Origin of the sequence: Arthrobacter sp. G119Y2 (assembly GCF_038069765.1) — a bacterium.
Classification (GTDB): Bacteria; Actinomycetota; Actinomycetes; order Actinomycetales; family Micrococcaceae; genus Arthrobacter_B.
In genome coordinates, this window is the sequence record NZ_JBBPFS010000009.1 from 56419 (window position 1) to 159539 (window position 103121).

A 103121-nucleotide genomic window follows, 5' to 3' on the forward strand; every position below is an offset into this window, starting at 1 on the left:
CTCGGTTACCGCCATTTCGATACCGCGGAGAACTACCGCAATGAAAAAGGAGTCGGTGAAGGGCTGCGGCGCAGCGGCTTGGACCGCAGCGAAGCCTTCATCACCACCAAGTTCAACAAGGAATGGCACAGTTTTGACGGCGTCCGCCGTGCTGCGGATGCAGCCTTGCAGCGGCTTGGCACCGACTACGTCGACCTGCTGTTGATCCACTGGCCCAACCCCGGACTGAACCGCTATGTAGAGGCTTTCCGCGGCATGCGCGCCCTTCAGGACGACGGCTTGGTTCGGGCCGTCGGGGTATCCAATTTCAAGCCGGCGCACCTGCAGCAGCTGGCCGACGCCGGCCTGGTTCCCGAAGTTAACCAGGTTCAGCTTGATCCCTACCACCCGCGCCGCGAGGTCCGGGAAAGCCATTCCCGCCTGGGCATCGTGACAGAGGCATGGAGCCCGCTGGGCAAGGGCAGCGGGCTCCTGAGCGATTCCCGCATCACGGCCATGGCCGGGAAGTACGGCAAGACTCCGGCCCAGATTGTGCTCCGCTGGGACCTCCAATCCGGCCTTGTCACCATCCCCAAGTCCGCCAACCCCGAACGGATGGCTGAGAACCTGGACGTGGTCGACTTCGAACTCGACGCGGAGGATATGCAGTCTCTTGACGGCATGAAGACCGAGGAAGACATCGCGGATTCGGACGTATTCGGCCATTAACGGCCTCCGCCCCGGCCACGCCTGTCGGACTTGTCCACAGGTACGACACCTGGGTATCTCCGCTTCCCCGACTCGGTTAGATTGATCGGACCGGCCGGGGTCCGGACCGCGGGCCCTCCCCGGCTCGCCTGACCAATTGGCGGGAGCGCAGTCTGAACCCGTCATCCGTTGTGGCGTGCGTCCGTGTGGCAAGGGAAGGGATAAACCATGGTTGCCTACGACATCGACACCTCTGCGGCAATGGACGCGGTCCGGAAAACGGAAGCGGACCTTATGGTTCTGGCCTCCGTTCCCACCGAGCTCCAACGCAGCGTGGATACCGTTGTGGCTGCACTGGGTGCCACCCGGGTGGCCCGCGCGTTTACCGCCTTGGGCGCGGGCGACCTTCTTCCGGATCTGCGGTCGATTCTGAGCCGAGCCGAGGAGGCAGTGCAGGGTGCCACGCAGGCAGTCGGCGAGTATCTGCGCGCAGACGACGAGATGCGGGCACGGGCGGAAGCCGCGGCAGCCGCCGTCCCGGATGCCTCGGGACGCAGCGCGGAATCTGCGCTCCCGCCCGCTGCTCTTCCCCTCCTTCCGCCGGCACGGCCGGCTCCCCTTCCGAAACCCGGAGGCCCGGGTGCAGGCCCGGCACGCGCCCTGCCGGCTCCGCTGCCGCGCCCGCTGCCGCGCCCGCTGCCACTGCCGCAGAAGCCGGAGCCGGACCCCGAACCCGGAACGCTCGTACCGCTGCCGGGCCCGCCGCCCTGGCGCCCGGAATGGCTCTTCCGACCCGCACTCCCGGGACGCCCGTCCTTCATCGTTGCGCGTGATTTGATGCTGCGGCTGTACTACCCCTGTCCGGGCGGCTGGTTTCCGCATCCCGACTGCTTCCGGCCCCGCTGGCCGGGCCCTGCCTATCCGCCCGGCGCCTGGATTCCCCGGTGGCCGGTATTTCCGCCTCGTTGGCCGGTTGATCCCCCAGGGTGGGCGGGCCCCGCCTATCCGCCCGGCTGGCCGGGCCCCGCCTACCCGCCCGGCCCCGCCTACCCGCCCGGCGGCTGGAATCCCCGCTGGCCGGAGCCCGGCCTTCCACCACAAGGCAGATCTCCCTGGTGGCCCGCCCGGCCCCTCCCGGCCGTGCTCCCGAATCCGCTGCTTATTAAGCCCTCGCTGCCGGACCTTGTCTGGCCGCTGGACACCAAGCAGCTGCCCGTACCCGTGGCCGTCGACGAAGCCCCGGGCGCCTCCGGGGACAACTCCAGCGGAAAGTGGGGCCTGACATGAGCTCGAGTATCGATCTCAGCGGCACTGCCCACCTGCCTGCCGTCCCGGAACTCCGGGAAGGCGCCGCTTTGCTCCTGGCATGCAGCTCCCGTGCCGGTGAGTCCATTCGCCAGGCCCACGCTCACTGGTCGGCCCTGGCCGGAGCCTATGCCGCCCCCGAACAGCACCAGGTCCATCGTGCAATGGATGGTCCGCGAGCTGCTGGACAAGGCGTCCTGGAGGTTGCTTCCCGTGCGGCAGCTGCGCTTGAAACCTTCGCGGCCGTCGTCGAGGACATCCGCAGCAGGCGCCTGGCGCTGCAGAGCGCAGCCGGGGATTTACAGGAAAAGGAACGGAATGACGCCGGTCCGGGTATCAGCCCGACAGGCGTCAAAACGCCCGTGACGCTTCAGGGGCAGCTCCTGCAGGCCGAAGCAGACCAGCTGGCCCAGGAACTGGCCGCAGCCGAAGACCGGTGCATCCGCGCCCTTGACGCTCTGGCGGGGCGCGGCTCCGGCTCCGGCTCCGGCTCCGGGTCACGTGAACAGCAGCCGATCGGACAGTGCCTCCGCTGACCCGGACAGCGCCGCCGGCCGCCGGTCCGGGTCATGTGCCCGGAGTGTGTGCACTTGACCACGCCAGGCACCCCGGCTGCCTTAGGCCGCGGGAAACTGCGTACCGTGCAACCCGCCAAAGCCTCGGGGAGATTTGACTTGCAGAGGGAAGCGGGAAACTCTAATAGAGACTACGCATCACCACGTATCAGGTACGGAAGAAACGCATCAGAGGGGCAGCGTCGCTTTCATAACCCGGTAGAGCCATGCCCGCAGACGAACGCACCTGCGAATCCGGGCCCGGCCTCCTCCTCTCAAGCAGCCCGATGATCCTCCAGGGGAACCGGGTATATCTTCCGTTAACACAAGGAAGGCCTATGGCTAACATGACTGAACCCACCCCCCCTTCGGGGCCGGGTCCGGCAGGACGCGCCGGAGCAACCCTCCATGGCGCGGACGCCGGAACAGCAGCATCACACACCCACGAGCCCCCGGCAGAGACTATTGAGCCGGACGCCGATCCTGACCAGGAACTCCTGGCGCAGCTCCGGGAGACGGAGCGCGCGCATGAGACCGCCCGCAGCACCGAAACCCCCGCCAAGCTGGACAAAGTACTGTTCGGAGTCACCGGCGTTTTGGCTATTGCCTTCATCGTCTGGGGTTTTTACGGCAGGGATTCGCTCGCGACCACGTCGCAGTCGGCGCTGGACTGGGTCATGGAAAATACCGGCTGGCTGTTCGTCGTGCTGGCTTCCTTCTTCGTGGTCTATGTCCTCTGGCTCGCGCTGGGACGATTCGCTCATATTCCCCTCGGCAAGGATGACGAGGAACCGGAGTTCTCAACGGCGTCCTGGATCTCCATGATGTTTGCCTCCGGCATGGGCATCGGCCTGATGTTCTACGGCGTTGCCGAACCGATGTTCCACTATGTCTCTCCTCCGCCGGGCACCGTTGACGGCCAGACCCCGGAGGCGCTCCGGACGGCTATGGCCACCTCGGTCTTCCACTGGGGACTGCATCCTTGGGCCATGTATGCCATCGTCGGCATCGCCATGGCCTACGGCAGCTACCGCCTGGGCCGCAAGCAGCTCATTTCCTCCGCCTTTACCTCCCTCTTCGGCAGGGCACGCGTGGACGGCCCGCTGGGCAAGGTCCTGAACATTTTCGCCATTTTCGCGACACTGTTCGGCACGGCTGCTTCCCTGGGCCTGGGCGCCCTGCAGATCGGCAGCGGCCTGGAATCAACGGGCGCGATCGGCACTGTCGGCACCAGCATCCTGGTGGGCATCGTTGCCGTCCTCACCGCCTGCTTTGTCGCCTCGGCCATGTCCGGGATTTCCCGCGGTATCCAGTGGCTCTCCAACATCAACATGGGCCTGGCCATGCTGCTGGCGATCATCGTCTTTATCGCCGGCCCCACCCTGTTTATCCTCAACGTCATCCCCTCCGCTATCGCGGACTATGCGGGCAACATGGCTGAGATGGCGTCACGAACGGAGGCCGTCGGCGACGAGGGCATGCGCGAATGGCTCTCCGGCTGGACCATCTTCTACTGGGCCTGGTGGCTCTCCTGGACGCCGTTTGTCGGCATGTTTATCGCCCGGATCAGCCGCGGCCGCACCATCCGCCAGTTCGTCACCGGAGTCCTGCTGGTCCCCTTCACGGTCACCATTCTCTGGTTCTCGATCTTCGGCGGCGCCGCCATCGGAACAACGAAAAGCGCCGCCCCGGGTGAAGCTGATTCACTGGTGGCTGCCGCAGGATCCGATGCAGCACTCTTTGAGCTCTTCGCCCTGCTGCCCATGCCCAACCTGATAGCAGCTGCGGTCGGTGTCCTGGCGATGGTCCTGATCGGCATCTTCTTTGTCACGGGCGCCGATTCGGCCTCCATCGTGATGGCTTCGCTGAGCTCCAACGGCTCCGAGAAGCCGGCACGCACCGTCGTCATCTTCTGGGGTGTCCTGACGGGCGCCGTGGCAGCAGTGATGCTCCTGGCCGGCGGCGACGATCCCTCGGCCGCCCTGGGCGCGCTGCAGCGGATCACCATCGTGGCGGCCCTGCCGTTTGCCATCGTGATGCTCCTGATGACGGTAGCCCTGGCCAAGGACCTGGCCCGCGATCCGATGGCCCTGCGCCGGCAGCTGACCAAGTCAGTGGTGGAGCGTGCCATCGCCACGGGCGTGGACGAGCACGGCGGGTCGACCTTCGACCTCGCCACGCAGGAACACGACACCACCGCACACGACGTCATCACTCCCGCTCCGGTTCCGGCACGTCCGTCACCGTCTGCAGGAGCTGCGGATGACGGCCAGCTGCGTCCGCGCGGCTAACCTCCGCCGCTGTAAACCCAGCTCTAACACCAGGGACCTGCCACCGATATCCGGTGGCAGGTCCCTGGTGTTATGTGGAAGGGGCCATTGGCAGCAACCAGGCCCTCCGCTCGCTCCAACCTCAGCGGCTAGTTGGACCCCGCGGCCTTCAGCTCGGCTTCCAGCTGTTCAAGGGACTTGCCCTGTGTTTCCGGCATGAAACGACGCACAAACAGGATTGCGCACAGGCCCAGCGCCACGAAGATGAAGAAGGTGCTGGAGATTCCCAGCCCCGCCATCAGCATCGGGAACGAGAAGCCGACGGCGAAGTTGGCCATCCACTGCACAAACACGGACAGTCCCATCCCCAGTCCTCGGACCCGCAGCGGGAAGATCTCTGCGATCATCAGCCAGGTGACCGGTGAAATGGAGCCCTGCTGGAAGGCCAGGAACAGGACGGTCAGGGACAACACCACAAAGCCGCGGGCAGTGCCTTCAGCCATGGTCAGCGAGGCAACACCGATCAGCAGCAGCGTCGAGGACGTTCCGATCAGGCCGGTGATGAGCATCGGCCGGCGGCCCACTTTTCCCAGCAGCCAGATACCCAGAATCGCAGCGGCAACCGACACGACTCCGTTGGCGATGTTGGCGGTCAGCGCGGCCTCGGTGCCGAAACCGGCGTCGGCCAGGATTTGCGTGCCGTAGTAGACAATCGCGTTCACGCCGGTGATCTGCTGGACCACGGACATCCCCATGCCAATCAGCAGCACCCGGAACAGCCAAGGCTCCGCAAAGTCCTTCAGCGAGCCGCGGCGGGTGGTTTCGTGGCTCGCCAGCGCCCGCACGTCGTCGTACTCGGTTTGGGCGTCCTCGGAGCTGCGGATCTTCTGCAGCACCGCCATCATCTGCGGATAGCGGCCCTGCGCGGCGAGCCAGCGCGGGCTCTCGGGCACAAATTTCATGCCGATCCACAGGGCAATGGCCGGCAGTGAAGCCACTGCCAGCATCCAGCGCCAGACGTGGTTCTCCTCGCCCCACACGTTGCCGATGACGGCATTGGTGGTGAAGGCCGCCAGCTGGCCGGTGACGATCATCAGCTGGTCCCGGGTCACCATCTGCCCGCGCCGGGCGGCCGGGGCGATTTCGGAGAGAAACATGGGCACGACGGCGGATGCCCCTCCCACGGCGAGTCCCAGGACCACGCGGGCAGCGACCATCAGCCCCACGGAGGGGGCCACTGCGGTGCCAAGCGCTCCGGCGAGGAAGACCATGGCCAGCATCATCAGGAGCCGGCGGCGCCCGAAGCGGTCGGCGAGCTGGCCGGCGATGACGGCGCCGAAGGCTGCACCGAACAGCAGGCTTGATGTGATGAGGCCTTCGGTGAACGGGGTGAGTCCCAGGTCCGTCTGCATGAAGGGCAGCGCCCCGTTGATGACTCCGGTGTCATAACCAAACAGGAACCCGCCCAGGGTTGCGATCCAGGAGGCGCGGCCCAGCGCGCCGCGGTGGCGGCTGCTTCCCTGCTGTGCAGCCGCTCCGGGGGAAAGAAGTGTGGACATCAGGTGTCTTTCTGCTTATATCCAAGCGCACAAAACCCCCGTCGGACGGAGAAACTCCGGCCGACGGGGGTCTGCGTGCGTGTACTAGAGCGCTGCGAAAACTTCGCGCAGCAGCGTGGCGGTCTCGGACGGCGTCTTGCCGACCTTCACGCCGGCGGCCTCAAGGGCTTCCTTCTTGGCCTGGGCGGTTCCTGCGGAACCGGAGACGATGGCGCCTGCGTGGCCCATGGTCTTGCCTTCGGGAGCCGTGAAGCCCGCCACGTAGCCGACAACCGGCTTGGTGACGTTGGCCTTGATGAACTCGGCGGCACGCTCTTCGGCGTCTCCGCCGATTTCGCCGATCATGACGATGGCCTTGGTCTCGGGGTCAGCTTCGAAGGCCGCGAGGGCATCGATGTGCGTGGTGCCGATGACGGGGTCGCCGCCAATGCCGATGGCGGTGGAGAAGCCAAGGTCGCGCAGTTCGTACATCATCTGGTAGGTCAGGGTGCCGGACTTGGAAACCAAGCCGATCGGGCCCTTGGAGGTGATGTTGTTCGGGGTGATCCCGACCAGTGCCTCGCCCGGCGTGATGATGCCCGGGCAGTTCGGGCCGATGATGCGGGTGACCTGGTTGCCGTTCTCGTCCACCTTGGACTGGGCATGTGCCCAGAACTCGGCGGAATCCTGCACGGGAACGCCTTCGGTGATGACGACGACGAGGCCGATGCCGGCGTCGATCGCTTCCATGACGGCGTCCTTGGTGAAGGCCGGCGGCACGAAGACGATGGAAACATCGGCGTTGGTCTTGTCCATGGCTTCGGTGACGGTGCCGAAGACGGGCAGTTCGACGTCGCCGTGGGTGACCGTGGTACCGGCCTTGCGGGCGTTAACGCCGCCGACAACCTGGGTTCCGGCCTTGAGCATCAGGGCGGTGTGTTTGGTTCCTTCGCCGCCGGTGATGCCCTGAACGATGACCTTGGAGTCCTTGTTCAAAAAGATAGACATAAGGGGATTCTCTTTCTAAAGGTTCGACAGGCTCTGGGTCAGCGAGCGGCGTAAGCGAGCTCGGCAGCCTTGTCGGCGCCTTCGTCCATGGTGGTGGCCAGCGTGACCAGCGGGTGGTTGGCGTCAGCAAGAATGCGGCGGCCTTCTTCGACGTTGTTGCCGTCCAGACGGACGACCAGCGGCTTGTTGGCTTCGTCGCCGAGGATTTCCAGGGCCTTGACGATGCCGTTGGCTACTGCGTCACAGGCAGTGATGCCGCCGAAAACGTTCACGAACACGGACTTGACCTGCTCATCGTTGAGGATGACGTCCAGTCCGGCGGCCATGACGGAAGCGGAAGCCCCGCCGCCGATGTCGAGGAAGTTTGCCGGCTTTACATTGCCGTGCTTCTCGCCGGCGTAGGCGACGACGTCGAGCGTGGACATGACCAGACCCGCACCGTTGCCGATGATGCCTACCTGGCCGTCAAGCTTGACGTAGTTGAGGTCGTTGGCCTTGGCCTTGGCCTCCAGCGGGTCGGCAGCGTCCTTGTCTTCCAGTTCGGCGTGGCCGGGCTGGCGGAAGTCTGCGTTTTCGTCCAGGGAAACCTTGCCGTCGAGGGCCAGGATTTCACCGTTGCCGGTCTTGACCAGCGGGTTGACCTCAACGAGGGTGGCGTCTTCCTTGACGAAGACGTCCCACAGCTTGAGGATCGCGTTGATGACGCCTTCGCGCAGCTCGGGAGCAAACCCTGCGGCGTCAACGATTTCTTCGGCCTTGGCCTGATCGATGCCGACGGCGGGATCAACGGCAACGCGTGCCAGGGCATCGGGACGCTCAACAGCGAGGACCTCGATTTCCATGCCGCCTTCCACCGAGCACATGGCCAGGTAGTTGCGGTTGGCACGGTCCAGAAGAACGGAGAAGTAGAACTCCTCGGCAATGTCGGCGCCCTGGGCAATCATCACGGTGTTGACGGTATGGCCCTTGATGTCCATGCCGAGGATGTCGGAAGCGTAGGAGAACGCCTCGTCAGCGGTCTTCGCGACCTTGACGCCGCCGGCCTTGCCTCGGCCACCGACCTTGACCTGTGCTTTGACGACAACTACGCCGCCAATCTTCTCGGCTGCAGCTTTGGCTTCTTCAGGAGTGTGCGCCACGATTCCGGCAAGCACGGGTACACCGTGCGCCTCAAACATATCGCGCGCCTGATATTCAAACAGGTCCACGGGCTAGTGTCCTTCTACGTCGAAGTAGGTTTACATTCGATCAGATGATCGCCGAAGCAGATGCGTCGTGCCGGTCTGCCCCACTGGAACTTTAGTCGCTCGGCGTCCAACGCCGTCCCCAGACTACCTCTTTAGTGATTAAGCGCACAGTTCTATGGTTTGTAGAAATTGCGGAGCGTGGGTTATGAGCGGCGGGTCCTGACCGGCAGTCAGGACTCCTTGGTCAGGGGTGCGTAACGCAGCAGGAGGCGCTTTTCACCGACGTCGAACTTCACTTTCGCCACCGTTTTGTCACCCGTTCCCTCGACGGCCAGCACGGTCCCGTGGCCGAAGGTCGTGTGATTGACTTTGTCCCCCACGCCCACTGAAATGACTTCTTTCTGGGGCTGCACCCGGCCGATGGCCTTGGAAACGGGTGCGGCGGAAATGCTCCCGCCGGTGCCCGGGCCCGACGCCGAACCGGCACCCCAGGAGGAGCCGCCGTAGCGGCTGGAGCCGGACCCTGTGCTGCCGCCCCAGGTGGGGCGGTCCATGCCCTCGCGCTTCCAGTCGATCAGTTCCCCCGGGATTTCCCCCACAAACTGGCTGGCCGGGTTGTACTGGCTCTGCCCCCACATGCTGCGCACTTCCGAACGCGTGATGTAGAGCCGCTTCCGTGCACGAGTCAGGCCCACGTAGGCGAGACGGCGTTCCTCGGCCAGTTCCGCCGGATCCGTGGCGGACCGCTGGTGCGGGAACAGCCCCTGCTCCATGCCGGTCAGGAACACCACCGGGAACTCCAGGCCCTTGGCTGTGTGCAGGGTCATCAGGGTGACCACGCCCTGGCGGCGGGACTCCTCAACGGCGGCGGCCACCTCCTCGGCGGATCCTTCCGGGGCATCCGGAATGGAATCGGCGTCGGCCACGAGGGAGACCTGTTCCAGGAACTCCCCCAGGGATCCCTCGGGGTTCTCTTTTTCGTATTCGCGGACCACCGCGACGAGTTCGGCGAGGTTCTCCACCCGCGACTCGTCCTGCGGATCCGCGGAGGACCGCAGCTGGGCCAGGTATCCGGTCTGTTCCAGCACCGCTTCCAGGGCAGCGGAGGCGCCGGAGCCGTTGGCGACTTCAGCGAGATCGTCAATGAGCTTGACGAACCCGTTCACTGCATTCAGTGAACGCGTGGCCAGTCCCGGCGCCTCTGCTGCCCGGCGGAGGGCAGCCATGAAGGAGATCCGTTCCCGTTCGGCCAGGGCGGCGACGGAGTATTCCGCCCGGTCCCCGATGCCGCGCTTGGGTTCGTTCAGGATCCGGCGCAGGTTCACGACGTCGTCGGAGTTCACCAACACCCGCAGGTAGGCGAGCGCGTCCTTGATTTCCTTGCGCTCGTAGAACCGGGTGCCGCCCACGACCTTGTAGGGCAGCCCCACCCGGACCAGGACGTCTTCGAGGGAGCGGGACTGGGCGTTGGTGCGGTAGAACACTGCCACGTCCCCGGGGCGCAGGTTTTCCTCATCCTGCAGCCGGTCGATCTCCTCGGCAATGAACCGTGCTTCCTCATGCTCGTTTTCGCCAACGTAGCCAACGATCTTCTCGCCGCTGCCCTCGGCCGTCCACAGGCGTTTCTCGGGCCGGTTGGGGTTGCGCGAAATGACCGCGTTGGCCGCGTTCAGGATGTTCTGGGTGGAACGGTAGTTCTGCTCCAGCAGGATGGTCCTGGCGGAGGGATAGTCCTTTTCGAAATCCACGATGTTGCGGACGTCGGCGCCGCGGAAGGCGTAGATGGACTGATCGGAGTCGCCCACCACCGTCAGCTCCGCCGGCGGAATGTCCAGTGTGTTGCCTTCCCCGGGGACGCCCACCAGTTCACGCACCAGGGCGTACTGGGCGTGGTTGGTGTCCTGGTACTCATCCACCAAAATGTGGCGGAAGCGGCGACGGTAGTACTCGGCCACTCCCGGGAAGGCGCGGAACATGTACACCGTCTGCGCAATCAAATCGTCAAAGTCCATTGCGTTGGCAGAGCGCATGCGCTCCGTGTAGCCCTTGTACACCTCGGCCACGGCCTGCTCGAACGGGTCGGCGTAATTGGCGGAAGCGGCAAATGACTCGTCGTCGATCAGTTCGTTCTTCAACGCCGAGATCTTATGCATGATCATTTTGGGCGTGAACCGTTTGGGATCAAGATCCAGGCCCTTGGCCACCAGCGTGATCAGGCGCAGCGAATCAGCGGAGTCGTAGATCGAGAAGTTGGAATTCATCCCCACCGATTTGGCCTCGCGCCGCAGGATACGCACGCAGGAGGAGTGGAAGGTGGAAATCCACATGGTCTTCGCGACCCCGCCCACCAGGGCCTCGATCCGTTCCCGCATTTCGGCGGCGGCCTTGTTCGTGAAAGTAATCGCCAGGATCTGGCCCGGATTGGAGCGCCCGGTCGCCATCAGGTACGCGATCCGGTGACTGAGAACCCGGGTTTTTCCGGATCCGGCACCGGCTACGATCAGCAGCGGCGAACCGCCGTGCTTGACGGCTTCTTCCTGCTGCGGATTCAAGCCCTGGAGCAGATCCGCCGCCCGTTGTTCGTCCACGCGGGACGCCCTCGGGCGCTCCCCGGAAGTCTGGGCGGGCTCCGCATCAACAGGCTCAGCCTGGGCAGCAGCGCCCCGGGCAGTGTCAGTTTTGGCGGCTGAAAAGTACGGATCAAAAAGATAGTCCATGGTGCTCTTAAGTCTAGGTGCTGCCGCTGACCTTTTCCGGCCGGTCCACACCCCGGACCGGACCCGGGCCGGACAGGGCTGGACGGAGGCCCTGCCGCCGGACTGCGGCCCGGACTAGACGGAGGCCAGGGCGCCGCTGATTTCGCGGACAGCGGAGGCAGTCCCGGCAATGTGCCAGCGGAAGCCCTGCACCGTGGTGACCGCAGTACTGCCGCCGGCTGCACGCACGATCGCCTTGCCCGGAAGCCAGTCCCATTCCGGGCAGCTGTGCTGGAACCAGGCCCCCAGCCGCCCGGAAGCGACACCGCCAAGATCGCAGGAGCCCGAGCCCAGCATGCGGATGGTGGCGGTACGCGCGGCGGCGGCGGTCCAGGGGCCCGCCACTTCCGGCCGCAGCAGCCAGGTGGGGTGCAGGTAGGTTCCGGCGCTGAGCCGGTCCAGGGGTGCGTCATCCAGCCGCGGGAGCGGCGAGCCGTTAAGGGTTGCCGGGTGCCCTTCACCGCCCACCCACAGCCGGTCTTCCTGCGGTTGGTAGATGGCTCCCAGCAGCACCTCGGGGTCCCCGTCCAGGGATTCGGGTTCGTCGGCTTTCAGGGCTATGGCCGAACACCAGTAGGTGGAGCCTGCGAAGAAGTTGTAGGTGCCGTCCACCGGGTCGATGACCCAGGACCGCCCGGAGGTGCCCGTCACGCTGGCACCCTCCTCGCCCACGATCCCGTCGTCGGGACGCAGCCTGCGGAGCCTGTCCACCACCAGCTTCTCGGCGGCATGGTCAGCGGCGGTCACGACGTCGGACACGGTTGTCTTGGCCGTGGCGGTCAAACCCTGCGAGCGCATGCGCAGGGCCAGCGCACCGGCGTCGCGCACCAGCTCTGCGGCAAGGGTGAAATCGTCAGTTGCTGCATGAACACTCATGCAGCAACCCTATCGGGCGAACGTTGCCACAGGGGAAGCACCCCGCTCCAAACTTGCCGATGCGTACGGCGATACTCTTAGGTATGGGAAAAACTCCGGCACAGCGGGCGGCAAAGCACGGCGAGAAGGCTGCTCTGCCCCCTCATCTAGCGAACCAGTCCATGCCGCGCTCACCGCAGCAGGCCAAAAGCAACGCGAACCTGATCCTGATAGCGGCGGTCGCCACGACGCTGTTCATGTTCTTCTACCTGCACCTGATGGTGCTGAATCAAATGACCCAGCTTGCGGACGGCATGTCCATGCCGGATTCGCTGGTGGGCGGTTACAGCATGGAGTACCTGAACGATCTGCGCTCGGTCATGGACGAGGATGCGCTGGGCCAGCTCAGTTACGTGCACAAGACCGCCGGAACCATATTTCCGCTCATGTTCGGGTTCACGTGGCTGCTGATCATCGGGTTGAATGCCCGCGGCCGGTTGAAGCGCTGGGTGTTGTGGGCCGCGCCGATCCTCTTCGTGATCGTTGATCTGTGGGAGAACGTCGTTATTGATGCAGCCCTGGGTTCGGAGACGTTGGCCAGCGGCGATGCTGCCCTCGCCAGCGCCCTGACCATAGCCCGCTGGGTGCTTTTCGCCCTAAGCCTGCTGGCCTCGGCCGTTGCAGTGTTCGGCAAACGCGGACCGCAGGCTCCTTAACACGTTTCCCTGCATAGAGCAGGGCCAAAGACGGGCACAACGGAAAGGCCCCGCCGGATCCGGCGGGGCCTTTCGTTTGTTCGGTGTGAAACTCGGTTAGCGAGCCGTCCTTGTACGGCTAGCGCACGTTGGCGCGGTGCGCGCCCACCGGTGCGCTCTCAAGGTTCGGACCCGAGTCATTCCCCGGCTGTGCCTCGTGCCGGCCTCCGGTTCCGGACTGGCCGGCCGGCTTTGACGGCCACCAGAACTTCTCGCCGAGGGTGAAGGCCAGCGCGGGAACAATGACCGTTCGAACCACCAGGGTGTCCAGCAGGACACCGATGGCCACGGTGATGCCCACCTGGGTCAGGGTCACCAGCGGCAGCACGCCGAGGACGGCGAACACTGCTGCCAGCAGGATGCCGGCGCTGGTGATCACGCCGCCGGTGGAGCGCAGGGCGCTGAGCATGCCCTGCTTGGTGCCCATGGTCATGGCGTTCTCCCGGGCCCGGGTGGTGAGGAAGATGTTGTAGTCCACGCCAAGGGCCACCAGGAAGATGAACGAGTACAGCAGCGTGAGCGTATCCAGTGCCGGGAAGCCGAGCACGTTCACAAACAGGAACCAGCTGATGCCGGTGCTCGCAACGAAGGTCAGGAGCACTGAGGCCACCAGCAGCACCGGCGCCACGATGCTGCGCAGCAGCACCAGCAGGACCAGGAACACCAGGATGATCACGGAGGTCACCACCAGGGTGAGGTCGTGCTGGTTGGCGGCGAGCTGGTCCACCCGTTCCGCTGCTTCGCCGCCGACCAGTGCGCCGTACTCCGGGTTCGCGGCCAGATCCGTGCGCAGTTCTTCGATGAAGTCGTTGGACTCGGCGGTGCCCGGTTCATAGGTGTCAATGACGTCAATGCGTGTCAGGCCGTCGTGTTCGGAGGCCGCTTCGGCTCCGGACACGCTCTCCAGGGCCGAAACTTCCTCGATTACGGCATCGGCGCTGTCGGAGTTCACCAGCACGATCACCGGCGAGGAGGATCCTGCGGGGAAACCTTCAGCGAGTGTTTCGGCGGCCGTAACGGCCTGCGGCTTTTCGGTGAACTGCTCGTTTTCGCTCAGGCCGATCTGCACGTTGAACAGCAGTCCGCCGGCGGCCAACAGGACGACGACGGCGGCACCGGCAATGCGCTTGGGCGCACGGGCCGTAGCCTCGCCGAGCTTGCCCCAGAACTTGCCTTCTCGGGCGGCATCGCCGACCTTCGGCACGAACGGCCAGAAGAGTTTCCGTCCCAGCAGAACCAGGGCCGCGGGCAGGATGAAGAGGGCACTGAGAATGGCCAGGACAATGCCGGTGGCTGCTGAGAAGCCCAGGCCCCGGTAGCTCATGGTGTCGGTGAAGAGCAGCACGAGGAGGGCCAGGATGACGGTACCGCCGGAGGCGATAATGGCTTCCCTGGTCCGGGTCAGCGCCTTGCCCATGGCCGCGTACTTGGACTCGTGGATCCGGAGCTCTTCGCGGTAGCGGGCGATCAGCAGCAGCGCATAGTTGGTGGCGGCACCGAAGACCAGCACACTGGTGATCCCCACCGCCGACGGGTCCACGTCAATGCCGACCACCGGTGCCAGCAGGTCAACGACCTTCAGGGCGGACTGTTCGATGGTTGCCACCACCGCCAGCGGCACAAGCCACAGCCAGGGTGACCGGTATGTAATGAGCAGCAGCAGTGCCACGACGCCGGCGGTGACGGTGAGCAGGATGAAGTTGGCGCCGGAGAATACCCCGGCGAGGTCCGCGGTGAACGCCGCTCCGCCGGTCAGCTGCGCGGTCAGCCCTGCGGGCGCCGCCTCGGAGATTCCCTCGCGGAGGCTTTCCACCTCTGCCGAGACGGCATCGCCGTCGTCGGCTGCCGCCTGCAGCGTGACTGGAACCAACGCGACGAGCTTGTTCTCGGACACAATCGGACGCACCTGCGGCGGGGGCCCCACGGCCCCGAGCTCGGTGGCTGCCGCGTTGATGTCCGCGATCGCGGCCTGATCGGCGTCGGTCATGGCCTCGCCGTCTTCCCGGGATACGACGATCAGTGCCGTCGATTCCTGGGCGTCGGGGAATTCTTCCAGGAGTTCATTGACCTGGGTCGTTTGATATTCCTCGTCGAGCCCGCCCACCGTGGACGCCTCGTTCTCCTGCGCCGGCAAAGCAAAGAGGCCGATGACGACCGCAAGGCTCAGCAGCAGCGTGATCCAGGCCGTTTTGGCCGATTTCACAATCCCTGCATACATGTCTGCTCCTGGTGCAAAATAAAAGTATCTCCTCGGAAAAGTATCTCACTTATAGAGATACTTCAACATAGAGTTACGATAAGAGGGTGGAACAGAAGGATCTGCGGCGGGACATCGTCAACGCGATCCGCGGCATGGCCCTTGACGGGCAGCGTGTCGCGGATACTTTTGCGCACCGGGAGGGCCTCAACGCCACGGACATGCGCGCACTCACGATGATCATGGAAGCCGAAACGCGACGGGAAGCCCTGACCGCCGGGCAGCTCAGCACCATGCTGGGGACCTCAACGGGAGCGACGACGGCGGTTATTGACCGGCTGGAGCGGATCGGGCACATTCACCGCAACCGCGGCCATGCCGATCGTCGGAAGGTGACCCTGCACTTCGAGCCGCTGGCCATGCAGCTGGCCGCGGCCTACTTCGGGCCTCTCGGAGCGCTGACGGATGAGGTCATGAGCCGATACTCCAGTGAAGAACTCGAAACCGTACGCCGGTTCATGGAGGACATGCGCCAGGCCTACGCCGCGCATCAGGCGGCGCTGACTGCCCCCCGCCCCGCTCCCGGCACAGGTACGGATCAACACGCACCGTAACGGGTGCAGCACGCGGACCGCAGAAACAGGTAAGCTGATAACCGCCTGCCGGCCAGCCCGGCGGCACGCCCTCGTAGCTCAGTAGGATAGAGCGGCCCTCTCCTAAAGGGCAGGTCGTCGGTTCGATTCCGGCCGGGGGCACCACACACGTTTCGGCGGCCCACGTCAGGGCCGCGCACCGCTAACCGTGTACCGCTAACCGCGGACCGCATCCTCGTCCGGGACCGTTTCCACGGCAAACTGCGTGCCGTGCAGCTCCGCATACCGGCCGCCCAGTTCCAGAAGCTCAGCATGGGTTCCCTGCTCGGCGATCCGCCCGCCTTCGATGACCAGGATCTTGTCCGCATTGCGGATCGTCGAAAGCCGGTGGGCAATGACGACGGCCGTCCGGCCTTCCAATGCCTCGCCCAGCGCTGCCTGAACCGCGGCTTCAGAGGTGGAGTCCAGGGCGGCTGTCGCCTCATCCAGGATTACGATGCGCGGCTGGGCCAGCAGCAGGCGGGCAATGGTCATCCGCTGCCGTTCTCCGCCGGACAGCCGGTAGCCCCGCTCCCCCACCATGGTCTCCAGGCCGTCGGGCAGGGACCGGATCAGGTCCTCCAGCCTGGCGCGGCGCAGCGCATCCCAGACCTGTTCCTCGGTGGCTTCGGGATTTGCCAGCAGCAGGTTGGAGCGGATGCTCTCGTGGAACAGGTGCCCGTCCTGGGTCACCATGCCCAGCGCCTGCCGCATTGCGGCGAAGCTGACATCGCGCACGTCGGTGCCGGAAAAGCGCACCGCTCCGGAGTCGACGTCGTACAGCCGGGAGAGCAGCTGGGCAATGGTGGACTTGCCCGCACCGGAGGTGCCCACCAGGGCAACGGTCTGGCCCGGTTCAACCCGGAACGAAATGCCGTGCAGCACTTCCTCGCCGCCGCGCGAGTCCAGCACCGCCACATCCTCCAGCGAGGCCAGCGAAACCTTGTCGGCTGTGGGGTACGCGAACCGGACGTCGTCGAACTCCACCCCCAGCGGACCGTCCGGAACGGGCACCGGATGCTCCTTTTCGCGAATCAGCGGCTTCAGGTCCAGGATCTCGAAGACCCGCTCAAAGCTCACGACTGCGCTCATGATTTCCACGCGGGCGTTCGCCAGCGAGGTCAGCGGCGCGTAAAGCCGGGTCAGCAGAAGCGCCAGGGTGACGACGTCGCCGGTGTTCAGGCTCCCGCTGAGGGCCAGATATCCGCCCAGCCCGTAGACCAGCGCCAGGGCCAGTGCCGAAACCAGCGTCAGTGCCGTGACAAACACGGCCTGCATCATGGCCATCTTGACGCCGATGTCGCGGACCCTGGCGGCACGGACGGCAAACTCCTCCGACTCCTGCTCGGGCCGGCCGAACAGTTTGACCAGGGTCGCCCCCGGCGCAGAGAACCGCTCGGTCATCTGCGTTCCCATCGAGGCATTGTGATTTGCGGCTTCGCGCCGCAGCCCCGCCAGCTTCCCGCCCATGCGGCGGGCCGGAATGAGGAAAACCGGCAGCAGCAGCATGGCCAGCACGGTCACCTGCCAGGACGTATTGAGCATGACGATCAGGGTCAGCACCAGCGCGACGACGTTGCTCACCACACCGGAGAGGGTTCCGCTGAAGGCCTGCTGCGCACCGATGACGTCGTTGTTGAGGCGGCTGACCAGGGCGCCGGTGCGGGTGCGGGTGAAGAACGCGATCGGCATTTTCTGCACGTGGTCAAACACCGCCGTACGCAGGTCCAGGATTACCTGTTCGCCGATCCGGGAGGAGAACCACCGCGTCGCCAGCGACACTCCCGCGTCCGCAACGGCCACTGCGGCAATCAGCAGTGCAAGCCGGATGACCAGGCCGGCAGTCGAGCCTGCAACTATGGCGTTGACGACCTCACCGGCCAGGACCGGGGTGGCCACCGCCAGGAAAGCACCCAGCGTGGACAGCAGCACAAAGCCGATCAGCTGCTTCTTATAAGGAGAGGCGAAAGTGATGATCCGCCGGAGCGTCTCCCGGGAAATCTTGTTGTCGCTGCCCCTGGCTGTGGAGATCTTATGAAGGGAACTCCACGCCGCGCCTTCCATGCTCATGTTGCCGCCTTCGTTGTATGCACTCTTCAGTTTAAGCCTCGGCACCGACACTCCATTCCCGCCGCTCCTGCCGCGGTTTGCGGCGGGGTCTGCGGCCGGGCCTGTGGCAGGTTTGCGGCATCGGCTGCGGGGCCTGCGGCGGACACCGGCCGGACGCGGCGCCGCCCTGCGCCCTTCAACAGCGGACGGCGGATGTGCCGGCCACCACATCCACCGGCGGGTCCGCTGGTACACTTCCATTCGCTGCACCCTCTCCCGGGTTGCCGGCAGACGAGGAAGGCTTCCATGCCCACGGTGCTTCAACCACTGCATGCTGCGTCCAGTGACGCCGACGTGCAGTATGCCGTGGTGGGGGTGCGCACCGGGGAATTGAGGGCCGCCGCCGACACCGTGCTGCGCGCGGCAGGCCTGCAAACGCTGCACGTCGACGGCGATTCGGCGGCCATACGGGCGATGCGGGACCACGACGTCGTTCTGGGCGTGGTGGATTCGGCGATGCTGCGCACCGCACTGCCGGACCAGCTCCGCCGCCTTCGGCAGGAGCCTTCCGTCGCCGGCCTCCCGGTCATTCTGTTGTCCGGTGCCCAGGACCTGGACATTGAGGCGATGGTCCGTTTCGGCATTACCGACTTCGTTGCCGGCCAGGTGCAGGAAACTGATCTGGCCGCGCGGGTGGCGCTGGTCCTCGCCCGCAGCCGCGCCACCAGGCGGCGCAAGGTGGCGGCCGCCCGACTGCGGGACGACACCCGTGCCATCTCTGCTGCACTGCGCGGCACCAATGACCCGGAACGCATGGCTGCCCTCGTTGTGCGCGGCCTCGGCCGCACCTTCCACGCCTGCCACGTCCGGCTGGAAACGTTCGCCGGGGAGCGGGTTCCCCAGCTGTCTGCCGCCTGGAACCGGGCCCGTCCGGCGGAGGACCTTCTGCCGGTTCCTCCGGAGGAAGCCCTCCACCTGTGCGCATCGCTCTGGGAGCGGGAGACCGTCCTGGTGGTGGAGGACCACCACAGGCCCGACGATCCGGACAGCAGGGTCCTGACGGTTGCTGCCCCGGCACCGCTAACCACCTCCGTATTCGCACCGCTGGCCCACGGCGACCAGGTGCTCGGCTATATCTGGATCGCGGGAACAACAGGCGCGCGGCACTGGAGCAGGACTGAGCTGTCCCTGATCCAGCATGTCTGCGGAAACCTTGCCCACGGGTTGGTGCAGGGACACCTCATTACGGCGCAGCGGGAGGTGCTGTCCCGGTTACGGGAGCTGGACCAGGCGAAAACCGATTTTGTGGCCACGGTGTACCATGAGCTGCGGACGCCGCTGACCTCTATCACCGGCTACCTTGAGCTGATCCTTGACGGTTCCGCCGGGGAGGTTCCCCCGCACATGGTCGAGATGCTGGACATCGTGGGACGCAACGCAGCGCGGCTGAACCAGCTCATATCGGACTTGCTGACGATCTCCCGAAGCGACGCGCGTGCCAGTCGTGCCGTCGAAGAAATCGATGTGGCCGCTTTGCTGGGAGCGGTGGCAGCGGCTCTGGCGCCGGCCGCGGCAGCGAACGAGATCACGCTCGCACTGGGGCCGGTGACGGTGCCGCTCCTCGTCGAGGGGGACAAGGCTCAGCTGGAACAGGTCTTCACGAACCTGATTTCCAACGCAGTAAAGTTCACTCCCCCGGGCGGAACCGTGGATGTGCTCGCTGACGCGGTCAGCACGGATTCCGGACCGCAAATCCGGGTCAAGATAGCGGACACCGGCATCGGAATTCCGGAGGCGGACATTCCGAAGCTGTTCCGGCGGTTCTTCCGGGCCTCCAATGCCACGGCTGCCGCGATTCCCGGCACCGGCCTCGGACTGGCGATCGTACAGGACATCGTTCTTCAGCACGGCGGAGAACTGGACATCAATTCCGTTATGGGCCGGGGCACCACGGTCACGGTGCAGGTTCCGGCACAGCGCTAGCAGGGCTTGGGCTGCAGGCGGCTCAGACGGAAATCCGTTCCGGAAACGCATAACAGTTCAGCGAGGATCCGCGGCTGAAGCCCACCAGTGTCATTCCGGCGTCCGCCGCCAGCTCCACTGACAACGACGACGGCGCGCTGACCGCGGCCAGCACGGGAATGCCGGCAAGCTGGGCCTTTTGCACCAGCTCGAAGGACGCACGCCCGGAGACCTGCAGGACCGTTCCGCGCAGCGGCAGCATCCCGGCGCGCAGGGCCCAGCCCACCACTTTGTCCACGGCATTGTGGCGTCCGACGTCTTCCCGCAGGCACAGCAGCTCCCCGTCGGCACTGAACAGCCCCGCCGCATGGACACCGCCTGTGCGGTCAAACACCGTCTGCTTCCGGCGCAGTTTCTCCGGGAGTCCCGCCAGCACCGAAAGGGGGACCCGCACGTCGTCCTCCCCCAGGGAGAAGTGTGATGACTTGCGCACCGCTTCAATGGACGCCGTGCCGCAGATGCCGCAGGAGCTGGACGTGTAGACGTGCCGTTCCATGGATGTGTCCGGAGGCGCCGTTCCCGGCCGCAGCTGCACGTCCACCACGTTGAAGGTCTGCTGTCCGGACTCGTCGACGCCTGCACAGTAGCGCAGGCTGATCAGCTGTCCCGGGTCCCAGATGATGCCTTCCGAGACGAGGAACCCGGCGACGAGGTCAAAATCGTCACCGGGTGTCCTCATGGTGACAGTAAAGGAGCGGCCGCCGACACGGATCTCCAAAGGCTCCTCGCCTGCCAGCACGTCTTCGCGCTTGGTGACTGTTCCGTCCGTGCGGAACTTCGTGATGTGCGCGCGCCGGGTAACCCGTCCCATTCCGTCTCCTTAGCCGCCGTCCCTCTTGTGCCCCTGGCCCCATTTAAACCCCCTGGCCCCATTTAAACTCAGTGCTCGGGCCTGCACCATCCCCGGTGATTGCTTAGTGTGCCGGAGGTTCGTTGACGGTCCAGGGCAGCGGCAACGCAGTGACTGCCTCGTCCTTGGTGCACCCGGCGTCGGGTACCACCATGATCGCATCGGCATCAGCAATGCCGCGCAGCATTCCTGACCGGAAATAGGGTGAGGGCAGCGCCCGCCCGTTTTCAATCCGGCAGGGCACCAGACGGGTCCGTCCCGGCAGCGGCTCAATGTCTACGCCCGCCAGGACGTGCCGTTCCGGCGACAGGGGCGCACCCCGCAGCCCGTCCAGAAGCGGTGACAGCACAGTGAACACCGCCATCATTGCGGCGAGCGGATTTCCGGGCAGGGCTACGAGCAGCCGTCCGTCCGGAAGCCGCGCCAGCATGGTGGGATGGCCCGGGCGCATGGCGATGCCGTTGATCAGCATTTCCGCGTCCATGTCCTCCAGTGCCTGCCGGAGGTGGTCCGCCTCGGACCTGCCGGTGCCGCCTGTGGTGATGAGGACGTCGCCGGAGGACATGGCGATGGACGTTTCATCCGTGGCATCGGTGCTCAGGGCGGCCACCACGTCCTCGTAGCGGTCGGACAGGCGCCTGACGACGTCCATCCGGCCGCCCAGCATCGTGACCAGCTGCGGCAGCTGCGGCCCGAAAGTATCCCTGACCTGGCCGGATTCCGGGATACCGTACTCAATGACCTCATCACCGGTGAGCAAAAGCGACACGCGCGGCGCACGGAGCACCGGCAGGGTGTCGTGCCCGCACACTGCGGCCAGGGCGATGTGCGCAGGATTCAGCAGTGTGCCGCGCCTGATCGTCACTTCCCCGGCTGCTGCCTCTTCCCCGGCGGGACGGATGTGTTCGCCGGTCCGGGGCTCATCGCTGCGGGCAGATTCGCTGAGGGACAGCACCGGGCTGTCTCCTCCGGAGAGGATCCCGCTTTCCGAGCGCAGCACGCTGTGCGCTCCGGCGGGAATCACGCCGCCGGTCAGGATGGCGACGGCCTGACCCGGCTGCAGCGGCCGGCGTCCGGACTCCTTGTGGATCTGCCACCGTTCCGTCTTGGGTTCCTGATGCGTCACCAGCCGCCACGGCGGGGCACCGGCCACGGCCCAGCCGTCCATCGCGGACGAGGCATAGTGCGGGACCGGCTGCAGGGCGGTGATGTCCTCGGCCAGCACCTGTCCCAGTGCTTCGGCCAGGGGAACAGTTTCATAGGGCAGCGGCCGGCCCGCCGAGAAAGCCAGGCTGCGCGCCTGTGCCCAGGGCGAGTTGGGCTGCAGCGGAAGTATCACGGGAGTGGAATTGTCAGTTGTCATTGAAGTCTCCGGTTTCGCCGTAGTTCTTGCATTCGCGTGCCGCCACGCGCATTGCTGCGCCCATGGCGACGGCGTCGTCTGCCTGTCCGCTGCCCGCCGCCAATCCTGCCGCGAACCCGGCCACAAAGGTAGTCAGCGGAGCAGCGGGACGGACCACCGAGTGCGCGGCGGCGGATGCCAACTGCAGCACTGCGTCGACGTCCACCGCGGTTCCTTCCAGCTCCAAGGCGGTCAGCAACCGGCCGCACCACGCTTCGAGTTGTTCTTCCTGGCTTGCCATTTCCTGCTCCTTAAGCTGGCCTTCTCCCACACGCCGGGCCTTAGATGTCTGCGGGGCGGCCGGTTTCCACCGACCATCGCCGGGCGTCCTCCCACGTGTCGATATCAGCCGTGCTGTGGGCGGGCACCGCAACGTCCCTCCTCTGCACCCTAGCAAGGAGCCTCTTCATCGAGAGATTTTCCAGCCCGCCAGGCCTGTCGTGCTGCCGTACCGCCGCACCCAAATCAGCGGTCAGATACAGTGCGGCCAACGGCTGCGCCCGGCCGGATTCGTCAACCGCCATCAGTGACCGGGGTTGCTCTCCCTCCATTGCGCAGCCCTGGGAATCGGCGGCCGCGGCAGCCAGCAGCGTACCGACAGCGGCACCGATAAACGGCATGTCGCAGGCAAGAACCAGTGTCCAGCCCGGCGGCGGCCTGCCGATGCGGGCATCAAGCGCCGACAGCGCAGTCGAGGCTGCTGCCACCGCTGCCGCCGGCCCGGAGAACGGCGGGTCCTCCCGCACCAGCAGGGCGTCCGCACCGGCGCCGGCGACAGCCGCGGACAGGCTCTCGGGACCGGCGACGGCTACCGCTGAAGCCGCAGCCGCAGCATCCAGGGCAACGCCCAACAAGGTACGGCCGGACACCTGCAGCAGCGCTTTGGGCGTCCCGTCCAGCCGCGAAGACCTTCCGCCGGCCAGGATAATGGCGTTGAAGCAGGGCAATTCCCCGTTGACGTCAGGCATCAGGCTGCTGTGCCGGCGTCCAGGAACTGGTTCCACTGCGGCGCCGGACGTTCAAGTTCACGGATTTGCCATCTCGCGCCCCGCGGAGGCTGGGGGCGGAACCTCAGCTGCCATCCCATCTGGCTGAGTGTCCGGTCGCCCTTGGCATTGTTGCAGCGCAGGCAGCAGGCGACCATGTTCTCCCAGCTGTCCCCTCCCCCTCGTGACTTGGGCAGGACATGGTCCACTGTCGAGGCGGCTTTCCCGCAGTAGGCGCACTGGTGACCGTCGCGTCGCAGGACCCCGCGCCGGGTTGCCGCCGTGCCTTCCCGATACGGGATCTTCACATACCGGTGCAGCAGGATCACGGAGGGCCGGGGAAGGATTTCGGTGGGGCCCACCACCGGGTCGCCGCTCTCCGCGACAACGCTGGCTTTGCCGGAAAGCACCAGCACCAGTGCCCGGCGGAAGCTCACTACCGCCAGCGGCTCGTAGCCGGCATTCAAAACGAGAGTGCGCATGCAATTCCTCTTCGCATGCCGGTCCGTCGGCGGAGCAGTCCACCGACGGAGGAGGACGATACTTCGGATGATATGGAAAAGAGTATGCCCCGATCCGGGTCTTGGCCATTTCCCGCGGCAGTACGGGGCTTAAACGGCTCAAGGGCCCTCCCCGAAGGAAGAACCCTTGACGGCCGGTGATGGAACCGGCGGTACAGCTGGTGGCGGAGTGCCTATCCGACCCGGATGTATACGCCTCCGGAGCCCAGCTCGGCCGGTGCTACGACAGTCGAATTGCCGTTGAAACCACCGTGGATCGCCTGGCCGTTACCGATGTAGACAGCGATGTGGGCCATGCCCATGCCTCCGTCGGCGTAGTAGATCAGGTCGCCCGGGACGGCCTGAGAAGCGCTCACGGTGCTGCCCAGGGACAGGTAGCCTGCAGGCCAGTCGTGGAAGCTGATGCCGGCTGCAGCAAGCGAGTTTGTCGCCAGCATGGTGCAGTCCTGCGAGACGCCAAGCTGCGCGTAGGCCGCTGCGGCAATGATCGCAGCCGTCCCCGAGGAGGCGGCGGGGGCTTCCTGAGCAGCAGCGCCGGATGCGGCGGGTGCCACAGCGGCTTCCGTCGATTCCAGTGCCGGGGCTGCGGTCTGCTGTGTTGCTGCGTCCAGCTCTGCGCCGCTCTGTGCCTGCACTGCAATTTCCGGCTGCGGTGCAGCAACAGGTGCCTGGATAACGCCGGCCGCTGCGGGGCGGTCGAAGTTCACCGTGGCGGTGTGGGGCACCGTCAGCGGCGCGGCAGCAGTCAGATCGAGGGTGCTGGTCTGGACGTCGCGAGCCAGTTCGGATCCGGAGGCGTTAGCCGCGACGCCGGTGCTCAGGACAAGTCCTGATGCGGCGACAACGACAGCTGCCTGGCGTCCTACGGTTCCGGCGTTGGCGGTTACGGCCTGGGCCAGCGCCGTCAGCGGTGCGGTGCGTTCTACCGGCGCCCGGTGGCGGGCGCGCTCAAGTGTTGATGACATGTTGGTGCAATCTCCGTTATCTGGCAGCTGCGCTTAGCTGACGCGGACGAAGCTTGCGCCGCCCAGGTAGGAGAGCGGGTGCAGAACGGTGTTCATACCGTTGAAGCCGCCGCTGATGACCTGGCCGTTGCCCACGTAAATGGCTACGTGGCCGGCAGTGATGACGAGGTCGCCGGGCTCAGGCGAGCCGACAACGGAGCCGTAGGCGTAGAACTGTGCCGGTGCGAGGTCGCCAACGGACTTGCCGATGGAACGCAGTGCCTTCTCGACCATGGCGGTGCAGTCCTGGGCGACGCCGATCTGGCCGTAGGCGGAAGCCACGAGGGCTGCGCCAACGCCGCTGGCAGCGGGTGCCGGAGCCGGAGCGGGTGCTGCCGGTGCGGGGGTGTTGGCTGCGGGGGCTGCAGCGGGCGCGGTGTAGGCGTTGCTGCTCACGGCGGCCTGCTGGGTCTGTACGGCAGCAGCCTGCTTGGCCTGCTGGGCCTGAGCGGCAGCCTGCTCCTGGGCAACTGCGGCGGCGGCGGCAGCGGCTTCCTCAGCTGCAACCTGTGCGCGGTAGTCCGCACCGGAAACAGAGGAAACGGACTGAAGCGTTGCCAGTTCGAACGGCGCCTGTGCCGACACCGAAACGGCTCCGGTGGAGGTGACTGCGCTGAGCGGAGTGGCTTCGAGGGCCTGGCGTTCGGTGCTGACGGCTGCCTGGGCGGGCAGGCCCGCTGCGAGGACGAGGCCGGAAGCGGCGACGACGACGGCGGCCTGGCGGCCAATGGATCCAGCGTTGGAGGTAACGGCCCGGGATAGTGCTGAAATCGGGCTCGTCTGAGTGGTGACCGCGCGACGGCGGCCGTGAGCTACTGATGACACAAGTTTGCCTCTCCCAATGCCTACGAGGTGAGCTGTCGGATTCGGATGGGAGTCACCCGGCTGCTGGACCGTAAGGCCCGTGCAACTTAACCCCTAGGGCTTCTTGCGAAACCCGAATGTGGTTCCCCCGCCTCTGCCATGCGATGTAGCGAACGGATCTCAAACAGTGGCAGAGCTCGGCGATCTGTTCGAGAGTGCCCGATCTTTGGCCGATCAGGCACGAGGAAGAGCGTACAACAACATTTGCTTAATGTCACGTTCCGGTCACGGAATGGTTATCCTGCGGTCACAACCAACCGAGCGGATCGACAACTTCCCCGTTAACCATGACCTCGAAGTGCAGATGGCAGCCCGTGGAGGCGCCTGTGGTGCCGCTGGCACCAACCAGGTCTCCGCGTTCCACGCTCGCTCCCACACCCACCGCGAGGTTGGACATGTGGTTGTAGGTGGTCTCCACGCCGTTGCCGTGATCCACGACAATCCGGTTACCGCCCCCGCCGGCGTGCCAGCCGGCGAAGGTAACGGTGCCGGAAGCGGCAGCGGTGACATCCGTGCCGCAGGCTGCTGCGAAGTCCTGGCCGCGGTGCAGCTCCCCGGCGCTGCCGGTGATGGGGCTGACCCGGTAGCCGAAACCGGAGGTTTGAACCAGGTCCGCAGCCAGCGGAGTGGCAAGAGTGCCCTTCGCGGCACCTGCGGCTATCTCCGTGCCCGAGGCCACCACTACTTGGCGCAGCTTCGCATCCGGATCAAACTTGCTGCTCAGCGCAGCGCGCTCGAAGTCAACGCTGGCGTTGGGATCAGCGGAAACCACTACAGCTTCCTCGACGGCGGCAGGCTGCATCTCCTGGACCGGTTCGCTGACGGCTGCGGTGGTGGGAAGGGCCACGGTAAGGATCAGGCCCGATGTTGCTGCGGTGATGGCGACCTTCTGTGCTGCATCACCGATGGAGTTCGATTTGGTTTCAGCCCGGCGGCGGCCTGAGGCCTGTCCGTTCCGGGGACGCGGGGCGGTAGCCGGAGCAGACGCGCGGCGTCTGCCCGGGGCAGCGTGCTTCGACAAGATATACCTCTCTCATATGCCTGCGAAGTTAGCTGTCGGATTCGAGTAGAGAAACTCGGCCCCACACTCGGCACAGTGCGCCTGTAAGCGGCTGTGTGCTGATGCTGGAGGCTTCACCCCAAGGCAGCCTCGGCTGCCAGTTGATGGGTCCTCCGCCCCTGCCTGAACGGTCTGTAGTTCCGGGCCAGTGGCAGGGTTCGGCGGAAGGCCCGGATAACGGTGCTATTTCAACGTCAGTAAGTCACTATAAGGGACGGCGGCCAAAAGAGACCATTCCGTTATCCGGCGGTGGACACAAACACGTGTGAGGCGACCTCTGGAGGAAGCTCCAGGGCTCCTTCGATGCCCGGCACCCGCACCGATATGTAGCCCGCCACCACCTCGGCCGTGAGCTCGGCCCCGGGGCGCAGCCCTGCCTCGTCCAGCTGGGTCAGCAGCTCCGGTTCCACCTGCACCGGCTCGGCCAGCCGGACCAGGGTCAGCTTGGTTCCGGGCTCGGCGGCGGCCACTGCGGCAACGAGGTTTGTAACCCCGTGGTGGAACAGCTCGGCGGCCGTGCCGCCGATTCCTTCCAGTCCCGGGATGGGATTGCCGTACGGAGATTCGGTGGGGTGTCCCAGCAGTTCATAGAGCCGGCGTTCAACCCGCTCGCTCATGACGTGTTCCCACCGGCAGGCCTCGTCGTGGACATAGGCCCAGTCCAGGCCGATCACGTCCGCAAGGAGCCGTTCAGCCAGCCGGTGCTTGCGCATCACCTCGGTGGCGCGCCGCCGGCCCAGCTCGGTGAGCTCCAGATGCCGGTTGCCGGAAACCACCACGAGCCCGTCCCGTTCCATCCGGCCGATGGTCTGGGACACCGTTGGCCCGGAGTGCCGCAGCCGTTCCGCGATCCGGGCCCGGAGAGCGACAATGTTCTCTTCCTCGAGCTCAAGGATGGTGCGCAGATACATCTCAGTTGTGTCGATGAGGTCCGTCATGACAGGCCGCTCCTATTACTCGTGCGGAAGATTACTCGTGCGAAAGATTCAGGAGAACAACGGCGGACACCGCCGCCGGAGGTCATTATTGCCCCTTACGTTAGCTTATTTGTACAGAGTGCAGATAATTCCGCCCACCGCTGGACCGCCCGCAACCGTCGGTCACGAATGGCTGGGAAACCGGCCGGTGGGGCAGAATGGAAAGGCACATCAGAGCACCCTGCCTACCGCTTGGAGCGATTACCCATGGGCGAAACCGCCGCGCTTAAGATCCCCGCTGAACTCCTTCCACTGGACGGCCGGTTCGGAGCCGGCCCCTCCAAGGTGCGTCCGGAGCAAATGGAGGCCCTGGCACGCGCCGGAGCCAACCTGCTGGGCACTTCGCACCGGCAGGCTCCCGTCCGGAACCTGGTCGGCAGCATCCGAGAGGGACTCTCGAGCCTGTTCCGCGCTCCCGAGGGCTATGAGGTCGTGCTGGGCGTCGGCGGCTCCACTGCCTTCTGGGACGTGGCTTCCTTCGGCCTGGTGGACAACAAGGCCCAGCACCTGTCCTTCGGCGAGTTCGGTTCCAAGTTCGCAGCCGCCACCAATAAGGCGCCCTTCCTGGCGGCTTCCTCCATCATCAAGGCCGAGCCCGGCACGCGCCCGGATCCGGCGGCCGAAGCCGGCGTCGATGTCTACGCCTGGCCGCAGAACGAGACCTCCACAGGTGTCGCCGCGCCGGTGCGCCGCGTGGAAGGGGCCGACGACGGCGCCCTGATCCTGGTCGATGCCACCTCCGCTGCGGGCGGACTGGACGTGGACCTCGCCGAATCCGATGTCTACTACTTCGCGCCGCAGAAGAACTTCGCCTCCGACGGGGGCCTGTGGCTGGGCATGTTCTCCCCCGCCGCCCTGGAACGTGCGGCGCGGATCAATTCCTCGGACCGGTGGATCCCGGACTTCCTTAACCTCCAGACAGCCATCGACAACTCGAGGCTGAACCAGACGTACAACACGCCGTCCCTGGCCACCCTGGTGACCCTCAACGCGCAGGTTGAATGGCTGAATGCGAACGGCGGCCTGACCTTCGCCGCCGGCCGCACGGCGGACTCCGCCGCCAGGATCTACTCCTGGGCTGAGGCGTCACCGGTGGCCACACCGTTTGTGGCCCGCCCCGAAGACCGGTCCAACGTCATCGCCACCATTGACTTTGACGAGAGCATCGATGCCGCCGCCGTCGCGAAAACCCTGCGCGCCAACGGCGTCGTGGATGTGGAACCGTACCGCAAGCTCGGCCGCAACCAGCTGCGCATTGCCACTTTCGTGGCGATTGAGCCCGACGACGTGAGCGCATTGCTCCGCTGCATCGACTTCGTTATCGAAAACTCCTAGCCGCGCCGCGGTCCGCTGTCGCGGGCCCGGCTCCGGCCTGCAGGATCCGCGGGATCCGGACGCTACACAGTGTCCGGGTCCTGCTCCGTTTCGCGGGTGGACAGGTGCAGCCGCCGGGGCCGCGCGCGGTCGTAGGAGATGCGCAGGTGGTGGGACCGCCAGGCCCAGATGAACCCCACGACTGCAGTGATGATCCCCGAAGCAGCAGCAACGCCCAGGCTCCAGCGCGGGCCGAAGCTGTTGGAAACCCACCCCACCAGGGGGGCGCCCAGGGGTGTGCCGCCCATAAAGATGGCGAAGTACAGTGCCATCACCCGCCCGCGCATCACGGGGGTGGTGGTCGTCTGGACATAGGCGTTGGCGCTGGTCATCAAAGTCAGGGCGAACAGCCCGACCGGAATCAGCGAGACCGCAAACCACAGCAGCGTCGGCGAGGCAGCGGCTACCAGACAGGCCGCGCCGAAAGCCCCGGCGGCCCCGAAGATGAACCGCAGCCGGGGTTTGTCCCTTCGAGCCGAAAGCAGCGCTCCGGCCACGGAACCAACCGCCATCACCGAGTTCAGCAGCCCAAAAACTCCGGCGTCCTGCCCGAACTCGGTTCGGGCCATTGCCGCAATGTAGACCGCGAAGTTCAGCCCGAACGTGCCGACGATAAAAATGGCCAGCATCACCATCATCAGGTCCGGCCGGCGGCGGACATACCGAAGTCCTGCCCTGATGCGGCCTTTCCCCGGAGCTGCCTTGGGCAGGACCCGCAGTTCGCTGCTGCGCATCTTGAGCAGGGCCAGGACCATCGCGCCAAAGGTGAACGTATTAATAAGGAAAACCCAGCCGGGCCCCACGGCGACCGTGAGCAGGCCGGCCGCAGCCGGGCCGATCAGGCGGGCGCCGTTAAAGGAGGCGCTGTTCAGGGCGACGGCGTTGGGCAGGTCGGTTTCTCCGACGACTTCCGAGACGAAACTCTGCCGTGCCGGCGCGTCGACGGCGGAAACCACGCCCAGCGCCAGCGCAAAGGCGTACACGTGCCACAGCTGGGCCCCGCCGGAAAGCACCAGGACGCCCAGGCCGAGACCCAGCGCAGCCATGGCCACCTGCGTGAAAAGCAGGACCTTGCGGCGGTTGTATGTGTCGGCAATCAGCCCTGCCCACGGCGCCAGCAGCAGCTGCGGGCCAAGCTGCAGCGCCATGACGATTCCCATCGCCGCTGCATCCTGGTTGGTCAGGATGTCATAAACGAGCCAGTCCTGGGCAGTCCGCTGCATCCAGGTGCCGATGTTGGACACCAGCGCTCCCAGAAACCAAATGCGGTAGTTGAAGAGCCTAAGCGAACGGAACACGGCTCACCGCCGATCCATGAACAACTGGAAAACCCCTGCCCCCGGCACTGCCCTACCTGTCCTCCTGAGTCCTGTCCTCCTGCTGTGCCGTCCCGGACTGCCCGGCGTCGTCGGTGCCGGCTTCAGCTTCGGCGCGGGCCAGTGCGTTTGCCTGTTCCTGTGCCTGGGCGGCTTCCTCCGCCGCGACATCCTCGGGCCGGACCCGCTCCGACCACGGCACCCACTCGGGAGCGAGAACAGCGTTTTCGGAGGGGAGCAGGCCGACTTCACAGACCGTTGCCGCCTTGCCGCGCGGCACCCGGGCCACCGTGGCGTACCACTGCCACCCGTTGTATCCGGGACGAAGTGCCTCGAACCGGTGGGTGACCAGGCGTTCGGCATCTGCAGCGGCACCCGCGTAGGCACCGATCTGCTCGGCCGGAACTACTTCGAGAAGTCCTGCCCGGGCAGTATCGACGGCGGCCGCCAGTACGGCGTCGGGCTTGGACGGACGGCGCGGCGTGCGCCGTGCCTTGGCAGCGGGAGCGCCGGCGGACCCGCCGGACGATTCTGCCGGGGTGGGTTGTTCAGCAGCAGCTTCGGAAGATGATGTTGCGCTCATGGTCATGCAGCGACTCCGCCTTATACGTCCAGATCATCGGCGACGGCACGCAGGACGGCCGCCACCTTGGTGGCATGCTTCTTGTCGGGATACCGGCCCTTGCGCAGGCCGTTCGAGACTGCATCCAACAGTTTAATAAGGTCTTCGGTAATGACTGCCATGTCATCGGCACTTTTGCGCGTCGCCCGCGCCACCGACGGCGGGGCTTCCAGGATGCGGGCCGAGAGGGCCTGCGGCCCCCGGCGGCCGTCGGCAACGCCGAACTCCATCCGGGTCCCCGGCTTCACCTCGGTCACACCGGAGGGAAGGGCCGAGGCGTGCAGGAACACTTCCTGCCCCTCGTCCGTGGCCAGAAACCCAAAACCTTTACCAGTGTCGAACCACTTGACCTTGCCGATGGGCACTTCGGTTACCTCGTTCTTAGCTGTTGAGTGCGGCAGTAGTAACTGCCGCAGTGTTCCGCAACCCGCAGTGCCTGCCGTGTGCCGGAATGCACGGCCCGGGTACTCCCTGAGATACCAGGTGCATCCAGATACTGTCCATCCAGATACTACGGGAGAGATCCTACGGGGAAGTCTGTTCCCTTTAGAATATCCCGCCCCGGTATTCCTCCCCGGTGCCCGAGCCTTTGGACCCGGTCATTTCCGCTGTTAGCGTTAAGCGCCATGGACACCAGCACACCTTCCGCCGGCCGGACACCGCACCGAACGGCGCCCGAGGGGCCGCGGTGGCGCCGGATCCTCATCGGCGCAGCTGCCCTGCTTGCAGTAGTGGGACTGCTCTGCCTGGCGGTGGTTGTGCTCTCCGGGCTGCGGTCGGAAAGCATCTGGCCCGGTTACGCCGCGGGTGCCTTTTACGCCCTCCCTGTGGCGTTCCTCCTGATGGCAGGCCTGGTAATTGACGGAATCCGCCGCAGGCGACGCGGCTGATCCGTCCGTTTTGGCGCCGGGTCGGGTAACGTGGAGACGATGTCCGCGATCCGAGCTTTAGCCGAAGATCTAGCTGCACGCAGTGATGACCAGCTGCGTGAATTACTCGCGGCCAGACCAGATCTCATTCTTCCCCCGGTTCCCGATTTCCAGGCCCTCGCGGCCCGGGCGTCAACCCGGATCAGCGTCCAGCGCGTGCTGGAAAAACTCACCTCTCCGGAACTGCAGGTCCTCGAAGCCGTGGACCTGACCACCAACGAGGACTCCCACCTCAGCACCACGGCCTCGTGGTTGAAGAGCGCCATTGCCGGCTCCACCATCAAGGCGCTGGATTCCATCCTGAACCACCTGCACACCCTGGCCCTGCTGCGCCGGGCCACACCGCATCCCGGTGCTCCCAAAGCCGATGCCACCCGCCGGTTCTACCTTCCGGTGGCGGTGCTGGGCGAAGCGCTCGGGGCGTATCCGGCAGGCCTGGGACGCCCGTATTCCACCCTTGCCGTCCAGCATCCCGAATTCGGGCAGCGCCTGGTCGGGATTGTGGAAGGACTGCGCCGGAGCGGCATTCCGATGGAGCGGGCGGATACGCCCGCAACTGCGGCGCACTCCCTGCACCATTTGGTGTCGGACCCGGCGGGCTGGGCCCGGCTGATGGCCGATGCCCCGCCCCAAACGCTGGAGCTGCTGCGCCGTTTCAAGTACTCCCCCGTCGGCGCCATTCCCAAGAAGGCCGCCATGGGGCGGGCTGTCCTGGACAACCCCTCCCCCACCCCGGTGGAGTGGCTGATGGCCCGCGGCCTGCTCGTCCCCCTGGACGCCCTGCACGTCGAACTCCCGCGGCCGGTGGGACAGGCCTCCCGCGGCCACGTCATCGTCTCCGACTTCAAGCTCCAGCCGCCGGCACCGGTGACCCGCAGCGTACCGGACAGTGTCCGTGACAATGCCGCCTTTGGCGCGGTGGCCGAAACCCTCCGCCTGGTCACTGAACTACTGACCGTGGCAAAAACCACTCCCATCAGCACTCTCAGATCCGGCGGGGTCGGGGTTCGGGAAGTGCGGCGCGTTTCGGAATCGCTGCGCATCGACGCGCCGGCCACCGCGTGGCTGCTGGAACTTGCCGCGCTGGCCGGCCTGCTGTCACTGGACGTGACCACGTCCCGCTGGTGCACCACGGAGGGAACCTGGCTGACCTCGGACCGGCACGACCAGTGGAAGCAGCTGGTCCGGGCCTGGCTGGATGCGGACCGCGCCCCCTCGCTGGTCGGCAGTCCGCTTCCGGGCGGCGGAGCGATCAATGCCCTGGCCGCCGAAGCCTCACGCCCGGACGCTCCGCTGGTCCGGCAACGGGCGCTGGAGATGCTCGCCCGGTTTGCCGCCGAGGACGCCGGTGAGGAAGGTAGCACCGGAGCCCTGGACGCGGAGGCGCTGGTCAGCGCCCTGACCTGGCATCAGCCCCGGCTCCAGCGCCGGTTCGCCCGCCTGGTTCCGGGCATCCTGAAAGAGGCGGCCCAGCTGGGCCTGCTGGGCTCCGGCGCCTTGACCGACCTCGGTGCCGCCGTCGCTGCCGGGGACTGGGACGGCGCCGCGCAGCGCCTGCGCGATGCCCTTCCGGAGCCGCTGAATGCCTTCCTGCTGCAGGCGGACCTGACCGCCGTGGCTCCCGGCTACCTCGAACCGGGAGTGGCACGCCGGCTGGCATCCGTTTCCGACCCGGAGGGGCAGGGCCCGGCTGCCATCTACCGGTTCTCCGAGGGCTCCATCCGCAGGGCACTGGACAGCGGACAGGACGCCGCCGGCATCCTCGACTTCCTGCACCGGCATTCCGCCACTGAGGTGCCCCAGCCGCTGAAGTACCTCGTGGAGGATACCGCTGCCCGTTACGGACGGCTCCGGGTGGGCGCTGCCGCGTCGTATCTGCGCAGCGACGACGAAGAGGGTTTGACCGGCCTGCTCGCAGACCCGCGCACCGCGTCGCTGGGCCTGGTGCGCCTTTCTCCCACCGTCGTCGGCTCCGTCGCCAGCGCACAGGAACTTTCCTACTCCCTGCGCGAACTCGGATATTCCCCGGCACTGGAGGGCCGCGCCCGCCCGGTCGCCGGTTCCCATGCGCATCCTGTGACGGTGGCGGCGACGTCGAAAACCAGGCTGAACCCCTGGGAGCTGACCGACGACGACGTCGCGAACCAGCTGGCGGCGCTCCGGGGCGAGGGTCCGCCCGTCGCCGGCCGCTCCGAGAGCCAGCCGCTGGTCGGCCTGGAGATCCTGCGCGAAGCAATCCGGACGCGGAGCTCGGTGCGGATGGGCGTCGTGGACGGCCAGGGGAATCAGCGGCAGGAAATTTTCGTTCCCTTATCAGTCACCGACGGAAGAGTGAGGGTCTTTGACCCCCGCCGCGACGTAGAGCGAGTGGTGTCGGTGCACCGAATCATGGATGTGGAAATAGTGGAGGATACCCCGGCGCATGGCTGACGGACCGTTGATTGTCCAGAGTGATAAGACCATCCTGCTGGAAGTGGACCATGAACAGGCCACCGAGGCTAGGCATGCCATAGCGGCTTTCGCCGAGCTGGAACGCGCCCCGGAGCACATCCACAGCTACCGGCTGACGCCGCTGGGACTGTGGAATGCCAGGGCCGCGGGACTGGACGCCGAGCAGGTGCTGAACACCCTGCTGAACTACTCCCGTTTTCCGGTGCCGCATTCGCTGCTGGTGGACATCGAGGAAACGATGTCCCGATACGGCCGGCTGCGCCTGGAAAAGGACCCGCAGCACGGCCTGGTGCTGCGCACCAACGACTACCCGGTGCTGGAAGAAGTCCTGCACGCCAAAAAAATCCAGCCCCTCCTCGGTCCGCGGATCGACGGCGAGACCGTGGTGGTGCAGTCCTCCATGCGCGGCCAGCTCAAGCAGCTGCTGCTGAAGCTCGGCTGGCCGGCGGAGGACCTCGCCGGTTACATCGACGGCACCCCGCATCCGATCCTGCTCGAAGAGAATGGCTGGGCCCTGCGTCCGTACCAGAAGCTGGCAACGGAGAACTTCTGGGCCGGCGGCTCCGGCGTCGTCGTCCTGCCCTGCGGCGCGGGCAAGACCCTGGTGGGTGCCGCCGCCATGGCCACCAGCTCCACCACCACCCTGATCCTGGTCACCAACACCGTCTCGGCCCGGCAGTGGAAGGACGAGTTGCTCAAGCGCACCTCCCTGACCGAGGACGAAATCGGCGAGTATTCCGGCGCTGTGAAGGAAGTCCGGCCGGTCACCATTGCCACCTACCAGGTGCTGACGCTGAAGCGCGGCGGCCTGTACCCGCACATGGAACTGCTGGACAAGAACAACTGGGGCCTGATCATTTACGACGAGGTGCATCTGCTGCCAGCCCCGATCTTCCGCATGACGGCTGACCTGCAGGCACGGCGCCGGCTGGGCCTGACCGCCACCCTGGTGCGTGAAGACGGCCGCGAGGGCGAGGTCTTTTCGCTCATTGGGCCCAAGCGCTATGACGCGCCGTGGAAGGACATTGAGGCACAGGGCTACATTGCCCCGGCCGAGTGCATCGAGGTCCGGGTGGACCTGCCGCGCGATGAGCGGGTGGCCTACGCCATGGCGGAGGACGGGGACAAGTACCGGCTGTGCTCGACGTCGGAAACCAAGACCGGCGTCGTCGAACAGCTGGTGCGCCGCCATGCCGGTGAACAGACCCTGGTGATCGGCCAGTATCTGGACCAGCTCGATGAGCTGGCTGAACGCCTGGACGCCCCGGTCATCAAGGGCGACACCCCCGTGAAGGAACGCCAGCGGCTGTTCAACGAATTCCGGGAGGGCAGGCTGACTACCCTGGTGGTCTCCAAGGTCGCCAACTTCTCCATCGACCTGCCCGAGGCTTCGGTTGCGGTCCAGGTCTCCGGGTCCTTCGGGTCCCGGCAGGAGGAGGCCCAGCGCCTGGGCCGGCTCCTGCGCCCCAAGGCAGACGGCAAGGCCGCCCACTTCTACACGGTGGTGGCACGGGACACCCTCGACCAGGAGTTCGCGGCCAAGCGACAGCGTTTCCTGGCGGAGCAGGGCTACGCCTACTCCATCCTTGACGCGTCGGACATCGAAAAGCCCGTATAGCGGGAGAACCCGCGGGCAGTTCCGGCACATCGGCTTCTTTTGGGATTCATCCTGCTCACCTACAGACAACGCACAGCTAAATGTAAGAAACTGGGGAAGTGAATAAATCATCCGGACCTGAAGCTCGTCTCCTTGTAGTGGATGATGAGCCCAATATTCGCGAACTCCTTTCCACCTCCCTGCGCTTCGCCGGGTTCGACGTCGTCGCGGCGGCCAACGGCCGCGAGGCCCTCGCCGCCGTCGACTCCCACAACCCGGACCTCGCGGTGTTGGACGTGATGCTTCCGGACATGGACGGCTTCACGCTCACCCGCCGCCTGCGCGCCGCCGGCCAGCACTTCCCCGTGGTCTTCCTGACCGCCCGCGACGACACCGAGGACAAGGTCACCGGCCTGACCGTCGGCGGCGACGACTACGTCACCAAGCCCTTCAGCCTGGACGAAGTGGTCGCCCGCATCCGCGCCGTGCTGCGCCGCACCCAGCCGCTGGAGGACGACGACGCAGTCATCCGCGTGGATGACCTGGAGCTCGACGACGACGCCCACGAAGTACGCCGCGGCGGTGTCACCATCGACCTGTCACCCACCGAGTTCAAGCTGCTGCGCTACCTGATGCTGAACCCCAACCGGGTGCTCTCCAAGGCGCAGATCCTGGACCACGTCTGGGAGTACGACTTCAACGGTGACGCCTCGATTGTTGAGTCTTATATCTCCTACCTGCGCCGCAAGATCGACCGCAGCCCGGACGCTCCGGCGCTGATCCAGACCAAGCGCGGCGTGGGCTACCTGCTGCGCACGTCGGAGAAGCGCTAAGCCTTGCTCCGCCGCTGGAAATCAGCCTCCCTCCGCTCACAGCTCGTAGCCATCATGGCTGTCCTCATGGTCATTACGGTGACCATCACGGGGCTGGCCACGATCTATGTGCTGCGGCAGATTCTGGTGGACCGTCTGGACGTGGAAATCCGGGACAACGCGCCCGCCGTTTCGCGCTATCTGATTGCCGATGGCCCGGCAACCGACACCTCGCTGTTCCAGTTTTACGGCCTGTACCTGGCTGACGACGGGACCCACGGTCCCGAGACGCATTCCGACCCCCGTGACGATACTCCCGTAGTCCCCCACTACACGGCAGAGGAGGTGCGCGAGCTCGACCAACAGGGCAAAACGGTTCCGGGCACCATGCCCGGCAGTAAAGGCTGGCGGGTCAAGGTGTTTGCCCTGGAGAGCTCGGGATCGGTGGCCGTAGCCCTGCCCCTGGACTCCGTGGCCACCACTGTCGATGAAGCCGCCTCACTGGTCTTCTCGGTGGGGCTGCTGGGAACCCTGGGCGCCACCGGCATTGCCTACTGGGCAGTGACGCGCCAGTTCCGGCCGCTCAGCCAGGTGGAGAAGACCGCTGCCGCGATTGCCGCCGGGGATCTGTCCCGGCGTGTGGACGTCGGCAATCCCGCCACTGAGATTGGCCGGCTGTCCCGTTCGCTCAACGCGATGCTGGCCCATATTGAGACCGCCTTCGCGGCACGCACCAAGTCGGAGCAGAAAATGCGCCGCTTCGTTCAGGACGCCTCGCATGAGCTGCGCACCCCGCTGGTCACGATCCGCGGGTTCTCGGAGCTGTACCGCCACGGAGCGCTGCAGCAGCCCGAAGAGATAGCCGCGGCCATGGGCCGGATTGAGAGCGAAGCAAAACGGATGGGCCAGCTGGTGGAAGACCTGCTCACCCTGGCCCGCGTGGATGAACAGCGCCCGCTGGAATACGCACCGGTGGACCTGCTGCTCCTGGGCAATGATGCAGCCATGGACGCCCGGGCCAGTTCTCCCGGACGCGAGATCCGCGTAGTCGGCCTCGACGGCCAGCAGCCGCGGCCGGCGCCGACTGTCGGCGACGAGGCGCGTCTGAGGCAGGTCGTGGCCAATTTGATGACGAATGCCCTGCGCTACACCCCCGACGGATCCCCCATCGAGATTGCCGTGGGCGTGGCCCCGGTGATTCACAACCGCTCGGACGCGGTGCTGGAAATCCGCGACCACGGTCCGGGCATTTCCGAGGAGGACGCTGCCCGGGTCTTCGAAAGGTTCTACCGGGCGGACTCGTCGAGGTACCGGGAAACCGGCGGTACCGGCCTGGGTTTGGCCATCGTCGCGGCGCTGGTGGCCCAGCATGACGGCACGGTCCGCCTGTCGGAAACTGAAGGCGGCGGCGCCACCATGTCCATCCGGCTGCCGTACCGCGCCCCGGAAGACCTGGACAGGGATCACGGGGCCTGAAGCTCCCGCGCAGGCTCTTCCCCTTCCCCCTTACCACCCTTCCCCTTCCTGTCCTCCACAGCAGCGCGAAAGAGCGGTGTCCGGCGCGGTTATCCACTGCGGGCGTCCGCGGGCTCGGAAGCACTGGTGGCTGGCCTAGCGTCAAAGGCTCATTCACCTTCCGAAGGGAGATACCACCATGGCAATTGTCTCAGTGGACAGCGAGGCCCTGGATACCAAAAGCGCCGAGGTCCGCGGCACGATCGACCGCCTGCAGTCCGACATCAACCGCATGCAGACCGGGCTGCAGTCCCTCAGCGAATCCTGGCAGGGCCAGGCATCGGCCAACTTCCAGACGCTGATCGCTGAGTGGCGCAGCACGCAGGCCAAGGTGGAGGAATCACTGGCCACCATCAACCAGGCGCTGGGCTACGCGTCCGTGCAGTACGCAGAGACTGAGGCAGCCAACGTGGCGCTGTTCCGCCACTGAGCCGGAACTGGTCCGTGCGGTGCCCCGCGGGAACAGGGCCAGGGAAAGCTACCTGCGGAAACGCTGGCCACGGATAACACAAAAGCGCGGCACCCGCCCGGGGTGCCGCGCTTTTCCTGCAAAGCAGTGTTTCCGTTGAAACAGTGTGTCCGTCGAACCTCTCGGTCCGCGGGACAGCCGGCTCGCCGGTGGTGTGGTCCCGGCCGCAGGGCCGGAACCACGGGGCTGCTAGAAGCCGCCCATACCGCCCATGCCGCCCATTTCGTCGCCGCCGCCCATTGCCGGTGCTGCCTTTTCAGGCTTGTCGGCAACTACTGCTTCGGTGGTCAGGAACAGGCCGGCAATGGAGGCTGCGTTCTGCAGAGCAGAGCGGGTCACCTTTACCGGGTCGTTGACGCCGGCAGCCAGCAGGTCTTCGTACTCGCCGGTTGCAGCGTTCAGGCCGAAGCCCTCGGGCAGGCCGCGGACCTTGTCGACGACGACGCCCGGCTCCATGCCGGCGTTGAAGGCGATCTGCTTCAGCGGAGCGTCGATGGCAACGCGCACGATGTTTGCACCCGTGGCTTCGTCACCCTCGAGGTTGAGGTTTGCGAAGGCCTTCAGGCCGGCCTGAATGAGGGCAACGCCGCCGCCGGCGACAATGCCTTCTTCAACCGCAGCCTTGGCGTTGCGGACAGCGTCCTCAATGCGGTGCTTGCGTTCCTTCAGCTCAACCTCGGTGGCTGCACCGGCCTTGATGACTGCAACGCCGCCGGCCAGCTTGGCCAGGCGCTCCTGCAGCTTCTCGCGGTCGTAGTCCGAGTCGGAGTTCTCGATCTCGGCACGGATCTGGTTGACGCGGCCCGCAATTTCCTCGGGATCGCCGGCGCCTTCCACGATCGTGGTCTCGTCCTTGGTGACAACAACCTTGCGTGCCTTGCCCAGCAGGTCCAGCGTGGCGTTTTCCAGCTTCAGGCCGACTTCCTCGGCAATAACCTGGCCGCCGGTGAGGATGGCGATGTCTGCGAGCTGGGCCTTGCGGCGGTCGCCGAAGCCCGGGGCCTTGACGGCAACGGACTTGAACGTGCCGCGGATCTTGTTAACAACCAGCGTTGCCAGGGCTTCGCCCTCAACGTCTTCGGCGATGATCAGCAGCGGCTTGCCGGACTGCATGACCTTCTCCAGAACGGCAACGAGGTCCTTCACGTTGGAGATCTTGGAGTTCACGATCAGGATGTACGGATCCTCAAGGACCGTTTCCTGGCGCTCGGCGTCGGTCACGAAGTAACCGGAGATGTAGCCCTTGTCGAAGCGCATGCCTTCGGTGAGCTCAAGCTCGAGGCCAAAGGTGTTGGACTCTTCGACCGTGATGACGCCTTCCTTGCCGACCTTGTCCAGGGCCTCCGCGATCAGGTCGCCGATCTGCTGGTCACCGGCGGAGATGGAAGCCGTAGCGGCGATCTGCTCCTTGGTTTCGATCTCCTTGGCAGAGGCCAGCAGCTCGGCCGTGACGGCCTCGACTGCCTTCTCGATGCCGCGCTTCAGGCTCAGCGGGTCGGCGCCGGCAGCAACGTTGCGCAGGCCTTCCTTCACCAGTGCCTGGGCCAGGACGGTTGCCGTGGTGGTGCCGTCGCCGGCAACATCGTCAGTCTTCTTGGCAACTTCCTTGACCAGCTCGGCGCCGATCTTTTCGTAGGGATCGTCGAGCTCGATCTCCTTGGCGATGGAAACGCCGTCGTTGGTGATTGTGGGGGCGCCCCACTTCTTCTCAAGGACCACGTTGCGGCCACGCGGGCCCAGGGTGACCTTCACGGCGTCGGCGAGGATGTTCAATCCGCGCTCAAGGCCACGGCGTGCCTCTTCGTCAAATGCAATGATCTTGGCCATAACGGCTTTCGTCCTTCCGGAACAGTCATGCTGGGTGCTTAGATGTTGCATTCCAGACTGCGGTGCCCGCGACGGACGGGCCGTGAGGGTGCGATCTCTTTACGCACCCGCAGGCCCTCACCTCAGTGGCTTGCTGTTTCACTCAACGCCGACCGCATTTAGCAGTCATACGGCAAGAGTGCTAACTCAATAATTAGCACTCTCACACACTGAGTGCAAGCGATCACGACTCTCCGACGTCCGGGTCACAGGCAACATTCCCCGGGTGCCGCCCATCCCTGGAGATCCCCTGACACACCAAACGGCGGCATCCCGGGAGCGGTTGCCGCCGTTGGGGTTCGCGCAGGTGCCAAAAGCGCCGCTAAACGGCTCGCACATCCTCCGCCTGGGGGCCTTTCTGGCCTTCACCAATTTCAAATTCCACCCGCTGGCCTTCTTCGAGGGTGCGGTACCCCGAGGCCTGGATGGCGGACCAGTGCACGAAAACGTCCGTTTGGGCCTCATCCAGCGTGATGAATCCGTAGCCTTTTTCCCCGTTGAACCATTTGACGATCCCCTGCGCCATGTGCATTTCTCCAACCTTGTTTGCTCGTGCGTTCCGCCAACGTGGTCGTGGCGGAGCGGACCGGCGCACAGGCGGTCCGGGTACAGCGGATACATGCTTGCTTCGGACCGGCGTCGCACGGCTGGCACTCACTTTAGCCAGCGTGATGCAGCTCACATTTACTGCGGCAGGATCGTTATGGAGTTTTTACGTTCGGGCAGTATTCCCGGCTACTGGAATCCCGGGCCGGGAACTACGGTCACCAGATTGAAGTCGGCAGATTCGGCGAGCGTGGGGATCCCCAGAGTTCGTGAGAGCTCCTGGGCATTCGGCAGCTGCTCGGCACCGTTGTAGAAGATGATCGACGTCTGGAGCGGCGTTCCGCCCCAGTTAGCGACCTGCGCGGTGGCCCAGCCGTCGCCCGCAATCCGCGCGGAAAGATTCGCGCCGAGCCCTCCGATCCCGCTGGCATTAAGCACCACCACGGGCTGGCTGCGGTCCACTGCGGCTTCGGGGGTGGGCGACGGCTCGGGCGTCGGGGAATCGCTCGGCTCGGGCGTTGGCGACGGCTCGGGCGTCTCCGACGGCGCCGGCTCCGCTGACTCGGTCGGGGCAAGCTCGGCTTCGGTGGGCTCGGGTTCCGGGGTAACCGCCGGCTGGGACGAGTCGGACACCGGTGCCGGGGCAGCGCCGTCCTGCCCGATGCCCAGCCGCGGCAGGACAAAGAAGGCCGCGAGGCCCAGGATCAGGGCCAGCACTCCGACGGTAATGATCAGGCCAAGGCTGCCGGACCGCGACGGAATCAGCCGTTCGCGGTGAACGCCCTGGCGTGATGACGTCTCGGGAACCTTGTCAAACTCATCCCGGGGGTATTTGCTCATGGTGAGGTATCAGTCCTTGGTATCAGGTGGCGCCGGTTAGACGTCAGAGCCTGAACGACGGGCGGTGCGCGCGCGCTGACGGGTTGTACGTAGTCTACGCAGTCTCTTGACCAGCATCGGGTCGTGAGCCAGGGCATCCTCGGTGTCGATCAGAGCGTTCAGCACCTGGTAGTAGCGGGTGGCGGACATGCCGAACAGCTCCCTGATGGCCTGTTCCTTCGCCCCGGCGTATTTCCACCAGGCCCGCTCCAGTGCGAGCATCTGCTGTTCCTGTTCCCCGAGCGGACTGTCGGGGTCAACCGTGCCGTCCAACGAGAAGGCTTCGGTTGTTTCGGCCACAGGATGCTCCCAGATCGGTTGTCGGTTTCCCTCTCTATGCTAGTTGGGAAATAACAGGCTTGTCATTCGGCGGGCTTTCTCCGCTGAACGCCGGGGCTCCCCCGGCCGCTCCCCCAGCCGCTCCCCCAGCCGCAGGCCCGGCTGCCCGCACCGCCGGATGTGGGAAACAGCACCGGGGGAACGCCGTTGTGGGCTATGGTCTGATGCTATGTTTGCGAAGCTCGGAACCCGGACGGTGGCAGCACTGCTGCTGGTTGCCTTCACCTTTGCCGGGGCGTCGTGTTCAAACTTTCCAGCAGATCCGGAGGGGACACTGGACCGTGTCACGGGCGGCACCCTTCGGGTGGGTGTGTCCCACTCCCCGCCGGCCACGGACGTTGGCGGGGCTGAACCGGCGGGCACGGAAGCCGACCTGGCCCGGGATTTCGCCGAGTCCCTGGATGCCGGTGTTGAATGGGTCGAGGGCGGCGAAGAGTACCTTATGGAGGCCCTCAAGCAAGGTGACCTGGACCTGGTGATCGGCGGGCTGACCGAGTCAACCCCATGGACCGGCAAAGCGGCGGTGACACGGCCCTATGCCGAGAGCACGAACCGCTGGGGAGACTCAGAGAAACATGTACTGGCGGCGCCGCTGGGCGAAAACGCGTTCCTTTCACGCCTTGAACAATTCCTGGCCGACAGGGAGGCCGGCAAATGACCAGGCAGCAGGGACGGACCGAACTGCCCCAAGAGCAATCTGACGCACTTCGCCGCGCCGTGCGGCTGGAGTGGATAACCATCGGTTTCCTTGCGGTCACCGTGACTGCCGTCTTCCTGGTCATGGGCAACTCCCAGGCCATGCGGGCAGCCTGGATCGAGGACATGCTCTCCTTCATCCCGCCGCTGGCCTTCCTGCTCGCCGTCCGCCTCGTGGCCCGGCCGCCGGGCACCCGCTACCCGTACGGCTATCACCGTTCCATCGGCGTCGCCCATCTGGTGGCGGCCGTGGCGCTGACTGTCATGGGGTCCTTTCTCATCTATGAGTCGGCGACGGGGTTGATGAAAGGCGAGCATCCGCCGATCGGCACAGTAGAAATGTTCGGAAGCCAGATTTGGCTGGGCTGGCTGATGATGGCAGTAATGGCGGTGACCACCATCCCTCCGGTGATCGTCGGTCGAATCAAGATCCGCCTCGCACGGCAGCTCCACAACAAGGTCCTGTATGCGGACGCCGACATGAACAAAGCCGATTGGATGACCGCGGTGGGTTCCATCGTCGGGGTCGCGGGAATCGGGCTCGGTTTCTGGTGGGCTGATGCAGCCGCCGCCCTCTTCATCGCCCTGAGCATCCTTCGCGACGGGCTGCGCAACATGCGCGGGGCGGTCACCGACCTCGTGGACACGGCGGCTACCACCTTCGATGAAGCGGAGCCGCACCCGCTGGCGGAAGAAGTGACGGGCTATCTGCACGGGCTGCCGTGGGTGGAGGCAGCCGGGGTGCGGATGCGCGACCAGGGCCAGGTCTTCCATGTCGAAGCCTTCGTGGTGCCCGTCAAGGGCACGCCCCTGTCACTGTCCCGGCTGGCGGAGGCACGCGAGGGCTGCGCCGGCATCGATTGGAAGCTGGCCGACACGGTGGTGGTTCCCGTGCAGAACCTGCCGGAGGAACTCGGAGGCCGCAGCGGCGTGCATCAGTCGGGCAGCGAGGAATGACGCGCAAATACTTCCGGACCTAGGGTGGAAACGTGAGCTCTAATGATCCGACACTCTTTTCACTGCCATCCGCCGCCGAGGGACCCAAGTCCGGCTCCGGCTCCGGCACGGAGGGAGAACCGTTCCCTTTCGCGGCTCCGGCGCCGCTGACAGACTTCATGGCACCGGATTGGGCCAGGGCCCTGGCCCCGGCCGCCCCGGAACTGCACCGAATCGCAGGATTCCTTGAGGAGGAGCGCCGCTCCGGCTTTCCCGTGCTGCCCGCTCCGGGCCATATTCTCCGGGCGTTTTCCCGCCCGCTTGCTGACGTCAAGGTCCTGCTGATTGGCCAGGATCCCTACCCGACTCCCGGCCACGCCGTCGGTTTGTCCTTCTCGGTGGACCGCGGCGTGCGCCCGCTACCGCGGAGCCTGAACAACATCTACAAGGAACTCGACGCAGACCTGGGCATCCCCCCGTGCCCGCACGGCGATCTCAGTGCCTGGTCCGACCAGGGTGTCCTGCTGCTGAACCGGGTCATGACGGTCCGCGCCGGCAGCGCCGGGTCGCACCGGAGGCGCGGCTGGGAGCAGATCACCGAACTGGCTGTCCGCGCCGTGGCCGGCCGCCGCTCTTCCGACGGCAGCCCCGTCCCTTTGGTGGCTGTCCTCTGGGGCAATGATGCGCGGTCCATCGTTCCGCTGCTGGAAGGCACACCCCGGATTGAATCGGCCCATCCGAGCCCGCTTTCCGCGTCGCGCGGGTTCTTCGGCTCCCGCCCTTTCAGCCGCACCAATGAGCTGCTGCAGGAGCAGGGAGCACAGCCGGTGGACTGGCGGCTGGACGCGATACGGTAGGAGAAACCCTTTACCGAGGAGACCAACCCGCATGCCTGACCCTTCCGTGCCCGCCGAGAAGCCCGCGCAGGACGTGCCCCGCCGGGCCCGCCCGCTGCTAACCCTCGAGGTCCTGCGGCGGGAACAGCTGACGCCTCACATGGTGCGCATTTATGCCGGCGGTCCGAACTTCGGGAGTTTCACCGCCAACGGCTGCGCCGACGCCTACTGCAAAATCTGGTTTGGCCCGGACGGCAAACCGCTGGACGGGACGTCCGACCTCGAGTCCCTTCGGAGTTCCTTTCCCCGGGAGGAATGGCCGGTGTCGCGCACCTACACGGTCCGCAGCGTGAACCCTGCAGCCCGCGAGCTGGCCATTGATTTTGTGGTGCACGGGGACGAAGGCCTGGCCGGCCCGTGGGCCGCACAGGCTAGAGCCGGTGAAGCACTGACGTTCTCGGGGCCAGGGGGTGCCTTCAATCCCGACCCCGACGCCGGCTGGTATCTGTTCGCTGCCGATGAATCCGCCCTGCCCGCCACGGCTGCGGCGCTGGAGGCCCTGCCGGTCTCCGCCGTCGGGCAGGTGTTCCTGGAGGTGGGCGGTCCCGAGGACCGCCAGCCGCTCACGGCGCCGGAAGGCATCTCCGTGACCTGGCTGTACCGGGGGGACACGCCGGCGGGAAACACCGGCATGCTGGCGGCAGCCGTCTCGGCCGCGCCTTGGCCAAGCAACGACGTTCAGGTCTTCGCGCACGGCGAGCGGGAGGCAATGAAGGCCCTGCGGGATGTCTTCTTCACGATGCGCGGACTGGAACGCCGGCAGGTGTCGCTGTCCGGATACTGGGCTGCGGGGCGCACAGAAGACGCATTCCAGGCAGAAAAAAAGACCCCGGTCGGCAAAATCCTCTAGATTCTTGCCGTCCGGGGCCTTTCCGCCGGCTGCCTACCGGCGCCGGTTCCGGCGGTCATTGCCGGACAGGTTTCGCGTCAGGGGCCGGGCGAGGTTGTCGCCGAACACCACGCCGCCGGCAATCGCCAGGATCACCGTCAGCGCATTGAAGATTCCGACGGCGCCGGCGGTGAAGTCGTCAGTACCGATACTCAGGCCGTACATGGCGCGGAAGATGCTCAGCCCGGGGAACAGGAAGAGCACTGCCGGAACAGCAACGATCAGCTGCGGCGCCCCCATTCGAAGCGCGATCATCCGTGCCACCATGCCGATGAAAATGGCAGCGACGGCCGGCGTGAGCCGGGGGCCAACGCCCACCATTTCCGACAGCTGGAACACCAGGAAGCCCGCCGCTCCGGTCAGGACGGTGGGCAGCACCAGATTCATCGGAGACTGTTCCACCACGCAGATCGTGCCCAGCGCCACGGCCAGCAGCAGCATGGTCACCGCAAAGGGGTACTGCGAGGCGGCAACGTTGGTCACGTCCAGCCTCGGCATGCCCGCCAGTGCCCCCACAACAAGCGCGACGGCGATGCCTGCCACCAGCGCTCCGAAGGTCAGGAACGCTGACAGGAAACGTCCCGAAGCAGTAACCGGGAACCCGTTGATCGCATCCTGCACGGCAGAGACCAGCCGGCCCGTCGGCAGGAGCAGCAGGATCCCGCCGGCCACCACAATGCCCGGAGAGATCGGCACGTCGAAGGACCAGAACAGCATGGCGATGGCGGTGACGACAAAGCCGCTGGCAGCGGTGCTGAAGAAGTCCGGCACCCGCCAGCGTCCCAGCAGCCGCTGCAGGAGACTGACCAGGACGGTACTGAGGAAAGCCACCAGCGAAGCCAGCGGTCCGCCGCCGATGAAGCCCACAATAGCCGCGGCAAACACGCCGGTTGAGGCCGTCACGGCCCACCTCGGGAACGGCTTCGGCTGATGGGTGATCTCGTTCAGCCGGTTGGAAGCTTCGGCGCGCGAGATTCCACCGTCGATAATGTCCGTCACCAGCTGGTGGACCAGCCCCAACCCGGCATAGTTGTTGGTCCACGAGCGCACCACGCGCATGACCGTGATGGGCGTCTGGTCCTTGGGCGAGTAGTTCAGCAGCACCGACTGGTTGGTGATGTCCACCTCGATGCTCTCCAGGCCAAAGGCAGCGGTCACTGCGATGATCGCCGTCTCCACTTCAAGGGCACCGGCACCGTAGCGGAACATGGTTTCGGCCAGGCTGAGGGCCAGGTCCAGGGTCTTCCGCGCCGATGCATCCGGGCCCGCGGTTCGCACCAGGGGGTTGGCGTACGGGGAACCTGCCAGCCGCTCCACGATGGACATGGCCTGGGTGGGAGGAGTCTCTCCCTGCACCAGCTTGCGCAGCATCCGACGGGCCGCTGCCGATGAGCGGTCCTGCTGCCGGGCTGCGCTGGAACTCGTGCCGTGCTGCCCCGGCACGGTCTTGCGGGCGCGCGGCTTCCGCGGCGACTGCGCCGTCTCTGACGGCTGGGCGGACTTGCCGCCGCCGAACCCTCCGGAGGGCAACCGGATGCGTCCTGTACCCGTTCCGCCCGAAGTGCCCTTGACGGGAGTCTGCATGACGGAGGTGGTGGGCGGCGGCGGTTTGGGACGGGTGCTCCTGAGCCCAAAACCGCCGGGGCCAGTGGGCAGGCCAGCGGTGCCGGCGGACCCGGAGCCCTTCGGCGCTTTGCCGGGAGCGGCAGGGCGCCGAATCTTCGCGCCGGCGGGTGCTTTTTTGCTTCCCCCCGCGGCCTTTGGCCCCTGCCCTGAAGGCTGGTTTCCGGAAGTTCCACCGTTGCCGGGAGACTGGATAACCGGTATCAGCCCCACCATCGGATCGGGGTTCTGTGCAGGCTTTTGGCGGTCTGCATCGGACGTGTTTTCCAAAGGACTCACCCTTTCGCCTCTGTTGCCTGAATCCCGTTCAGGCTTTTGCTGTTAGTAAAACGGCTGCTGGTGACGGCGCCAGTAGATCTGCCGCGCGACGCGTTCGCCGATCGTGTTCCAGATCTTGTACCGCACCGGGTCCAGCACCAGGTCGTAGCAGCCCACGAAGTCCGTGACGGTCTTCGAGAAGCTGGTCTTGAAAAGACCCAGGCCGTGGTGGGGGTGTTCCTTGTTTTTCAACTGGTCGCTGGGAGGCGTCCCGCAGAAGTCATACTCCTCGATTCCGAAGTCTTCCTTCAGCTCGGAGATGGCCGTCCACTGGACCAGGTGCGAGTCACCGTACTGGCTGCGGCGGGGCTTGGACCCCCCGTCCTTGTAGGTGCCCTTCTTTCCGTAGGCGATGACAAAGGCACCTACGGTGGGCTCGCCGTCTTCGAAGGCGAAGTAGAACCGGCCCTGGCCTGCTTCCACGAAGTTGGACCAGAAGCGGTGGTAATACTCGTAGGAGCGCATCCGGGCCGAGGAGCGGTCCTCGATGTGGCTCATCAGTTTGTACATGGTGCGCATGTTCTCTTCGGTGGGCTCCACCCGGCGGACGTCGGCACCTTCCCGGATTGCCCGGCGGACAGCGTTGCGCCCGCGCGAGGAGATGTTCTTCAGGACCTGCTCGATGTCCGGGGTGGTGTCCAGCAACGCAGTGGAGTCGTTGGGCTGCAGGTTGAAGGTCTTGACCAGCCCGGCACCTTCGAACTGAGCCCGCACCTGGGGGCTGTCGACGATGTCCGGCTCCACTTTCACGGCAAACACGTTTCGCTTGGATTCCTTGATGAACCGGCGCAGCGCGTCGAGGACCTCCGGCACATGCGAGGGCTCAGCAACATCGGGGCCCTTGATGAGGTACCAGAGGCTGCCCAATCCGGGCACCTTTTTTTCGATTGCCAGGTTGTATGTCGTATAGCCGCGGCCGGTAAACACCAAGTGGATGGGATTCCATCCGTGGTGGGATTTAACCTCCGCGTAGGACGCGGACTGCAGCACGTTCCCGCCGCCCGGGTTGGACTGCACGTGGCTGTCCCATTTCTCTTTTTCCTCGGCGGTGGCCAGGCGTGCACTAAAGTCTCGCAAAATACCTCAACTAATCGCTTGATCGCTTGATCGCTTGCACCATCTGCGGCTGGTCCCCTGCGGAACCCGCACCACGGGCTCCGGACCGTCCTCAAGTCTATCCGCTGGGGGGATCACTCAATGAAATTTCCCCAGAGGGTCCCCTGTGAGTTCCCCCGTGCTCCCGTGCACGCAGCTGCAGGCCAAACCAGCGTCAGCCCTCGGCGCCGCAGGCCGCAGCCCTGCCTGGCCGGGCGCTCCCCGGAACAGGTAGTTCCGCCCATCTCCCTGCCCGCCCTGCGGGCCCGGGGTAAGGGACAAACCCCGGGGTGAGGGACAAACGAGGCGGAGGAACACAGGAGCCTGTCCGCCCCGGCTACACTAAATGCAAACACATGAACTTTGCGGGGATGGGGAGCACCATGGGACAGCGGCTGGAACTCGGATTGGACACCTTCGGTGATGTCACCTCGGACGCCGGAGGCGAACGGCTGCCGCAGCACCAGGTGCTGCGCAACGTGGTGGCAGAGGCGGTGCTGGCCGACTCGGTCGGCATCGATTTTATTGGCATCGGAGAGCATCACCGGGAGGATTTTGCCGTGTCGGCGCCGGAGGTGGTCCTCGCCGCGATTGCCGGGCAGACCAGCCGGATCCGGCTGGGCTCGGCGGTCACCGTCCTGAGCTCCGACGATCCGATCCGGGTCTTCCAGCGGTTCTCAACCCTCGACGCCGTTTCCAACGGCCGCGCCGAAGTGATCCTGGGCCGCGGCTCCTTTACGGAGTCCTTTCCGCTGTTCGGGCTCGAACTGGCGCAGTACGACGAGCTCTTCGAGGAAAAGCTGGAGCTCTTTGCTGAACTGCGCCGCGAAACCCCGGTGACGTGGAGCGGCAACACGCGGGCCCCGCTGCAGAACCAGCGGGTCTATCCCCCCACCGCCGGCGGTGAGCTGCCGGTGTGGATCGCCGTCGGGGGCACACCCCAGTCCGTGGTCCGGGCGGCCCACTACGGGCTGCCGCTGATGCTGGCCATTATCGGCGGCGAACCGGCAAGGTTCGCGCCGTTTGTAGACCTGTACAAGCGGGCGCTGGACCAGTTCGGCCGGCCCCTGCTTCCTGTGGGCGCGCACTCCCCCGGTTATGTCGCTGCCACTGACGAGCAGGCACTCGAGGAGGCCTGGCCGCATTTCGAGCGGATGCAGAACCGGATCGGGCGCGAGCGCGGATGGAGTCCCACCACCCACAGTGATTACCTCGCGTCCGCCGGCCCGGACGGAGCCCTGTTCATCGGCTCCCCGCAGACCGTTGCCGCCAAGATCGTTCGAGTGGCCCGGGAGCTGGAGCTAAGCCGTTTTGACCTTAAATACAGCCTGGGCACCCTGCCGCACGAGCTGTTGATGAACTGCATCCGCCTGTACGGCACAGAGGTTGCACCGCTGGTGCGCGAGCAGCTGGCCTAGCGGCTCAGGCCGACGCCGGGAGGAACCAGCGGATGCGCGGTTCCTCCTCGGCCAGGCCCGCCGCCTTGTCAATCAGCTTCCGATCCTCTCCGGTGATGCGCTCCTGCTCCTGGCGCAGGTATTCGCGCCAGGTCGCGACGTCGTAAATCTCGCGGAACTGGCGCGCATCCGTCACCGAGTGGACCAGCTCCCAGTCCCGCGCGCCGGTGCGCATCCGGGAGAGACGCACCTCATGCATGAGCTGAACAAACTCCGCAGCCTTCCCGGGAGCCAGTTCATAGGCGATGAGAATGGTGACCGGCCCGGCGTCGGGGGCCGGCTCCTGCGTCGCCTCGATCCCGAGGTCAGCTTCCGCGATGCTGCGGTCCAGCCGGCCGGTGCGCGGCAGCAGCGGCAGCACGGTGACGCTCAGCCCCGCTGCCCCCAGGACGGCTCCCGCCGCAGCCAGCACCGGTGCGTAGCCGTAGGCGGTGGCCAGGGAACCCCACACGACGGCGCCAACCGCCTGAGCCCCGGTGGTCACCATGAGGTAGACGGAAAGCCCGCGGGCCCGCACCCATTCCGGCAGCGTGAGCTGCATGGCGCTGTTAAGGATGGACAGGGTTGCGATCCAGGCGATGCCGGCGAAGACCAGCAGAACTCCCAGCACAGGCGCGGGCAGGAAGCCGGCCGCAAAAGCCGCGGCGCCAAAAACGGCGGCTGCCAATCCCAGCATCAGGTTGTCATTAATGCGGTCTTTGACCTTCGGCAGCAGGATGACCCCCGCAACGGCGCCGACACCCAGCGCACCCAGCAGCAGCCCGTAGCCGGCGGAACCGAGCCGGAGGTGCCCGTTGACTGCCACGGGGAGCAGTGCATACAGCGCACTGGCCGGAACCATGAAGAGGGCGGTCCGGAGCAGCACGCGCCGGATGCGCGGGGCCGCCCTGATGTAGCGCATGCCCGCGGCCAGCGCTTCCCGCATCCGTTCGGGATCCTCCGGCTCCGGCGGCGCCCGCCAGATGTAGACCGCAACCGCTGTTCCCAAAAAAGACACGGCGTTGAGGCCAAATACGAAGGCCGGACCGAAAAAGGACACGAGCACCCCGGCCAGTGCCGGCCCCACCGCACGCGCTCCGTTGACCGCCATGCTGCTGAGGGCGGATGCGGACCTGATTTCCTCCCGGGGCACGAGCTCGGGAGTGATCGCCTGCCAGGCAGGCTGGCTCAGGGCCACCCCGCAGCCGATCAGAAAGGTGTACAGCAGCAGCGAGTCCGGATCCAGCAGATCCAGCGCAGCAATCACGGTCAGGACAGCCGCGGCACCGGCGGCGAAAAGATTGGAGCCCAGAATGAGGCGCCGCCGGTTGAACGCATCTGCCAGGACCCCCGCGATGAAGCCAAGCAGCAGGGACGGTGCCAGGTTGGCCGTCTGGACCAGGGACACGAGGGCGGGGTTGGAACTGTTTTCGACCAGATACCACTGGGCTCCCACGGTCTGCATCCAGGTGCCGATGCTCGACCCGATATTGGCAAGCCACAGAATCAGGAACATGCGGCGGCGCAGCGGCGCCCAGGGAGATGCCGTCTCCATCGGGATACCTCCGTCCGGACGCGCCGGTTCAGATGCGCCGTTCAAATACCCCGGTTCAGACCACCCGGGGAAAATCTGCCCATGCCTTGCGGAACCGCTTGCGTGCGCTCTCCCCGCGTTCTTCCTCCAGGGCGTGCAGCCGCCCGTAGGTGAAGCCGTTGTAGCCGGCACCGGCCGCGGCGGCACCCAGCCGGCGCAGGTAGTCCCGGCTAACGACGCTGTCCTGGTATTCTCCGAGGATCTTTTGCACATGCTCAGCGCCGGCGGCCAGTTCGGCGGAACCGGAGGCCCGCACCGGCTGGGCAACCTCGGCGGCATAGCGCAGCCGCTTGGCATCCTTGCGGGCGTCGTGCAGTGATTCCGACCGGTGGTCCTCGCTGCGGGCCTCGCGGGCGTCCCGCACCTGCCGGTGCAGGCGCTTGCGGTCGCGGCGCAGCATCCGGCCCGCGGTTTGGGCAGCCGGTGCCTCTGCTGCGGCCGTAAATTCGGGGCTGCCGATCACCGACTCAAGCCGTTCCAGCAGGCGCCGGTAACGGTCGCCGTCGAGCACGCGGGCCACTTCCGCATGAGCCATGCGATAGTCGCCGAGCAGTTCCTCGTCAATGCGCTGCTGCACCGTCCCCATCACCAGTTCGGCAGGCTGGGTTCCGACAAGAGCCTGCAGCCGCGCGCGCAGCACCTGGGCGTCGCGGGCCGCACCCAGGACCCCGGCAAACCATTTGAGTTCGGTGCGCACTTCGCGGGCCGGCTCCGGTGCAAGCACTTTGCGGTAACTCGACAGCGCCGAACGCATCCGCCGGGTGCTGACCCGCATCTTGTGCACCGCGTCTGCATGGTCTGCCCGTACGCGCGGATCCTCCGCCAGCATGGCCAGGAACTGATTCCGCAGATATGCCAGCAGCAGGAGTCCGGCGGGACCCTCTGGCTGCGGAGGCCCGAGGCTCAGGGCGCCGACCCGCACGGCGGCCTGCTGTGCAGCAAGGCCACCCTCGGGGCGGGGCTCGGCGGCAGCGACGGCGGAATCCGCTCCGCCGCTGAGCCGTGGCGTATGCAGCGGGGTTTCCGGATCCTGAGGGGTGGGCATGGCTCAGTATAGGGCCGGGAAACGGCGCAACGGCAGGGGTTTGTGCCGCGGCAGGGGGAAACAGTCCCGCATCGCTGTACCGGGTGCAGCTCCGGCGGTAGCATCGCGGTACCGTGCCGCTGTCCGGCCCGCCCGCCCGGCGGTAACCGCTGCAGGCTGAAATTCCGACGAGGAACACTAGGGCCGTGTGAAGCGATATGAGATTCGTAAAGCTGGGAAGTTCCGGAGCCACGGTGTCGGCTGTCGGTCTCGGGTGCATGACCTTCGGTGACCCCAACCACGGCAACCACGGCTGGACGCTGCGGGCTCCGGAGTCCAGGCCCATCCTGCGCAGGGCCCTTGAACTGGGGATCAATTTCTTTGACACGGCCAACGTCTACTCCTCCGGCGACAGCGAGGAAATTACGGGGGCCGCACTGCTGAAGTATGCCCGGCGTGATGAAGTGGTGATCGCCACCAAGGTCCACGGCGAAATGATGCCAGGTCCCAACGGCTGGGGCCTCTCGCGCAAACACATTCTGTGGCAGGTGGACGAGAGCCTTCGGCGCCTGGGCACCGACTACATTGATCTCTACCAGGTTCACCGCTGGGATGCCTCCACCCCGCTCGAGGAAACGCTGGAAACACTCGACGGGCTGGTGCGGTCGGGGAAAGTCCGGTACCTGGGCGCCTCCACCATGTATGCCTGGCAATTCGCCCGGGCGCTCACGCTGCAGCAGGCCCACGGCTGGTCTCGGTTTGTGACCATGCAGGCGCATTACAACCTGGTGTACCGCGAGGAGGAACGGGAAATGATTCCCCTCTGCAGTGCCACCGGCACCGGTGTGCTGGCCTATTCCCCGCTGGCCCGCGGGCGGCTGGCGCGGGACTGGCAGCAGGGAAGCCGGCGGCAGTCCCAGGACGCCCTGGGACACTCCCTCTATACGGGGCAGGACGTACCCAACCGGGCCGTCGCCGACGCCGTACTCGCCGTAGCGCAGCGGCACGGCGTGACACGGGCCCAGGTTGCCCTGGCCTGGGTCCTCACCCACCCGGCGGTGACGGCCCCGGTGCTCGGTGCCTCCGCCGCCGGGCATCTGGACGACGCCGCCGCGGCCCTGGACCTGCAGCTCACGCCGGAGGATCTGGACGAGCTGGAGCAGCACTACACCCCCCGGCACGTGGCAGGTTTCTAGCCCTTCACTGCTCCGGCAACCAGGCCGGAGGAGATGAAGCGCTGCAGGAACAGGAACAGCGCCATCACCGGCAGGGCGGCCAGGACCGCACCGGCGGAGAAGACACCCCAGGTGCGCGACTGGCTGTCACCCACGAAGGAGTAGAGGCCCACCGCCAGGGTCTGTGCTTCGGGGTCGTTCAGGACAATGGACGCAATCAGGAACTCGCCGGTAGCGGTGATGAAGGACAGCAGCCCCACAATCGCCAGGATGGGCGTGACCAGCCGCAGGATGATCGTGAAGAAAATCTGGATGTGGCTTGCTCCGTCGATGCGCGCGGCCTCGTCCAGGGACTTCGGAACCGTGTTGAAGAACCCGTACATCAGGTAGGTGTTCACGCCGAGGGCGCCGCCGAGGTAGACCATGATCAGGCCGGTCTGGCTCCCCAGGCCCAGCCACGGCACGACGTCGGAGATTCCGCTCAGCAGCAGGAAAATCGCCACAACGCCGAGCATCTGCGGGAACATCTGCAGGAGCATCAGGCTCAGCAGGCCGAAGCGGCGTCCGGTAAAGCGCATCCGGGAGAAGGAGTACGCGGCCAGGGCACCCAGGAACACGGTGCCGGCGCTGGTAATGAGCCCGACGACGAGCGTGTTCAGGAACCACCGGGCGAAGGGCTTCTGCGGATCCGAGAACAGGTCCACGAAGTTGTCGAACTCGATGGTGGAAAACAGGCCGCTTGCCGAAACCAGGGTTCCGTTGGAGCTGAGCGCGGCGGAGAGCACATATGCCAGCGGGAAGAGCGCAAAAACGCCCATGACCAGGCCCACCAGGTGCCGCCACCCCTTGTCCCGGAACCATGCGCCGAAGGGTTTGCGGGGTTGTGCAGGGCTGGCCGGGCCGGTGTTGGTCCGAGCCGGGGCCAATGTCGAGTTGCTCATGAATTCACTTCCTCCAGCGCCTTGGTCTGCCGGAAGCTGACCGCGGAGATAACTGCCACGATGATGAAGATGATGACGGCAAGCGCGCTGGCCAGCCCGTAGTCACGTCCGGACCCCTGGCCGAAAGCCACCTTGTAGACCAGCGTGATCAGCAGGTCCGTGGCCCCGATGTCCATGTTGGTGTCGGTGAACCTGGGCCCGCCGCCCGTAAGCATGAAGATCACGTTGAAGTTGTTGAAGTTGAAGGCAAACGTCGAGATCAGCAGCGGTGCGGTGGAGACCAGCAGCAGCGGCAGCTTGATGGAGCGGAAGATCCGCCACGCGGATGCCCCGTCCATGCGGGCGGCCTCGTTGACATCCTCCGGCAGGGACTGCAGGGCGCCGGTGCAGACCAGGAACATATAGGGGAACCCGAGCCACGTGTTCACCAGCAGCACACTGAATTTCGCCAGCCAGGGGTCGGTCAGCCACGGGATGTCGGCGCCGCCGAACAGGGTGGCGTTGATGAATCCGAACTCCTGGTTCAGCATTCCGGACCAGACCAGGCCGGCCAGGAATGCCGGGAAGGCATAGGGCAGGATCATGATGGTGCGGTAGATCTTTTTGCCGCGCAGGTTCGGATGGTTGAAGGTCAGAGCCAGGAACAGCCCAAGACCAAAGCACAGCAGCACCGATCCGAGCGCAAACGTGAAGGTCCATACGATGACGCTGAGCAGCGGCCCGCGGAGGTCCGGATCGGTGAAGGCCCGTTCGAAGTTCTCGAACCCCACCCCCACCTTCCAGCCGGTGGCGAGGCGTTCGCCGTCGGCGCTCACAAAGGATCCCTCGCCGCCGTCCGTATAAACGGTGCCGGTCTCGGTATCCGTGAAGGTGTCCGCCGCTTCGTCGTAGACCAGCACCGGTTTGAACACGTAGGCATTGGAACCGTCGGCGGTCTGCAGGACGCCGTCGTCGAGGTCATCGGAGAGCGGAACTTTGATGTCGGTGATTTCCTGCTGGACGGCAAGCAGTTCGTTGAAGCTCAGGGTGCGGTACCCCTCGGCTGCCACGGCTTTGCCTGTGCCGCCGATTTCGGCGCCCTCAGCCTCCTTGAGCGGTTCACCCGTGGTGCCGATCCGGACGCCGGCGTCGGGATCAGTGACCAGAAGCGACAGGACATCGTCCTTTTCCACCACGGACACCTGGTATGCCGGAGAATCCGGAACGCGCTTCTGGGCGCTCATGGAGATGGCTGAAACGGCGTCGTCCTTGCTGCTGTTGTGCCCGTCGCCGTAGTTGGTGAAGGCGATATAGCCGCTGTACACCACCACAAAAACCTGGAAGACCACCAGGAACAGGACTCCCGGTGCCAGGTACTTGGCCGGCAGGCCGCCGCGGCGGAGGTAGATCCAGTTGATCAGCACGGTCACCGCTGCCGCCACCGCAAGGACGGCCCATTTTTCGCTCATGAACAGGGCCATGAGGACATAGACGGCAAACGCATCCGTCAGGCCCAGGAGCAGAATTTTGGCCAGAAGGCCTGTCATGGAATCGGGCCCGCGGCGGCGCTTGGGCGTTCGTGCGGAAATGTCTGGGCGGACAGGGGTGTCCAGCTGATCAACCATCGGGGTTCTCCTTGAACCGGTTCGGGCCGGGACACTGCGCTCCATAAAGGGGCAGTGTCCCGGCCCGCATACCTCGTGCCCCGGCGGAAGGCCGGAGCGGTTTCTATCTCAGGTGCGGCTGACGCCGGACTACTTGGCGATCTTCGCTTCGACGTTGCTGACCATCGTTGCCCAGGACTCTGCTGGATCGCCCTGGCCCTTGATCAGGGCAAGCTCAGTGCCGCCCCAGTCGGCCCAAACAGCACCCATTTCCGGGATGGCCGGCATGGGGACGCCGTTGGCGCCGATCTCGCCAAAGGCGGCGACAGTCGGGTCTGCGGCTGCCTTGTCGAACGACGCATTCAGGGCCGGCGGACGTCCGCCGCCTTCAAACATGGCGTCCTGCACGGCCTCGGTGGTGAGGTAGTTCAGGGCAAACTCAGTGGCGGCCAGGGAGTTCGCGCTCTTGGAGCTGATGAAGAAGCCGTTGACGCCCACAAAGGGCTGCGCCGGCTGATCGCCCGCGGTCGGCAGCGGGTCAACGACGACGTTGATCCCGGCTTCCTCCGCCAGCGGCACGTTCCACGGCCCCGTCAGGAAATACGGGGACGCTCCGGCGTTGAACTTTTCCTTGGCAATGTCTGCGGTGATGTTGGAGTTCAGGATGCCGGCTCCGGCCTCGCCCCATTCCTTCACCTTTGCGGCGAAAGCAGCACCGTTTTCGTTGCCCAGCTCCAGCTTCGACGCATCATAGCCGCCGGTCTCGTCAGTTCCGAAGACGGGAACACCCATGGAGGTCTGGAACGGGTACAGGTGGTACGGGTCGCCCTGCTTGGGATCCATCCCTACCAGGAACGGGAACTCGGCGCCCTTGGTGGCAACGGCGTCCTTGCCGTTGGCAATGACTTCGTCCATGGTTGCTGCCGGTTCGGGAACCAGGTCCGCGTTGCGCAGCAGACCGATGTTCTCGATGGAGTAGGGCACACCGTAGGTGCTGCCCTCATAGGTCATGGCGGCGACCGCGGACTCCTGGAAGTCTGCTGCCTTGTCACCCAGCTCGATCGGGGAAATTACGCCGTTCAGGACAAATTTGCCCAGCCAGTCGTGCGGGCCCACGATCAGGTCGGGACCTTTTCCGCTGGGGACCTGTGTGATGAAGTCGTCGGAGACCTTCTCGAAGTCCTTCGTCACCAGCTTGATTTCAATGCCGGTGTCTTCCTTGAACTGGGCCGTGACATCGGTCAGAGCCGGCGAGCGTTCCGCATCGACCCACATGGTGAGTGTGGTGGCGCCGGCGGTGGACAGGTCCGTGGAGTCCGCGCTTTCGGCGGAATCACCGCCGCCGCAGGCGGTCAGGACAAGAGCAGCGGTGACCGAAACGGCCCCGAGAGCGAGGGAGCGGCGGCGAGACGCCGTCATACCCGTGGTGTGCACCTTCATTGGTGAACCTCTCCTAAATTTTCAAAATGGATTCCGGCGTTTTTCAGCGCTGCTGTCCGGGCCTCCTGCGCTGGCGCAGGAGATAAGGCAGGAGCAACGGAACACTCCATCGGGACCTCAGTACGGAGAAAGTGTAAGCGCGTACACGTTGTGCGTCCAATCACAGACCTGCGTCACGGTTTAGACCCGCATTCGCTGCCGCTGTTTCACCCCCATCCCCTGCTGTGACCCAGCAATCCGGGAAATAGTCAGTAATCTTAGGACTGACCCGAGTTGTGCAAGCGTTTTCATTCTGGGTGCGGTATGCCCCTAGGATGGCACCCATGCTCAGCCACGTAATCCCCGGCACCGGTGCAGAAACCGGCCCGGCCCTTGTCCCCCTGCACGCCGCCTCCAGCGAACATGACCGGCAGTGGTGGCGTTCTTCCGTCATCTACCAGGTGTATCCGCGCTCGTTCCGGGATCTCAGCGGCGACGGCATCGGCGACCTGCCCGGCATCACCGCCGAGGTGGACTCGCTGGCCGAGCTCGACATCGATGCGCTGTGGCTGTCCCCGTTCTACAAGTCCCCGCAGAACGACGCCGGGTATGACGTGGCCGATTACTGCTCCGTTGACCCGCTGTTCGGCACGCTGGACGACTTCGACGCCCTGGTGGCAAAGGCCTCCGGACACGGCATCCGGATCATCGTGGACCTTGTGCCCAACCACTGCTCCAACGAACACGCACTCTTCCAGTCCGCCCTGGCGGCCCCCGCCGAATCCCCCGAGCGCGACATGTTCATTTTCCGGAACGGCTCCGGAGAAAACGGAGACCTTCCGCCGAACAACTGGCAGTCCCATTTCGGGGGTTCCGCATGGACCCGCACCACCAACACGGACGGCACGCCGGGCCAGTGGTACCTGCACCTGTTCGATTCCAGCCAGCCGGACTTCAACTGGGACAACCCGGCGGTGCGCGCCGAGTTTGAGCGGGTGCTCCGCTTCTGGCTGGACCGCGGAGTCGGCGGGTTCCGCGTGGACGTAGCCCACGCCCTGGTGAAGAAATCAGGCCTCCCGGACTGGGGCGGCCGGGCGGACGGCTGCTCGTCGGAGGGTTTCCCCGGCCACGAGGCACCGATGTTCGGCCAGGCCGAAGTGCACGACATCTACCGTTCCTGGCGGAAGCTGCTGGAGAGCTACGACGGCGAGCGCGTGCTGTGCGCCGAAGCCACCATCGATCCCCTGGACCGGCTCTCGGACTGGGTGCGTCCGGATGAAATGCACCAGACCTTCAACTTCGCCTACCTGCACCACGACTGGCAGGCCGGCGCCGTCCGCCACGTCATCCAGTCCTCCCTCGAGGCCTTCGACAAGGTGGGGGCGCCCACCACCTGGGTGCTCTCAAACCACGACGTCGTACGCCACGCCACACGCTTCGGCCTCGAAGGACACCAGGACCGCCCGGGCGACGGCCTGGGGCCCGATGACCGCCAGCCCGACTATGAGCTGGGGCTCTCGCGCGCCCGCGCCGCAACTCTGCTCATGCTCGCCCTGCCCGGCGGCGTCTACCTCTATCAGGGAGAGGAACTGGGGCTGCCGGACCACACCACCATGCCGCATGACTTCCGTGAGGATCCGACCTACCACCGCACCGGCGGTGCCCGCCTGGGCCGCGACGGCTGCCGCGTCCCGCTGCCCTGGTACTCCGCTGCCGACGGCTTCGGTTTCAGCAGCACCGGCGCTTCCTGGCTGCCCCAGCCCGCCGAATGGGCGTCGCTGGCCCGGGATGTGCAGCGTGAAGATCCGGCCTCAACCCTGAACCTGTACCGCAGCGCACTGGCCGTGCGCCGGGAGTACGCCCTGGGCGCCGGATCACTGGCCTGGTGGCCCGGCGTCAACAACGACTCGGTGGTTGCCTTCCTGAACGGTGAAGTGCTGACGGTGCTGAACATGGGTGCCGAGCCGCTGTACCTGCCGGAGGGTGAGGTTCTGGTGGCCAGTGAAGCCGGCTCCGGGAGCGACGGCGTCCTGCTGCCCAACCATGCCGTCTGGCTCCGGCTAGGCTAACTCCGGATAGGCAACCCGGGTTTGAGGCACCGGACCTGAGGGTCCGGTGCCTCAACTCTGTGGGTCCGGCGCAATGAAGCACTACCAGAACCGAGGATCGTACATGGCAGGGATCAAAGACGTGGCCGCCCGCGCGGGAGTCTCGTCGGCCACGGTGTCGCGCGCCCTGAGCGGCAACGGCAAGGTCTCCGAGGCCACGCGCCGGAAGGTTCAGGCGGCAGCCGACGAGCTCGGTTTTGTCATTTCCTACAACGCGTCGTCCCTGGCCTCCGGGCGCAGCCGCAACATCGGGATTGTCATGCCCACCGTTGGCCGCTGGTACTTTTCGCAGGTGCTCGAGGGTGCCGCCGCTGCACTGATCGACGCCGGCTACGACCTGACCCTGTACAACACCAGTGACGGCCCGGGGCACCGCGAAAGCGTGCTGACAGAGATGCTGCGGCGCCAGCGGCTGGACGCCGTAATTGCGGTGGCGCTCAAACTCACCGATGAGGAACTGGGCCAGCTGCATGCGGTGGGCAAGCCGATTGTCGCCATTGGCGGGCCCCTGCCGCAGACCCACACCATTCGGGTGGACGAGGCCAACATTTCGGTGCTGGCTACGGAGCACCTCATCGCGCTGGGCCATACGCGGATTGCCCACATTGGCGGCGGGGAAGAGCGTGAGCGTGATTTCCGGCTGGGCAGTACGCGCCGGGACGGGTATGAACAGGCGATGGGCCGGGCGGGCCTGGAAAGCCTTCACATTAATAGTCCGGACTTCTCCGTTGCCAGCGGCGTGAGCGCCGCCAAGACTCTGCTGGCTGCTCCCCGAAACCGTCCCACCGGCATCTTCTGCGCCTCGGACGAAATTGCCGTCGGGACTATTCTTGCCGCCAGGGGCCTGGGACTGCGCGTTCCCGAGGACCTGTCCGTGATTGGGATCGACGGCCACGAACTCGGTGAGGTTTTTGGGTTGACCACCATCAGCCAGGACCCGCGGGGACAGGGAGCCGCCGCCGTCGCCGCCGTACTCTCGCTCCTGGCGCAGAAACCGCCGGAAGCCGACTGGATCCAGCGGTTTTATCCGACCGAGTTCGTCGTCCGCTCCAGCACCTCGGTACCGGCGGATCTGCGCAGCTGACCCGCCGGTACCGTGCCCGCTGCGGCGCCCGGGGCCATGCCCTCGTCTTCGGCCCTGAACCGTGCTTGACTAAAACGTCAGTCCGCCCGGCCGAAGGAACTCCGCCCTCCCATGTCGCTCTTTCTTTGGATCCTGCAGATAGTCCTGGCCCTGCTGTTCATGGGAATCGGCGGGCAGCGCCTGACACGTTCCGCGCGGCAGCTCAGACGGCTGCCCTGGACCGACGGATATCCGCCGGCAGCCATCCGGGCCCTGGGCGCCGTGGAGATTGTTGCGGGCCTGAGCCTGCTGATCCCCGGCCTGCTGGGCTGGTCCCCCCTGCTTACTCCCGCTGCCGCCGCGGGGCTGGTGCTCCTGATGGCGCTGGCGGTGGCCATGCATCTGCGACGCGGCCAGCGCCAGGCGGCAGTCCTCCCGGCTATCCTTCTGGTAATGGCCGCGATTGTGGTGTGGGGGCGGCTTACGCAGCTGCACTGAGCCCCGTCCCCGGCCGGTACCCAAAGACAGATTCCCAGGGGAGCGGAGCGGGATGGCAGGAACAACGGATGCCGTGGCGGAACTCTATGCGCTGATGCCCGAGGAGTTCACGGCTGCCCGAAACCGGCGCGCTTCAGAGGCAGCGAAGGCCGGAGACAAGGCCCTGGGCAAAGCAATCCGCTCCCTGCCCAAGCCGTCGTCGGCCGCTTGGCTGGTCAATATGCTGTCACTGCACCGGGCAGAACTGATCTCCGAAGTCCTTGAACTGGGCGCCGTCCTGCGGGAAGCGCAGAATGACCTGGACCAAAAACAGCTGCGCCATCTCAGCGGTGAACGCCAGCGCCTGCTCCGCTCGGCCGCGAGGGAGGCACAGAACCTTGCCAAGGAGCTGGGGCATCCGGTCAGCGCTGCCGTCGGGGCCGAAGTTGAACAAACCCTGTGGGCTGCCATGACGGATGCGGATGCCGCCGCAGCCGCAGCGAGCGGCCAGCTGGTCCGCGGGCTGGAAGCCAACGGGTGGGATCCGGTGGACGTGGAGGGTGCCGTTGCAGACCCCGGTTCGGTGCGGCCGCCGGCCTCCGGAACACATCGGACCCGCTCCTCCCCTTCCCCGGGAGCTGGCGGGGACGGCGGGGACGGCGGGGACGGCTCGGGGCCGGCGTCGAAAACGTCCGCCAGTGCCGGCACCGCCGCCCAGGCCAGAAAGGAGAAAGCTGCGGCGGACCGCGCCCGCCGTGCCGCCCGTTCCTCCCTGGAGGAAGCGCAGCGGGACGCGGCACGGGCCGAGGACGCGCTGAAGGAAGCCCAGGACGAGGTTGACGCCGTTGCTGACCGGCGCGACGAGCTGACGGATGAAATTGACGAGCTGCGCGAGCGGATCCGTGACCTGGAGCGTGAGGTGGCTTCCGTGGACCGCCGTGCGGGGACGCTGGAACGGGCACGCGATGCCGCCCGCCGCTCGGCGCGTGCGGCGCGCCGCGCCGTGGAAAAGGCGCAGACCAAGCTGGAGGGGCTGGGCTAGGACGCCGCACCGGAGCCTGCCGCGGATCCCGCACAGCAGGTCGGCAACCGGTAAATACGCGCAGTTTTTTCGCCCTAATTATCCGCGGGCAACGGTGGTACGTTCGAAATTCGACAGACATTACTCCCCTTTGGAGGAATCATGACTGACCACGTTGCCCCCGTCAGCGACTGCGCCGTCCACAGCTGCGACTACAACCACGACGGCTGCACCGCCTACGCCATCACGGTAGGCGGCGCCCCCGACCACGCCAGCTGCTCCACCTTCATCGACACCGCGGAAACCGGCGGCCTGCCCAAAGTCCTGGCTTCCGTGGGCGCCTGCCTGCGCAGCGAATGCCGGCACAATGACCACCTCATGTGCACCGCCCATGACGTCAAAGTCGGCCCGGGCGCTGAACTGGCTGATTGCCTGACCTACCAGCCGCGCTAGCTGTACCGCAGGGTGCAGATGTCCTCCCACGATCCGGGAATGTGATCCAAGCCTCATCAGCCTGTAGCGTTGGAGGCCACAAACCCGCTTCAAAGGAGAGTTATGCCCGGCTTGGACACCGCTTTGACACCGCTTCGTTTTCTGGAGCGCGCAGCACAGGTCCATCCGGACAAAACAGCGATCATCGACGGTGACCGGCGCCTGACCTACCGCGAGTTCGCCGCGGCGGTGACCCGCACGGCGCAGGCCCTGCAGGCCTCGGGCCTGACAGCCGGCGGCCGGGCTGCCTTCCTCGGCACCAACTCCGCCGAGCTGCTGATCGCCCATTATGCCGTTCCCCTGGCCGGCGGCGTCCTGGTACCGCTGAATACGCGGTTGTCTCCGCCCGAGGTGGCCTACATCTGCAACCACTCGGGTGCCGCCGTGCTGTTCGGAGATCCGGACCTGCTCCTCGCCCTGGGTTCGGTGGAGCTGGAGACGGTCACGGAGGTTATTGCCGTACCCCTCCAGGACGGAAGCCCCGGCACCGTGGAGGGCACGACGTCGTACGCCGATTTCCTGGCGCGCGGCACCGACAGCCCGCTCTCCTGGGACGTGGCGGATGAAGACGCCGTCATCACGCTGAATTACACCTCCGGCACCACCGGCCGCCCCAAGGGCGTGATGTACACCCACCGCGGCGCCTACCTGAACTCGCTGGGCGAAGTGCATCACCAGGGCTTCACCGCCGACAGCGTTTATCTGTGGACGCTTCCCATGTTCCACTGCAACGGCTGGTGCACCACGTGGGCCCTGACCGCAGCCTCCGGAACGCAAGTCTGCCTGCGCGCGGTCCGGGGCCCGGACATCTGGCGCCTAATCGATTCCTGCGGCGTGGACCACCTCGCCGGTGCGCCAACGGTGCTCAGCGCCATTGCCACCGCAGCGGAAGCCCATGAGCTGGATCATCCCCTGACCATCGTGACCGCCGGCGCACCGCCGAGCCCCACCATCATCACGAAGATCCATGAGCTGCGCGCCGCCGTGGTGCACGTCTACGGACTCACGGAGTCCTACGGACCGTATGCCGTCTGCGAACCGCAGGCCGCATGGGCAGCACTGGACGGCGAGGCCCTGGCCCGGAAGATGGCACGCCAGGGTGTGGGCATGCTGACGTCGGACCGGCTGCGGGTGGTCCGCGACGAGGTTGGCGCCACCGGCGAGCTGACCGATGTTGCCGGCGACGGCGTCGAGATGGGCGAGATTGTCATGCGCGGCAACTCGGTGATGAAGGGTTACTACCGCGACGACGACGGGACGGCCGACGCCTTCCGCGGCGGCTGGTTCCACACCGGCGACCTCGGCGTTATGCATCCCGACGGCTACGTCCAGCTGCTGGACCGGTCCAAGGACGTGGTGGTTTCCGGCGGCGAGAACATCTCCACCATCGAGGTGGAACAGGCGCTGGCCAGCCATCCCGCGGTGGCCGACGTCGCCGTCATCGGCGTCCCGGACGAGCGCTGGGGCGAGCGGCCCAAGGCCTTCGTTGTGCTCGCACCGGGCCGGAAGGTCACCGAAGATGACCTCGTGGCCCACGTCAAGGCCCGGATCGCTTCCTACAAGGCACCCCGGTCGGTGGAGTTCATTATTGACCTTCCTAAGACGTCCACCGGAAAAATCCGCAAGAATGAACTGCGGTCACAGGAATGGGAAGGCCGGGAAGCCCGCATTAACTAAAGGCGTCCCGCGGCGCCGGTTCTCGTCACCGCGTTTCCCGGGGAACATCTTTGAGCAAGGGAGAAATTCATGGCTGCCGTCGTGCTGGGCTGGAATCCTGCCACCGCGTTTGGTGCCGGTCCCGGCCGTGCGGACTACCGCACGGCGGCCTCCACCGTGCAGCGCACCGGGCTCTACGGCACCCGGTGGCGGGTAGGCCGGGGCCAGCAGCTGGATCCCGGGACCGACGCGTGGCTTTTCGCCCAGGGCCGGCACGGGCGCGGACTGCTCGGGCACGGCGTCGTTGCCTCCGCACCCCAGCCCGGTGCGGCCCTGCCGGCCCGGCTCGGCCTGCTGGCCGGCATCGTCTTTGACCTGCTCCTCCCGCCGGGCGACGCCCTGCCCGCCGATGGGCTGGCGGAGAGCGTCCCGGACCTGAACTGGAACGCCGTCCGCAGCACCGGAACCGCGGTTCCGGACCAGGCCGAGGTGCAGCTCCGGGCGGCCTGGACCACGTTCCTGCGGTCCCGCCCCGTTTCCGGGGACTGGCTTGCCGCCGCCGACCCCACAGTCCCCCTTCCGGGAAGCCTCCCCCAGGACAGCCTGCGGACCGTGGGAATCAACCGCTACGAGCAGGATCCCGACGCCGTCCGGCAGTGCGTCTCTTTTCACGGCACCTCCTGCGCGGCCTGCGGCTTGTCAATGGAGCAGGTTTACGGTCCGGCCGGCGCCGCCTTTGTCCAGGTGCACCACATTGTTCCGCTGTCCTCCATCTCCCCGGACTACACACTGGATCCGGTGGCGGACCTGGTGCCGCTGTGCCCCAACTGCCACGCCGTGGCTCACCTCGGGGTACCCGATCCGTACACGCCCGGTGAACTGCGGCGGATGCTGGCAGCCGCGGCCGGACCGGTGGCCCCAGCGAATCCCCTTGCGGGTTCGGTCCCCACCAACGAGGAACTGGAAGCCCAGGCGGATGCGGCACGCCTGCGGGACAACCGGTAGCCCGGTGCGCGGCAACCAGCAGAACAGGAGCACTCCGTGGCAGAATCGTTAGCGCCATGACCATTCCTGCCAGCACCTCAAAATCCGTCCGAGTGGACGCCTGGTTGTGGGCCATCCGCGCCTACAAGACCCGGTCCGCTGCCACTGCGGCCTGCCGGGCCGGCCATGTCAGGCTCAACGGCAACCCGGCCAAGGCGGCGCAGCCGGTCCAGCCCGGAGACACCATTCGGGTCCGCCAGCCGGGGTACGAACGGATCCTCGAAGTCCGTCAGCTGATTGCCAAGCGCGTTGGTGCGGAGGCGGCTTCCCACTGCTTCACCGACCACACACCGCCGCGGCCGGTGGGTCCGGCGCTGGGGGTTCCCCTGCGGGACCGCGGCGCCGGGCGCCCCACCAAGAAGGACCGCCGCGAGATCGACCGGCTGCGCGGCGACCGCTAGGGAGTTCCGGCGGCGCTCGGCTTCAGCTGGTCATCGACGAATTTTGGAGCGGCGGCTGCCATGCCGGCAAAGGCCATGATGACGGAGGAACAAGCCAAAATCGTGAGGGGAAGAGTCCAGCTTCCCGTTGCGGAGTGCAGGGCACCGATCGCAAACGGCCCGGCAGCCGCCAGCAGGTAGCCCACGGGCTGACAGAAGCCGGACAGTTCTGCCGTGACCCGGGGGTCCCGGGAACGTCCCGTGATGAGGGCCAGCGCCGTCGGAAAGGCGAACCCGCCGAATCCCAGCAGCAGCGCCCACAGCCACGGTACGGCACCGGGAAACAGCAGCAGCCCGATATACCCCGCACCGGTGGCGGCTGCCAGTGCCGCAACATACACGCGCAGGCCCGGCGCACGCGCCACCAGGGCAGGCATGATCAGGCCGCCGGGGATGCCCAGCGAAGCGATGATCGCCATCATGAAGCCCGCCTGGGACTGGCTCAGTCCCGCATCGCGGTAAATCTGCGCCACCCAGCCGAACTGCACATAGGCGTTCATGGACTGGACGCCGAAATACAGGCACAGGGCCACTGCGGTGCCGGACGACGTCATGCGCAGCCGGCCTGCGTAAGGCAGCGGTCCGCCGGCTGCGGTTCCGGCTGCAAGATCGGCTGCACTCCCGGTTCCTGCGCGTCGCGGACTCCTGCCGCGGAACGCTATGACAATCCAGGGCACCGCGGCGATGAGTGCCGCGGCACCCCAGACACGCAGGCTGACCTGCCAGCCGTCCGCCCCGCCTGCCGCCAGCGGGGCGGCAATCAGCAGCGGAATGGTTGCGCCCACGGCCAGCGTGGTGCCGTAAACGGAGTTCAGCAGCGCGGTCCGCGCTCCACCGTGCCGTTTGATGAACGCCGGGACCAGGATGTTGCCCACCGCCATGCCGGCAAAGGCCAGCACCGTGAGCAGCAGGAAAGCCACCTGCGATTCGACGACGGAGCGCAGCAGCAGCCCGGCAGCAACGGCGGCTACTCCCGCGGCGATGGTTCCGTTGATGCCGGCCCGCCGGGACATCGCGACGGCAAGGGCTCCGACGACGGCGAAGGTGAGCCCGGGCAGCGCCGTCAGGACCCCGGCCAGGGTTGAGCCCATCCCGAGCCCGGCCTGGAGCTCGGCCAGCACGGGACCCACCGACGTCGCGCCGGGCCGCAGGTTGACGGCGACGAGGACGACGGCGGCGGCCGCAGCCCACAGCGGCAATGTCAGGCGCGGCCGGGTCCTGCCGGCTGTCTGTTTTCTGGCTTCACTCACCCGGCCTTTCTAGCACGGGCAGCGCCAAACACCTCCGGCCGCGTGTTCCGCCCGCGTCACGGAACGGAACAGGCGGCCGGAGGAAGGGTTCAGGCGGAGGCGGGCTGAGCGGCCCGGCTGTCTCCGGTTTCCACGAACCGCTGGTGCCAGGACAGGGCTTCATCGAGCAGATGCGGGGTGTGCTTGCCGAAGCTCTCGCGGCAGGCCCGGTCGAAGTAATCCTGCAGCAGGGGCTGGAAGTCCGGGTGTGCACACTTGTCGATGATGGTCCGGGCGCGCTGCTTGGGCGAGAGGCCGCGCAGGTCGGCGAGTCCGCGTTCGGTGACCACCAGCATGGTGTCGTGCTCGGTGTGGTCCACGTGGCTGACCATGGGCACGATGCCCGAGATCTTGCCGCCCTTGGCAGTGCTCGGGGACAGGAAGGCGGAGAGGAAGCCGTTGCGGGCAAAGTCGCCGGAGCCGCCGATACCGTTCATCATGGCCGTTCCGGCCACATGGGTGGAGTTCACGTTGCCGTACAGGTCGGCCTCGATCATGCCGTTCATGGCGATGCAGCCCAGCCGGCGGATCAGTTCCGGATGGTTCGAGATCTCCTGGGTACGCAGAATAATCCGCTTGCGGTAGAACTCGATGTTCGAGTTGAACTCTTCGATTCCCGCCGGGCTCAGCGAGAAGGAGGTGGCGGATGCTACCCGGATCACGCCGTCGCGGATGAGGTGCAGCATCCCGTCCTGGATGACCTCGGTGTAGGCCGTGAGTCCGGTGTAGCCGGAGGTGGCGAGCCCGCCCAGGACGGCGTTGGCAATATTGCCCACGCCGGACTGCAGCGGCAGCAGCTTGTCGGTCAGCCGGCCGGCCTTGATCTCGTCGCCGAAGAAATCGATCAGGTGCGCGGCAATCTGCGTCGACGTCTCATCCGGGGCGGCGAAGGGCGTCATCCGGTCCGGGGCATCGGTCTCAACGACGGCAATAACCTTGTCCGGATCCAGCCGGAGGTACGGCTCGCCGATCCGGTCATCCGGGTTCACGAGCATGATCGGCTTGCGGTGCGGCGGCAGTGCCGTTCCGTAGTAGACGTCGTGCATGCCGTCCATGGCTGCTGCCTGCTGGGCGTTGACTTCCAGGATGATCTTGTCGGCCTGCTCAATCCAGGTCTTGTTGTTGCCCACGGACGAGGACGGGATCAGGGAGCCATCTTCGTTGATGCCGACGACCTCGATCACCGCCAAGTCCACGTGGCCGTAGAAGCCGAACCAGGTGTACTGGGCGACGTGCCCCAGGTGGATGTCGATGTACTCGAGTTCGCCGTCGTTGATCCGCTTCCGCAGGGTGGGATCGGACTGGTACGGCAGGCGCAGTTCCATGCCGCCGGCCTTCGCGAGCACGCCGTCGAGCTCGGGAGCGGTGGAGGCTCCGGTCAGGACCTTGATCTGGAAATCCTCGCCCCGTGCGTGCGCTTCCTCCATCTGGATGGCCAGGGCCTGGGGAACTTCCTTGGGATAGCCGGCGCCGGTGAAACCGCTCATCGCCACGGTCATGCCGGGTTTGATAAGCGCCGCTGCCTGTTCAGCAGACATCCTGCGCTGCAGCAGTCCTTCGTGGTGAATGCGGTCGTGCATGGTGGCCTTTCCTTAGATGGGACCAACCAACACTATCCGCAAATGTGCCGTGCCTCATATTTGGGAGATTCCGCTTGGGAAAAGCCCGGGCGCAACGGCCGCTTAGGGTGCGCCCTGGTCCTTGTCCAGGTCCGCCTCCAACCCGGAACCGGGTTCAATGACCACCCCGTCTTCGCGCTGCTGAACGCCGGATTCAGCGGGTGCCTGGCGGCTGCGTCCCTGAAGAAGGTTGGCGACGGTTTCCAGTTCGGTGCTGAGCTCGGCGAGCCGGGACGAGCTCGTCTCAACGGCGAGAGCGGCCACGAGTTCGGTCTGACGGCTCCGCAGCTGGGCGAGCGAGGGGGCTGATCCATTGTTTTCCATACTTCATCCTACAAACGGGACCGTTACACTGCCCAAGGCGGCCCGCCATGACAGGAGGATTCATGACTAACCCGACAGATGACGCTTTTCAGGGGTGGCTGGCTTTCCGCAGCGCCCGCAACCGCGAGCTGGGGCAGGAGCACGGCTGGCTGACCCTGACTTCGCTGCAGTGGTTAACGCCCGTTCCCGCACCGGCGGAAGGCCTCCCGGGGCTGTGGTCCGGAACGGAAACGGAAGCGGCCCTGTCAGCAGCCGTCGGCAACGGTCTCACCCTCGTTGAGAGCGGAACAGCGGTTGACGGTACCGTCACTGTTTCCCTTGAGGACGAGGAATCCCTGCTCTGGGTGCAGTTCGGCGGCAGCGACGGCGGACGGATCGTGGTGGAGCTGGCCCGCCGCGGCGGACGCTACGCCCTTCGCACCAGGGATGCGGAGTCCCCCGTGTTCACGGCATTCAGCGGAGTTCCCGTCTTCGATTTCAGGCCGGATCTGGTGCTGCAGGCCCGCTTCGATGCCTATCCCGAGCCGGTGGACGTTCCCATCCGGACCGCGCACCCCGCCGTCGACGGCGTTCACCGCACCGTCGGCGAACTGGCCCTCCGGCTTCCCGGGACGGAGAAGGAATACCGGCTGCAGGTGGGCGCCGAGGGGCCGGACCGCCTGGCACTGACCTTTCACGATGCCACCAACAACCAGGCAACCGCCGGCTGGCGCAAGGTCGCTTTTGCTGCACCCCGGGCCGGATCATCTGCTGTGACAGTGGATCTCAACCGGGCCGTGAACTATCCCAGCGCGTTCACTCCGTACGGCACCTGCCCCATGCCCGTGGGCAGCAACATCATCGGGGAACCCGTGGAAGCCGGAGAAAAACGGCCGGACGGACCGGCACTGCCATGACCGCGGAGCCCGGGCCGTCCGCATTCCGCCGGGTGCCGCTGACGGAGGCCCTGCAGCGCAGCCGCATCATCGCAGTCCTCGGAGTCGGCGATCCGGTCCGGACCGATGCTGTGGCTGACACCCTGGCGGCAAACGGCATCCGCTGCCTGCAGCTGACCATGACCGTTCCGGGCGCCCTGAACTCCATCGAGCGTCTGGCTGCCCGGATGCCCGCAGGCGTCGCCGTCGGAATGGGAGCGGTGATGACGCCGCAGGATGTGGTCCGGGCGGCCGGCGCCGGCGCCCGGTTTATCGCCTCCCCCACTGCCGCTGCGGATGTCATCCATGCCTCCCGGAACCTTGATGTGCCCAGTTACCCCGGCGCGCTGACCCCCGGGGAAGTCCACTTGGCGTGGCGCGCCGGCGCCAGCGCGGTGGGGCTGTTTCCCGCCGGTCCGCTCGGTACCGGCTACCTTGCTGCGGTTCGGACGGCGTTTCCGGACATTGCTCTGATTCCGTCCGGGTCGATCGACTGCGGCGGGACGGCGCCCTGGTTCGCTGCCGGCGCCGCCGGCGTCGCGCTCGGCCGGGACCTTCTCCGGGAGGCCATGCTCCCCGGCGGGGATCTGACGGCCCTGGCCGGGCGGGTGCGGCAGGTCATCGCCGACGCAGAGCCGGGCCCGGGATAGGCGCCCCGCAGCCCGGCGTGCGCCGCGGCACGCTTCCGCGAGATCATGGAGGGAACACCTGCAACCTTCTCCGACCGGAAATGAGACCCCATGACACTCAAAGAGCAGCTCCAGGCCGATATGAAGGCCCACATGAAAGCCGGAAACCGCACCGCGCTGATGACGGTGCGCAACGTTCTCGGCGAGATTGAAACCCGCGAAAAGTCGGGCAAAACCCCGGTTGAGCTCGACGACGTGCAGGTCGTGTCGCTGCTGCAGAAGGAAGCGGCCAAGCGGCGCGACACTGCCGGCATCTACCGCGACGCCGGCGAGACGGAGCGCAGCGACGCCGAAATTGCCGAAGCCGAAATCATCGAAGCCTACCTGCCCGCACCGTTGACGGCTGCGGATGTCCAAGCCATCGTGGACGAGGTCATTACCGAGCTCTCCGCTGCCGGCACGGAACTGTCGATGCGCCAGATGGGTGCGGTCATGAAGCCGGTCACGGCCAAGGTGGCCGGGCGATTCGACGGCAAGGCCGTCAGCGAGATTGTCCGCAGCCGTCTCGCCTGACCTGCCGGCCCGGTAGAGCTAGCGGGCGGCCGCCGGAAGTCCTGACTTTCCGAATCCGGCGGCCGCCACAAAGGCGGTGGCGGTGTTCGGGGCAATTTCGGTCATGCCGGCATCCACGATCAGCGGTCCGGCGCCTGCTGCGGCGGCGAGCGCCTTAAAGTCGGCCCCGCCTGCCGCCCGGACGGAGACCGGACAGCCGCCGTCGAACCAGGTGCTCCGTTCCTGATCGGACAGCGTCAGGTACCAGGCGAGCAGCGCATGGGCCGCCTGCGCTCCGGCTTTGCCCGTCGACATCTCCAGGTCCGCGTTCACCACCACAACCGGCGCGCCCTCCCGGCCGGGCACCGGCTCGTCGTCGGGCAGCTGGGTTCCGGAGACCTGCAGCGCCCGGACTGCCTTGGGCATTTCCTCGTAGGTCACCGGCTCAAAGGCCAGCGCCTGCGCCCGGCCGACGACGACGGTCCCCGACGGCGCGTGCGCCGCCAGTTTCGCGAACGCCTTGGGTCCGGCCCGGCGGACGGTCTTTGTGAACCGGCCGAACACCCAGTTCTCCCATGCGTCGTCGCTGTCCCGCCGCGCGTACGCGCTCACGCTCGCCGCTGCTGCGGCAGCCACGGCGTCATAGTGGGCGGCGGGATCTTCCTTGTCGACGAGCAGGACTATCGGCTGGACGGTGTCGCTGGGTTGCATGTCTCCAGTTTTTCACGACGGAACACCGGTCCGGTCCCCCGCGCCCGGCGGTCACCCCTCCTGGCCGCCGGAGCTTCGCCGGAACCTCAGCGTCACGAGTTCAAAGGGCCTCAGCTGCAGCGGCACCGCTCCTCCCGGCTGCTGCTTCCCCACTGCATCAGAACCGATCCGCCGTTCCAGCAGATCCGTGGCGGCGACGTCGTCGTAGGCGAAGCCGGCCCGGAGGTTCGCCTGTGCCCTTCCGCCGTGGGCTTCGTACAGCCGGACCACCACGTCGCCGCTGCGGTCCTCGGCCAGCTTGACCGCTTCCACCGCCACAGCAGGATGATCGACCGTGATGATTGGCTCCGCAGCTGCCGCGGCCACCCCGGAGATAAACCGGAGCGGGAGGTTCAGCCGGTACCCCTCGGCCACGGCGTCGGGAATTCCGGAAGCGGGCCGCAGCGAGAACCGGAAGCTGTGCGGCCCCTGGTCTGCCCCCGGGTCCGGAAACAGCGGGGCGCGCAGCAGGGACAGCCGCACCGTGGTGCAGGTCCGCCCGTCCACCGTCTCGCGGAAGGTGTCATGGCCGTAGGTGGAGTCATTGGCCACGGCCACCCCGTAGCCCGGCTCCCCCACATGGATCCACCGGTGGGCCACGGTTTCAAAACGGGCCGCATCCCAAGAGGTGTTGGCGTGAGTGGGGCGGTGTATGTGTCCGAACTGGATCTCGGACGCTGCCTGGGCGGCGTGCACGTCCAGCGGAAACGCGAGTTTGAGCAGTTTTTGCTGCTCGTGCCAGTCCACGTCCACGTCCAGGTCCACTGCCGAGCCGTCCGGGCTCAGGGAAAGGCGCTGCACGATCTCCGAGTCCCCGAAGGATCGCGTGATCCTCAGGACCCGATCTCCGCTGCCGTCCTCAAGCTCCATGCTGTCCGGCTGCATCAGATCCACGGAGCTGTACCGGTAGTGCGCGTCCAGGTCCCAGGCATCCCATTGGTTGGGAGTGTCACGGAACAGCTGGAACAGGTTTCCGGGCCGCCCGGGCGGGAAGACTTCCCGCCCGGGCGCCTCACCCGGGCCGGTTTCATCCGCCGGCGCAACGGCAGCCGAAGGTGATACCACCAGCGACCGGAACAGGCCGGCGGAGTCCACGGTCAGCCTGAGCCGGCCGCTGCTGATCCGCCAGTCGCCACCGGTCCGCTGCCAGGTCCAGGGGAAGGGGCCCGGCACCGGCCCGGCACCGGCGGCCGGTATGCCGGACACGGGGTACGGCCCGGCGTTCAGGGCCGCAGCCGATTCCCCGCTGCCCAGCAGGGCCCGGGCCGAGTTCTCGATCAGGACTTCCAGCCCCGCGGCCACCAGCGCATAGTTGCGTTCTGCTTCCTGATGCACCCAGGCAATGGAGGTGCCGGGCAGGATGTCGTGGAACTGCTGCAGCAGGACGGTGTGCCAGGCCTCTTCCAATGCCTCGTACGGATACTCGGCCCCGGCGGCCAGCGCCGCAGCTGCCGCCCACAGCTCCGCTTCCCGCAGCAGGTGCTCGCTGCGCCGGTTGCCCTTCTTGGTATTGGCCTGGCTGGTGTACGTTCCGCGGTGGAATTCCAGGTACAGCTCCCCCGACCAGGCGGGCGGGTCCGCCAGTTCGGCCTGCGCTGCGGCAAAAAAACGCTCGGGGCTGGACAGCTGCACGGCAGGGGAACCCTCCAGGGAGGCGGTGCGGCGGGCCGCGGCCAGCATTTCCCGGGTCGGCCCGCCGCCGCCGTCCCCCCAGCCAAACGGCACCAGCGAGGTGTTGCCGAATCCCTTCTCGCTGTACTGGCGCTGTGCCCGGGCCAGCTCCTGGCCGGACAGCTCGGAGTTGTAGGTGTCCACGGGCGGGAAATGGGTGAACAGAACGGAACCGTCAATCCCTTCCCAGCGGAACGTGGAGTGCGGCATGACGTTGGTTTCGTTCCAGGAGATTTTCTGGGTCAGGAACCAGCGGGAGCCCGCCGCACGGGCAATCTGCGGCAGCGCCGCCGAGTAACCGAAGGAGTCCGGCAGCCAGAGGACTTGCGGTTCCACCCCGAAATTCTCGCCGAAGAAGCGCTGCCCGGCCACGAACTGCCGGGCCATGGCCTCGCCGCCGGGCATGTTGGTGTCCGCTTCGACCCACATTCCGCCGGTGGGCACAAACCTCCCCTCCCGTACCCGCTCCGCTACCCGGTGGAACAGGTCCGGATAATACTGCTGCAGCCAGGCGTACTGCTGGGCCGAGGACGCGGTAAAAATGAAGTCCGGGTCCTGGTCCATCAGCTCCAGCACATTCGCGAAGGTACGGGCCACCTTGCGCACCGTTTCCCGCACCGGCCACAGCCAGGCACTGTCAATGTGGGCGTGCCCGACGGCGTGGATGCGGTGGGCGCTGGCGTACGCCGGCAGGGCGAGGACGCCGGCCAGTTGTTCGCGGGCGGGGTCCGCGGTGCCGGACACGTCACCGGGATCGACGGCGTTGACCGCCCGTTCCAGGGCCCGGAGGATTTCATAGCGCCGGGGCAGATCCATCGGTAGTTCATGCATGAGCCCGTTCAGGGTCCAAAAGTCCCGGGCGAGGTTCCAGACCCCGGTGTCCAGCAGTGCGAGATCCGCGGACCGGAACACGTACAGCGGTGCCTGGCCCGCCGTCGCCGGATCGCCCAGCGGAGTGGGCGCATAGGTGAATCCGGCGATCACGTTCGGATTCGACGCGGCTTCCAGGTAGAACAGAAATGCTTCGCCCGGCGCCTGCCTGACCGGAACGTGCAGGTTCCGGGGCTCCACCGCCTTCACGATCCCTCCGTCCGCCGTGTAGACCAGGCCCTCCGCCTCAAACCCCGGCCCGTCACCGCTGAACCCCGGATCGATCAGCAGTTCGGGACGGCCGCTTCCGCCCTCCCAGTCCGCCGGCACGGTACCGGACACCCGGAACCAGGTGGTTCCCCAGGGGGCGCCCCAGGCCTGCCCGGGGGAAAAGTGCTGGTAGTCCTGCTGCGCGGCCTGGGCAAAGGGAACGGGCTCCCCCGGCGCCGTCCAGGCTTCAAGCGCCGCCGGCACGCGGTTCCGCCACACGTTCCCGGCGAGCTTTTCCCTCAGGAACCGGTTGATTCGGGCTTCGACAAGTTCGCGGCTGTCGTGCACGGGGCACCTACCCTTTCATTGCGCCGCTCAGGGCGAAGGAGCCCCCGAGCGCACGGGAGAGGATGTACAGGAAAATCACCGGGACGGAGTAGAGGATGGAAAAGGCCGCCAGTTCCCCGTAGGCCACCCCGCCGTACTCGTCGAAAAAGCGGAAGATGCTTACTGCCGCCGGCTGCTTGTCGGCGGAGAACAGCAGGATGAAGGGAACAAAAAAGTTTCCCCAGCCCTCCAGGAAGACAAAGATGAAGACAACTCCCAGGCCCGGGCGCATGAGCGGAAGCACCACGTAGTACAGCGCTTTCATGTTCGAGGCACCGTCAATCCATGCCGCTTCCTCCAGGCTGACCGGTACGGAGTCCATGAAGTTCTTGGTCATCCAGATCGCGATCGGCAGGAAGGTCGCGCCCATGAACAGGATGGTTCCGCCTAGGGAATCCAGCAGGTTCAGCTGCACAAAGAGGCTGTAGACCGGAACCATGATCGCCGTAATCGGCAGGCACGTGCCAAAGAGAACGGTGTACATGAACGGGCGTTTGAAGCGCAGCTGGTAGCGCGAGAGAGGATACGCGGCCAGCACGGCGGCCGTAACGGTAACGGTGGCCGCGCCAAGGGCCAGCAGGAAGCTGTTCAGCAGTGGAATGAACGTCTGCTGCGCGGTCAGGATCGCTGAGAAGTTGGCCAGGGTAAGGGTGGTCGGAGCAGCCAGTTCATACGTGGCATCAGCGTTGACCGAGGCGCTCAGGAGCCAGGTCAGGGGCAGCAGAAACGCCAGGGCCAGCAGCACCAGCACCGCTGTGGAGATTCTTGACGAAGAGGACCTGCGGGCGGACGCCACCGGGGGTACGGTCACGGCTATTCCTTCCTCTCCCGCAGCATGCGGATGTAGGCGATGGAGAAGACTGCACCGATAAACAGCATGACGACGGCGATGGCCGTTCCGTATCCGATGTCACCGTACTGGAAGGCCTGTTCGTAGGCCATGATCGGAAGGGTGGTGCTGGCATTCAGCGGCCCTCCCCGGGTCACCACGAAGATGAGCGTGAAGGTCCCCAGGGTCAGGAGTGTAATCAGCATCAGGTTGGTGGCGATGCTGCGCCGGATCATCGGAAGGGTGACGTACCGCAGACGCTGCAGGGTCCCCGCCCCGTCGATGGTCGCGGATTCGGTGATTTCCGGCGGCACGTCGTTCAGTGCCGCTTGGTAGTTCATCATCGAGAACGCGGTTCCGCGCCAGATATTGGCAATGATCAGCGCCGTCATGGGTTGCTCGTAGAGCCAGTCGACGGCGGGAATTCCCGCCAGCCCGGTCAGCTGGTTGAGCATCCCGTCCCGGAAGAAGAAGGCGTAGGCGATGAACGCGGCCACGATTTCGGGCAGGACCCAGGCGGCCACGACACAGGTTCCCGCGATCGCGCCAACCACTGCGTTGGCCCGCTGCATCAGCAGGGCGAGGAGCATGCCCAGGCAGTTTTGCCCGATCACTGCGGAGGCAAACACAAAGAGGAAGGTGAGCCAGAGGGAGCGGGGGAACAACGGATCGGTCAGGAGCTCCCGGTAGTTCTCCAGCCCGATCCATTCCGGGTTTTTGGCTGCTCCGCCGGTCAGCCCGGCGTCGGTGAAGGAGCCGTACACCGCCCAGACAATCGGTCCGCCAAGGAACACCAGCAGCAGCAGCACCGCCGGAGCCAAAGGCAGGAGCCGGGCGAAGCGGCCCGCCCGGGCGGCGGACGGACGCCGCCGCCCTCCGCCGGGACGCCGTCCCGGCCCTTCCGGCGAGCCGGCGGGCCGGGCGATCGATGTACTGGACACGCGCCCGGCTACTTCTCGGTCACGTTCTCTTCACCCACGATTTTCCTCAGCGCCTCATCGTAGGCAGCGGCAGCTTCCTCCGGAGATTTCCCGCCGGCCACGACTTCCTGGGTTGCGGTCAGGACGGCCGTATCGATTTCGGCAAAGTCCGACGTCGCCGGCCGGTAATTGCTGACGTCAAGAACCTCGGTGACCGCACCGGCGAACGGGTTCATGTCCAGATATTCGGGGGCTTCGGCAACATCGGTGCGGACCGCGATCTTGGAGCTGTCCACGGTGTACTGCAGCGAGTTGTCATAGCTCAGGGCCATCTTCACGAACTCGGCTGCCAGCTCCGGCGACTCGGTCCCCGACCCCACCGCCAGCGTCCACCCGCCGGACATGCTCACCGCCCCGGGGTCCTGGCCGTTCTGCGTCGGGAACGGAGCAGCGGCCATCACTTCGCTGTACTGGGGCCACTCGTACTGGCCGCCCTCCTGCCAGAACTGCGGAGCGTAGGAACCTTCAACCGTGGCCCCCATCCGGTCCTGCGGAAGCATCTCCCCCACGATGCTCTGCCAGATGTTCTCGTCCAGCGCTTCTGCCGGGGTGACCGCCAGTCCCTCGTCATAGATGGTTTTCAGGAAAGCGAGGGAATCCACAAAACCCTGCGAACCGGTAATCCACTTTTGCTCGTCCTCGTCGTAAAGGGTTCCCCCGGGAGTTCCGTAGAGCAGTTCATAAAAACTCTGCATGGTTCCCGCATACATGCTGAAGGGCACCACGTCGGGATTGGCGGCCTTCACCGTGCGCGCCATGGCGAGGATTTCCTCCCAGCTTCCGGGTTCCCAGGGCAGGTCGATGCCGGCTTCCGAGAGCACGTTCTGGTTGTACCAAATGACCCGGGTGTCTGTTTCCAGGGGAATGGCGTAGGTACCGCCGTCGTCGCCTGTTCCGGCCTGTTTCGCCGTCTCGTTGAAGCCGTCCCAGTCCTCCCAGTCCGTGAGGTAGTCGTCCAGCTGGAGCACGTAGCCGGCCTCGACGTCGGCCCGGAGCTTGAAGGAGTCCTCCAGGAACACGTCGGGCGCCGTATCCGCGGAGCGCTGGGAGAGCGCCAGCTTGGTGGCATAATCCTCGTCGTTGCCTTCGATCGGTGCGAGTTCAACGCTCACGCCGTCGTTGGCTGCTTCGAACTCCTGTTTGACGTCCTCCATCAGCTCCACCATTGGCACATCCACGTTTCTGTAGACGATTCGAAGGGTTTGCTGACCGTCCTCGCTACCGCTTCCGCTGCAGCCGCTGAGGGCCAGTGCCGCGGCTGCTCCTGCGGCAAGGATCTTGGTGCTGGCTCGCATGGTTCTCCTTTGATCCACGGTTGCCACTGCGGGGACGTGCCCCGGTGGTGCGGCTGACGCTAATACAAGAACGCCGTTTCCTCAATCATTCGCGGACCGGCTGCCGGTGCAGTCCGAAGAGTGGAGGCGGAACCGGGCGGCAAGGGAGCTGGACGGCAGCGCTGGGTGCTCGACGGCGGAGCTGGGAGCTCGACGGCGGAAGTCAGGGTTCGGCGGCGGTCAGAGGTCGACGGCGGCAGTCATCTCACTGACAAAGGCCTCGGTTTCCGCTGCGTTGCGGAAACCGTAGGACACTTCGCGCACGGCTTCTTCCCGGCTGGCCGGAACCGAGTGGTACTTCACGGCGTCAAAATTGCCGGGCCCGGTGACGGGCTCCACCAGCGGCCGGTGGTTCAGGTGCGGGAACTGGCGCAGCGTCGGGTCAATCCGCCACTGCGCGGTTTCGATCCAGAAGTGGTCCCCCATGCCTGAGGAGCCGCTGGCCACCCGGATGTCTTCGACGCCCGCGCCGGCCATGAGCCAGGCGAGTGTGAAGGAGGCCGGCGCGCCGAGACCTGATCCGTAGGGAATGTGACCCTCTGCCACCGCCGCTGTCTGCTCTGCAAGGCGGGTTGCTTCCTGAAGGCTGAGTGATCGCATGCTTCCATGTTCCCAGCCGGATGTGCAGAGTACCTATTTGGAGGGCTCCCGGGCATGCAGCCTCTGCCTCTGCACCGGCCGCGGCGGTACCGTTGAATCATGACCGACCGCGAAACGCACCAGCGGCACAGTTCCAATCCGACCGGCGCCATCCGCAGGATTCCGTCCGGAAAGAAGGCCGACGCCCTGTGGTCCTCCATGGAACGCGAGGATGGGCTGTACACCATCCTCGAGGCAGCCCGGCGGCTGGGCTTTGGTTACGGGCCAAACCTCCGTGCCTCCCGGCTGACCGGAAAGGGCAGGGTCCTGGCCGTGAAGCGCGGCGACGCCTTCCTCTATCCCGGGTTCCAGTTTGATGTGCCCGGCGGCCGCATGGTCCCGGCGGTCAAGGATGTCATCCGGCTGGGCCGCTGGATGGGCTGGACGGATGAGCAGGTGGCCCTGTGGTTTTACACCCCAAACAACCTCCTGCAGGGCAAACGTCCGGTCGATGTCCGCACTGACGAGGAAAAGCTGATCAGCACCGCCGAGAAGGATATTGCCGGCCGGTCCTGAGCCCTGATTGGGCGGCTACTGCGGCCAGCGCCCGGTTTCGAAGAGCTCGGCCAGCAGGGCCTGCGCCGGGGCGGGGTCCAGGCCGCGGGACGTCAGCCACGCGTCGTCGCCGTACGACGCCGCGTAGCGGTCACCGGAATCGCACATCAGGGAGACGATGCTCCCCGCTTTCCCCTCCGCTTCCATCCGCGCCGCCAACTGCCACACGCCCCACAGGTTGGTGCCGGTGGAGGGGCCTGCGTGCAGCCCGGCGATGTCAAAGAGGTGCCTGGCGGCGGCCACGGAGGCGCTGTCCGGAACCTGGATCATGTGGTCGATGACCGCCGGCACAAAGCTTGGCTCCAGGCGCGGGCGCCCGATGCCCTCGATGCGCGAGGGGCCGCCGGAGGCGGGTTCCCCCGGATTGCGCCAGGACGGATAGAACACTGAGTTTTCCGGGTCCACGACGGCCAGCTTCGTGGCATGCCGGTGGTAGCGGATGTAGCGGCCGAGCGTTGCACTGGTGCCTCCGGTACCGGCTCCAACCACAATCCATTCGGGGACCGGGGACTCTTCCAGCGCCAGCTGACCGAAAATCGACTCGGCAATATTGTTGTTGCCGCGCCAGTCCGTGGCCCGTTCCGCGTAGGTGAACTGGTCCATGTAGTGGCCGCCGGTGCTGCGGGCAACCTCTTCGGCGGCCGCATATACCTGGGACGGATCGTCGACGAAGTGGCAGGTTCCGTTGTACTGCTCGATCAGCGCGATTTTCTCGGCGCTGGTGGTGCGGGGCATGACGGCGACAAACGGCAGGTCCAGCAGCTGCGCAAAGTAGGCCTCGGAGACGGCGGTGGAGCCGCTGGAAGCTTCCACGATGGTCATGCCGCGGGTGATCCAGCCGTTGACCAGCCCAAAGAGGAACAGCGACCGGGCGAGCCGGTGCTTCAGGCTGCCGGTGCGGTGGGTCGACTCGTCCTTCAGGTAGACCTTCACGGACCAGCCCGCCGGAACCGGGACCTCGAACAGATGGGTGTCGGCGGAGCGGTTGCCTTCGGCTTCAATCCGCCGGATGGCTTCATCGGACCAGCGGCGGTTCGGAACCTGGGAAATAGTCACCCGATCCAGCCTACAGGCGCTCCCTGAAGATGCCCGAGCGGATCCGGGTGCGGCCGGATGCCGGCTCGCCGCGTAGGACACCGGCCGGAGCAGATTCGTGACAGGAAGGAGGTTGTGGATTAGCCTGCGGCGCCTGCAATTTGCCGCAGGGCACGGATGTGCGCGTCGAAGGCGTCTTTTCCCGCCGCTGTGAGCCCCACCCACGTCAGCCGGCGGGCGTCCTGACGGTTCTCGGAAGCGGCCTTCGCCAAATGGATGTACCCCGCATCGGCCAGGGTCTTCAGGTGCTTGGACAGCGTGGCATCGGATATCCCCAGGCCGTCGCGGAGGACGGCAAAATCCATCTGGTTGACGGCCCGCAGCAGCCCGCAGATCCGCAGCCGGCTGGGGGCATGGATGAGGTCGTTGAACTGTGCCTCAGGCATCGCGCAGCCGGTCCAGCGCCGAGCGGTAGGCCACTGAGGCCAGCCAGGTCACCGCGCCGAAGGCGGCCAGGCTCGTTAGTGCCACGGCCCACCCGGCACCCAGCGACACCAGGCCGAGCGAGACGGAGAACAGTGCCAGGCACGCCGCGAGCATCCCCGCCACCGCCAGGGCAGCCCCGGATCCCATGCTCTGGAAGCGGATTCCGGTTTCGCGGTTCATGAGATGGGCGATGATCAGCACGGCGACCAATGCCAGCCATCCGGAGGTCGGCGGTTCATAGTTCTCCCCCGGGCTGGCCGTCGCCGCGCCGGCTACCCACCATGCACCGACCCCGCCGTATGCAGCCAGCAGCACCCTGGGAACGCGTGTGCTGTCCGCCAAAGCCCGGCGGTCTCCGGACAGTTCGCTCAGGCGGGCAGCCGCCTCGTCGGCGGACGGCCGCCCCTGAAAGTCATTTTCCATAGCGGCAAGTCTATGGGTTACTTTCCATTGAGGCAAGAGACTTGGATTAGCGGCAGTGCCACCGCACCGCCTGACGTGCCCCGCTACTTTCCCTGCAGGACCTCCGCCAGCCGGTGCAGTTCCGCTGACGTATCCAATGCCATCTTTTCCGCACTGGCCAGCAGACCCAGGATGTTCTTCGCCCCGGCGTCGTTGGAGGCATGGTTGGTGCCCGGCAGCAGCCGGGCCTGGATCCGCACATAGTTGGTGTCCAGGATCCGGCGCAGCCCCTCCCGCATGAGCTGCCCCGGGCCGCCGAAGACCATGGCAAAATCCTGCTCCAGGGCCTGGAGGTCCGCTGTATTGTGCGTCTGTTCGGAGCTGAGCAGCAGGCCCACCGAAGTACCGGAGGTGCCGGTGCCCAGCGACACCAGCATCACGCCGTCGTCGTCGTCCCGGGGCATCGAAAGTCCCAGGGTGTAGGCCACCAGCGCGGGATCGTCAGCGGCCAGCCCGCCGTCCACCAGCTCCCGCGTCCGGCCGCCGGGATCGGTGTAGGTCACCGCGGGGAAAAACCGCGGCAGCGATCCTGTTGCCCGGGCCGCGAGCGCCATGGGCGCATCACCCAGCTGCGATTGGTCCAGTCCCCCGCCGGCAAAATACAGTGCCTGCGTGTTGGCCAGGTCGCAGGTGGTCACCGCCACGGGAAGGATGGCCTGCGACAGTGTGGCATCGCCCAGGACCTCTTCGAGGAAGTGCTGCAAAGGCTGCGCGGGATACATGGATCCGCCGGGTGGAATGGCTGTCAGATCCCGCTTGGCGTGGTCGCGCGGAAAGATCGACTTCGCGCTCGCGAAATTCAGGTTCCGCACTTCTTTGGCGCTGTAGGGGGTGCCGCCGTCCCGCGGGCACGTCAGGGCGAGCGCGATCATCCCGCCAACGGACGTACCGACAATCAGGTCGAAAAGTTCCGCGGTCGGCCGGCCTGCCCGTTTCTCCAAGTGGGTCAGCCACATGATGGGGATGATGCCGCGGACTCCGCCGCCGTCGATGGAGAGAATGCGCAGCATGGCGGCTCCTGAGGGGAATGCGGTGTTGTCCCAACGTCCGATTAACCCTGCCCGCAGCGTCTGCAGGGGTCAAGGCCGGCGTGCGTCCGAGCCGCTCGGGCGCGGCCCTTTCCCGAGCGCCGGCCTCTGCTTGAGCCCGGCGCTGCCTCATCGCCAGTAATTATTGGCAGCCGCTATCGTCGCAAATTCGGTGGCCACCACCTGGGACGCCGCAATGAGCCCGTTCGGGCTGTTCGCGTAGGCATCACGGATGATGCTCTGCACATGTTCGTCCGGCTGGATGGCAAAGGAGGTCTGCAGCGCCAGGCTGATGGCCAGACGGCGCCCTTCCTCAGGGCTTTCACACTTGAGGGAGTTATTCGGAACGAGTTCCATGGGGTATGTCCTCTGTTCGGCGTTGCGGACCACCTCATTGTGGACGGCTCCCGGGAAGGGGACAAGAGCCGGACTGCCGCGCACAAGGAGGCCCTGATGGATGAGTACCTGATTCTGCTGCCCGACGACGAGGACGCGTGGGAGCGCCTCAGCGACGATGGGCGGGAAGCGGTGCACAGCCGGCACCGGGAGTTCGCCCGCCGGCTGCAGGAGAGCGGACAGGTGCTGACCGGCGGTGCGGAGCTGGCTCCCTCCCGGACAGCATGACTCAGTCCACCGGCGCCGCCCGCAGCACCGCTGCCTCTGCCGTTTCGCCCGAGACCGCCGTCGACTGGGCCTTCTTCCTCTTCGGCGGGCTGGCTGCGGGAGGGTTCGCCGTCATGCTCCTGGATGAGAGCCTGCAGCCGCGGCACCTCTGGGTGCTGGTCATCTTTTGGGCCGTCCTGGCCTACCTCGTACTGCCGAGATTGCACCGGGTCCTGACCCGCATCTACATCCCCGATTACTTCATGGGACGAACCCGGACCAGCGACGGGCTCTTCGGAGACCCGGTTAATCTTGCGTTCCGCGGGCAGGAAGAACAGCTGCGCGCCGCGCTCGAGCAGGCAGGGTGGACAGCAGCGGACCCGGTCACCCTGGCCAGCAGCCGCCGCATCGTCCTCGACAGCATTCTGCACCGCAGCTACGCGGCAGCCCCGGTCAGTCCGCTGTTCCTGTTCGGCCGCCAGCAGGACTTCGCCTATCAGCAGGAAATTGACGGAAATCCCCGCCGAAGGCACCATCTGCGCTTCTGGCGCTGTCCCCCGGGGTGGCTTTTACCCGGCGGGATCTCCGTGGACTGGCTCGCGGCGGCCGCCTATGACCGCTCCGTCGGGTTGTCGTTTTTTACGCTTCAGGTCACGCACCGGATCGGTGCCGACATTGATGCGGAGCGGGACTATGTGGTCTCGTCCCTGGCGGAGTCCTCCCCGGACCTGCCGGTTGAGGTCATCAGGGGTTTTTCCACCGGTTACCACTCGCGCAACGGCGGCGGGGACTCGTTCGAGACCGACGGCGACCTGCCCATCGTGGATGTGGGCCGGACACCGTTCCGGCATGGTTCCCCGCTTCTTAGCCCTGGATCCGGACGGGTTCCCGGCCAGGTTTCCGGGCAGAGGCCCCGGCGTCCGGCGCCCGTCGTCGTCGTCGGTGCCGTTTTGGTGTTCCTGCGGGCAGCCGCCGCGCTGACAGTTGCGGCGGCTTTACTGGGCAAAGGCAGCGAACCCTGGCGGAGCATCCTTCCGCAGCCGGGCACCGCCGATCCCGGCACCATCGGTCTGGGCATCAATCTGGGCAGCGGCAGTGAGGCGGTCGGATTCCTCTTTGTCGCCTTCGCGTGCGCGGACGCAGGCTTGGGCATTCTCATCCTTCGCGGAGTCAACGCAGCACGGCTTGCAGCGATGACCCTCAGCGCCGCCGCGATTGTCCTCCAAATTGTTTCCGTAGTCAGCAGCGGCCCGGACGTTCCCCTCAGGTCCAATCTGGCCGGCTATTCCCTGGACGTCCTGCTTATTCTGGCCCTGTCCAGCGGGCGGGCACGGGAGTTCGCGCATCAGCGGCACCGCGTCCGCCAGCGACGGCGCCGCAGCAGGGCCCGGGACGCCGTCGGCTAGGGTTGCGGGAACAGGGGGGTGCTGATGATCATCACTGAGTTTCCGCGGGACCTGCTCATGACCGGTGCCATTTTCGGTGTGGCTGCGTTCATGTGGGCCGGATGGGCGCAGGAGCGCCCGCCGCAGGGGGTGGCCTGGCGGGTTGTCCTTGGCGCTTTGGGGCTCTGCGGTGCGGTTCTGGCGGCCGGGACCATTCCGGCGGCGGTCAGCAACTGGGCCGAGCCAACTGCGATCGTTTTCGGCGGGACGGCCTTCGCCTGGTACACCGCCGTGTTCTGGCTGGAAGTCGCCGCGATGATTGCCCTGGTCATTGTGGCCACGCGGAGGAAGCGCAGCGATCTCATTGCTCCGCTGATCCTCGCGGTGGTCGGCATTCACTTCATCCCGCTGGCATGGGTGTTCCAGCAGCCGGTCTATCTGGTGGCCGGGATTGCAGTGACCGCTGCCGCGGCCGTGGCGGCTTTCATCCCCGACAGGACCGCAGCGCGCAGCTTCTGGTGCGGGCTGCCCGCCGGCGCAATTCTCCTCGCCACCGGCGCCGTCTGCGCGGCGGCCGGGTTCGGTGCCCTGTAGCCAGAGGGGAAAGCGCCCGGCCTCAGACAAAAGGTTCACGGCTCCCCCTCCCCCCTCGGTTTTCTTGCGACTTTTGAATTCTTCGGCACCTCATTAAACGACGACGGCGCCGCCCGGACCGTGGAAGCGGTCCGGCGCGGCGCCGTCGTGCGTTGTTTTGTTCTCGTTCCCCGCTGCAGCGGGAACCTTGCCTTTAGAGCTTGGAGGCAACCAGACCGGTCAGGTCCACGAGGCGGTTGGAGTAGCCCCACTCGTTGTCGTACCAGCCGACAATCTTGACCTGGTTGCCCATGACGCGGGTCAGGCCGGAGTCGAAGATGCAGGAGGACGGGTCGCCCACGATGTCCGAGGAAACAATCGGATCCTCGGTGTAGGTGAGGATGCCGGCCCAGCGCGGATCCTGTGCAGCCTTGGCGTAGGCGGCGTTGATCTCCTCGACGGTGGCTTCCTTTTCCAGCGTGACGGTCAGATCGGTGACGGAACCGGTGGGGACCGGGACGCGGATGGCGAAGCCGTCCAGCTTGCCCTTCAGCTCCGGCAGGACCAGGCCGATGGCCGCAGCGGCACCCGTGGAGGTCGGAACCATGTTCAGGGCAGCGGCACGGGCACGGCGCAGGTCGCTGTGCGGGCCGTCCTGCAGGTTCTGGTCTGCCGTGTAGGCGTGCACCGTGGTCATCAGGCCCTTTTCTATGCCGAAGGCATCGTTCAGGACCTTGGCCAGCGGGCCGAGGCAGTTGGTGGTGCAGGAAGCGTTGGAGATGATGTCGTGGTTCTGGGGATCGTAGTCGCCGTCGTTCACGCCCATCACCACGGTGAAGGCGTCGCCCTTGGCGGGTGCGGAGATCAGGACCTTCTTGGCGCCTGCGGTGATGTGCTTCCGGGCGTCGTCCGCCTTCGTGAAGAAGCCGGTGGATTCAATGACGATGTCAACGTCCAGCTCGCCCCAGGGCAGGTTGGCCGGATCGCGCTCGGCGAGCACCTTGATGGTCTTTCCGCCAACGATGAGGTTGCCGTCTTCGACGGAGACCTTCTCGCCCAGGCGGCCGGCGACGGAGTCGTACTTCAGCAGGTGGGCCAGCTGTGCGGGGTCGCCCAGGTCGTTAACTGCTACAACCTCGAAGCCTTCGCCGTGCTCCAGTGCTGCTCGCAGGAAGTTGCGGCCAATGCGACCAAAACCGTTAATACCGACGCGTACCGTCATGAGGGCCTCCTCAGGCTCGATAAGATTAAATTTAGAGACTAAATTTATTACCTCCTATAATTATGCTGTTATCGTCGCCACACGTCAAAAGGGCTCACCCATGGATGCCTCCACCAGTACCCCGCAGCTCCTGCGCCGCACCAACCTGCGGGCAGTGCTCGAGGTGCTCCGCACCGTGCCCTCGGCCACCGGCACCGACCTGATTTCCGCCACCGGCCTGACGCGCGCCACCGTCATTGCGGTGTGCGATGACCTCATTGCCCGGGGCTGGGCCCGGGAACGCGAATCGCCGCGGATCGGCGGGCAAAAAGGCCGGCCCGCCCGCCGCTTCGAGTTCAATTCCGGCGCCGGTCACGTCCTGGGGCTCGACGTCGGCATCGCCACCGTCCGTGTCCTGGTCTCGAACCTGTCCGGCGCTGTCGTCGGCGGTGCCGAAGCCCGCTTTCCCCGCCACGGCGGAGCGCCGGAGCAGCGGCGGCGGGTGCTGACTGCCGCCGTCGACGACGCGCTGGCCGACGCCGGCACCACTTCCGCGGCCGTGTTGTGCGTAGGCATGGGCATCGCTGCCCAGGTGACCGGAGAAGGCGCCGTCGCTCCGGGGCAGGAGGTGGCGCCGATGTTCGAGCTCGGGCTGCAGAAGGAATTCGGTGAAGGCCGCGGCTGGCCTCTGCTGGTGGAGAATGACGCCAAGCTCGCGGCCCTCGCCGAGCGCTGGCGCGGGGTGGGTGCCGGAGAAGAGAACCTGGCCGTAATCCTGGCCGGCGAGCGCCTGGGCAGCGGCATTATCGAGTCCGGCCGGCTGCTGCACGGCGGGTCCGGCGGCACTGGAGCGATGGGTGCGCTGGAACTGGTGGCCGGCGTCGGCAACGAGGACGGAATTGCCAAGCTGGCACGGCTCTGGGGCAGCGCGGCACTGAAGGACGGGCACGACGGCGCCATCCGCGCCCTGGTGGGCCCGTCCACCAACCGCGCTTCCGCCCGGCTGGTCTTTGAGGCCGCAGCCGCCGGCGATCCGGTGGCCGTGGAGATCCTGGACCGCATTGCCCGGCGGATGGCACGGGTACTGGCCCTGGTCTCCTCCTTCTTCGATCCGAAACTGATCGTTATCGGCGGCGCCGTGGCGGCGTCAGCTACGGCCCTGCTGCCGGTGATGACGGATGAGCTGGCCCGGTACGTGAGCGAGCCGCCCCGGGTTGCCGTCTCGGACATGGGCAAGATGCTGGTGCCCACCGGAGCCGTGCGCTTGGCCCTGGATTACGTGGAGGCCCACATGCTGGAACTGGTTCCGGAGGTCCGCCGGCCGGCGTGATCCGCCCTCCTCCGCGAGATGGCAGTAACGGCTGTTCCCAGGCCCGGGAAGCGCACTTACTGCCATCTCGGGTGAAAGAAAGGGGCACCGAGGCACCGATTTAGCGCATCTCCTGCATGCGGAGCAGGTTGCCCGCCGGATCCCGGAACGCACAGTCGCGCATTCCCCAGTCCTGGTTCATGGGCTCCTGAACCACTTCCGCTCCCCCGGCCTCAACCTGCGCAAAGGCAGCATCCAAATCCGCGGTCGCCAGCATCATCCCGGCGTAAACACCCTTGGCCATCATTTCCTCAATGGCGCGGCGCTCCTCATCCGTGATGCCCGGGTCGGCGGCGGGTGGCTGCAGGACAATCGAGGTGCCGGGCTGATCCGGCGGTCCCACCGTGATCCAGCGCATCCCCTCGTAGCCGACGTCGTTGCGGACCTCGAATCCCAGAACGTCCCGGTAGAACGCCAGCGAGGCATCCGGGTCGGTGTGCGGAAGAAAGGCACAGTTGATCGTGATGTCCATGTTGCTCTCCCTACTGCGGCTGCACCAGCCGCACTTCTCGATTCCTTATCGGCCGTGTCGCCCGCCGGGTGATGCAGGGCGGCAGGCCGGCCAGGCTGTCCTGCGCCTGCCGCTGGTATGCCCCCGGCGGCACGCCCACCAATTCAGCGAACCGGGTGCTGAAGGTTCCCAGGGACCCGCAGCCAACCGCAAAGCACACGTCAGCGACACTGAGGTTCCCGCGGCGGAGCAGGGTCATGGCACGTTCGATCCGCCGCGTCATCAGGTAGGAGTACGGGGACTCCCCGTAGGCACTGCGGAATAGGCGGCTGAAGTGGCCGGCGGAGATGAATTCGCCGCGGGCCAGCGCCGTTACATCCAGCGGTTTTGCATACTCCCGGTCAATCCGGTCACGCACCCGCCGCAGCCGGGCCAGATCGTCCAGGTGCCTGGACACCCTGACCGTCTGCGCCGCCGTCGTCATGCCCCCACCGCCCTTTCGATGCACGCGCGAATTGCTGCTTCTCCGGCCGCCGTCAGCTCAGGCGCCAACGCGTAGGAGACCGGCCAGACGCCGTCGGGTTCATCCAACTGCGCTTCCTCATTGAAGCCGAAGACGCAGTAGCGCCCCTTGTCCACTTCACCGCTGCGAAAGAAACAAACAACCTTCCCGGCCCGCGCGTAGGCCGGCTGGCCGTACCAGAGCCTTGGCGCCAGTTCCGGGGCTGCAGCGGTCACCACGGCATGAATACGTTCAGCCAGCGCGCGGTCCGACGCCGGCATTTCGGCAATTTTCGACAGGACGGCCTTCAGGTCGGCGGCTGCTTTGTCCGCTTTCCTTCCCCGCCCGGCCGTCTTGAGTTCGGCCGCTCGCTGCTTCATGGCCGCGCGCTCCTCCGCAGAGAATCCGCCCTCGCGGACTTCTTCCGGTTCAGTTCCTGCGGCTTGCCGGTTCGCCACGATCTGCTCCTTCTGCCCGTTCCCGTAAGTGTGCCTCTACGCTAAGACCAGCAACAGGTCCGGCGCTTCTTGATTCCTGATCGATCCGGAAGCAAAAGGGCACGATGAGGATGCCGTCCTTGATGGACCGCTCCGGATGAACAGGAACAGTATGGAACCCAATGCCGGGCAGGCGTATGTGGACGGATTAGAGCAGAAGGCAAAGGCAGAGCTTCCCGACTACGTGTACGGCTATTTTGCCGGGTCGGCAGGCGGCGGCGAATCCGTGCAGGACGCCGCGGCACAATGGGATGCGCTGCGCTTCCGCCCGCGGGCCTTCACTCGCACCTCCGCGCGCCGGACCGAAACATCAGTGCTGGGAGTACCGCTGCAAACACCTGTCCTGGCTGCTCCGATGGCGCAGCAGAACGCGGCCACTCCCCTGGCCGAACTTGCGACGGCGCGTGCCGTCCGCCGCACCGGGTCGCTGCTGGGCGTCTCCACCAACACTTCCGTTCCGTTCGGGAAGATCGCGGAAGAAGGCGTCCCGTGGTGGTTCCAGGTGTACGTCATGAGGGACAGGGGGTTGTCCGACGCGCTGGTGCAGCGAGCCGCGGACGCCGGCGCGAAGGCGCTGATCCTGACCGTGGATACAACACGGCTGGCCTCCGGCGGGCTGGTTATCGACCCCCTGCTGTGGCCCGAAACCCCGGGGAAGAAGAGGCTCGGGAATCTTCTCGACGAAGACCTGACCGGCCTTCCGGAGGATGCCCCTGCCGCGGCGGAGGACCTGACCCTGGACGTCATTGGCGAACTACGCGAACGGTCGGGTCTTGAAGTGGTGGTGAAAGGCGTTCTGCGCGGCGATGATGCACGCAGGGCAGTAGATGCAGGGGCCGCCGGCGTACTGGTTTCCACTCATGGGGGCCGGCGGCTCGGCCGGTCCGTGACTTCGGCCCAGGCGCTGCCCGAGGTGGTCCAGGCTGTCGGCGGCGATTGTGAGGTTTACGTCGACAGCGGGATCAGGACAGGGGATCACGTAGCGGCTGCGCTGGCGATGGGCGCGCGTGCCGTTTTCGTGGGGCGGCCGGTGATGTGGGGCCTGGCCGCCGAGGGCGAAGACGGTGCAGCCGGCGTTCTCGCACACCTTACCGAGGAACTGCGGTTCACCATGTCCGGCATCGGTGCCGACGCCATCGCGGACATCACGCCGGACCTGCTGTGGCGCGGGACGGCTGATTAGACCGGACGGGGGCGCGGCCCACGTCGTTCCGACTCCGGCTTTTCGACCAGCACACGGTTTTCGCCCGCATCGCGCCATGCCGCGGCCAGGGCGTCTTCATCGGGTAAAGCGAACCCGCTGGGCAGGGCCTGGGAACCATTGAAGGGTGGGCCCCGCGGCGGACGAAAACGGCATTCAGGGTGCCTGCGGTGACAGCAAAACCACCAGGTCCACGGCCAGCGCAACGGACGGATACTCACGGGGAACATATTCGGTGAGGAACCGTTCTTCTTCAGTGGCCATCAGCTTCCTGTCAGTACCGTCCGGGTGGCCCAGTGCGGGGAGGTGCAGAAGTTCGACCGGGCAATGATCAAGTCGGTGCAGCCCGTTCGTCGAGCCGGCGGACCGACTCCCGCACCGCCCCGTGCAGCATGACCTCCAGATTGCCGACCACGCGGTAAGGATGTTCGACCATGCCGTCCGCGACCCATCGCAGCACCACGGCGAGCACGGCCGAAGTGTAGAAGTCGACCACCAGCACGCGGTCCTGCAGGCGCACCGGTCCCCCGCCTTCCCGGTCCATTACAGCCTCGGTGACAGGCCGCATCTGCCAAAACAGGAACCGCTCGAGCCCGGGCTGGCCCACCCCGCTGAGCACCCCGAGCGTCGATGAGCGGTTGTCGCGCATGTACCGCATCAACCAGACCAGTCCGTCGGCCCATCCCACCTCAGCGGCGAAGGTTCGGACCCGGCGGGCGACCTCGGTCTCGAACACCCATACCGCGAGGTGCCGCACATCGGGGAAGTGGTAATAGAACGCCTGCCGCGTCAGTCCGCAGTCACGTGTCAGTTGCGTGACCGTCACCTTGTCGAGCGGCTCGGTGCGCAGCCGGGCTTTCAGCGCGGCTGCCAGAGCCTCGCGTGCCCCGGCATGCCGCTCCGTTTCGGTATCCTCTTCGGTCATGCCTGAAGGTAGCACCGGGCGTTTCTAGACACATCTCAACAGGTGTCTAATGACGCGGAACGGCGGGCTTTTTACCTTAGAAATGAACGGCACGCATGCCGCGGGCCGCTAAGGAGAGGTCCCCAACGATGTTCTTGTTCGAATCGATTCCCTGGTATTCCTGGGCGATGTTCGGCGTCGTCCTGGTTGCCCTCATTGCGCTCAACGAGGTGACGCGGCGCTGGAAGTGGGCCGGTCTGGCCTTCTTCGTGGCCCTGCCCATCCTCCTGACCCTGTTCGTGTGGCCCACAACGGCCGGAGACGGGTCCTCCACAGGCACCTGGTTCCACTGGGTAAAGGTGTACTCGGCACTCCTCGGGTGCCTGGGCTTCATGCTCATTCGGTACGTCCCGCGGATGGCACAGAACCGCTGGATGCTGATGTTTCCTCCGCTGATCCTGGCGATCAACATCGCCGAAGCTGTCATCCGCGACGTCGAGGTGGCCGGTCTGCAGGGCATGCACGACGGCGTCTTTATGGTCGGCGGCCCGTGGAACTATATGAACGCCATCGCCGGCATCCTGAACCTGCTCACCATCTGTGGCTGGACGGGCATCATCGTGTCGCGTGACAAGTCGAAAGACATGATCTGGCCGGACATGATGTGGTTCTGGATCATCGCGTACGACCTGTGGAACTTCGCCTACGTCTACAACTGCGTCGGTGACCACGCCTTCTACGCCGGTGCGGCTCTGCTCATCTCCTGCACCATCCCCGCGTTCTTCCTGAAAAAGGGTGCATGGCTGCAGCACCGCGCCCACACCCTGGCGCTGTGGATGATGTTCACGATGGCGGTCCCGACGTTCGTGAGCACGTCGCCGTTCGCCGTCGAGTCTTCGCACAACCCAACCGCGCTGTTCGTCGTGTCGGCCATCTCGCTTGCGGCCAACATCGCCGTCGCGGTCTACCAGGTGTTCACCATTCTCAAGTGGCACCGCAACCCGCTGCGCGACGAGCTGTACACCCACCTGCCCCAGTACCGGGAGGTGCGTGACGCGAACCTTCCCGTCGCGTCTTCCGTGCCCCTGCCGGCGTCGCCGGAGGTGGACCGAAGGGTCACCGTCTGACCTCGCTGTCCGCCTCCGGTTCCGGCCGGGTGCACAGCGACACCACGCGCCGTGGTCGAGTCTCCACAGGTTCGACCACGGCGGCCGCCGTATCCGGCCACGGCCCGCCGGATCGAAAACCGGACAAGAAAAAACCCCTCCTGATCGGACGTTTCGCCTGATCAGGAGGGGTTTCGTGGAGCCCCCTGCCGGATTCGAACCGGCGACCCCCTGTTTACAAGACAGGTGCTCTGGCCAGCTGAGCTAAGGGGGCGGTGCCGGCCAAGCCGGCTGCGCGCCGTCGTCGTGCCCTGCCAAAAGGCAAACACGGTGACTGCGCTAGTCAAGGTTAACCCAGAGCGCCCGTTCCCGCGAAACCCAAACAGGTTTCACGCGAAACGGGCGCTGCGGGCGAAGCCCCAAAACTTACTTGTTGGCGTCGATTGCCGTCTGAACGGCGGTTTCGAAGTCGTTGGCGTTGGTCTCGGCGCCGTTGACGTACACCGTGGGCGTTCCGCTGACGTAGTCCACGCGGGCCAGGCGGTCCGTGTAGTTGACGAAGGCGCGGAAGCCGTCGTTCTGGATGCAGTCGGCTGCGTCGCCGGCGCCCACGGACTCGGCCATTTCGGCCAGCTCCGCATTCTTCATTTCGCCGTTTTCGTAGTTCGAGAACACGGCGTTCATGAAGTCCCAGTACGATCCCGGGTTGCTGTCGGCCACGCATGCGGCTGCGTTGGCGCCGCGCGAGGAGAAGTTGCTGGGTGACCCGCGGTCCAGGAAGGCCACCGTGCGGTACTCGTAGGTAACTTCGCCGGCGTCCAGCCAGGACGCGACCTTGTCCTCGTAGGTTTCCTCGAAGTCGGCGCAGTGCACGCAGTTCACGTCCACGTAGACCACAATCGGAACCGGCTCGCCGGCCGCCGCGGCGGTGATGCCCGGCGGAACGGGGGCGTCGTCCTTGGCTTCTGTGGGCGCTTCGGGCAGCGAGGCGACGTCGACGTCGAACGGCTCGGTGGACTTCAGTTCCGATGTGGAGGTCAGCGTGATGCCGCCGTATTCATTGGCGTTGGCCGGCGCCGGGCCGGTCTGAGCTTCCGTGCCGCTGCCGCCGCGCATGGAGTCAATCACGATGAGCGCAACGACCACTATGATCGCCACCACGGCAACGACCACGCCCCAGCGCACCAGGAGCTTGTTGCGCCGCTCCTTTTTCTTCTGTGCTTCACGCAGGGCGCGCGCCTGTTCACGCGCAGCAGCCGTGCGATCGGCCTTGCTGGGCTTGGGGTTCCGCTCAGTCATAGTTCCTCATGTTTTCTCTCACGCCTGCCCGGTTGGGCAGGCGGCCGGCAGGCAACAGTTTAGGCCACCAAGCCATGCTGCCCTTACTTCCAACGCCCGCAGCAGACACAAAGTTTCCGGCCTTGGATAGAGTGGCATAAATACAAAAGCCAACCAAGGGGTGCATATCGTGAACGCTGCTGCCGCTGATCCTGCAGAAAAAAATGCCACGGACGGGTATGGCGATTTCGATTTCATCGTAGTTTCCAACCGCCTTCCCGTTGACCGGGTGAATACCGAAGACGGCGAAAGCTGGCGCCGCTCCCCCGGCGGGCTCGTCACCGCACTGGCTCCGGTCATGGCCAAGGCCGACGGCGCCTGGGTCGGCTGGCACGGAGCTCCGGACGAGGAGCTCAAGGAGTTCGACCACGACAATATGCACCTGCTGCCGGTGCCGCTGAGCGACTCCGAGGTGGAGCTGTACTACGAGGGATTCTCCAACGCGACCCTGTGGCCGCTGTACCACGACGTCATTGCCCCGCCTGAGTTCCACCGGACGTGGTGGGATTCGTACCGGACCGTCAACCGCCGGTTCGCCGACGCCGCCGCCACCATGGCGGCCAAGGGCGCCACTGTATGGGTACAGGACTATCAGCTGCAGCTGGTCCCCCAGATGCTGCGCAGGGACCGGCCCGACCTCAAAATCGGCTTCTTCAACCACATTCCGTTCCCGCCGCTGGAGATCTTCGCCCAGCTGCCGTGGCGCAGGAACATCATTGAGGGCCTGCTGGGAGCGGACCTCATCGGCTTCCAGCGCCCCTCGGATGCCAGCAACTTCCTGCGCTGCGTCCGCCGCTTCGCCGGGCATTCCGTCCGCCAGCAGCAGGTGCACGTGACCAACGAGGACGGCGTGTCCTACGTTTCGCGGGCCGAGTCCTTCCCCATCTCCATCGACGTGGACCAGATCACCGAGCTGGCCAAGCGCGAGGACATCATCGAACGCTCCCGGCAGATCCGCCGCGAGCTGGGCGATCCCAAAACGGTGCTGCTGGGCGTGGACCGCCTGGATTACACCAAGGGCATCAGCCACCGCCTCAAGGCGTACGGCGAGCTCCTTGAAGACGGCAAGCTCACGGTTGAGGACGCGTCGCTGATCCAGGTGGCCAGCCCCAGCCGCGAGCGCGTGGAGCAGTACCGGCTGCTGCGCGAAGAAGTGGAAGGCACCGTGGGCCGGATCAACGGCACCTACGACACCATGGGCAGCACCGCCATCCGCTACCTGCACCACAGCTATCCGGTGGAGGAAATGGTGGCCCTCTATCTGGCCGCCGATGTCATGCTGGTCACCGCCCTGCGCGACGGCATGAACCTGGTGGCCAAGGAATACGTGGCCGCCCGCATCAACAACACCGGAGCCCTGGTCCTGAGCGAGTTTGCCGGCGCCGCGGACCAGCTGCGCCAGGCTGTCCTGGTCAACCCGCACGACATCGACGGATTGAAGAGCTCCATCCTTGATGCCATTAACATGCCGGACCGCGAGGCGCAGCGGCGCATGCGGCTGATGCGCCGCCAGGTCCTTCAGAACGACGTCGAGCGCTGGTCCAAGAACTTCCTCAACGCACTGCAGCAGACGGAGACTGAGACGGAGAGCGGCAAATGAGCGAACTTCCCGCAGGCCTCCCGGAGGCCCTGGAACAAATGGCGGCTGCACAGACGCTGCTGGTGGCACTGGATTTCGACGGCGTGCTGGCCCCCCTGGTGGAACACGCCGACGACGCGCGCCCCCTGCCCGGGTCCGCCGCCGCCGTCCGGGAGCTGGCTTCCCTGCCCAACACCTTCACCGCGATGATTTCTGGGCGCGCACTGGACAGTCTCCGCCGGGTCGCAACCCCCGAACCGGAAACCCTGCTGATCGGCAGCCACGGCGCCGAAGCCTGGACCGGGCCCGATGCCGAGCCGCTGCAGCTGACTCCGGAACAGGACCGGCTGCTGGACCGGGCCCGGGCAGCAGTGGAAGAAATCATTGGCTCCCATCCGGGCACCTGGATGGAAACCAAGCCCGCCGGCGTCGTACTGCACACCCGGAGCGCGGCCGACGACGTCGCCGCGGCAGCCACCGAAGCAGCCCGCGCCCGGCTTACGGCCATTGACGGGGTACAGGTGACTGACGGCAAGCGGGTCCTCGAGACCTCCGTGGTTCACAGCAACAAGGGCGAGGGAATCCGGACGCTGCGCACGCTCACCGGCGCGACGGCGGTGCTCTTCGCCGGCGACGACGTCACCGACGAGAACGGTTTTGCTGCCCTGCTCCCCGGTGATCTGGGCATCAAGATCGGCCCCGGCGACACCCGGGCATCCTTCCGGGTCCAGTCGCCGGAGGCGTTCACCGGAGTCCTGGAGACCCTGCTCGAATTACGGCGCGACCGGGGCTAAGTGGTGCCGCCGGGCGGGTATGGCATACTGACCCTGTGACCGCGGCCACAACCGCTGCCACCTGTTCCTTAATTCAATAGCACTTCACAACGGATCGTCGGGCACGTACCTGCCCGTGAAGGAGAAATATCATGGCAACGGTAACGTTTGACCAGGCCACGCGCCTGTACCCGGGCACGGATCGCCCGGCAGTCGATAACCTCAGTCTGGAGATCGCCGACGGCGAGTTCCTGGTTCTGGTGGGTCCCTCCGGCTGCGGAAAATCCACCTCCCTGCGCATGCTCGCCGGACTCGAAGACGTCAACTCCGGCCGCATCCTCATCGGAGACAGGGACGTCACCGACGTTCCGCCGAAAGACCGTGACATTGCCATGGTTTTTCAGAACTACGCGCTCTACCCGCACATGTCCGTGGCCGACAACATGGGCTTCGCACTGAAGATTGCCGGCGTCGGCAAGGAAGAGCGGCTGGAGCGGGTCCGCGAGGCGGCGAAGCTGCTGGACCTCGAGGACTACCTGGACCGCAAGCCGAAGGCCCTCTCCGGCGGGCAGCGGCAGCGTGTTGCCATGGGCCGCGCCATCGTGCGTAACCCGCAGGTCTTCCTCATGGATGAGCCACTGTCCAACCTTGATGCCAAGCTGCGCGTCCAGACCCGTACGCAGATCGCGTCGCTGACCCGGCGCCTTGGCGTCACCACCGTCTACGTCACCCACGACCAGGTTGAGGCCATGACCATGGGCGACAGGGTTGCGGTGCTCAAGGACGGCATCCTGCAGCAGGTGGACACTCCGCGGAACCTGTACGACCACCCGAACAACGTCTTCGTGGCCGGCTTCATCGGTTCCCCGGCAATGAACCTGCTGGAGCTGCCCGTTGTTGACGGCGGTGTAGCCTTCGGCGGTGCCGTCTACCCGGTGGCGAGTTCGGTTCTTGGTGCTGCTGCCGGCAACACCGTCACGCTCGGCGTCCGGCCCGAAGACCTGGAGATCGTGGATTCCTCCGGTGCGGGCCTGAAGGTGGAGGTCGACGTCGTGGAGGAACTCGGTGCCGATGCGTATGTATACGGGCACACCACCCTTGACGGCACGGATCGGGACATGGTGGTCCGTGTCGACGGGCGCCGTCCCCCGATGAAGGGCGACACCCTGTTTGTCCGCCCGCAGGTGGGCCATGTGCACCTCTTCGACACCAGCAACGGTGAGCGCCTGGCCGACCACGCCTGATCTGCCCGCCTCAATGCGGTGGCCCCCTCGACTGAACTAGACTCGTTGAGGGGACCACCGCATTGCTGTTTAACCAACAACGCTCGACAAAGGGCATGTGTTATGACCGAACCTGCAGGCGCAAACTGGCGAGACGAACCTACCGACTGGGACCAGCCGGGCAAACTGCCGCGGCTTCATCTCTCCACTCCGGAAAAGGCCCTTGCCTCCCTGAACATCACTGCGGCATCCATGGATCCCGCGCTTTTGGACCTGCCCTGGCATCTGCCGCTGGAGGACTGGCCCAAGGAGAATCTGGCGGCTCTGCCCCGCGGCATTTCCCGGCACGTGGTCCGCTTTGCCCGGATGGGTGATTCGCTCATCGCGATCAAGGAAACCAGCGAACACGTGGCCCGGCAGGAATACCACATGCTGCGCAAGCTGCGGCGGCTGAACGTCCCTTCAGTTGCGCCGGTTGCGGTCATCACCGGCCGGTATGACGTCCACGGCGAAGAGCTGCAGCCGGTCCTCGTCACCAAGCACCTGCGCTTCTCGCTGCCCTACCGTGCCGTTTTTTCCCAGACCCTGCGCGAGGTCACCCTCACCCGGCTGATCGATGCCCAGGCCCTGCTGCTGGTCCGCCTGCACCTGGCCGGGTTCTACTGGGGCGATGTTTCGCTCTCCAACACCTTGTTCCGGCGCGACGCCGGGGCCTTTGCCGCCTACCTCGTAGATGCTGAAACCGGCGAGCTCTACCCGGAGCTGTCCCGCGGCCAGCGCGAGTACGACCTGGAGATCGCCAGGGTCAACATCGCCGGGGAGCTGATGGACCTCGCTGAAGGCGGGTTGATCGAGGAAAGCGTGGATCCGCTGGCCACGAGCGAGCGGATCATGGACAGCTACCGCAACCTCTGGGCGGAGCTGACGGAAAAGGAATCCTTCGAGCTCGGCGAACGCTGGCGCGTGAATGCCCGCATCCGCCGCCTGAATGACCTCGGGTTCGATGTCGACGAACTCACCATCAAAACCACCGCCGACGGAACCCAGGTCCAGCTCCAGCCCAAGGTGGTCGACGCCGGACACCACCAGCGCCGCCTGCTGCGCCTGACCGGGCTTGATGCCCAGGAGAACCAGGCCCGCCGGCTGCTGAACGACATGGATTCCTACCGCGCAGACAACAACCCGGACCTTGACGAGGAGCTCAGCGCGCATCTGTGGGTAACCCAGGTCTTCGAGCCGATCGTGAAATCCGTACCGCGTGAGCTCGGCAGCAAGCTCGAGCAGGCCGAGGTGGTGCACGAGGTCCTCGAGCACCGCTGGTACATGTCGGAAAAGGAAAACCGGAACGTTCCCATGGCTGAGGCAGTGCAGTCATACATGGACACGGTTCTCCGCCACCGCCGGGACGAGGCTGCCATCCTGCTCACCGCAGACACCAGGACCATGAAGATCCTGGACTCCGGCGGCGCACCTGAGCAGATGTCCTGAGGTTGTCCGGATCACCGGGGTCTATGCCGGATCTCACCGCATAACAGGGAAAAGGCACCGCCGGCAGGGCGTTAACAACTATAGGTAGCATTCATGCTAGATAGGAGGTCCCTGCCCAGTTATGTCCACACCAGTTGTTTCCCACCCACCGGGAGCCACTCTTCAGACCGTCCCCGTCCATGTACCGCCAGCGGGTCAGGAATGGTGGCGCTCCTCAGTCATTTACCAGATTTATCCCCGGTCCTTCCGTGATCTCAGAGGTGACGGAATCGGCGATCTTCGGGGTATCACCGAAGAGATTCCGACGCTGGCCGAACTGGCCATCGACGCCGTCTGGCTATCACCGTTCTACCGGTCGCCGCAGAAAGACGCGGGTTACGACGTTGCAGACTATTGCTCGGTGGACCCGCTTTTTGGCACTCTCGAGGACTTCGACGCCCTCGTAGCCCGGGCCGGCGAGTATGGTATCCGCGTCATCGTGGACCTGGTCCCGAATCACTGCTCCGACCAGCACCCCCTCTTCCAGGCAGCGCTGGCGGCGGCACCCGGCTCGCCGGAGCGGGACATGTTCATCTTCCGGGACGGCAGGGGCGAGAACGGGGAGAACCCGCCGAACAACTGGCAGTCGCACTTCGGCGGCCCGGCCTGGACACGGATTACCAATCCGGACGGCACGCCGGGGCAGTGGTACCTGCACCTCTTTGATTCCTCCCAGCCCGACTTCAACTGGGACAACCCGGCGGTGAGGGACGAGTTTGAACGAATCCTGCGCTTCTGGCTCGACCGCGGTGTCGGCGGCTTCCGGGTGGACGTTGCGCATGCGCTGATCAAGAAGTCCGGCCTGCCCGACTGGGGCGGAGCCGCCGACGGCGCGTCCTCCGAGGGCTTCCCCGGCTCTGCGGCTCCCATGTTTGGACAGGAAGGCATTCACGAGATCTTCCGGTCCTGGCGGAAGCTTCTGGATGAATACGACGGCGACCGCGTTCTCTGTGCCGAGGCGAACGTGGACCCCGTGGAGCGCATCACCGACTGGGTCCGCTCCGATGAGATGCACCAGGCGTTTAACTTCGCCTACCTCAACCATCCGTGGGAGCCGAAGGCGCTGCGGGACATTATCGAAACTTCTCTGCGGGCCTTCGATACCGTTGGTGCGCCCACCACCTGGGTACTGTCGAACCACGACGTCGTCCGCCACGTTTCCCGGTTCGGGCTGGAATCCAACAAACTGCGCAGCGGAGACGGCATTGGCCCGCGGGACAGCCAGCCGGACTATCTGCTGGGCGCGGACCGCGCCCGGGCCGCCACCATGCTCATGCTGGGCCTGCCCGGCGGTGTCTACCTCTATCAGGGCGAAGAGCTCGGCCTGCCCGACCACACCATGATGCCGGACGAGTTCCGCCAGGACCCCACCTACCACCGGACCGCCGGCGCGCGGGTAGGCCGTGACGGCAGCCGTGTTCCGCTGCCGTGGCGGGTCAATGAGCCCTCGTTCGGGTTCAGCTCCGTCGGCCGGTCCTGGCTCCCGCAGCCGGCCTACTGGGGCCGCTACTCCCGGGACGTTGAACAGCGGGACCCGTGGTCGTCGCTGAATATGTACCGCCAGGCCCTTTCCGTCCGGCGGGGCCTGGGACTGGGTGCCGGTTCCCTGGAATGGTGGCCCGAGCACGATGCCGAGGGTCTGGTGGCCTTCGTCAACGGCAGCGTCCTGGTCGCAATGAACATGGGCGAGAAGCCCGTGCAGCTTCCGGACCTTCCCGTTCTGGCAACAAGCTCGCCGTCAGCGATGGAAGGCACCCGGCTGCGGCCAAACCGCACGGTGTGGCTGAAGCTGGACTAGCGCGGGAGAATCGCTTTTCCGGGATTAAGGATTCCGGCCGGGTCGAAGGCATCCTTGATCCGGCTCTGCAGATCGCGTAGTTCTTTCTGCTGTTCCTGCGCCAGCCAGCGGAGCTTGAACTGGCCGATCCCGTGTTCGCCGGTGATGGTACCGCCCATGGCAAGGGCCACTGTGATGGATTCATCGAGGGCGGCGTCCAGCCTCAGGGCTGCGGCGCTGCCCTCAGCAGTTTCCACCCAGAAGGTGGGATGCAGGTTCCCGTCGCCGGCATGCGCCACGACTTTCAGCCGCACGTCGTGATCTCCGGCCATCCGGTGCAGCTCGCGGATATAGGAGACCAGCCGGGACCGCGGAACAGCCACGTCCTCCCCCACGCGGAGCTGGGTGTGGACGGCATCGCCGCGGCTGTGCCGGCGCAGGTCCACCAGGCGCAGCGCTTCTTCGGAGCCCTCCAGGCTCACAGTCCCGCCCAGGGCCGCGAGGACGGACCGAACCACTTCAGCTTCGGCGTCGGCTCCGTATCCGTCAGTCTGGATCAGCAGCAGCGCTTCGCCCCGGCTCCGCAAGCCGGAACCGTGGACAGTGTCGAGGGCCGTCATGGTTGCGCCGTCGAGCAGTTCCATAATGGCCGGCTGCACCCGTGCCTTCCCCACGGCGAGGACTCCGGCGGCTGCACTGTCGAGGTCGGGGAAAAAGGCGGCGAGGGTGCAGACCTTGACCGGCAGGTAACGCAGCCGCACGGTAATGCCCACCACGATTCCCAGTGTCCCCTCGGAACCGGTGAACAGGCTCGTCAGGTCATACCCGGCGACTCCTTTGAAGGTTTCCTGTCCAGTGGTAATGAGCGTCCCGTCCGCCAGGACGACGTCGAGTGACAGGACAGAGTCCCGCGTCACCCCGTACTTCGCGCAGCGCAGACCGCCGGCGTTGGTGGCTACATTGCCCCCGATCGTTGAAATGCGGTAGCTGGCCGGATCCGGGGCGTACATCAGCCCGTATTCGGCAACGGCCGCGCTGAGCTCGGCGTTGATCACTCCCGGTTCGACCCGGGCGATTTCATCCTCCGGGCGAATTTCCAGGATTCGGTTCATGCGCTCCAGACTGAGTACTATGCACCCGGCGGTGGCATGCGCTCCCCCGGAAACACCGGTCCCGGCACCCCGCGGCACCACGGCAGTTCCGGTACGCGAAGCCCAACGGAGCACCTCCTGGACCTCGGCCGCCGACTCTGGCCGGACAACCGCCAGCGGATTGGCGTAGTCCAGCACCGGCCCCTGGTCGCTCGCATAGGCTGCCAGTACCTCGGGGACAGTATCGACGGCGATGCCGGGCAGGGAGCCGGCCAGGTCCGGAAGTGCGTGTGCGGTCATACGAGGATGCTACCGGGCTCCCATGAACCGCGCGTACCGGTCAAGAATCTGCGGCCAGGCAGCGGAGAAACCCAGGTGCGTTTCCACGGCCTCGGCCACCTGGCCGAGACCGGAATGCGTCAGGCTGATCCTTGTCTCATTTTCGCTCAACGGGGTAAAAGTGACACGGACTTCCGTGGGCGTCCCCGGACTGTGCCCGGCCACCCAGTCCAGTGCCAGCTCAGCGTCCTGAACCCTGCTGGTCACCGTTGCCCACACTGCCGTTTGTCCGTCCGGTCCCGTCTCCGTGAGGGAAGCGGCTTCAAACTCCGGGTGGGTCCCCTCCCCGAATTCCGTGTATTGCTCCGGCCACCACAGGTGCAGGTACTCGGTAAAACCGTTGAACGCCTCGTGCAGCTCGCGCGGGACAACACGTTCCAGGACGATGTCCTGAACGGCGGCGGCTTCCTTCGCGGGATCCGGCTGCTCGGCGTGGGAGAAAAGGGAAGAGTTCATCGTTCAACCCTAGCCGGATCGGCTGTCCGTTGTGCCCCTGCCATTTGGATCACTGCGGCCCCGGACGGATAACACGACGGCGGCCCCGGACGGCCAACACGGCGGCGGCCCCGGACGGATAGCACGCGGCGGCCCTCCCTGCCTCCGACCCCATTCCCGGCCCGGCCGGCGGTTCTGCCCCATCCTTTCCCCGCGAGATGGCAGTAAGTGCTCTTCCCGGCGCTCAGACGTGCCGTTGCTGCCATCTCGAGTGAGAGGAACCCAACACGTGTGAGGGGAAACAGGGGGGTTAAACACGTAAGGCCCCGCCCGCCAGGACAGGACCCCACACACCCGCAGCTGAACACCCGCTACCGAAGAACCGCTGGGTTAAACAACCGGGGGTTAAACAACCGGGGGTTAAACAAACGGGTGCTTAAACAGCTGAGGCCCGCACCACACGGTGCGGACCTCAACCTCTCTGCCAGAATTTGTCCGGCGGTGACCTACTCTCCCACATCCTCCCGGATGCAGTACCATCGGCGCTGTGGGTCTTAGCTTCCG

95 protein-coding genes, 2 tRNA genes, 1 rRNA gene and 2 riboswitches (1 of these 100 running past the window's edge) are annotated in these 103121 nt (G+C 66.0%); of the genes, 44 read left to right on the forward strand and 54 right to left on the reverse strand.

Features of this window, described 5'->3' with window-relative positions; genetic code table 11:
- The 4 genes from WKB88_RS16545 to WKB88_RS16560 all read left to right on the forward strand — a co-directional run.
- Positions 1 to 708, forward strand: the 3' portion of a protein-coding gene (locus WKB88_RS16545; RefSeq protein ID WP_341395653.1) for an aldo/keto reductase. The gene continues 120 nt to the left of window position 1, outside the view; the window shows 708 of its 828 coding nt (coding positions 121-828); the start codon falls outside the window, past its left edge; it ends in the stop codon at positions 706 to 708.
- 207 nt (positions 709 to 915) lie between these two features.
- Positions 916 to 1974: a DUF6507 family protein gene (locus tag WKB88_RS16550; protein ID WP_341395654.1), complete on the forward strand. Its 1059-nt coding sequence runs from the start codon at positions 916 to 918 to the stop codon at positions 1972 to 1974.
- A complete protein-coding gene (locus WKB88_RS16555) occupies positions 1971 to 2528 on the forward strand; it encodes a hypothetical protein (RefSeq protein ID WP_341395655.1) in 558 nt (185 codons plus the stop codon). Before WKB88_RS16550 ends, WKB88_RS16555 begins: the two co-directional genes overlap by 4 nt.
- A 365-nt stretch (positions 2529 to 2893) precedes the next feature.
- Positions 2894 to 4837, forward strand: a complete 1944-nt coding sequence (locus WKB88_RS16560) for a BCCT family transporter (protein WP_341395656.1) — start codon at positions 2894 to 2896, stop codon at positions 4835 to 4837.
- Positions 4838 to 4965: 128 nt separating this feature from the next.
- Here the strand turns inward: WKB88_RS16560 and WKB88_RS16565 are convergent, their stop codons facing one another.
- From WKB88_RS16565 to WKB88_RS16585, 5 genes are all read right to left on the reverse strand, one after another.
- Positions 4966 to 6375, reverse strand: coding sequence for a sugar porter family MFS transporter (locus tag WKB88_RS16565; RefSeq protein WP_341395657.1), 1410 nt, complete (start codon positions 6373 to 6375; stop codon positions 4966 to 4968).
- Between the two features lie 84 nt (positions 6376 to 6459).
- Positions 6460 to 7362 carry a succinate--CoA ligase subunit alpha gene (sucD, locus tag WKB88_RS16570; RefSeq protein WP_341395658.1) on the reverse strand — a complete coding sequence of 301 codons (903 nt, stop codon included), beginning with the start codon at positions 7360 to 7362 and terminating at the stop codon, positions 6460 to 6462.
- A 38-nt stretch (positions 7363 to 7400) separates the two neighbouring features.
- Positions 7401 to 8570, reverse strand: coding sequence for an ADP-forming succinate--CoA ligase subunit beta (sucC, locus tag WKB88_RS16575; protein ID WP_341395659.1), 1170 nt, complete (start codon positions 8568 to 8570; stop codon positions 7401 to 7403).
- Between the two features lie 209 nt (positions 8571 to 8779).
- Positions 8780 to 11266 (reverse strand): DNA helicase PcrA, encoded by a 2487-nt coding sequence (gene pcrA / locus WKB88_RS16580; RefSeq protein WP_341395660.1) that lies wholly within the window; start codon positions 11264 to 11266, stop codon positions 8780 to 8782.
- Positions 11267 to 11380: 114 nt separating this feature from the next.
- On the reverse strand, positions 11381 to 12181 hold the full coding sequence (locus WKB88_RS16585; protein WP_341395661.1) for an inositol monophosphatase family protein: 801 nt from the start codon (positions 12179 to 12181) through the stop codon (positions 11381 to 11383).
- An 83-nt stretch (positions 12182 to 12264) separates the two neighbouring features.
- Here WKB88_RS16585 and WKB88_RS16590 point away from each other — a divergent pair, with 83 nt between their 5' ends.
- The gene (locus tag WKB88_RS16590; RefSeq protein ID WP_341395662.1) at positions 12265 to 12876 is read left to right on the forward strand and encodes a hypothetical protein; all 612 of its coding nucleotides are present in this window, start codon (positions 12265 to 12267) and stop codon (positions 12874 to 12876) included.
- Between the two features lie 118 nt (positions 12877 to 12994).
- Here WKB88_RS16590 and WKB88_RS16595 read toward each other — a convergent pair whose 3' ends face one another.
- A complete protein-coding gene (locus WKB88_RS16595) occupies positions 12995 to 15118 on the reverse strand; it encodes an MMPL family transporter (protein ID WP_341395663.1) in 2124 nt (707 codons plus the stop codon).
- Between the two features lie 101 nt (positions 15119 to 15219).
- Between WKB88_RS16595 and WKB88_RS16600 the strand changes: the two genes are divergently transcribed.
- Complete coding sequence (locus WKB88_RS16600; protein ID WP_341395664.1) at positions 15220 to 15726, forward strand: MarR family winged helix-turn-helix transcriptional regulator; 507 nt, start codon at positions 15220 to 15222, stop codon at positions 15724 to 15726.
- A 67-nt stretch (positions 15727 to 15793) separates the two neighbouring features.
- A tRNA-Arg gene (locus WKB88_RS16605) sits at positions 15794 to 15870 on the forward strand.
- A 51-nt stretch (positions 15871 to 15921) separates the two neighbouring features.
- On the opposite strand, the gene WKB88_RS16610 is transcribed toward WKB88_RS16605, so the two are convergent.
- Positions 15922 to 17814 (reverse strand): ABC transporter ATP-binding protein, encoded by a 1893-nt coding sequence (locus WKB88_RS16610; RefSeq protein WP_341395665.1) that lies wholly within the window; start codon positions 17812 to 17814, stop codon positions 15922 to 15924.
- 285 nt (positions 17815 to 18099) lie between these two features.
- Between WKB88_RS16610 and WKB88_RS16615 the strand changes: the two genes are divergently transcribed.
- On the forward strand, positions 18100 to 19776 hold the full coding sequence (locus WKB88_RS16615) for a sensor histidine kinase (protein WP_341395666.1): 1677 nt from the start codon (positions 18100 to 18102) through the stop codon (positions 19774 to 19776).
- A gap of 22 nt (positions 19777 to 19798) precedes the next feature.
- On the opposite strand, the gene fdhD is transcribed toward WKB88_RS16615, so the two are convergent.
- The 9 genes from fdhD to WKB88_RS16660 all read right to left on the reverse strand — a co-directional run bounded on the left by fdhD (position 19799) and on the right by WKB88_RS16660 (position 27440).
- Positions 19799 to 20626: a formate dehydrogenase accessory sulfurtransferase FdhD gene (gene fdhD, locus WKB88_RS16620; protein ID WP_341395667.1), complete on the reverse strand. Its 828-nt coding sequence runs from the start codon at positions 20624 to 20626 to the stop codon at positions 19799 to 19801.
- Positions 20627 to 20729: 103 nt separating this feature from the next.
- A complete protein-coding gene (locus WKB88_RS16625; RefSeq protein WP_341395668.1) occupies positions 20730 to 22028 on the reverse strand; it encodes a molybdopterin molybdotransferase MoeA in 1299 nt (432 codons plus the stop codon).
- Entirely contained in the window at positions 22018 to 22308 is a 291-nt protein-coding gene (locus WKB88_RS16630; RefSeq protein ID WP_341395669.1) for a DUF6457 domain-containing protein, read from the reverse strand. The genes WKB88_RS16625 and WKB88_RS16630 overlap by 11 nt, the downstream gene beginning before the upstream one ends.
- 40 nt (positions 22309 to 22348) lie before the next feature.
- On the reverse strand, positions 22349 to 23035 hold the full coding sequence (mobA, locus tag WKB88_RS16635) for a molybdenum cofactor guanylyltransferase (protein ID WP_341395670.1): 687 nt from the start codon (positions 23033 to 23035) through the stop codon (positions 22349 to 22351).
- Complete coding sequence (locus tag WKB88_RS16640; RefSeq protein ID WP_341395671.1) at positions 23035 to 23535, reverse strand: HNH endonuclease; 501 nt, start codon at positions 23533 to 23535, stop codon at positions 23035 to 23037. Before WKB88_RS16640 ends, mobA begins: the two co-directional genes overlap by 1 nt.
- A 212-nt stretch (positions 23536 to 23747) precedes the next feature.
- A complete protein-coding gene (locus tag WKB88_RS16645; RefSeq protein WP_341395672.1) occupies positions 23748 to 24539 on the reverse strand; it encodes an NlpC/P60 family protein in 792 nt (263 codons plus the stop codon).
- Between the two features lie 33 nt (positions 24540 to 24572).
- Positions 24573 to 25403 carry an NlpC/P60 family protein gene (locus WKB88_RS16650; RefSeq protein ID WP_341395673.1) on the reverse strand — a complete coding sequence of 277 codons (831 nt, stop codon included), beginning with the start codon at positions 25401 to 25403 and terminating at the stop codon, positions 24573 to 24575.
- A gap of 3 nt (positions 25404 to 25406) precedes the next feature.
- Positions 25407 to 25564, reverse strand: a riboswitch (cyclic di-AMP (ydaO/yuaA leader).
- A gap of 125 nt (positions 25565 to 25689) precedes the next feature.
- Positions 25690 to 26463, reverse strand: a complete 774-nt coding sequence (locus tag WKB88_RS16655) for a M23 family metallopeptidase (RefSeq protein WP_341395674.1) — start codon at positions 26461 to 26463, stop codon at positions 25690 to 25692.
- A gap of 2 nt (positions 26464 to 26465) precedes the next feature.
- Positions 26466 to 26676: riboswitch (cyclic di-AMP (ydaO/yuaA leader) on the reverse strand.
- A gap of 65 nt (positions 26677 to 26741) precedes the next feature.
- Positions 26742 to 27440: a metal-dependent transcriptional regulator gene (locus WKB88_RS16660; RefSeq protein WP_341395675.1), complete on the reverse strand. Its 699-nt coding sequence runs from the start codon at positions 27438 to 27440 to the stop codon at positions 26742 to 26744.
- 246 nt (positions 27441 to 27686) lie between these two features.
- On the opposite strand from WKB88_RS16660, the gene serC reads away from it, so the two are divergent.
- On the forward strand, positions 27687 to 28814 hold the full coding sequence (gene serC, locus WKB88_RS16665) for a phosphoserine transaminase (protein ID WP_341395676.1): 1128 nt from the start codon (positions 27687 to 27689) through the stop codon (positions 28812 to 28814).
- 62 nt (positions 28815 to 28876) lie between these two features.
- On the opposite strand, the gene WKB88_RS16670 is transcribed toward serC, so the two are convergent.
- From WKB88_RS16670 to WKB88_RS16680, 3 genes are read right to left on the reverse strand one after another with little or no spacing between them, the layout of a single operon-like run.
- On the reverse strand, positions 28877 to 30151 hold the full coding sequence (locus WKB88_RS16670; RefSeq protein WP_341395677.1) for an MFS transporter: 1275 nt from the start codon (positions 30149 to 30151) through the stop codon (positions 28877 to 28879).
- 52 nt (positions 30152 to 30203) lie between these two features.
- Positions 30204 to 30752: a DUF3027 domain-containing protein gene (locus WKB88_RS16675; RefSeq protein WP_341395678.1), complete on the reverse strand. Its 549-nt coding sequence runs from the start codon at positions 30750 to 30752 to the stop codon at positions 30204 to 30206.
- A gap of 20 nt (positions 30753 to 30772) precedes the next feature.
- A complete protein-coding gene (locus WKB88_RS16680) occupies positions 30773 to 31156 on the reverse strand; it encodes a cold-shock protein (RefSeq protein WP_284025269.1) in 384 nt (127 codons plus the stop codon).
- A gap of 261 nt (positions 31157 to 31417) precedes the next feature.
- Between WKB88_RS16680 and WKB88_RS16685 the strand changes: the two genes are divergently transcribed.
- The 6 genes from WKB88_RS16685 to WKB88_RS16710 all read left to right on the forward strand — a co-directional run bounded on the left by WKB88_RS16685 (position 31418) and on the right by WKB88_RS16710 (position 38525).
- The gene (locus WKB88_RS16685; RefSeq protein ID WP_341395679.1) at positions 31418 to 31681 is read left to right on the forward strand and encodes a hypothetical protein; all 264 of its coding nucleotides are present in this window, start codon (positions 31418 to 31420) and stop codon (positions 31679 to 31681) included.
- A gap of 39 nt (positions 31682 to 31720) precedes the next feature.
- Positions 31721 to 34150 (forward strand): helicase-associated domain-containing protein, encoded by a 2430-nt coding sequence (locus WKB88_RS16690; RefSeq protein WP_341395680.1) that lies wholly within the window; start codon positions 31721 to 31723, stop codon positions 34148 to 34150.
- Positions 34143 to 35789, forward strand: coding sequence for a DNA repair helicase XPB (locus tag WKB88_RS16695; protein WP_341395681.1), 1647 nt, complete (start codon positions 34143 to 34145; stop codon positions 35787 to 35789). The genes WKB88_RS16690 and WKB88_RS16695 overlap by 8 nt, the downstream gene beginning before the upstream one ends.
- Before the next feature lie 98 nt (positions 35790 to 35887).
- Positions 35888 to 36601 (forward strand): response regulator transcription factor, encoded by a 714-nt coding sequence (locus WKB88_RS16700; protein ID WP_268910001.1) that lies wholly within the window; start codon positions 35888 to 35890, stop codon positions 36599 to 36601.
- Between the two features lie 54 nt (positions 36602 to 36655).
- Entirely contained in the window at positions 36656 to 38056 is a 1401-nt protein-coding gene (locus WKB88_RS16705) for a sensor histidine kinase (RefSeq protein WP_341395682.1), read from the forward strand.
- 178 nt (positions 38057 to 38234) lie between these two features.
- Entirely contained in the window at positions 38235 to 38525 is a 291-nt protein-coding gene (locus WKB88_RS16710) for a WXG100 family type VII secretion target (protein ID WP_341395683.1), read from the forward strand.
- A 228-nt stretch (positions 38526 to 38753) separates the two neighbouring features.
- Here WKB88_RS16710 and groL read toward each other — a convergent pair whose 3' ends face one another.
- From groL to WKB88_RS16730, 4 genes are all read right to left on the reverse strand, one after another.
- On the reverse strand, positions 38754 to 40391 hold the full coding sequence (groL, locus tag WKB88_RS16715; protein ID WP_341395684.1) for a chaperonin GroEL: 1638 nt from the start codon (positions 40389 to 40391) through the stop codon (positions 38754 to 38756).
- 361 nt (positions 40392 to 40752) lie between these two features.
- Entirely contained in the window at positions 40753 to 40956 is a 204-nt protein-coding gene (locus WKB88_RS16720; protein WP_341395685.1) for a cold-shock protein, read from the reverse strand.
- Between the two features lie 209 nt (positions 40957 to 41165).
- Positions 41166 to 41816 (reverse strand): LytR C-terminal domain-containing protein, encoded by a 651-nt coding sequence (locus WKB88_RS16725; protein ID WP_341395686.1) that lies wholly within the window; start codon positions 41814 to 41816, stop codon positions 41166 to 41168.
- 36 nt (positions 41817 to 41852) lie between these two features.
- Positions 41853 to 42155 carry a DUF3263 domain-containing protein gene (locus WKB88_RS16730; RefSeq protein ID WP_290167235.1) on the reverse strand — a complete coding sequence of 101 codons (303 nt, stop codon included), beginning with the start codon at positions 42153 to 42155 and terminating at the stop codon, positions 41853 to 41855.
- A 208-nt stretch (positions 42156 to 42363) separates the two neighbouring features.
- Between WKB88_RS16730 and WKB88_RS16735 the strand changes: the two genes are divergently transcribed.
- The 4 genes from WKB88_RS16735 to WKB88_RS16750 are packed head-to-tail and all read left to right on the forward strand — an operon-like array spanning position 42364 to position 45572.
- Positions 42364 to 42852 (forward strand): transporter substrate-binding domain-containing protein, encoded by a 489-nt coding sequence (locus tag WKB88_RS16735; RefSeq protein WP_341395687.1) that lies wholly within the window; start codon positions 42364 to 42366, stop codon positions 42850 to 42852.
- Positions 42849 to 43847 carry a cation diffusion facilitator family transporter gene (locus WKB88_RS16740; protein WP_341395688.1) on the forward strand — a complete coding sequence of 333 codons (999 nt, stop codon included), beginning with the start codon at positions 42849 to 42851 and terminating at the stop codon, positions 43845 to 43847. The genes WKB88_RS16735 and WKB88_RS16740 overlap by 4 nt, the downstream gene beginning before the upstream one ends.
- 32 nt (positions 43848 to 43879) lie before the next feature.
- Positions 43880 to 44683, forward strand: a complete 804-nt coding sequence (locus WKB88_RS16745; RefSeq protein WP_445818948.1) for a uracil-DNA glycosylase — start codon at positions 43880 to 43882, stop codon at positions 44681 to 44683.
- A gap of 31 nt (positions 44684 to 44714) precedes the next feature.
- A complete protein-coding gene (locus tag WKB88_RS16750) occupies positions 44715 to 45572 on the forward strand; it encodes a siderophore-interacting protein (RefSeq protein WP_341395689.1) in 858 nt (285 codons plus the stop codon).
- A 33-nt stretch (positions 45573 to 45605) separates the two neighbouring features.
- Here WKB88_RS16750 and WKB88_RS16755 read toward each other — a convergent pair whose 3' ends face one another.
- Both WKB88_RS16755 and WKB88_RS16760 read right to left on the reverse strand, forming a co-directional pair.
- Positions 45606 to 47195, reverse strand: coding sequence for a threonine/serine exporter family protein (locus WKB88_RS16755; protein WP_341395690.1), 1590 nt, complete (start codon positions 47193 to 47195; stop codon positions 45606 to 45608).
- Between the two features lie 360 nt (positions 47196 to 47555).
- Positions 47556 to 48629, reverse strand: a complete 1074-nt coding sequence (locus tag WKB88_RS16760; protein ID WP_341395691.1) for a lipid II:glycine glycyltransferase FemX — start codon at positions 48627 to 48629, stop codon at positions 47556 to 47558.
- A gap of 401 nt (positions 48630 to 49030) precedes the next feature.
- Between WKB88_RS16760 and WKB88_RS16765 the strand changes: the two genes are divergently transcribed.
- Positions 49031 to 50065: an LLM class flavin-dependent oxidoreductase gene (locus WKB88_RS16765; protein WP_341395752.1), complete on the forward strand. Its 1035-nt coding sequence runs from the start codon at positions 49031 to 49033 to the stop codon at positions 50063 to 50065.
- Between the two features lie 4 nt (positions 50066 to 50069).
- Here WKB88_RS16765 and WKB88_RS16770 read toward each other — a convergent pair whose 3' ends face one another.
- Positions 50070 to 51638: an MFS transporter gene (locus WKB88_RS16770; protein WP_341395692.1), complete on the reverse strand. Its 1569-nt coding sequence runs from the start codon at positions 51636 to 51638 to the stop codon at positions 50070 to 50072.
- A gap of 55 nt (positions 51639 to 51693) precedes the next feature.
- Positions 51694 to 52722, reverse strand: a complete 1029-nt coding sequence (locus WKB88_RS16775) for a CHAD domain-containing protein (protein ID WP_341395693.1) — start codon at positions 52720 to 52722, stop codon at positions 51694 to 51696.
- Between the two features lie 197 nt (positions 52723 to 52919).
- Here WKB88_RS16775 and WKB88_RS16780 point away from each other — a divergent pair, with 197 nt between their 5' ends.
- Complete coding sequence (locus WKB88_RS16780; RefSeq protein WP_341395694.1) at positions 52920 to 53897, forward strand: aldo/keto reductase; 978 nt, start codon at positions 52920 to 52922, stop codon at positions 53895 to 53897.
- Here WKB88_RS16780 and WKB88_RS16785 read toward each other — a convergent pair.
- From WKB88_RS16785 to WKB88_RS16795, 3 genes are all read right to left on the reverse strand, one after another.
- Positions 53894 to 54817 carry a sugar ABC transporter permease gene (locus WKB88_RS16785; RefSeq protein WP_341395696.1) on the reverse strand — a complete coding sequence of 308 codons (924 nt, stop codon included), beginning with the start codon at positions 54815 to 54817 and terminating at the stop codon, positions 53894 to 53896. The two genes, WKB88_RS16780 and WKB88_RS16785, sit on opposite strands and share 4 nt — an antisense overlap.
- Positions 54814 to 56421, reverse strand: a complete 1608-nt coding sequence (locus WKB88_RS16790; protein ID WP_341395697.1) for an ABC transporter permease subunit — start codon at positions 56419 to 56421, stop codon at positions 54814 to 54816. Before WKB88_RS16790 ends, WKB88_RS16785 begins: the two co-directional genes overlap by 4 nt.
- Before the next feature lie 129 nt (positions 56422 to 56550).
- The gene (locus tag WKB88_RS16795; RefSeq protein WP_341395698.1) at positions 56551 to 57840 is read right to left on the reverse strand and encodes a sugar ABC transporter substrate-binding protein; all 1290 of its coding nucleotides are present in this window, start codon (positions 57838 to 57840) and stop codon (positions 56551 to 56553) included.
- A 323-nt stretch (positions 57841 to 58163) separates the two neighbouring features.
- Between WKB88_RS16795 and WKB88_RS16800 the strand changes: the two genes are divergently transcribed.
- The 8 genes from WKB88_RS16800 to WKB88_RS16835 all read left to right on the forward strand — a co-directional run bounded on the left by WKB88_RS16800 (position 58164) and on the right by WKB88_RS16835 (position 66081).
- Complete coding sequence (locus tag WKB88_RS16800) at positions 58164 to 59888, forward strand: glycoside hydrolase family 13 protein (RefSeq protein WP_341395699.1); 1725 nt, start codon at positions 58164 to 58166, stop codon at positions 59886 to 59888.
- Positions 59889 to 59991: 103 nt separating this feature from the next.
- Positions 59992 to 61011 carry a LacI family DNA-binding transcriptional regulator gene (locus tag WKB88_RS16805; RefSeq protein WP_341395700.1) on the forward strand — a complete coding sequence of 340 codons (1020 nt, stop codon included), beginning with the start codon at positions 59992 to 59994 and terminating at the stop codon, positions 61009 to 61011.
- A 111-nt stretch (positions 61012 to 61122) separates the two neighbouring features.
- A complete protein-coding gene (locus WKB88_RS16810) occupies positions 61123 to 61488 on the forward strand; it encodes a DoxX family protein (protein WP_341395701.1) in 366 nt (121 codons plus the stop codon).
- A 52-nt stretch (positions 61489 to 61540) separates the two neighbouring features.
- Positions 61541 to 62509, forward strand: coding sequence for a hypothetical protein (locus WKB88_RS16815; RefSeq protein WP_341395702.1), 969 nt, complete (start codon positions 61541 to 61543; stop codon positions 62507 to 62509).
- 141 nt (positions 62510 to 62650) lie between these two features.
- Entirely contained in the window at positions 62651 to 62941 is a 291-nt protein-coding gene (locus WKB88_RS16820; protein ID WP_341395703.1) for a DUF1540 domain-containing protein, read from the forward strand.
- A 102-nt stretch (positions 62942 to 63043) separates the two neighbouring features.
- Positions 63044 to 64657 (forward strand): AMP-binding protein, encoded by a 1614-nt coding sequence (locus WKB88_RS16825; protein WP_341395704.1) that lies wholly within the window; start codon positions 63044 to 63046, stop codon positions 64655 to 64657.
- 69 nt (positions 64658 to 64726) lie between these two features.
- The gene (locus WKB88_RS16830) at positions 64727 to 65641 is read left to right on the forward strand and encodes an HNH endonuclease (protein WP_341395705.1); all 915 of its coding nucleotides are present in this window, start codon (positions 64727 to 64729) and stop codon (positions 65639 to 65641) included.
- 56 nt (positions 65642 to 65697) lie between these two features.
- Positions 65698 to 66081, forward strand: coding sequence for an RNA-binding S4 domain-containing protein (locus WKB88_RS16835; RefSeq protein ID WP_341395706.1), 384 nt, complete (start codon positions 65698 to 65700; stop codon positions 66079 to 66081).
- Here WKB88_RS16835 and WKB88_RS16840 read toward each other — a convergent pair.
- The 3 genes from WKB88_RS16840 to WKB88_RS16850 form a co-directional block, all read right to left on the reverse strand.
- Positions 66078 to 67370 (reverse strand): MFS transporter, encoded by a 1293-nt coding sequence (locus tag WKB88_RS16840; protein ID WP_341395707.1) that lies wholly within the window; start codon positions 67368 to 67370, stop codon positions 66078 to 66080. The two genes, WKB88_RS16835 and WKB88_RS16840, sit on opposite strands and share 4 nt — an antisense overlap.
- A gap of 89 nt (positions 67371 to 67459) precedes the next feature.
- Entirely contained in the window at positions 67460 to 68989 is a 1530-nt protein-coding gene (locus tag WKB88_RS16845; RefSeq protein WP_341395708.1) for an acetyl-CoA hydrolase/transferase family protein, read from the reverse strand.
- A gap of 102 nt (positions 68990 to 69091) precedes the next feature.
- Complete coding sequence (locus WKB88_RS16850; protein ID WP_341395709.1) at positions 69092 to 69352, reverse strand: hypothetical protein; 261 nt, start codon at positions 69350 to 69352, stop codon at positions 69092 to 69094.
- Positions 69353 to 69414: 62 nt separating this feature from the next.
- On the opposite strand from WKB88_RS16850, the gene WKB88_RS16855 reads away from it, so the two are divergent.
- The 3 genes from WKB88_RS16855 to WKB88_RS16865 all read left to right on the forward strand — a co-directional run bounded on the left by WKB88_RS16855 (position 69415) and on the right by WKB88_RS16865 (position 71468).
- Positions 69415 to 70248: a DUF1684 domain-containing protein gene (locus tag WKB88_RS16855; RefSeq protein ID WP_341395710.1), complete on the forward strand. Its 834-nt coding sequence runs from the start codon at positions 69415 to 69417 to the stop codon at positions 70246 to 70248.
- On the forward strand, positions 70245 to 70916 hold the full coding sequence (locus WKB88_RS16860) for a bifunctional 4-hydroxy-2-oxoglutarate aldolase/2-dehydro-3-deoxy-phosphogluconate aldolase (protein WP_341395711.1): 672 nt from the start codon (positions 70245 to 70247) through the stop codon (positions 70914 to 70916). The genes WKB88_RS16855 and WKB88_RS16860 overlap by 4 nt, the downstream gene beginning before the upstream one ends.
- A 90-nt stretch (positions 70917 to 71006) precedes the next feature.
- Positions 71007 to 71468 carry a GatB/YqeY domain-containing protein gene (locus WKB88_RS16865; RefSeq protein ID WP_341395713.1) on the forward strand — a complete coding sequence of 154 codons (462 nt, stop codon included), beginning with the start codon at positions 71007 to 71009 and terminating at the stop codon, positions 71466 to 71468.
- A gap of 18 nt (positions 71469 to 71486) precedes the next feature.
- Here the strand turns inward: WKB88_RS16865 and WKB88_RS16870 are convergent, their stop codons facing one another.
- The 6 genes from WKB88_RS16870 to WKB88_RS16895 all read right to left on the reverse strand — a co-directional run bounded on the left by WKB88_RS16870 (position 71487) and on the right by WKB88_RS16895 (position 79078).
- The gene (locus WKB88_RS16870; RefSeq protein WP_341395716.1) at positions 71487 to 72158 is read right to left on the reverse strand and encodes an aminoacyl-tRNA hydrolase; all 672 of its coding nucleotides are present in this window, start codon (positions 72156 to 72158) and stop codon (positions 71487 to 71489) included.
- 51 nt (positions 72159 to 72209) lie between these two features.
- The gene (locus tag WKB88_RS16875; protein ID WP_341395718.1) at positions 72210 to 75296 is read right to left on the reverse strand and encodes an alpha-mannosidase; all 3087 of its coding nucleotides are present in this window, start codon (positions 75294 to 75296) and stop codon (positions 72210 to 72212) included.
- A 7-nt stretch (positions 75297 to 75303) separates the two neighbouring features.
- A complete protein-coding gene (locus tag WKB88_RS16880; protein ID WP_341395719.1) occupies positions 75304 to 76146 on the reverse strand; it encodes a carbohydrate ABC transporter permease in 843 nt (280 codons plus the stop codon).
- Between the two features lie 2 nt (positions 76147 to 76148).
- Positions 76149 to 77105 (reverse strand): carbohydrate ABC transporter permease, encoded by a 957-nt coding sequence (locus tag WKB88_RS16885; protein WP_445818949.1) that lies wholly within the window; start codon positions 77103 to 77105, stop codon positions 76149 to 76151.
- A gap of 8 nt (positions 77106 to 77113) precedes the next feature.
- A complete protein-coding gene (locus tag WKB88_RS16890) occupies positions 77114 to 78439 on the reverse strand; it encodes an extracellular solute-binding protein (protein WP_341395720.1) in 1326 nt (441 codons plus the stop codon).
- A gap of 219 nt (positions 78440 to 78658) precedes the next feature.
- The gene (locus WKB88_RS16895; protein WP_341395721.1) at positions 78659 to 79078 is read right to left on the reverse strand and encodes a hypothetical protein; all 420 of its coding nucleotides are present in this window, start codon (positions 79076 to 79078) and stop codon (positions 78659 to 78661) included.
- 99 nt (positions 79079 to 79177) lie between these two features.
- On the opposite strand from WKB88_RS16895, the gene WKB88_RS16900 reads away from it, so the two are divergent.
- Positions 79178 to 79633 (forward strand): hypothetical protein, encoded by a 456-nt coding sequence (locus WKB88_RS16900; RefSeq protein WP_341395722.1) that lies wholly within the window; start codon positions 79178 to 79180, stop codon positions 79631 to 79633.
- Positions 79634 to 79648: 15 nt separating this feature from the next.
- Here WKB88_RS16900 and WKB88_RS16905 read toward each other — a convergent pair whose 3' ends face one another.
- The 5 genes from WKB88_RS16905 to WKB88_RS16925 form a co-directional block, all read right to left on the reverse strand.
- Positions 79649 to 80728: a PLP-dependent cysteine synthase family protein gene (locus tag WKB88_RS16905; protein ID WP_341395723.1), complete on the reverse strand. Its 1080-nt coding sequence runs from the start codon at positions 80726 to 80728 to the stop codon at positions 79649 to 79651.
- 119 nt (positions 80729 to 80847) lie between these two features.
- Positions 80848 to 81153 carry a transcriptional regulator gene (locus WKB88_RS16910; protein ID WP_341395724.1) on the reverse strand — a complete coding sequence of 102 codons (306 nt, stop codon included), beginning with the start codon at positions 81151 to 81153 and terminating at the stop codon, positions 80848 to 80850.
- Positions 81146 to 81616 (reverse strand): hypothetical protein, encoded by a 471-nt coding sequence (locus tag WKB88_RS16915; protein WP_341395725.1) that lies wholly within the window; start codon positions 81614 to 81616, stop codon positions 81146 to 81148. Before WKB88_RS16915 ends, WKB88_RS16910 begins: the two co-directional genes overlap by 8 nt.
- 83 nt (positions 81617 to 81699) lie before the next feature.
- On the reverse strand, positions 81700 to 82665 hold the full coding sequence (locus WKB88_RS16920) for a patatin-like phospholipase family protein (protein WP_341395726.1): 966 nt from the start codon (positions 82663 to 82665) through the stop codon (positions 81700 to 81702).
- 147 nt (positions 82666 to 82812) lie between these two features.
- Positions 82813 to 83040, reverse strand: a complete 228-nt coding sequence (locus WKB88_RS16925; protein WP_341395727.1) for a hexameric tyrosine-coordinated heme protein — start codon at positions 83038 to 83040, stop codon at positions 82813 to 82815.
- Between the two features lie 96 nt (positions 83041 to 83136).
- On the opposite strand from WKB88_RS16925, the gene WKB88_RS16930 reads away from it, so the two are divergent.
- Genes WKB88_RS16930 through WKB88_RS16940 form a run of 3 tightly spaced genes read left to right on the forward strand, consistent with a single transcriptional unit; the run spans position 83137 to position 85265 of the window.
- Complete coding sequence (locus WKB88_RS16930; protein ID WP_341395728.1) at positions 83137 to 83307, forward strand: hypothetical protein; 171 nt, start codon at positions 83137 to 83139, stop codon at positions 83305 to 83307.
- Positions 83304 to 84692: an LssY C-terminal domain-containing protein gene (locus tag WKB88_RS16935; protein WP_341395729.1), complete on the forward strand. Its 1389-nt coding sequence runs from the start codon at positions 83304 to 83306 to the stop codon at positions 84690 to 84692. Before WKB88_RS16930 ends, WKB88_RS16935 begins: the two co-directional genes overlap by 4 nt.
- Before the next feature lie 24 nt (positions 84693 to 84716).
- Positions 84717 to 85265: a DUF7010 family protein gene (locus WKB88_RS16940; protein ID WP_341395730.1), complete on the forward strand. Its 549-nt coding sequence runs from the start codon at positions 84717 to 84719 to the stop codon at positions 85263 to 85265.
- Between the two features lie 193 nt (positions 85266 to 85458).
- Here the strand turns inward: WKB88_RS16940 and gap are convergent, their stop codons facing one another.
- Positions 85459 to 86466: a type I glyceraldehyde-3-phosphate dehydrogenase gene (gene gap / locus WKB88_RS16945; protein WP_341395731.1), complete on the reverse strand. Its 1008-nt coding sequence runs from the start codon at positions 86464 to 86466 to the stop codon at positions 85459 to 85461.
- A 100-nt stretch (positions 86467 to 86566) separates the two neighbouring features.
- On the opposite strand from gap, the gene WKB88_RS16950 reads away from it, so the two are divergent.
- Entirely contained in the window at positions 86567 to 87775 is a 1209-nt protein-coding gene (locus tag WKB88_RS16950) for an ROK family protein (protein WP_341395732.1), read from the forward strand.
- A 100-nt stretch (positions 87776 to 87875) separates the two neighbouring features.
- On the opposite strand, the gene WKB88_RS16955 is transcribed toward WKB88_RS16950, so the two are convergent.
- The 3 genes from WKB88_RS16955 to WKB88_RS16965 are packed head-to-tail and all read right to left on the reverse strand — an operon-like array spanning position 87876 to position 89225.
- A complete protein-coding gene (locus WKB88_RS16955; RefSeq protein WP_341395733.1) occupies positions 87876 to 88286 on the reverse strand; it encodes a VOC family protein in 411 nt (136 codons plus the stop codon).
- Positions 88287 to 88296: 10 nt separating this feature from the next.
- Positions 88297 to 88749 carry a helix-turn-helix transcriptional regulator gene (locus WKB88_RS16960; RefSeq protein ID WP_341395734.1) on the reverse strand — a complete coding sequence of 151 codons (453 nt, stop codon included), beginning with the start codon at positions 88747 to 88749 and terminating at the stop codon, positions 88297 to 88299.
- Positions 88746 to 89225 (reverse strand): DUF1801 domain-containing protein, encoded by a 480-nt coding sequence (locus WKB88_RS16965; protein ID WP_341395735.1) that lies wholly within the window; start codon positions 89223 to 89225, stop codon positions 88746 to 88748. Before WKB88_RS16965 ends, WKB88_RS16960 begins: the two co-directional genes overlap by 4 nt.
- Before the next feature lie 151 nt (positions 89226 to 89376).
- Here WKB88_RS16965 and WKB88_RS16970 point away from each other — a divergent pair, with 151 nt between their 5' ends.
- Positions 89377 to 90447 (forward strand): alpha-hydroxy acid oxidase, encoded by a 1071-nt coding sequence (locus tag WKB88_RS16970; RefSeq protein ID WP_341395736.1) that lies wholly within the window; start codon positions 89377 to 89379, stop codon positions 90445 to 90447.
- 349 nt (positions 90448 to 90796) lie between these two features.
- Here WKB88_RS16970 and WKB88_RS16975 read toward each other — a convergent pair whose 3' ends face one another.
- Entirely contained in the window at positions 90797 to 91390 is a 594-nt protein-coding gene (locus tag WKB88_RS16975; RefSeq protein WP_341395737.1) for a TetR-like C-terminal domain-containing protein, read from the reverse strand.
- A 128-nt stretch (positions 91391 to 91518) separates the two neighbouring features.
- On the opposite strand from WKB88_RS16975, the gene WKB88_RS16980 reads away from it, so the two are divergent.
- Positions 91519 to 92496 (forward strand): DUF5692 family protein, encoded by a 978-nt coding sequence (locus WKB88_RS16980; RefSeq protein ID WP_341395738.1) that lies wholly within the window; start codon positions 91519 to 91521, stop codon positions 92494 to 92496.
- A 176-nt stretch (positions 92497 to 92672) separates the two neighbouring features.
- Here the strand turns inward: WKB88_RS16980 and WKB88_RS16985 are convergent.
- Positions 92673 to 92749 (reverse strand) — tRNA-Thr (locus WKB88_RS16985).
- Positions 92750 to 92901: 152 nt separating this feature from the next.
- On the reverse strand, positions 92902 to 93774 hold the full coding sequence (locus WKB88_RS16990) for a DsbA family protein (RefSeq protein WP_341395739.1): 873 nt from the start codon (positions 93772 to 93774) through the stop codon (positions 92902 to 92904).
- A gap of 169 nt (positions 93775 to 93943) precedes the next feature.
- On the opposite strand from WKB88_RS16990, the gene WKB88_RS16995 reads away from it, so the two are divergent.
- The 5 genes from WKB88_RS16995 to WKB88_RS17015 all read left to right on the forward strand — a co-directional run bounded on the left by WKB88_RS16995 (position 93944) and on the right by WKB88_RS17015 (position 100713).
- On the forward strand, positions 93944 to 95413 hold the full coding sequence (locus WKB88_RS16995) for an alpha,alpha-trehalose-phosphate synthase (UDP-forming) (protein WP_341395740.1): 1470 nt from the start codon (positions 93944 to 93946) through the stop codon (positions 95411 to 95413).
- Positions 95410 to 96186, forward strand: coding sequence for a trehalose-phosphatase (otsB, locus tag WKB88_RS17000; RefSeq protein WP_341395741.1), 777 nt, complete (start codon positions 95410 to 95412; stop codon positions 96184 to 96186). The genes WKB88_RS16995 and otsB overlap by 4 nt, the downstream gene beginning before the upstream one ends.
- A 131-nt stretch (positions 96187 to 96317) precedes the next feature.
- Positions 96318 to 97409 (forward strand): ABC transporter ATP-binding protein, encoded by a 1092-nt coding sequence (locus tag WKB88_RS17005; protein WP_341395742.1) that lies wholly within the window; start codon positions 96318 to 96320, stop codon positions 97407 to 97409.
- A 102-nt stretch (positions 97410 to 97511) separates the two neighbouring features.
- Positions 97512 to 98876: a DUF4032 domain-containing protein gene (locus WKB88_RS17010; protein ID WP_341395743.1), complete on the forward strand. Its 1365-nt coding sequence runs from the start codon at positions 97512 to 97514 to the stop codon at positions 98874 to 98876.
- A gap of 121 nt (positions 98877 to 98997) precedes the next feature.
- Positions 98998 to 100713: a glycoside hydrolase family 13 protein gene (locus WKB88_RS17015; RefSeq protein WP_341395744.1), complete on the forward strand. Its 1716-nt coding sequence runs from the start codon at positions 98998 to 99000 to the stop codon at positions 100711 to 100713.
- On the opposite strand, the gene WKB88_RS17020 is transcribed toward WKB88_RS17015, so the two are convergent.
- From WKB88_RS17020 to rrf, 3 genes are all read right to left on the reverse strand, one after another.
- A complete protein-coding gene (locus WKB88_RS17020; protein ID WP_341395745.1) occupies positions 100710 to 102083 on the reverse strand; it encodes an FAD-binding oxidoreductase in 1374 nt (457 codons plus the stop codon). The two genes, WKB88_RS17015 and WKB88_RS17020, sit on opposite strands and share 4 nt — an antisense overlap.
- Before the next feature lie 9 nt (positions 102084 to 102092).
- The gene (locus WKB88_RS17025; protein ID WP_341395746.1) at positions 102093 to 102578 is read right to left on the reverse strand and encodes an SRPBCC domain-containing protein; all 486 of its coding nucleotides are present in this window, start codon (positions 102576 to 102578) and stop codon (positions 102093 to 102095) included.
- Between the two features lie 472 nt (positions 102579 to 103050).
- Positions 103051 to 103121, reverse strand: a 5S ribosomal RNA gene (gene rrf / locus WKB88_RS18265); the annotation flags it as partial.

Coding starts and splice junctions, on each gene's coding strand:
- WKB88_RS16550 (WP_341395654.1), top strand. CDS start 916: ATGGTTGCCTACGACATCGACACCTCTGCGGCAATGGACGCGGTCCGG.
- WKB88_RS16555 (WP_341395655.1), top strand. CDS start 1,971: ATGAGCTCGAGTATCGATCTCAGCGGCACTGCCCACCTGCCTGCCGTC.
- WKB88_RS16560 (WP_341395656.1), top strand. CDS start 2,894: ATGACTGAACCCACCCCCCCTTCGGGGCCGGGTCCGGCAGGACGCGCC.
- WKB88_RS16565 (WP_341395657.1), bottom strand. CDS start 6,375: ATGTCCACACTTCTTTCCCCCGGAGCGGCTGCACAGCAGGGAAGCAGC.
- sucD (WP_341395658.1), bottom strand. CDS start 7,362: ATGTCTATCTTTTTGAACAAGGACTCCAAGGTCATCGTTCAGGGCATC.
- pcrA (WP_341395660.1), bottom strand. CDS start 11,266: ATGGACTATCTTTTTGATCCGTACTTTTCAGCCGCCAAAACTGACACT.
- WKB88_RS16585 (WP_341395661.1), bottom strand. CDS start 12,181: ATGAGTGTTCATGCAGCAACTGACGATTTCACCCTTGCCGCAGAGCTG.
- WKB88_RS16590 (WP_341395662.1), top strand. CDS start 12,265: ATGGGAAAAACTCCGGCACAGCGGGCGGCAAAGCACGGCGAGAAGGCT.
- WKB88_RS16610 (WP_341395665.1), bottom strand. CDS start 17,814: ATGAGCATGGAAGGCGCGGCGTGGAGTTCCCTTCATAAGATCTCCACA.
- WKB88_RS16615 (WP_341395666.1), top strand. CDS start 18,100: ATGCCCACGGTGCTTCAACCACTGCATGCTGCGTCCAGTGACGCCGAC.
- fdhD (WP_341395667.1), bottom strand. CDS start 20,626: ATGGGACGGGTTACCCGGCGCGCGCACATCACGAAGTTCCGCACGGAC.
- WKB88_RS16625 (WP_341395668.1), bottom strand. CDS start 22,028: ATGACAACTGACAATTCCACTCCCGTGATACTTCCGCTGCAGCCCAAC.
- WKB88_RS16630 (WP_341395669.1), bottom strand. CDS start 22,308: ATGGCAAGCCAGGAAGAACAACTCGAAGCGTGGTGCGGCCGGTTGCTG.
- mobA (WP_341395670.1), bottom strand. CDS start 23,035: ATGCCTGACGTCAACGGGGAATTGCCCTGCTTCAACGCCATTATCCTG.
- WKB88_RS16640 (WP_341395671.1), bottom strand. CDS start 23,535: ATGCGCACTCTCGTTTTGAATGCCGGCTACGAGCCGCTGGCGGTAGTG.
- WKB88_RS16645 (WP_341395672.1), bottom strand. CDS start 24,539: ATGTCATCAACACTTGAGCGCGCCCGCCACCGGGCGCCGGTAGAACGC.
- WKB88_RS16660 (WP_341395675.1), bottom strand. CDS start 27,440: ATGACGGACCTCATCGACACAACTGAGATGTATCTGCGCACCATCCTT.
- serC (WP_341395676.1), top strand. CDS start 27,687: ATGGGCGAAACCGCCGCGCTTAAGATCCCCGCTGAACTCCTTCCACTG.
- WKB88_RS16675 (WP_341395678.1), bottom strand. CDS start 30,752: ATGAGCGCAACATCATCTTCCGAAGCTGCTGCTGAACAACCCACCCCG.
- WKB88_RS16685 (WP_341395679.1), top strand. CDS start 31,418: ATGGACACCAGCACACCTTCCGCCGGCCGGACACCGCACCGAACGGCG.
- WKB88_RS16690 (WP_341395680.1), top strand. CDS start 31,721: ATGTCCGCGATCCGAGCTTTAGCCGAAGATCTAGCTGCACGCAGTGAT.
- WKB88_RS16695 (WP_341395681.1), top strand. CDS start 34,143: ATGGCTGACGGACCGTTGATTGTCCAGAGTGATAAGACCATCCTGCTG.
- WKB88_RS16705 (WP_341395682.1), top strand. CDS start 36,656: ATGGCTGTCCTCATGGTCATTACGGTGACCATCACGGGGCTGGCCACG.
- WKB88_RS16710 (WP_341395683.1), top strand. CDS start 38,235: ATGGCAATTGTCTCAGTGGACAGCGAGGCCCTGGATACCAAAAGCGCC.
- groL (WP_341395684.1), bottom strand. CDS start 40,391: ATGGCCAAGATCATTGCATTTGACGAAGAGGCACGCCGTGGCCTTGAG.
- WKB88_RS16720 (WP_341395685.1), bottom strand. CDS start 40,956: ATGGCGCAGGGGATCGTCAAATGGTTCAACGGGGAAAAAGGCTACGGA.
- WKB88_RS16725 (WP_341395686.1), bottom strand. CDS start 41,816: ATGAGCAAATACCCCCGGGATGAGTTTGACAAGGTTCCCGAGACGTCA.
- WKB88_RS16735 (WP_341395687.1), top strand. CDS start 42,364: ATGTTTGCGAAGCTCGGAACCCGGACGGTGGCAGCACTGCTGCTGGTT.
- WKB88_RS16740 (WP_341395688.1), top strand. CDS start 42,849: ATGACCAGGCAGCAGGGACGGACCGAACTGCCCCAAGAGCAATCTGAC.
- WKB88_RS16750 (WP_341395689.1), top strand. CDS start 44,715: ATGCCTGACCCTTCCGTGCCCGCCGAGAAGCCCGCGCAGGACGTGCCC.
- WKB88_RS16755 (WP_341395690.1), bottom strand. CDS start 47,195: ATGCAGACTCCCGTCAAGGGCACTTCGGGCGGAACGGGTACAGGACGC.
- WKB88_RS16765 (WP_341395752.1), top strand. CDS start 49,031: ATGGGACAGCGGCTGGAACTCGGATTGGACACCTTCGGTGATGTCACC.
- WKB88_RS16770 (WP_341395692.1), bottom strand. CDS start 51,638: ATGGAGACGGCATCTCCCTGGGCGCCGCTGCGCCGCCGCATGTTCCTG.
- WKB88_RS16775 (WP_341395693.1), bottom strand. CDS start 52,722: ATGCCCACCCCTCAGGATCCGGAAACCCCGCTGCATACGCCACGGCTC.
- WKB88_RS16780 (WP_341395694.1), top strand. CDS start 52,920: ATGAGATTCGTAAAGCTGGGAAGTTCCGGAGCCACGGTGTCGGCTGTC.
- WKB88_RS16785 (WP_341395696.1), bottom strand. CDS start 54,817: ATGAGCAACTCGACATTGGCCCCGGCTCGGACCAACACCGGCCCGGCC.
- WKB88_RS16790 (WP_341395697.1), bottom strand. CDS start 56,421: ATGGTTGATCAGCTGGACACCCCTGTCCGCCCAGACATTTCCGCACGA.
- WKB88_RS16795 (WP_341395698.1), bottom strand. CDS start 57,840: ATGAAGGTGCACACCACGGGTATGACGGCGTCTCGCCGCCGCTCCCTC.
- WKB88_RS16800 (WP_341395699.1), top strand. CDS start 58,164: ATGCTCAGCCACGTAATCCCCGGCACCGGTGCAGAAACCGGCCCGGCC.
- WKB88_RS16805 (WP_341395700.1), top strand. CDS start 59,992: ATGGCAGGGATCAAAGACGTGGCCGCCCGCGCGGGAGTCTCGTCGGCC.
- WKB88_RS16810 (WP_341395701.1), top strand. CDS start 61,123: ATGTCGCTCTTTCTTTGGATCCTGCAGATAGTCCTGGCCCTGCTGTTC.
- WKB88_RS16815 (WP_341395702.1), top strand. CDS start 61,541: ATGGCAGGAACAACGGATGCCGTGGCGGAACTCTATGCGCTGATGCCC.
- WKB88_RS16820 (WP_341395703.1), top strand. CDS start 62,651: ATGACTGACCACGTTGCCCCCGTCAGCGACTGCGCCGTCCACAGCTGC.
- WKB88_RS16825 (WP_341395704.1), top strand. CDS start 63,044: ATGCCCGGCTTGGACACCGCTTTGACACCGCTTCGTTTTCTGGAGCGC.
- WKB88_RS16830 (WP_341395705.1), top strand. CDS start 64,727: ATGGCTGCCGTCGTGCTGGGCTGGAATCCTGCCACCGCGTTTGGTGCC.
- WKB88_RS16835 (WP_341395706.1), top strand. CDS start 65,698: ATGACCATTCCTGCCAGCACCTCAAAATCCGTCCGAGTGGACGCCTGG.
- WKB88_RS16845 (WP_341395708.1), bottom strand. CDS start 68,989: ATGCACGACCGCATTCACCACGAAGGACTGCTGCAGCGCAGGATGTCT.
- WKB88_RS16850 (WP_341395709.1), bottom strand. CDS start 69,352: ATGGAAAACAATGGATCAGCCCCCTCGCTCGCCCAGCTGCGGAGCCGT.
- WKB88_RS16855 (WP_341395710.1), top strand. CDS start 69,415: ATGACTAACCCGACAGATGACGCTTTTCAGGGGTGGCTGGCTTTCCGC.
- WKB88_RS16860 (WP_341395711.1), top strand. CDS start 70,245: ATGACCGCGGAGCCCGGGCCGTCCGCATTCCGCCGGGTGCCGCTGACG.
- WKB88_RS16865 (WP_341395713.1), top strand. CDS start 71,007: ATGACACTCAAAGAGCAGCTCCAGGCCGATATGAAGGCCCACATGAAA.
- WKB88_RS16870 (WP_341395716.1), bottom strand. CDS start 72,158: ATGCAACCCAGCGACACCGTCCAGCCGATAGTCCTGCTCGTCGACAAG.
- WKB88_RS16890 (WP_341395720.1), bottom strand. CDS start 78,439: ATGCGAGCCAGCACCAAGATCCTTGCCGCAGGAGCAGCCGCGGCACTG.
- WKB88_RS16895 (WP_341395721.1), bottom strand. CDS start 79,078: ATGCGATCACTCAGCCTTCAGGAAGCAACCCGCCTTGCAGAGCAGACA.
- WKB88_RS16900 (WP_341395722.1), top strand. CDS start 79,178: ATGACCGACCGCGAAACGCACCAGCGGCACAGTTCCAATCCGACCGGC.
- WKB88_RS16910 (WP_341395724.1), bottom strand. CDS start 81,153: ATGCCTGAGGCACAGTTCAACGACCTCATCCATGCCCCCAGCCGGCTG.
- WKB88_RS16915 (WP_341395725.1), bottom strand. CDS start 81,616: ATGGAAAATGACTTTCAGGGGCGGCCGTCCGCCGACGAGGCGGCTGCC.
- WKB88_RS16920 (WP_341395726.1), bottom strand. CDS start 82,665: ATGCTGCGCATTCTCTCCATCGACGGCGGCGGAGTCCGCGGCATCATC.
- WKB88_RS16925 (WP_341395727.1), bottom strand. CDS start 83,040: ATGGAACTCGTTCCGAATAACTCCCTCAAGTGTGAAAGCCCTGAGGAA.
- WKB88_RS16930 (WP_341395728.1), top strand. CDS start 83,137: ATGGATGAGTACCTGATTCTGCTGCCCGACGACGAGGACGCGTGGGAG.
- WKB88_RS16935 (WP_341395729.1), top strand. CDS start 83,304: ATGACTCAGTCCACCGGCGCCGCCCGCAGCACCGCTGCCTCTGCCGTT.
- WKB88_RS16940 (WP_341395730.1), top strand. CDS start 84,717: ATGATCATCACTGAGTTTCCGCGGGACCTGCTCATGACCGGTGCCATT.
- gap (WP_341395731.1), bottom strand. CDS start 86,466: ATGACGGTACGCGTCGGTATTAACGGTTTTGGTCGCATTGGCCGCAAC.
- WKB88_RS16950 (WP_341395732.1), top strand. CDS start 86,567: ATGGATGCCTCCACCAGTACCCCGCAGCTCCTGCGCCGCACCAACCTG.
- WKB88_RS16955 (WP_341395733.1), bottom strand. CDS start 88,286: ATGGACATCACGATCAACTGTGCCTTTCTTCCGCACACCGACCCGGAT.
- WKB88_RS16960 (WP_341395734.1), bottom strand. CDS start 88,749: ATGACGACGGCGGCGCAGACGGTCAGGGTGTCCAGGCACCTGGACGAT.
- WKB88_RS16970 (WP_341395736.1), top strand. CDS start 89,377: ATGGAACCCAATGCCGGGCAGGCGTATGTGGACGGATTAGAGCAGAAG.
- WKB88_RS16975 (WP_341395737.1), bottom strand. CDS start 91,390: ATGACCGAAGAGGATACCGAAACGGAGCGGCATGCCGGGGCACGCGAG.
- WKB88_RS16980 (WP_341395738.1), top strand. CDS start 91,519: ATGTTCTTGTTCGAATCGATTCCCTGGTATTCCTGGGCGATGTTCGGC.
- WKB88_RS16990 (WP_341395739.1), bottom strand. CDS start 93,774: ATGACTGAGCGGAACCCCAAGCCCAGCAAGGCCGATCGCACGGCTGCT.
- otsB (WP_341395741.1), top strand. CDS start 95,410: ATGAGCGAACTTCCCGCAGGCCTCCCGGAGGCCCTGGAACAAATGGCG.
- WKB88_RS17005 (WP_341395742.1), top strand. CDS start 96,318: ATGGCAACGGTAACGTTTGACCAGGCCACGCGCCTGTACCCGGGCACG.
- WKB88_RS17010 (WP_341395743.1), top strand. CDS start 97,512: ATGACCGAACCTGCAGGCGCAAACTGGCGAGACGAACCTACCGACTGG.
- WKB88_RS17015 (WP_341395744.1), top strand. CDS start 98,998: ATGTCCACACCAGTTGTTTCCCACCCACCGGGAGCCACTCTTCAGACC.
- WKB88_RS17020 (WP_341395745.1), bottom strand. CDS start 102,083: ATGACCGCACACGCACTTCCGGACCTGGCCGGCTCCCTGCCCGGCATC.
- WKB88_RS17025 (WP_341395746.1), bottom strand. CDS start 102,578: ATGAACTCTTCCCTTTTCTCCCACGCCGAGCAGCCGGATCCCGCGAAG.